This is a genomic window from Pseudomonas sp. S3(2024), assembly GCF_036861315.1.
Lineage (GTDB): Bacteria > Pseudomonadota > Gammaproteobacteria > Pseudomonadales > Pseudomonadaceae > Aquipseudomonas > Aquipseudomonas putida_A.
The window spans coordinates 420,716-533,152 of the sequence record NZ_JAZAQQ010000003.1 but is presented as its reverse complement, the minus strand read 5'-3'; the positions used below and the strand labels follow the sequence as shown (position 1 = coordinate 533,152).

The following is a 112,437-nucleotide window of genomic DNA, read 5'->3' as shown; positions in this document are numbered from 1 at the left end:
CTCTGATCGCCCATGCAGCCTGCCCCGACTGGCCATTCGGCAAAGCGCAAGTTGAAATCTCGGCTCTGCAACAGCAGATCGACCAATGGGACGACGCCTACCACCGCCAAGGCCGCTCGCTGATTGCCGACGAACTCTACGATCAATCGCGCCTGCGCCTCATCGAGTGGCGCCAGTGCTTCCAGCAGCCCGCAGCGCCCGAACCGTTGCGCAGCGCGTCTGGCTCCGTCGCGCATCCAATCGCCCACACCGGTCTGGACAAGCTTCACCAAGCCGCCGCCGTTCAAGCATGGTTAAAGGATCGGCAGGATGTCTGGGTACAACCCAAGGTCGATGGTGTAGCGGTCACGCTGATTTACCGTCGCGGCCTGTTGCAGCAGGCGATCAGTCGCGGCGACGGGATCAGCGGTCAGGACTGGACAGCGTCGGCGCAAAAGATCGCTGCCATTCCGCAACAACTGACCCAACCGCTGGACCTGCTGGTGCAGGGCGAGCTCTATTGGCGCCTGAATCAGCATGTGCAAGCCAGCGCCGGCAGCGTCAACGCCCGCGCCACCGTTGCCGGGCTGATGAGCCGTAAAATCTTGAGCGCAGAACAGGCGTCCGGGATCGGTTTGTTCGTCTGGGACTGGCCGCAGGGGCCGGCGAGTCTGCCCGAAAGAATGTCGACGTTGGAGACATTGGGTTTCGCCACGACGGCGCCATTCAGTCAGGCCATCGCCAACCTTGAAGAGGCGCAGCAGTGGCGTGAGCACTGGTATCGATCGCCCCTGCCCTTCGCCACCGACGGCATTGTCTTGCGCCAGAGCCAGCGCCCACCGGCTGAGCGCTGGCAGGCGAGCGCGCCCTACTGGGCCGTCGCCTGGAAATACCCGTTTTCCCGAGCGCTGGCCGAGGTGCGCAAAGTGAATTTCAAAGTCGGCCGCAGCGGACGCATCACCCCGGTATTGGAGTTGTCGCCGGTGATGCTCGATGACCGCGAGATCAGACGCGTCAGTGCCGGTTCACTCAAGCGCTGGCAGGCGCTGGATATCCGCCCCGGCGATCAAGTGGCAATCAGCCTGGCCGGGTTGACGATTCCACGACTCGACAGTGTGGTGTTGCGCACCACCGAACGGGCCGCCCTCGACATTCCCGACACGCGCGACTTCCACGCCTTGAGCTGCTGGCAACCGACACCCGGTTGCGAAAGCCAGTTTCTCGCGCGCCTGACCTGGCTCAGTGGCAAGCAGGGGCTGGCGCTGCAGAATGTCGGGCGCGGCACCTGGGAGAAACTTCTGGAAACAGGCCGCCTGAACAACCTGCTGGATTGGTTGACCCTCGACGAGCCAGAGCTTGCTAACATTGCCGGCTTCGGCGAACGCAGCAGCACACGTCTGATCAACAGTTTTCACAGCGCCCGCCAACGGCCGTTCACCCAGTGGCTCAAAGCATTGGGTTTACCGCCGACGGGGCAGGCACAACTGGCCGACTCGTGGCAGGCGCTGGCACAACGCGACACCGAACAATGGCAGGCAGAAGCCGGAATCGGCCCGGGCCGCGCGGCGCAATTGAGCGCATTCTTCCGCGACCCGCAGGTGCTGGCCCTGAGTGACACATTACGCGCCGCCGGAATCGACGGTTTCTGATCACGCAATCCCCCGGCAGCCGGGAACCCAAGGGCCGTCAGACGCTCAAACAGCGCAGTGCCCCCGACCCGACTGCCTTTGCACATGGAGCTTTTATGAAATTTCTTGCACCGCTTGCCTTGCTGACTCTCTGTGGCGTTCTGGCCGCGCCTGTGATGGCTGACGAAGATGCACCGGGCCTGACCGGTTGCGCCGCGAAGAAGCAGGGCATCATCAATCAGCTCGAGCAGGCGAAATCCCGGGGCAACACCGATCAGCAGGCCGGTCTGCAAACCGCTCTGGATGAAGTGACGAAGAACTGCACCGATGCTGGCCTGAAGAAAGAACGCGAAAACAAGGTGCTGGAAGCCAAGCACGAAGTGAGCAAGCGTCAGGCGGATCTCGACAAGGCGATGAAGAAAGGCGATCCGGAGAAGATCAACAAGCGCAAGGAAAAGCTCGCCGAGTCGCGCAAAGAACTGCAGGACGCGCTGGACCAGATCGACAAGTAACCGTTAATGCGGGGAATTTGATGCCCTCTTCGCGAGCAAGCCCGCTCCCACATTTGATTTGTGAACGACACAGATCCAGTGTGGGAGCGGGCTTGCTCGCGAAGGCGTCAGCTCAAACAACAGAAATCAATGATCGCGAAACTCTTTATGGCAAGCGCTGCAGGCATCCTCAACCTTCTGCACCGCAGGCCCGAGGTTACTGGCCTTGTACGGCTGAACCTTGCTGGCGATTACCAGTTCACCGGTGGCCGCTTCAAGGTTGCGGGCCAATTCCTGAAAGCGGGCCTGACGCAGCCAGACATCATCCTTGGCGCTGGTGTGATCTTCTTCACGAACCTGAGGAAAATGCTTCCACGGTTCATGCGACAACGCATCGAGCTTCACTGCGCCTTCGGCGAATTTCGGCCCGTCGAACGGAATGCGTCCGCGCAACATGCCACCCAGGTCTTCGCCGGTCTTGAGCATCTGTTTGAAGATCGCCTTGCGTTGCCCCAGCGGAGAATTCGGATCGACGCCGCCACAGGCGGACAAGGTCAGACAGGCCAGCAATACAACAGAAATTCTTTTAAGAGTCATGGTGGCTTCAGGTCACGGAATTCGGCGGCCAGTATCCTCGCGTCGCCGACAAACACCAATAGCCCTATTAAAAATACGGGTTGCCGGAGCGCATGGAGCACTTGGGCAACCGGCACAGGAATCACTCCATGAACAGCCGTTTCAAGGCCTGGCGTCACCCACTGATCGCAACCCTGCCGCTGCTGGCAATCCTTGCCGGCTGCACCGGTGGCGACACTGCCAAACCAAAAACCCACGCCTTGGCCACTTATTCCAGCGCCACTTGGGAAGCCTTGCCGGCGGTGTCCGACAGCGATCTGGTCGCCGGTTTCGGTTCATGGCGCAGCGCCTGCACCCGACTCAAGGCTGATCCGGTCTGGGGCGGCACCTGCGCGGCAGCCGCCAACGTGCCGCAAAGCGCCAACGAGATTCGCGCGTTCCTCAAGCAGAACCTCGACGTGTTCGGACTGCGCGCCGAGCATGACAACCCCAACGGTCTGATCACCGGTTACTACGAACCGGTCTACCCCGGCAGCCTGACGCCCACCGAGGTGGCGAACGTGCCGGTGTACGGCGTGCCGGAAGACATGATCATCGTCTCGCTGGACAGCATTTACCCGGAGCTCAAGGGCAAACGCCTGCGTGGCCGTCTCGAAGGCCGAGTGCTCAAGCCGTATGACGACGCGGCGACCATCGAGTCCAAAGGCGTCAAAGCGCCGGTAGTGGCATACCTGACCGATCCAATGAACCTGCAGTTTTTGCAGATCCAGGGTTCCGGGCGGATTCAGACGCCGGATGGCAAACAACTGCGCATCGCCTACGCCGACCAGAACGGCCACCCGTATCGACCGATTGGTCGCTGGCTGGTCGAGCAAGGCGAGCTGAAGAAAGAAGACGTGACCATGAGCGCGATCAGCAACTGGGCCAAGGCCAATCCGTCGCGCATCCCGGAACTACTGGGCAGCAACCCGAGCTACGTGTTCTTCACCCGCAACCCGGACAGCAACGAAGGCCCACGCGGCTCGCTCAATGTGCCGCTGACCGCCGGCTACAGCGCAGCGGTGGATCGCAAGGTGATTCCGTTGGGCAGCCTGCTGTGGCTGTCGACCACCCGTCCGGACGGCAGCGCTTTGGTTCGCCCGGTCGCGGCGCAGGACACCGGTGGCGCGATTGCCGGCGAGGTGCGTGCGGATCTGTTCTGGGGCACCGGCGATGCTGCCGGGCAACTGGCCGGGGACATGAAGCAGCAGGGGCAGATCTGGATGCTCTGGCCTAAAGGTGCGGCGTTGCCGCAAGTACCGCAGGTGGCCGATACGGTTAAGGACAAGCCTTAAGCGCCTCGGCGCCAGAGCTACCGCCTTGGCGGGCAAGCCCGCTCCCACAGGGTTCTTTGGTGTACACAGGATTTGTGCTCGCCATTGATACCTGTGGGAGCGGGCTTGCTCGCGAAGAGGCCGGCAGCAACACCCGAGATTCAGACCGACACAAAGAAGAACGCAGCAATCAGCCCCATCCCGACAAACCACACCAGCGACCGCAAGATCGCCCAATCCGCCAGGTAGCAGATGATGTACAGCAGGCGACTGGTGATAAACAACACCGCCAGCACATTCACTGTCACTAGCTGCGCCGTGCCCACCAGATGCGCAACAATCACTGCGGCAGCAAATGCCGGCATCACCTCGAAGCTGTTCAACTGCGCCGCATGCGCCCGTCGGGCGACGCCGCCCACGCTATCGAGAAAATCCCGAGGATCATGATTGTCACTGAGCCTGAAACCGCCCGAGACCTTGGCCACAATCGTGCACACATACGGCAGGAAAATCGCGATCAATACACACCACAGAGCCACCGTCATAACGCCGTCCTTTTTTCGAGTGTTGGAAATTGCGAGCGGTCAGAACTTCATCACCAGCATGCCGATCAATACCAGCCCACAGGCTAAGAGCCGCGGCCTGCCGAAAGGTTCTTTCAGGTAGCGCATGCCGAACAGCACCACCAGAATCACGCTGATCTCACGCAAGGCCGCCGCTTCGGCAATCGAGCCCAACTGCATCGCCCACAGCACCAGAGCGTAGCTGAACAACACGCAGAACCCGACCGCCAGGCCCAGCTTCCACTGCTCGCACCAGAACACCAGAAATGCCGGGCGTTTGGCGACCCATGCCAGCAACGGGAACGGCCAGGCGCTGAGCAACGTGACCCAGACCAGGTAATCCAGTGGATGCGACCAGCGCCGCAAGGCCTGACCATCGATATAGGTATAACAACCGATACACAAGCCGATCAGCGCCACCACCGGGAGCATCGACCACGGCAGATGCTTGCCGCCGCCGCCCTGCCAGAGCAGGCAGGCCATGCCCAACGGAATCAGCATGATCCCGAAGATCTGCTGCGCAGTGAGCACTTCGCCGGCGAAGATCAGGGTCAGCGCCAGCACCACCAACGGCGACAAGCCGCGCATCAGCGGGTAGACCAGTCCTAGGTCGCCGACCCGATAAGCTTGAATCAGCAGATAGCGATACAGCAGCTCGAACGCCGCCGAAGCCAGAATCCACGGCCAGATTTCCACCGGCGGCAGGCTGATGAATGGAAATGCCAGCGCCACGAACAACAGCGCCACCGTGTCCATGCACGCCACCACCAGCAGCCGTTCGGCACTGAACTTGATCAGGGTATTCCACGTCGCATGCAACAGCGCCGCCATTAACACCAGAACTGTCGCCGCCACGTCCCACTCCTTGATTTTTTTGTTGACCCTACACCAATGTCTGCGGCTGACCAACCGAGGGGGCATGATTGTGTCCCCACCCCGAAACAGCCCATCCAACCTTTGCACCGAAGAATCGGGGCGCTGTCTTTCCACCCCCATCCAATGGAGCCCGGATGCTAGAACTTGTCGCCGCTTTTATCTGCCTCACCACCCTTCTCACCTTCGTCAATTACCGCTTCATCGGCCTGCCGCCGACTATCGGCGTGATGGTCACCGCGCTGATGTTCTCCCTGTTGCTGCAAGGCCTGAGCGTGCTCGGCTATCCCGGCCTCGAAGAACGCGTGCAGCAACTGATCGGCCAGATCGACTTCGGCGATCTGCTGATGAACTGGATGCTGTCGTTCCTGCTGTTCGCCGGCGCCCTGCACGTCAACCTCAACGACCTGCGCAGCTACCGCTGGCCGATCGGCCTGTTGGCCACTTTCGGCGTGCTGATTGCCACCGTCGTGATCGGCAGCCTCGCTTTTTACATCTTTGCCCTGTTCGGCTGGCACGTGAGCTTCCTCTACTGCCTGCTGTTCGGCGCGCTGATTTCGCCGACCGACCCGATCGCGGTGCTCGGCGTACTGCGTACCGCCAATGCCTCGAAGCCGCTGAAAACCACCATCGTCGGCGAGTCGCTGTTCAATGACGGCACGGCGGTGGTGGTGTTCACCGTGCTGCTGGGCATCGCCCAACTGGGTGAGACGCCGACCCTCAGCGCCACGGCCATGCTGTTCGTGCACGAAGCCATTGGCGGTGTGCTGTTCGGCGGGCTGATCGGTTATGGGGTGTACCGGATGATCAAGAGCGTCCAGCAGCATCAGATCACGGTGATGCTGACCCTGGCGCTAGTGATCGGCGGTTCGGCGATGGCCACCGAGCTGCACGTCTCGGCGCCGATTGCGATGGTGGTGGCCGGCCTGATCATCGGTAACCTGGGGCGCAACCTGGCGATGAACGACATGACCCGCAAGTACCTCGACGGCTTCTGGGAGCTGCTCGATGACATGCTCAACGCCCTGCTGTTCGCGCTGATCGGCATGGAGCTGTTGTTGCTGCCGTTCAACTGGGCGCACGTGGCGGCGGCCAGTTTGCTGGCGCTGGCGATCCTGCTGTCGCGCCTGCTCACCGTGGCCCCGGCCATCGTTCTGCTGCGGCGTTGGCGCACGGTGCCGCGCGGCACCATCCGCATTCTGACCTGGGGCGGTTTGCGCGGCGGGGTGTCGGTAGCACTGGCGCTGGCCCTGCCGCTGGGCCCGGAGCGCGATCTGCTGCTGAGCATCACCTACATCGTGGTGCTGTCGTCGATCCTGCTGCAGGGTCTGACCATCGGTAAACTGGTCAAGCACGCCACCCGTGACGAGCCGACGACCGTGGCTGAACCCGCACACTGATGTATCACCGCAGCGCCGTCGTGCCCCCCCTCACGACGGACCGCACAGCAAATCAAGCAGATGCCGCATCGCCAATGGGCGGTGCGGCGTCGAGCCATGCATCACCACCAATTCGCGCGCATGACGCTGCCCGTCCTCGACCGGTAATACGTACATCCCTTCCAGCATCATCCCGGCCCACTGCGGCACCAGCGATACGCCCATCCCCTGCGCGACCAGCATGACGATCGTTTCCAGCGCATCCAGTTCGCACAGCACGTTGGGCTCGATGGCGTGTTCATCGAGGTAGCGCTGAGCAATCTGCCCACCCCACGAGCGTGCGTCATAACGAATGAACGGATGAACGCGCAACAGCGTTTCCAGCGACTGCCCGGCGTACGCGGCTGGAGCCACCAGAATCAGCGGCTCTACCTTGAGTACGACCAGTGCCAATGCCTTGGGCGGCTGGAATGGAGGCCTGACCAGAATCGCTGCGTCCAACTCCCCTGCAAGCACCTTCTCGTAAAGACTTTTCGAGTCACACGGGGTGATCTTCAGCTTCAAATCAGGTGCTGTAAGCGCCAATCGTTCGATCAAGGTGGGTAACACGCCGGTCAGCGCTGTAGAAATTGCACCGATTGTCAGTTCACCGGCCACCCCATCGGGATGCAGATCGCTCTGTAGATCCTGGGCCAATTCGATGATCGCCCTGATCTTCGGCAGAATCAGCAGGCACTGGTCCGAGGGCCGGGCAGCGTGCGCGGTACGCAGCAGTAACGTGCAACCCAGCAACCTCTCGAGCGCCTGGACGCGCTGACTGATAGCCGCCGCAGTGCGACTCTCGCGCCGTGCCGCTGCCGCAATCGAACCGGTCTCGACCACCGCCACCAGACTTTTCAGAAACCGTACATCCATAAGTTTTCCTTTCGCTCAGAACAAGGCGAAGTCGTTATGCCCCGCCGCACGGTCTGTTTACCCTGAGCGCTCCTTCACTTGGGGACATCGCATGAACAGACCTTTTCACGCTGCATACCATGTTTGCGACCTGGAACAGGCGCGGACTTTTTATCGAGATGTGTTGGGCTGCACCGAAGGCCGCAGTACCGAGACATGGGTCGACTTCGACTTTTTCGGCAATCAGCTCTCGCTTCATGTGGGCACGCCCTTCACCACGACCCGTACCGGCCAGGTTGGCGATCACAAAGTATTGATGCCGCACATTGGCGTCGTCCTGCCGCTGGAGGAGTGGCTGGAGCTGGCCGATCGTCTGAGCCGCCTCGGCACAACGTTTGAAATCCCTCCGGTGATCCGCTTCGCCGGCGAACCCGGCGAGCAGCGCACGATGTTCTTTCTCGATCCCAGCGGCAATCCGATCGAGGTCAAGGGTTTCAAGGACTTCGACGGTCTCTTCGCACACTGAGCTTCACCCCAACAAACACAACAACAAAAGGGGCACATCATGACTACCAGGAAACCCACCAGTCTGGTCACCCGCATCATGCTCGGGCTGGCAGCCGGAATAATCGTCGGCATCCTTCTCAACCAGTTTCCCGAACACAAGATCTGGTTCATCGACAATCTGCTGCAACCGGCCGGTGACCTGTTCATCAGGCTGATGAAAATGATCGTCGTACCGTTGGTCTTTGCGTGCATGGTCGTCGGCATCGCCGGGGCAGGCAGCACCAGGGCATTGGGCCGGGTCGGGATAAAGACGCTGGTTTATTTCTTTACCATCACCAGCATTGCCATCGTCTTCGGACTGATCGTCGGCAATGTTTTTCAGCCCGGCGCCGGCGCGGACTTCAGCAGCACCCTGCAATCACCGGCCATTGGTCTGGCGAATACGGGGGACACACAGAACCTGGGCCGAACCCTGGTGAACATCGTGCCGGACAACATCGTCCTGGCCATGTCTCAGGGCAAGCTGCTCTCCGTGCTGTTTTTCGCCATCCTGTTCGGCTGTGCCCTGTCGATGCTGCCCGAGCCGCAGAAGGCGCCATTGATCGCCGTGATTCAGGCGGTATCGGACACCATGTTCAAGGTCACGCATCTGGTCATGCACTATTCACCCATCGGCATCTTCGGCCTGATCGGGGTCACCGTGGCCAGCTTCGGCCTCAGCGCGTTGCTGCCGCTGGCGAAGCTGATCGGCATCACTTACGTCGCGGTGTTGCTTTTCGCGTTGGGCGTGCTGGGGCTGGTGGCGCGGATGGCCGGCATTCGCTTTTTCCACCTGATTCGGGAAATACGCAGTGAATTGATACTGGCTTACAGCAGTGCTGCGTCGGCCACGGTGATGCCACAACTGATCGAGAAAATGGAGAAGTATGGCGCTCCGCGCCCGATCACCAGCATGGTCATTCCACTGGGGTACTCGTTCAACCTTGATGGCGCCTCGCTGTTCGCGGGACTGGGCACGCTGTTTATCGCCCAGGCGTACGGGATTGATCTGGGTCTGGCGGATCAGGCCATGCTGGTGCTGATCATGGTGTTGACGTCAAAGGGCGCGGCGGGAGTGCCGGGTTTCATGTTCATCATACTCACAGCGACCCTGACCACCGCCGGTTTGCCAGTGGAAGGCGTGGCAATCATCGCCGGCGTCTACCGCTTGATGGACATGCCGGTCACCGCGCTCAACGTGTTGGGCAATGCACTGGCACCGCTGGTCATAGCGCGCTGGGAGGGGCAGCTCAAGGCACCTGAAAGCGAACCGACGACAGAACCGGTCAGCCCGCCGTTCAAGGCCTGAAACTATCGGGGCTTGCTGTCGGATTCATCTTCGCGGGGTTTGCCGGAGTTCGGTTTATCCGTCTTGGGCGCCCCGCTTTCGCTGCGGATCTGCGCATGGCTGATCAGGGCGAAGATGAAACTGCCGCCGATGATGTTCCCCGCCAGCGTGGGCCCGGCAAACACCATCCAGAAATCACTCCACGGCAGCTCGCCGGCAAACACCAGATACGACACTTCCGCCGAACCGACCACGATGTGGGTGAAGTCGCCCAGCGCCATCAGGTAGGTGATGAGGATGATGATCCACATCTTCGCGCTCTCCATGGACGGGATCATCCAGACCATGGTGGCGATCATCCAGCCTGAGACGATGCCCTTGGCGAACATCTGACTGGCGTGGTTTTCCATGACCTTGCGGCCGATTTCAAGGAAGGCGTGATCAGTCTTGGTGTCGAAGATCGGCAGCTCGAGCATCACGTACGCCACCAGAATCGTCCCGCACAAGTTGCCGAACAGGACAACGCCCCACAAGCGGATCAGCCGACCGAAATTGGCCAGGGTCGGTTTGGTCATCACCGGCAGAACCGCGGTGAGGGTGTTTTCGGTGAACAGCTGCTGGCGGGCGAGAATCACCGCGAGGAAACCGGCGCAGTAGCCGAAACTGGCGATGACCTTGAATTCGTCGCCCTCGGGCAGGCGCGAATTGAGCAGGCCCATGCCCATCAGCGACAGACCCATGGTCAATCCGGCAGCAAGCGCCGACCACCACAATGCAGCGATGCTGCGCTCCAGTTCCTGATCGCCTTGAGTGCGGATGATTTCATGCAGAACCGCCGCGCGGGGCGGCTGGTTTTTCTCGACTTCGTGTTGTTCGTCGGTCGAGAGGTTGGGGGTCTTGCCGTCTGTCGGGGTGGTCATGGCGTGGAAACCGTGGGGGGTGGTGTTTACCTACGACCCCGGCGGCTCATGGCTGTTCAGTGGCCAGATGATTCTTCGCTGACTAAACAACCGCCTTCGCGAGCAAGCCCGCTCCCACAGGTACAATGCAATCCATGTGGGAGCGGGCTTGCTCGCGAAGGGCGCGCCGCCGATGTTAGTTGCTGACCAGTTCATCTTCCTTGAACTGGTCTTTGACGTACTTGATCTCGGTGCGACCGTGCGGCGCCGGCAAACCGTCCTCGCCGAGGTTGACGAAGACCATCTTCTCGACCGTGAGGATGCTCTTGCGGGTGATCTTGTTGCGCACTTCACAGGTCAGGGTGATCGAGGTACGACCGAACTCGGTGGCGGTGATGCCCAGCTCGATGATGTCGCCCTGGCGCGAGGCGCTGACGAAATTGATCTCGGAAATGTACTTGGTCACCACGCGCTGATTGCCCAACTGGACGATCGCGTAAATCGCCGCTTCTTCGTCGATCCAGCGCAGCAGGCTGCCGCCGAACAGGGTGCCGTTGGGGTTCAGGTCTTCGGGTTTTACCCATTTGCGGGTGTGGAAATTCATGTTCACTCCTGAGCGTTTGCCGAAAGATGGCGCCATCTTGGCAGACCGGGCGGTCAGGCTCCATGAGCCTTCTACTATGGTCGCTATTAACGATCTTCATCTGGCCGACAGAAACCCTTTGGAAGATCAGTCTAGACGGCTATAATCGCCCCCGTTTCAAAACGGTAACCTTCACTTGCTACCGTTTTCCCGCCACCTGTCCGAGGGGCGCTGCAGCAGGTTCAACCTGTCAGGCTCGGATGGGGCGTTGACTGGCCACGGCCGGACACTAAACGCACAACGGCGCCCATTCGCATACATTACGAATGGAGGCTCTTCATGAGCGCTGTTATCACGCCTGCAGATTTTAACGATTACAAAGTTGCCGACATGTCCCTGGCTGCCTGGGGCCGTCGCGAAACCATCATCGCCGAGTCGGAAATGCCGGCCCTGATGGGTCTGCGCCGCAAGTACGCCTCCGAGCAGCCGCTCAAGGGCGCGAAAATCCTCGGCTGCATCCACATGACCATTCAGACTGCCGTGCTGATCGAAACCCTGGTTGCCCTGGGTGCCGAAGTACGCTGGTCGTCCTGCAACATCTTCTCGACTCAGGATCAGGCCGCTGCGTCCATCGCTGCCGCCGGCATCCCGGTTTTCGCCTGGAAAGGCGAGACTGAAGAAGAGTACGAGTGGTGCCTGGAGCAGACCATCCTGAAAGATGGCCAGCCATGGGACGCCAACATGATCCTCGACGACGGCGGCGACCTGACTCAGCTGCTGCACGACAAGTACCCACAGGTGCTGGACCGCGTTCACGGCGTGACCGAAGAAACCACCACCGGCGTTCACCGCCTGCTGGACATGCTGGCCAAGGGCGAGCTGAAAATCCCGGCGATCAACGTCAACGACTCGGTGACCAAGTCCAAGAACGACAACAAGTACGGCTGCCGTCACAGCCTGAACGATGCGATCAAGCGTGGTACCGACCACCTGCTGTCCGGCAAGCAAGCGCTGGTCATCGGTTACGGTGACGTGGGCAAGGGTTCGGCCCAGTCCCTGCGTCAGGAAGGCATGATCGTCAAGGTTTCCGAAGTTGACCCGATCTGCGCCATGCAGGCCTGCATGGACGGTTTCGAACTGGTTTCGCCGTTCATCGACGGGATCAACGACGGCACCGAAGCGAGCATCGACAAAGCGCTGCTGGGCAAGATCGACCTGATCGTGACCACCACCGGTAACGTCAATGTTTGCGACGCGAACATGCTCAAAGCCCTGAAGAAGCGCGCTGTTGTCTGCAACATCGGTCACTTCGACAACGAAATCGACACCGCTTTCATGCGCAAGAACTGGGCATGGGAAGAAGTGAAGCCACAGGTACACAAGATCCACCGTACCGGCCCGGGCGCTTTCGACGCACAGAACGACGACTACCTGATCCTGCTGGCCGAAGGCCGTCTGGTGAACCTGGGCAACGCCACTGGTCACCCGAGCCGCATCATGGACGGTTCGTTCGCCAACCAGGTACTGGCGCAGATCTTCCTGTTCGGCCAGAAGTACGCCGACCTGTCGCCAGCCGAGAAAGCCGAGCGCCTGACCGTTGAAGTACTGCCGAAGAAACTCGACGAAGAAGTGGCCCTGGAAATGGTGCGCGGCTTCGGCGGCGTGGTCACTCAACTGACCAAGCAACAGGCTGACTACATCGGCGTGACCGTCGAAGGCCCGTTCAAGCCGCACGCTTACCGCTACTGATTGACGCGGCGGCCTGCTCTCCCTGTGGGAGCGGGCTTGCTCGCGAAAGCGGTCTGTCATTCAGCATTGATGTTGCCTGACCCGCCGCTTTCGCGAGCAAGCCCGCTCCCACATGGGCGGTGCAAGCCTCACAGGCTTCGTGTTTCCAAGGGTATTTCCCATGTCCCAAGACCGTCGCTACAGCTTCGAGTTCTTCCCGACCAAGACCGATGCTGGGCATGAAAAACTGCTCAACGTTGCCCGTCAGCTGGCAACGTACAACCCCGACTTCTTTTCCTGCACCTACGGCGCTGGTGGTTCGACCCGTGATCGCACCCTCAACACCGTTCTGCAACTGGAAAGCGAAGTCAAAGTACCGGCCGCACCGCACCTGTCGTGCGTCGGCGACAGCAAGGACGACCTGCGCGGCCTGCTGAACGAGTACAAGGCTGCCGGCATCAAGCGCATCGTTGCGCTGCGCGGTGACCTGCCGTCCGGCATGGGCATGACCAGCGGCGAGCTGCGTCACGCCAACGAACTGGTTGAATTCATTCGTGAAGAAACCGGTGATCATTTCCACATCGAAGTTGCCGCTTACCCGGAGATGCATCCGCAAGCGCGCAATTACGAAGACGATCTCGCCAACTTCGTGCGCAAGGCCCGCGCTGGCGCCGACAGCGCGATCACCCAGTACTTCTTCAACGCCGACAGCTACTTCTACTTCGTCGACCGTTTGCAGGCGCTGGGCGTGGATATTCCAGTCGTGCCGGGGATCATGCCGATCACCAACTACAGCAAGCTGGCGCGTTTCTCCGATGCCTGCGGTGCGGAAATTCCGCGCTGGATCCGCAAGCAACTGGAAGCCTACGGCGATGACAGCCAGAGCATTCAGCGCTTCGGCGAGCAAGTTGTCAGCGAAATGTGCGAACGCCTGTTGCAGGGCGGCGCACCGGGGCTGCACTTCTATTCCATGAACCAGGCTGAACCTAGTCTGGCGATCTGGAATAACCTGAAGTTGCCGCGCTAAGCACTAAAAGAAAGATCAAAAGATCGCAGCCTTCGGCAGCTCCTACAGGGGTGTCGTTGCTGCGATCTTTTGCTTTTGAATCCCCGAATTAGAGCTTGTGCAGGCACTTTCTGGCTCTTTCGCGTTTCTCGTCGTAATCTCAAGCCATGCCTTTTTTCGCGCAGTTACTCACCGTGCTGGTTTTTGCTTGCCTGAGCTTTGCCGCTCGGGGCGAGAAGCTGCGTATTGTCACCGAGCCGTGGGCACCTTACGTCTACGAAGAGGATGGCAAGAACCTCGGACTGGACTACGAAACCACCGCCATCGTGTTCAAGCGTCTGGGAATCGAAGTCGAATGGCAGTTCCTGCCGTGGAAACGTTGTCTGTCGATGCTCGAAACCGGCCAGGCTGATGGCGCGCTGGATATTTTTCACAGCGATGAGCGCGATGCCACCCTGCTCTACCCCATCGAACCGCTGTCGGACGTCGAGTTCGTGATGTTCTACGCCAACGACCGTCCCCATCCGTTCCGCCAGCTCGAAGACCTCAAAGGCCTGACCATCGGCACTTCGCCGGGCTATCTGTACAGCCCGGATTTCAGTCAGTCGACACTGTTCACCCGCGAGCCGGCACCGACCCACGAGGCCAATTTCGGCAAACTGCTGCGCGGACGCATCGACTTGCTGATCACCGATCGCCGCGTGGGTCAGCATTTGCTCGATCAACTGAATATTCGCGATCAAATCACCGAAAACCCCACGGTCATCAGCCGTCAGAGCCAATATCTGGCGGTTCGACGCAATGCCGGGATGGACTTGCTGGTGGCGCGTTTCGGTGCCGAACTCAAGCGTTTCAAGCGCGAACCGGCCTACGCCGAGCTCAGCGCACGCTATGGCGCAGCACCGGTCGATGCCGTGCCGCTGGGCAATGCTTCGGCCAGCCGCAAAACCGTTGAGCAGCAGGAAAGCAGCGCGCAGTGATTGCTCTGTTATACTCCGGCGTTCCCGCCAGGCTCACGCCCGGACGCCCGGAACCGTAACAGGCCTCTCGACCCGCTACAGCGCAGCTTTCAGCCCGCGCGAGCGCTCCTGACGTGCCTTCGGAACCGCAGCAGGACCGGACGGGATCGCGTCCTCTTAAACGCGATTCGCGCCAGGCAAGACTCCCATTGGGCCAAGCCCTAACTAAAACAGGATTACTCATGTCCTTTGCTTCCCTCGGTCTCTCCGAGGCTTTAGTCCGTGCCATCGAAGATGCGGGCTATACCGAGCCTACTCCGGTGCAACAGCGGGCCATTCCCGCCGTGTTGCAAGGTCGCGACCTGATGGTTGCGGCACAGACAGGTACCGGTAAAACCGGCGGTTTCGCCCTTCCGATCCTGGAGCGGTTGTTCCCCAACGGTCACCCGGACAAATCCCAGCGTCATGGCCCGCGCCAACCGCGCGTACTGGTCCTGACCCCGACCCGCGAACTCGCGGCCCAGGTTCACGAGAGCTTCAAGATCTACGCCCGTGACCTGAAATTCGTCAGCGCCTGCATCTTCGGCGGCGTCGGCATGAACCCGCAAGTCCAGGCCATGTCCCGTGGCGTTGACGTCCTCGTCGCGTGCCCGGGTCGTCTGCTCGACCTCGCCGGCCAGGGCAGTGTCGATCTGTCCCACGTCGAAATCCTCGTGCTCGACGAAGCCGACCGCATGCTCGACATGGGCTTCGTTCACGACGTGAAAAAAGTCCTCGCGCGTCTGCCGGCCAAGCGTCAGAACCTGCTGTTCTCGGCAACGTTCTCCAAAGACATCACCGATCTTGCCGGCAAGCTGCTGCACAACCCGGAACGCATCGAAGTCACGCCGCCGAACACCACGGTCGAGCGCATCGAGCAACGCGTGTTCCGTCTGCCGGCCACCCACAAGCGTGCCCTGCTGGCGCACCTGATCACCGCCGGCGCCTGGGAACAAGTGCTGGTGTTCACCCGTACCAAGCACGGCGCCAACCGTCTGGCCGAGTACCTGGACAAACACGGCCTGCCGGCTGTGGCGATCCACGGTAACAAGAGCCAAAACGCCCGCACCAAAGCCCTGGCCGACTTCAAGGCCGGTGAAGTGCGCATCCTGGTCGCGACCGACATCGCCGCGCGCGGTCTGGACATCGACCAGTTGCCACACGTGGTCAACTTCGAGCTGCCAAACGTCGATGAAGACTACGTGCACCGTATCGGCCGTACTGGCCGCGCCGGGCGTTCGGGCGAAGCGATCTCGCTGGTGGCCCCGGACGAAGAAAAACTGCTGAAAAGCATCGAACGCATGACCAAGCAGAAAATCGCCGACGGCGACCTGATGGGCTTCGATTCGAGCACTATTGAAGCCGAGAAGCCGGAAGCCCGTGAGCGTCCGGACATGCGCAACCCGCGCAACTCCCGTGGCCCGCGTGGCGACGGTCCGAATGGCGGCGGTGGTGGCGGCGGTCGCAAGGACAAAGGCAAAGACAAGGGCAAGGAAAAACCCGCCGGCGAACGCGGCGAGCGCCCTGCCCGTCAGCAGAAACCACGTGAAGGCACCCCGGCCCGCGAACAGCGTCCGAGCCAGCCACCACGCGCTGCGGCTGATCGTGCACCGGACGAGTTCCTCGACGACGATATCGATAACTTCGGTAACCGCGTTGATTACGTGCCAAAAGCTGCTCCTGCCGGTGGCCGTGGTCGCCGTCCAGGCGCGCCAGCTCAGGGCGCAGGTGCAGGCGCTCCACGCGGCGGTCAGTCGCAAGGTCGCCAGAACGGCCCGCGTAACAGCAACGGTTCGAGCACCGGCACCCCACCGGGCAAACGCAACGGCCCGCGCAACGGTGCTCCCCGTGATGGCCAGGGCCGTCGTGACGAGTCCTCGCGCAACCGCCGCCCGGCTCGCGATGATCAGCAACGCGCCGAACCGGCCGTGCAGAACCCGCGCAGCACCGGGCCGAAGATCATGCACAAGGAGTCCAAGGCAGACCGCTTCCCGACGCCTGAGCAGCTCGATCAACTGCCAACCCGCCCGCGCGGCGAAAAACCAGCACTGCTGACCCGCAATCGCTGAGTTATCGCGGCAATGAAAAATGCCCCGGCTCGAAAGAGCCGGGGCATTTTTTTATGCCGTCACAAATATCCTGAATCGCACACTCCCCCCTGTGGGAGCGGGCTTGCTCGCGAATGCGTCGGATCAGTCGAAACTTATGTTGAATAACACACTGCATTCGCGAGCAAGCCCGCTCCCACAATGGATCTGTAGTGTGCCGCAATAAAAAACGCCCCCGGCCTTGCGACCGGGGGCGTTTTTGTATGGCGGCGATAATTACTTCGCTTTCACACCTTCGAACGAGATGTACAGGTCGACCTTGTCGGACTGTGGACCCAGATCCATCATCTTGCCGAAATCAGAGCGCTTGATGCTGGTGGTGCCTTCAAAGCCGGCACGGTAGCCGCCCCATGGATCCTTGCCTTCGCCAAGGAACACAGCCTTGACCACGATCGGCTTGGTCACGCCGTGCAGGGTCAGGTCGCCGGTCACGTCGGCAGTGTCTTTGCCATCGGCGTTCTTGCCGGTGGATTTGACGCTGGTGGAGACGAACTTGGCGTCAGCGTATTTGCCCACATCCAGGAAGTCTTTGCTGGAGATGTGCTTGTCGCGCTCGGCGTGGTTGGTGAACACGCTGGCGGTTTTCACGTTGAATTCGATTTTGCTGTCTTCAGGCTTGGCGGCGTCAAAGCTGAACTTGCCGTCGATGTCCTTGAAGGTACCGGTGATGTAGCTGTAGCCCAGGTGGCTGATCTTGAAGTCGACGAAAGCGTGCTGGCCTTCCTTGTCGACGGTGTAATCAGCAGCCATCACGTTCGCGGACAGTACGGCCGAACCGATTGCCAGAGCGGCCAGAGTCTTTTTCAACATGCTTTCTTTTCCTTTGAGTCGAGGTTGAATTTCAGGCTTTGCGACCGAGCATTCGAGTGAGGGTCGCATCACGATCGATAAAGTGGTGCTTCAATGCTGCCAACGCATGGAGACCGGAAAAAATTACCAGCGCCCATGCCAGCCAGAGATGAATCACCCCAGCGGTATCTGCCTGATCCGGTAGCCCGGAAACCAGTGCAGGAACTTCAAACAGGCCAAACACCGGGATCCCGACACCGTCTGCGGTGGAAATCAGGTAACCGGCAAGCATCACAGCGAACAGCCCGACGTACAGAAACCCGTGGCCGAATTTGGCGCCGATGCGGGTCATGCGGCTGTAGCTTTGCAGCGTCGGTGGCGGTGGGCTGATAAAGCGCCACAACACCCGCAACACCATCACACCCAACAACACCAGACCGATGCTCTTGTGCAGATCCGGCGCGTCTTTGCGCCAGCTGCTGTAGTAATCCAGCCCCACCATCCACAGACCCAGCGCGAACAGTCCGAAGACCGCCAGCGCCACGCCCCAGTGCATGAAGATGCTGACCCAACCATAGCGTGAAGCAGAGTTACGTAGCTGCATTGCCCAAATCCTGTGAGAACTGCGAACCAAGACTAGCGAGTTATCTATCGAATTAAAGCGGAAAATTTTGCTTTGAAATATCGAGAAATACGATCAAGAGTCTGTAAGTGGCTTGTTAAGGAAAGATTAAACGGGAAAAGTGTGGCGGGGTGTTGTTGCCGGACAATGGAATTGCGTTGTCTTAGCCGCCCCTATCGCGAGCAGGCTCACTCCTACAGTGACCGTATTCCAACTGGAGAAATGCGATCCCCTGTAGGAGTGAGCCTGCTCGCGATAGCGGTCTTACAGGCCAAAAAAAAGCGCGGCCTGCAAGCCGCGCTTTTTCATTCACCGCAAAGCCTTACTGCGCTTTGCTGTCGGTGCTTGCAGCTGGAGCCGGAGCAGCAGCAGGTTTCGCCGCAGGCTTCTTCGCCGGTTCAGCCTTTTTCGCCGCCGGTTTGGCCGCAGGCTTCTTCGCCTCGGTTTTCGCTGCTGGCTTCTTCGCCGCAGGCTTGGCTGGCGCTTTCTTCGCCGGCTCGGCTTTCACCGGAGCGGCGGGTTTCGGCGCTTCTACCGGAGCTGGCGCAGGGGCTGGAGCCGGTGCAGGCGCTGGAGTCACTGGCGCTGGAGCCGGTTCAGGCGCCTTCGCAGGTTCTGGCTTCTTCTCGTCATCCGAACCGCCAAACAGGTTGCTGAAGAAGTTGCCCTTCTTCGCCGCCACGGCACCCGCCGCGCCTGCCGCTGCTGCGGCTGGAACCACTTTGACCGGCTCAAACGACTTGCCGGCAGCCAGGTCTTCAACCTGACTGGCCGCACGCTGACCGGTGCGCAGCGCGCCCTCCAGAGTGCCCGGATACAGGGTGTCGGTGTGTTCGCCGGCAAACGCTACGCGTTGCAGTGGGCGCTCCCACATGCGCCAGAACTTGCTGATCTGGCCCGGGCCGTAAGCCAGGTAGGCGCCGCCCATCGACGGGTCAGTGCTGTAGCGACGGATTTCATAACCGGTGAACGAGCCACGGGCCTGTGGATAAAACGCGTGCAGACGGATCAGCACCTGATCGACCATCTGCTTGTCGCCGAACGCTTGCATCACGCGGGCATTGTCGCCGGACAGGTTGATCACCACGTTGGCGCCACCCTTCAGCGCCGGTTCGATCCAGAGCATGCCCAGACCTGCGTTGCTGTAGATCTCGCCGGACATGCGCGCCTTGCTTTCCCACACAGGCGTCTTGAACTTGAGCATGATCTGGTCGCGCCAGCCGTAGTTGGTACCCTTGATCGCGGCCAGGTGCTGAGCGTCCAGCGCCGGGGTCAGCGCAATCTTGTTCAGTGCACGCAGCGGCACGGCCAGCACCACGTAGTCAGCCTGATAGCCAACACTGCCGACCTTGACGGTCACGCCGTCCTTGTCCTGAGTGATCGCGGAAACCGGCGAGTTGGTCTTGATGGTCTTTATCTGTTTGACGAAGGCCTGGGCCAGTACCTGGCTGCCGCCAACCAGACGCGAGGCGCGCAGGTCGCGATCAGAAACGCCGCGATACACGCGGTTCTGCTGGGCGAAATACAGCAGCGACAGACGCGAAGGCTCGTCGTAGTGGGTGCGGATGTCCTGGTTGATCAACTGACGCGCGGTGGCCGGCAGGTTCTGCTTGTCGAGCCAGCTCGAGACGTTGATCTGGTCCAGCGCATGCAGGGTGTTGGTCGCGGCCGGGTTCTGCGGGTCGTCGATCGAGCGCGCCAGATCGTCGAGGGTTTTCTGGTAGCGCTTCAAGGCGTCGGCGGTGGCCGGCTGCTTGGTCGCCAGATCGGCCGCGGAGAAGTACTCACCGTCGATCAGATAACCCGGTGTACGCACAAATTCAGGGGCTGGCGTGGTGCCCAGCTTGAAGGTCGAGACGTACTTGTTCAGCACCGGCTGGGTCTTGTCGTTGCCGATCCACTCGCTGGTGGCCATGCCCGAGCGACCGCCGAGGCTCGGCTTGGCTTCGAGCAGCGTGACCTGCCAGCCCTTGTTTTGCAGCTCGTAAGCTGCGGTCAGGCCCGACAGGCCGCCGCCGATCACGATTGCGGTTTTATCCTTGGCCAGCGCCGTAACGCTGAACAGCCCCAACATCACCAGCGCACAGGCGCGCAGCCAACCGACAGACATTCAGCGAACTCCGGAAATACACGTAGGAAAAAAGCAGTTTTGCGGGTCAGACGACCCAAAGAACCGCGAAGAATACGTCAGCCATCAAAACGCCGCCAGCGACGTCTATCGGCCCATACAAAGTAGCTCAATCGACGCAATGGGTTGTCCCGGCGCGATGCATTGCATAGGCTTGCGCGATTGTTTGCCCGCGCCTGACGCGAGCCGCCTCGAGGAGACTGTAAATGGGCCTGAATAACCAGTGGATGCAACGCGACCTCGCGGTGCTGTGGCATCCCTGCACCCAGATGAAAGACCACGAACAGCTGCCGCTGATCCCGATCAAGCGCGGCGAAGGCGTCTGGCTCGAAGACTTCGAAGGCAAGCGCTACCTCGACGCCGTCAGCTCCTGGTGGGTCAACGTGTTCGGCCACGCCAACCCGCGCATCAACCAGCGCATCAAGGATCAGGTCGATCAGCTGGAGCACGTGATTCTGGCCGGTTTCAGCCATCAACCGGTGATCGAACTGTCCGAGCGTCTGGTGAAGATGACCCCGGAAGGCCTGAACTGGGTGTTCTACGCCGATAACGGTTCGTCCTGCATCGAAGTCGCGCTGAAAATGAGCTTTCACTACTGGCTCAATCGCGGCCAGCCGAACAAGAAACGCTTCGTCACCCTGACCAACAGCTACCACGGCGAAACCATGGCAGCGATGGCAGTCGGCGACGTGCCGCTGTTCACCGAAACCTACAAAGCCCTGCTGATGGACACCATCAAGGTGCCAAGCCCCGATTGCTATCTGCGCCCCGAAGGCATGAGCTGGGAAGAGCATTCACGCAACCTGTTCGCCGCCATGGAACAGACCTTGGCAGAACATCATGACAGCGTGGCGGCAGTCATCGTCGAGCCGTTGATTCAGGGCGCCGGCGGCATGCGCATGTATCACCCGGTGTACCTCAAGCTGCTGCGCGAGGCCTGCGACCGATATGGCGTGCACCTGATCCACGACGAAATCGCTGTCGGCTTTGGCCGTACCGGCACCATGTTTGCCTGTGAGCAGGCCGGCATCCGCCCGGACTTCCTCTGCCTGTCCAAGGCCCTGACCGGCGGCTACCTGCCACTGGCGGCGTGCCTGACCACCGACGAGGTCTACAGCGCGTTCTACGACGACTACCCGACCCTGCGAGCCTTCCTCCACTCGCACAGCTACACCGGCAACCCGCTGGCCTGTGCGGCGGCGCTGGCGACCCTGGATATCTTCGAGCAGGACAACGTCATCGAGAACAACCAGGCACTGGCCCGGCGCATGGCCTCGGCCACTGCGCATCTGGTCGATCACCCGAATGTCTCGGAAGTGCGGCAGACCGGCATGGTGCTGGCGATCGAAATGGTCAAGGATAAAGCCACCAAAGAGGCCTACCCTTGGCAGGAGCGACGAGGCCTGAAGGTGTTCCAGCATGCGCTGGAGCGTGGCGCGCTGCTGCGTCCGCTGGGCAGCGTGGTGTATTTCCTGCCGCCGTACGTGATTACCCCGGAGCAGATCGACTTCCTCGCCGAAGTCGCCAGCGAAGGCATCGACATCGCCACCCGGGACAGCGTCAGCGTCGCGGTGCCGAAGGATTTCCACCCGGGTTTCCGTGATCCGGGCTGATTGAGAATTTGTGGCGCCTGAACTGCCGCTTTCGCGAGCAGGCTCGCTCCCACCCTGGAATGCATTTCCCTGTGGGAGCGAGCCTGCTCGCGAATGAAGTCGACACCGATCCAACTGATCCACATCTTTCCAGAGACCCGAAATGAGACTGTCCCGCTTCTTTATCGACGCCCCCCTGAGCACCGGCGAACACGAACTGCCGGAAGACCAGGCGCATTACATCAGCCGCGTGCTGCGCATGGCCGAGGGCGATGCGGTGCAGTTGTTCGACGGTTCCGGCCATGAGTTTCGCGGCTCGCTGGTGGAGGTCGGCAAGAAACGCGTCGTCGTGCAGATCGACGAGCAGTTAGCCGGGCAGATTGAATCGCCGCTGCAGATCCACCTCGGCCAGGGCCTGTCCCGTGGCGAACGGATGGACTGGGCGATCCAGAAAGCCACCGAGCTGGGCGTGACGGAAATCACCCCGATCTTCAGCGACCGCTGCGAAGTGCGCCTGAAGGACGAACGCGCCGACAAACGCCTGCTGCACTGGCGTCAGGTGGCGATCAGCGCTTGCGAGCAGTGCGGGCGCTCGCGGGTGCCGGTGATTCATCCGCCGGTGTTGTTGGCCGACTGGCTGAAGCAAACCCAGGCCGAGTTGAAACTGGTGCTGCACCCGGTGGCCGAGCCGTTGGTGAGCCATGCCAAACCGGCGACCCTGGCGTTTCTGATCGGACCGGAGGGTGGTTTGTCGGATGCCGAGGTCGAGCAGGCCAAGGGCAACGGTTTCCATGCTGCACGGCTTGGGCCGCGAGTGTTGCGCACTGAAACTGCGCCGGTGGTTGCACTGGCGGTGGCTCAGCAGCTTTGGGGAGACTTCTAGGGCCTCTTCGCGAGCAAGCCCGCTCCCACATTGGATTTCCAGTGAGCACAAATTTTGTGTACACCCGAGAACTACTGTGGGAGCGGGCTTGCTCGTGAAAAGCTTCCCCCCGGTCTGACTGTCACTCCACCGGATCACTGACTGGCCTGGCAATGATCGCCTTCAACTCGCTGGTCATCGGAAACTCCAGGTTCAACCCCTTTGGCGGAATCGGCTGTTCGAACCAGCGCTTGTAAATCCCGTTGATCTCCCCCGAGCTGTACAGATCGGCCAGCGCGCCATTCACCAGCGCGAGGAATTGCGGATCATCCTTGCGCACCATGCAGCTGTAGATTTCCCGCGATTGTTCCTCCCCCACCACGACCCAGTTGTGCGGGTCCCGCGCCTTGGCCCGCTCGCCGTAGAGCAATGCGTCGTCCATGTAGAAGGCCGCTGCCCGTCCCGACTGCAGCATCTGGAACGCCTCGCCGTGATCCTTGGCGCTGATCACGAACATGTTCAGTTTGTGGTCGAGGTTGTAGCTCTTCAGATAGCGCTCGTTGGTGGTGCCGGCGGTGGTCACCACATTTTTGCCGCGCAGGTCATCGAAGCTGTGAATACCGCTGTCCTTTGCGGTCAGCAACTGCCCTTTTACGTAGATGAAACCGTAGGAGAACGCGACCTGTTTCTGCCGCTCGGCCGTCACCCCGGTGGAGCCGCACTCAAGATCAACCGTGCCGTTCTGCACCAGCGGAATCCGCGTCTGCGACGTCACCAGGTTGTACTTCACCTTCAGCTCCGGCAACGCCAGTTGCTGCTTGATCCGCTCGACAACCTTGCCCGCCAGCTCCACCGAATACCCCATCGGCTGCCCGGTGTGATCGCCCACATACGAGAACGGCACCGACGCATCGCGATAGCCCAGGGTGATGCTGTTGGCGCTGGCGATCTTGCCAAGCGCGCCGGTCAGCGGCACTTCATTGGCCTGCGCCTGGGCGCCGATGAACAGCGCCAGTGTGCAGCCGAGCAACGTGATTTTTTGCATTGTTATTCTCCGTTGTGGTTGGGGTGTTTTAGCAGAAACCGTCACGCCGCACGGGGATTGAAGCCGTGCAGATCAATGGATGTACGCCGCTGTCCGATCAGTTCGCTGAGCAACTGCCCGCTGCCGCAGGCCAGGGTGAAACCGAGCGCGCCGTGGCCGAGGTTGAGCCACAGATTGCGATACGCCGTGGCGCCCAGCAGCGGTACGCCGGTGGGGGTGGCCGGGCGCATGCCCGCCCACTCCACAGCCGCGTCGTAATTCCCGGCATCGGGAAAGGTGTCGCGGGCCTGGCGCTTGATCAGTGCCAGCCGCTCGGGATCTACCGCCGGGTCGAAACCGACGATGTCCACCATCGCCGCCACCCGTAACTGTTCGCCGATGCGCGCGTAGACGATCTTGCGGTCGTAGTCGGTGATGCTCACGTCCGGCGCCCGATGCCCGTTGCCGATCGGCACGGTCAGGCTGTAACCCTTCAGCGGATACAGCGGCACGTGTAGGCCGGGCAGCGCCAGCAAAGAGCTTCGGTGCCCGGCGGCGATCACCAGTTGGTCGACCGGCAGGGTTTCGTCGCCAAGCTCAATGGCGGTGACGGCGCCGTGGCTGTGACGAATGCCGGTGACTGCCTGACCGAGACGAAACTCGCAGCGGCCCGACGCCTTCAATCGCACCGCCAACTGCTGGCAAAAGGCGTGACAGTCGCCGACTTCTTCATCCGGCGTGTAGATCGCGCCCACAAACGGCGCCTTGGCCAAGGCCGGTTCCAGTTGCGCACATTCGGTGGCGGACAACACCTGTTGTTGCTGCGGATCGGCCAGGCCCTTGCGCGCATGGTCGAAGCTGACGGCATTGCGGAAGGTCACCAGTTTGCCGTTGCGCCGCCAGTTGAAACCGGTGAGTCCGTCATCCTCGCGCCAGCGTTTCAGCGTGCTCTGGCTGAACAGCGCCAGACGCAACAGATGCGCCGCGTTTTCCCGGTTGACCGAGGTGCGGCAGGCGGCGAGAAACGACGCCATCCAGCGCCATTGCGCCGGGTCCAGACGCGGGCGCAGCTTGAGGGGTGAGTCGCCGCGCAGCATCCAGCCGATCGCCTGCAACGGCACGCCGGCATCGGCCAGCGGCGCCACATAGCGGTAGGACAACTGGCCGCCGTTGGCGAAGCTGGTTTCGCTGCCCAAGGACTGCCGCGCCTCGACCACTGTCACTTCGAGGCCGTCGCGCACCAGCGCATAGGCCGTTGCCAACCCGATCACGCCGCCGCCGATGATGCACACACGCTGAGCCATGTCCGTCCCTATTTCTATTTGAAGACGAGGCTGAGGTTAGGGTGAGGTGACAGGCGCCGAACAATGAATAAAGATGCCAGACCTATAAACAAAGGTTATGGACTCGCCATGCGCCTTCGCCACATCGAGATTTTCCAGGCCATCCGCCAGACCGGCTCGGTCAGCGCCGCTGCGCAATTGCTGCACGTCTCGCAACCCGCGGTGACCAAAGTGCTGCAGCACGCCGAGCAGCAGTTGGGCTTTCCGTTGTTTCTGCGGGTGCGCGGTAAATTGCAGGCGACCCCGGAAGCGCTGGAGCTGGAGCGCGAAGTCGACAAGGTCACGGAAAGTCTGCAGGGCGTGCGGCGCCTGGCACAGAGCCTGCGCCGCGAACCCGGCCACAGCCTGCGGATCGGCGCGACTCCTGCGCTGGCCCTGTCGTTGCTGCCACCGGCGATCCGGCAATGGACGGCGCAGTTCCCGGACATCGCCTGCGAACTGTCCAGTGCCCACAGCCGCGAGTTGATGCAGAACCTGCTGATGCGCGAAGTGGACGTGGCCCTGACGTTGCAGTTGCCGGATCACCCGGGGCTGAAAGCGCAGCCGCTGGCGGCGGGGGTGCTGGTGGCGTTGGCGCCAAAGGACTTCTGGCCGCCGGCAGACGTCGGCAAACCGCTGCCACTGATGGCGCTTGCGGATGTGCCGCTGATTGGTTTATCCAGCGCCGATCCATTGGCGGCAAGGCTCGACAGCTATCTGGAAGCGGTGGAGCCACCGCCACGGGTACGGATTGCCGTGCAGACCTATTCGCTGGCACGGGCGATGGTCGAGTCCGGCGCCGGCGTCGCGGTGATCGATCCGTTCACCGCACTGGGCGCCTCTGTGGCAACCACCACCCTCCGCCCCCTCGCCCCGCCACTGCCGATCACTTTGTACGCCGTGACCCGCGCCAGCGAGCCACCACCGCATACGCTCAACGATCTGCTGCAGATTTTCAGTCAGCGAGCTGAACAACAACTCAATAACCTGCACTCGGCACAAGTCTGATGTGGGAACACAATCTAATGTGGGAGATTGGGGACAATTCCAGTTAGAGGACATAAAACAGAATCGCCACAAAGTGCAGCAGACTCCCGGCGATCACGAACAGATGCCAGATCCCGTGCGCATGCCGTAACCGGTGATCCAGGGCAAAAAAGATGATGCCCACGGTATACAACACCCCGCCCGACGCCAGCCAGGCAAACCCTGCCGTGCCCAACGCCGCAATCAACGGTTTGACCGCCACCAGCACGATCCAGCCCATCACCGCATAAATCACGATCGACAGGATCCGCGCCTCCGAGCGTGGTTTGATCTCCTGCAGGATGCCGATCAGCGCCAGCCCCCAGACAATCCCGAACAACGTCCAGCCCCACGGCCCGCGCAGCGTCACCAGACAGAACGGCGTGTAGCTGCCGGCGATCAGCAGGTAGATCGAAAAGTGATCGACCTTCTTCATGATCGCTTTCTTGCGCCCGCGCACGCTGTGGTACACGGTCGAGGCGCTGTAGAGCACCAGCAAGGTAAAGGCGTAGATCGCCACGCTGACAATTTTCCACGGACTGCCGTCGAGGCTGGCAATCACCAGCATCCACACGCCGCCGATAAATGCGGCCACTGCCCCGACCAGATGCGTCCAGGCGTTGAGTTTTTCCCCGTGATACATGTGTCGCTCACCTCGTTATTCGTTACCGCAGCGCGCAAGGCTCGGGCCTTGAGCGTAAAAGCGCAATGTTTCTGTTCAACGCGGACCTGCGCACGCCACGGTAATTGGGCACAATCGGTCGATACCAAAAAGAGTCCGCGCCATGCTGATCGACGAAGAATTGACCCTGAAAAAACTCGAGGTGTTCCTCGCCTTCATGCGCGCCGGCAACCTGGCGCGCGCCGCTGTCGAGTTGCAGACCAGCAATGTCAGCGTGCACCGGGCGATCCATTCGCTGGAAAGCGCCCTGCGCTGCCCGCTGTTCAAGCACGAAGGGCGCAACCTGACGCCACTGGAAAGCGCCTACGTGCTCGAAGAACGCGCGCAGAAGCTGATTCAGGACGTGGTCGAAAGCGTGCGCCTGACCCGCGAGGCCGCCGGATTCTCCGCTGAACGCTTCAAACTCGGCTCGCTGTATTCGCTGACGGTGAAAACCGTACCGCAACTGATCATGGGCCTGAAGATCCGCCGCAGCGAACTCAACATCGACCTGATCCTCGGCTCGAACATCGACTTGCTCTACAAGCTGAAGAACATGGAAGTCGACGCGATCCTGGTGTCGCTGGACGACACGGTCAGCGACCCGGACTGCGAGCAGATCCCGTTGTTCTCCGACGACATTTTCCTCGCCACGCCGGCAGATTCAAGATTCGCCCAGCGTCAGGAAGTCGATCTGGCAGAGGTGCGCGATGAAACCTTTATCACCCTGACCCAAGGCTTCGCTACGCATCAGGACGGCATCCGGGTGTTCAAACAGGCAGGGTTCGAGCCGAAGGTAGCGATGCAGGTCAACGACATCTTCACCCTGCTGAGCATGGTCAGCTCGGGGGTGGGTTATGCGTTGCTGCCGGGAAGGATTGCGGCGGTGTACGAGAACCGGGTGAAGCTGATTCCGTTGCAGGAGAAGTATCGGTTGCAGCAGCACATTGGCGTGGTGTTTCTCAAGGCCAAGGAGCGCGATCCGAATCTGCTGGCGTTGCTGGCGGAGTGTCGGATGTATGCCAATCGCCAGGCCTGACACCGCGTCGCCGCAATCGCGAGCAGGCTCACTCCTACAGGGGAACGCATTCCAATGTAGGAGTGAGCCTGCTCGCGATGACGTCAGCACGGGCATCGCAGAACCCGAGAATCAGCCCACAATCCCTCGAACAATGAAGAACAACAGCGAAGGCCCCAGCAAGCACCCAAGCCCGGTGTGGAACGTCGCCGTCAACGCCCCGTAAGGCACCAAGCGCCGATCCGTCGCCGCCAGCCCTGCGGTCACCCCGCTCACCGTCCCGGCCAGACCACCGAACACCATCGCCGAGCGCGGGTTGTCCAGGCCCATCCAGCGCGCCGCGACCGGCGTGCCGACCATCACCAGAATCGCCTTGATCAATCCGGTGGCAATCGACAGCGCCATCACATCCGAGGTCGCGCCAATCGCCGCACCGGTCACCGGGCCGACGATGTAAGTCACCGCACCGGCGCCGATGGTGGTCATGCTCACCGCATCGCGATAACCGAAGGCCCAGGCCATGCTCGCGCCAACAATGAACGGCAGCACCGTACCGAGCAGCAGCGCGATCACGCCGATCAATCCAGCCTTCTTCGCCTCGGTCGCCTGCACTTCGAACGCCGTGGCGACAATCGCGAAATCACGCAGCATCGCACCGCCCATCAGGCCGATGCCGGAGAACAGCGTCAGATCCGCCAGGCCTTTCTGGCCGCCCGTCAGGGTGCCGCCGACCCAGGCCAGCACCAGACCGATGACGATGGCAATCGCCGAGCCGTGAATGCGCCCGAAGGTCAGGCGTTTCGAGAGAATCACCGAGACCCACATGATCACGCCGACGAAAGCGAACGCGGTGATCAGGCCATTGTGTTCCAGACCGTTTTCAATGAGTGCCCACATGTCAGCGACCTCCTACCGGGGTGCCGACCGGAGTGACTTCCACCGGTTCGTCGGGCAACGGTTCGCCTTTATGGGTGCGGCTGATCAAGGCAATCGTGCAACCACACACCACCACCGAACCGATTGCCGCCAGCACCGCCACCGGGCCACCGTGCAGGGCGGTGACGACGTTCTGTTGCGCGGCCATCGCCACCACCACCGGAATGTACATTGCGCCCCAGAAGCCGACGCCCATCTCGCAATCCTTGGTCATGCCGCCGCGTTTCTGCATCCACAACCGCGCGCAGATCAACAGGATCATGGCGATGCCGACCCCGCCGACGTTGGATTTGACGCCCAGCAACACGCCGAGCATGTCGCCCATGATCACCCCTGCCAGCGTACAGATCGCCAGCAGCGCCACACCGTAAATAATCATTGTTGTAGTCCTCAAAGTGCATCGTCGAATGTTGTTTTTGTTGTTCGCAGCCTGAGTCGCGGCGGTTTAGGGTCGGCGGCCACCCTCCTCTCGCAACAGCGCCTGCAAGGTATCCAGACGCGCACTGTCGAAGGCAGTGACCGTGCCCGATTCAAACACCCGGCGCGCCAGACCGGTCAGCACCGCACCGGGCGGCAGTTCGATTTGTAAACGTACACCGCGCTCGTAAGCGCTTTGCACGGTGCCGCGCCAGTCCACCACGCGGCACATGTTGAAAGCGAGGTCATCACGCAACGCATCAGGCTTGATCAGCGGACGCGCGCGACTGCCACTCAGATAAGCGATTTTCGGGATTTGCAGTTCCACTTTGGCGAAGGCCTCGGCGAGGATTCGCGCAGGCTGATCCAGCAACGGGCAGTGCGACGGCACGCTCACCGCCAGGCGTTTCGCCAGACCGGCGCCACGACTGCGCGCCAGTTCCGCCACCGCTTGCATGGCCTTGTCGCTGCCGGCAATCACCACCTGGTTATCGGCATTGATGTTGGCCAGGTACACCGGCGACTCCGCGCTGTGCACCTGCGCCAGCAGCGTTTCGACGGTGGATAATTGCGGACCGATGATTGCGGTCATGCCAAAGCCTTGTGGATAAGCCTGCTGCATCAATTCACCGCGCAGGCTGACCAGATTTAACGCATCGCTGAAGCTCAGCGCCCCGGCGACCACCGCTGCCGGGTATGCGCCGATGGACAGGCCGGCGACGTAATCCGCCGTGAGTCCGTCCTGCAGCAATTGTCGTGAAGCAGCGACCCCGGCGATCAACAGGCACAGCTGAACCGCCCGGGTGCTGCGTAACGCATCGGCAGAATCGAGCAGCACGACATCTTCACCAAGCACATCGCTGGCCTCGGTCAAGGTTTCCCGAGACAAATGCTGGAGCATGCCCGGTTGCTGCGCGCCCTGACCGGGGAACACCAACAGACTGCTCACGCTGCCTGCTCCTGCGGGTTCCACGGATCAGCCACCAGACAGGCCTGATGCTGATTTTTCAGCAGCACCCGTGCAGACCCGCTGGCCCATTCGCGCAACGCGACTGCACCGAACGGCGTCTGCAATTGCATGTCGACCCGGCACACGGCTTGATCAAAAACCGCGACCAGTTTGCGTGCCTGATTACGCGTGATCAGTTGCGGGGTACGCAGAATCAGATCGAGATCGCTGGCCTCGTGCATCGCAACAAAACCACTGGCCAACTCAAACCCGACACTGCCGCTGATGCCCCAGACCCAACCGCAATCATCGAGCATCGGCCGCAGTTGTTTGAGTGCCTGCATCACCGGTAAATCGCGCTCGCAATCGACATGACACAGCGCCTCCGGACTGACCCGACGCACAACCGCCTCAAGCGCCATGAACGCCGCCAGCCGCTGCTCACGCAACACACCGCGCACGCCCACCGCGACCAAATCTTCAGCGCTCACCGCCCGCCGCACCACCACCGGTTGCCCGGCAGCCAGCGACTCGATCGCCCACTGCGGCGCATCCGCCGGCAGCTGCGCCGGGGTCATGCCCCACAGCAGGTCGTGGGCCAATGGCAGGTTCACCACTGCGCCCTCAGCAGTTCACGCACGCGGCTGGAGGCCTCACGATTTTTCGCGCCGAGACGCTTGCTCAAGTCAGCGCTGGAGATATCGCCGATAGCCTGTTTCAGGCACTCGGTCACCCGCGCCAGATCCTCCGCCGTCGGCTGCTCGATCTGCTGCACCGAGAGGGTTTCCCAGAGCAATCCGAGGCTGGCGTAGCTGTCGATGTCATAGGCCATCGGCGGCACGCTGGCGGCCAGTGCTTCCAGTTCTTCGACACTGCGCAGCGTCACTCGCGCCGCCGAGGCCTTGCCCATCGCATGCACCATCACCCCGGGATCGCGCAGGGCAATCAAGCGGTTGGCCTGATAACCGTGAGCGAGAAACGCACCGGACATGGCCTTGCCCACCAGCAGCGCAATCACCGGGTGCCCGGCCAGACGGGCGCGGGCATAACTGTCCGCCGCACCGGCCAGGGCCTGATGAATGCCGAGGGCTTCTTCGCGACGACCGTAAGCCTGGCTCGGGACATCGACGATGGCGATGATCGGGCGCTTCTGCGCTTTGTCGCGATCCGCCGTGATCGCGTCATCCACCGCCTTGGCCAAGCCCCAGCCTTCGAGCAATCCGACTTCGCCATTGCGAGCCCGTGGGAAACGGTTGTCGGGGTCAGCGACCACCGCAATAAACCGCCCAAGTTCGCTGTCGGCGACCTTCAACGATGGCGGCAAACCTTCTATGGCTTTCGCCCCGCCGGTCATTGCGTTGAACCAGTTCAAACCGCGCACGGAATAACCACTCATGAGCGCTCTCCTTGATACAGATCGCGAACCACCGACGGCTCGATTTGTTTATCGGTGTCCAGGCTCGCCAGACGTTGCAGGAACCAATCAGCGCGCTGACTGCGCGGCTGGGCGGGCAAACCCTGTTGCAGCAACTCACCGACCTGCTGGCGAATCTGCGCCACATCATCGGCGACATAACGATCCACCAACCCACTGGCGAAACGCTGCTCGCCACCGGTCAGGCTCCAGATGAAGGGCCGGTCGCGGGAGTCGTACTCTTCGATCCCGGCTTCCTGCTCGATCACCTGCGGGCCGTTCAAACCGAGGCGTGCTTCCTGAGTCACCAGTAAATAGCTGCACAGCGCGGCGGCAATCGACATGCCGCCGAAACAGCCGACGCTGCCCGCGACCACACCGACCACCGGTTGGTACTGCTGCAAATCGACAATCGCCGCGTGAATATCGGCAATCGCCGCCAGCCCGAGGTTGGCTTCCTGCAAACGCACGCCACCGGTTTCCAGCAGCAGCACGGCGCGGGTCGGGATGCCTTTGCGGTTGTCATCGGCGGTCAGCTCCAGCGCCCCGGCAATCTTCGCCCCGCCGACTTCGCCGAGGCTGCCGCCCTGAAACGCGCCTTCAATCGCCGCGATCACTACCGGCAAACCGTCGAGGCTGCCCTTGGCGATCACCACGCCGTCATCGGCTTGCGGCACCACGCCCTGGCGTTCGAGCCACGGCGACATGACCCGTTGAAACGGGTCGAGCAATTCGCGGAAGGTTCCGGCATCGAGCAAGGCTTTCGCCCGTTGCCGCGCCCCGAGTTCGACGAAGCTGTGCTTGTGCAACAGCGCTGCGCTGTCAGTCATGGCCGATCTCCTCGAAACCTTGTTCCAGGCGCAAACGCACCACCCCCGGCGTGGCGCCGAAATCGTGGATATCGATGGCCATCGCCGGTGGCGTGGTGCCGTCGAACATCCGCGCAAACAGATGCTGCCAGCGCTGCTGCGCGCCGTTGACCGAGGTCTGCACATTGATCGTCAGCTTGCCGGCCAGCCCCGGTTCGATCAGCACTTCCAGATCGCCCGAGCCGACACAACCGACCAGCGCGCGCCCGCGCGGCGGCTGCCCGGCGGGGAATTCAAAGGACAAGGTTTCCATCAAAACGCTCCCTGAAGGATGCCGTCGCGCTCGATTCGATCGAGCAGCAGCGTGGCGGCGAGCAAGTCGGCGGCGCCACCGGGCGAGGCATTCAATGCGATGAGTTGTTGATCCAGTTCGTGCAGGCGCCGACGCCCGCCGAGGCTGGCGCTGCCGCCGGCGTCGAGCACCGCTTGCGCGCCGTGTTGCATGGCGTGCAGGCCTTGTTCACCGGCGCGGTAGAGCACGCAGGTGTCGGCCAGATCGGTCATGATCGCCAGCAGCGCATCGAGCCGGGCGTTCTGTTCGCCGTGGCCGCTGGCGCGGCTGCGTTTGAGTTGCGGCAGGCCGCGTTGCTGCACGGACGGGAAGCCGAGTTGCGCTTCCTCGCGGGCACCGCGTGCGCCGTAACGCAGGGCGACTTGTGCGCCGTGGCTCAGCGGTTTTGGTGCGTAGCGGTCATCGAGTAATGCCAGACGTGCGGCGCGCAAGGTGACGGCGTTGGCACTGCAGGATTTCGGTTCCAGCGCAGCGGCGGTCACCAGTAATCCCAGTGCCCAAATTGCGCCGCGATGGGTATTCACACCGTTGGTGGTCGCGAGCATGGCTTGCTCGCCTTCGCGACCGATGCGGCCAATCGCTTCGCGCAACGTTGAATCGACTGCGCCGATTTCAGCCGCCGCTTCGGCCATTTCCTTGAACGCCGGCCACAACGACAACGCCGAGGCGTGCATCAGGCCCAAGTGCAGATCGGTGTGCGCGCCATTGCCGCGCCGGTCGACCAGCGCCGGTTTCGGCGACAGATCGGCTTCGTCGATCAGCGCATCCACCGCCAGATCGGCCAGGCGTTCGCTCAGGCTCAGGGGTTTCGCTTGCAGGTTGAGTGCGTGCATTACCAGCTCCTGAACTTGGCGGGAGGGTTGTAGAGGCCGCCGGACCACTCGACCAAATCGGCAACGCTTTTCGCCGCCAGCAGTTCGCGGGTGGCGTCGGTGCGGCGGATGCCGAGGTCTTCGGGCAAGGCGATCAGGCCTTCGCGACGCATGCGTTCGGTGTCTTTCGGGTTGTGGCGCAGACCGATGGCGGTGACGCCGGCCACCGCTGCGATCATCGCCTGACGCTCTTCCAGCGAGCGCGCCTTGTACAGGTAGGCGATGCCCTCTTCGGTGAGCAGGTGGGTGACGTCGTCGCCGTAGATCATGATCGGCGCCAGCGGCATACCGCTTTTCTTCGCCACTTCCACCGCGTCGAGGGTTTCGACGAAGGTCGGTTTGCCGCCCTCCTGGAACGTCTCGACCATTTGCACCACGAGTTTCTTGCCGCGTTCGAGCATCGGTTGCTGTGAATCGTCGTGGCGCATGTCGAGCCACGCCGGGGTGCCGTGACGCCGACCGCGCGGGTCGTGGCCCATGTTCGGCGCACCGCCGAAACCGGCGAGGCGACCACGGGTCACGGTCGAGGAATGCCCGTCGCCATCGACCTGCAACGTCGCGCCGATAAACAGATCCACCGCGTATTGCCCGGCGAGTTGGCAGAACATCCGGTTGGAGCGCAGCGAGCCGTCGCGCCCGGTGAAGAACACGTCCGGGCGGGCGGCGATGTAGTTCTCCATGCCCAGTTCAGTGCCGAAGCAATGCACGCTTTCGACCCAGCCGCTTTCGATCGCCGGGATCAGCGTCGGGTGCGGGTTGAGCGTCCAGTTGCGGCAGATCTTGCCCTTGAGGCCGAGGGATTCGCCGTAGGTCGGCAGGATCAATTCGATCGCGGCGGTGTTGAAACCGATGCCGTGGTTGAGCGACTGCACGTTGTGTTTTTCGTAGATCCCGCGAATCGCCATCATCGCCATCAACACGTGCACCGGTTTGATGTGCCGTGGGTCGCGGGTGAACAGCGGTTCGATATAGAACGGCTTGTCGGCCACCACCACGAAATCCACCCACGAGGCCGGGATGTCGACGCGCGGCAGTTCGCTGACGTCATCCACCAACTGGTTGACCTGAACGATGACGATGCCATCGCTGAACGCCGCCGGTTCGATCAGTGCCGGGGTGTCTTCGGTGCTGGGGCCGGTGTAGATGTTGCCGGCACGGTCGGCCATGAACCCGGCCGAGAGCACGACGTTGGGGATCAGATCCACCACCAGCCGCGCGTAGAGTTCGATGTAGGTGTGAATCGCGCCGATTTCCAGCAAGCCGTCTTCGAGCAACTGGCTGATGCGCAGGCTCTGGGTGCCGGCGAAGGAGAAATCGAGCTTGCGGGCGATGCCGCGTTCGAACAGATCCAGATGCTCGGAGCGACCGACGCTGGGCATGATCATGTGCAGATCATGCAGCTTGGCCGGATCGGCTTTGGCCAGCGAACGGGAAAGGAAATCCGCCTGCTTCTGGTTATTGCCCTCCAGCACCACCCGGTCGCCGGGATGGATCAACGCTTCGAGTGCGGCGACGATCTTGTCACTTGGCAGTACCACACCGTCGGCCAGCCCGCGCACCTTGTCGAGACGCCGCTGCTTCTCGTCACGCCGCCGCGTCCAGCGCGAGTCGGGGGAAATTATTGTTGTCATGCTCACTCCACGGGGTTCGCTGTCGTGGAGCTACGTTAGGCGTGTGGATTGGGGGCATCAATCAAGCGCGGTGGTGAATCATTACGCTGAGCGTAATGATTGGGATAGCTATCGCGAGCAGGCTCACTCCTACAAGGAGAACGCATTCCAAATGTAGGAGTGAGCATGCTCGCGATGGCGTTAGAGGCCTCGCCGCAACTCTTCAGTCCGTGGGCACCAATTTGTCCAACACCCGATTCACCGCCATCTCCGCCACCATCACCACCTGAGCAATGCCCTGCAGCGTCTTGCGGTGCATGCCTTGCACCAGCGCCGCATGGTTGTTGAGCATGACCGTAGCGGAGCCGAGGGATTCGCTGGCGTCGGCCAGCAAGGATTCGCTGTCGGCGTCGGGGTTGGCCATATACAGCGTGTTGGGGGTGTAGGGCGTGGCCATGAGGTCGGGCTTTGGCGGGCCGAGGTAATGGTCGAGGGCGCGTTCGGCGGCTTCGTGGAATTTCTTTGATTCGGGGGCTTCGTAGGGGGATGCCGGGTCGGTGGCCGGCGGGTTTGGCGTTACTTTGAACATGGGGATAAACCTCTGTGAGGCCGCACCATCCCGCTGCTAAACGGTAGGGTGGCGGCTATGCGCAAGTTAGCAGACCGGTCAATCCCCAACCCGGCGCACCCGAAGGTGCCATGCGCACAGCCACCATCAAGCGCAGGCGAATGCCTGACTGGATGAATCTCGTGCACCGGGGAAAGGACAAAGCCGGGCTGCTAAACCCGATCACTGGGAATCAGTGACGCAATCAAGTTACGCAGCCTGCCGAGGGCGCACAAGCCGGCGGATTCTGGTGCATGCGTAGGCAGCGGCGCAAGGATTTGTAGGCCGGTGAGGCGTAACACTGAGTGTTTTTTAAACAACCATGCTGAATAGTGTTTATTGCACTGAAGGGATTGAGATTTGTCTCTCAGATTTTGGGTGATGCCGCAGGCGCTATCGCGAGCAGGCTCACTCCTACAGGAGGAACGCATTCCAATTGTAGGAGTGAGCCTGCTCGCGAAGAGGCCAGTCAGGCCACCGAAGATTCCGGATCAGTGAGCCAACCCAGCCTCCACCAACAACTGCTCCAACCCCAACAAATCCGGGACTTTCGCCACCTGCTCCCCGACTTGCACCGCTGCCTGCTCCAGCGCACACAACGGCACATCGACATAACTCAACTGGCTGTCGAGCTTGTACGAACGCGGGATCCCCTGCACCAGCAGTGCGATGAATTTCAGCTGCGGCAGCCCACCAAGGGCATTGAGGATGACGATCCGCGCGCGTTCGCCGATGACGACTTTCTGCCCGCAGGCCGACTCGAAACTCAGCAGCGGAATCTGCCGCTCACGCCAGCTCACCCGCCCCAGGTACCACGGCGGTGTGTCGAGGTCGAAGGCGCTGGCCTGGTAGTCGATCAGTTCGGCGACGGCGACGTTGGGCAGGATCAGGTTGCGATCGGCCAACGGCAGCAGCAGGCCGGTGAGTTGGCTGGTGCGCGCGTTGTGGCGGCGCTCATGCATGTTTCTTGCTCCAGTGGGCAATGCTTTCGAGCAGCACCGATTCCTGATACGGCTTGCCGAGGTAGTCGTTGACGCCGATGGCCATCGCGCGGTCGCGGTGTTTCTGCCCGGTGCGCGAGGTGATCATGATGATCGGCAGGTGCTGCAGGCGCTCATCGTTACGCACTTGGGTGGCGACTTCGAAGCCGTCCATGCGCGGCATTTCGATGTCGAGCAGCATCAGGTCGGGCATGTGTTCTTCGAGCAGCAACATGGCGTCGACACCGTCCTTGGCGGTCAGCACGTTCATGCCGTGGCGTTCGAGCAAACGGCTGGTGACCTTGCGCACGGTCACCGAGTCGTCGACCACCATAACCAGCAGTGGCTTCTGCGGTTCGCTGTCGATTTCCGCCTGCGCCGGGCGCTGCGCAACCCGCGCCTGCATCGCGCGGATCGGTGCGAGCAAATCAAGAATCAGCACCACCCGGCCATCGCCGAGAATCGTCGCCCCGGACACCCCCTGCACCGCCGCAAACTGCGGGCCGAGGCTCTTGACCACGATCTCGCGGGTGCCGGCCATCGCATCGACCTGCACCGCGATGTGCCGGTCATTGCACTGCACCAGAAGCACCGGCAACGGCAGGCTCTGGCCGAGCAGTTTCGGCCGTGGCGCGGTTTTCAGCAGCTCGCCCAGATAGCACAGTTCGTAGCGCTGACCGGCGTAGTGGTAGCTCGGCGGATCGTTGCGGTAGTGCGCTTCCAGATCATTCGGCAACACGCGGACGATGCCTTCGATGGTGTTCAGCGGAATCGCGTATTGATCCTCGCCGCACTGCACCATCAGCGCGCGGTTGACCGACACGGTGAACGGCAGACGAATGCGAAAATGCACACCCTGCCCCGGCACCGAGTCGATGCTCATGGTGCCGCCGAGCTGACGGACTTCTTCGTGAACCACGTCCATGCCGACGCCGCGCCCGGAAATCTGGGTGATCTTTTCCGCCGTGGAGAACCCCGGCTGCAGGATGAATTGCAGCACGTCGCGGTCGCTGATCTCGGCGTCCGGTGCCAGCAGGCCGCGCTTGATCGCCTTGCGCCGCACCGCTTCCAGCGGCACCCCGGCGCCATCGTCGCGAATATCGAAAACGATGTCGCCGCCCTCGCGGGTCAGGTCGAGGGTGATCGTGCCCTGCGCCGGTTTGCCCGCCGCCAGCCGCACTTCGGCCGACTCCAGGCCATGGTCGACGGCGTTGCGCAGCATGTGCTCCAGCGGCGCGGCCATGCGCTCCAGCACGTTGCGATCCATCTCGCCTTCGGCGTTGCCGATGATGAACGCGACGTCTTTGTTCAGCTCTTCGGCGACCTGCCGCACGATACGTTTCAGGCGCGGCAGCATGCGTTCGAACGGCACCATGCGCGTACGCATCAGGCCTTCCTGCAACTCGGTGTTGATCCGCCCCTGTTGCTGCAACAGGTTCTCGGCGTCGTGGTTGCGGCGCTCGAGGGTTTCCTTGAGATCGAGCAAGTCGGAGGCAGATTCGAACAGCGCCCGCGACAGTTGCTGCAACTGCGAATGGCGGTCCATTTCCAGCGGGTCGAACTCTTCGTAACCGAGGCGTTCGGCATCGACTTGCTGACGGCTGAGGATCCGCCCCTGGGTTTCGGTGTCGAGCCGGCGCAACTGATCGCGCATGCGTTCGATGGTGGTTTCCATCTCGTTCAGCGCGGTTTGCGCATCGCTGACTTGCTGCTCGATACGTCCACGGAAAATCGAGGTTTCCCCGGCCAGGTTGACCAGCTCATCGAGCAGTTCGGCGGAGACCTTGACCATGTCCGCGCTGGCATCAGCGGCGGGTGCCGCAGGCTCGGTCTTGGCCGGAATCGGCAGCAGCGGCGGCGTGTCAGGGGTCGCCGGGTGGCTGAAATTCTGGATCGCATTGATCAGCCGATCCGCTGGTGGGCATGGCTGCCCGGCGCGCACGCCGTCGAGCATCTGCGCCAGCCGGTCATGCCCGCGCTGCACCAGCGCGAACAGTTCGGCGGACGGTTGCAGCACGCCGGTGGCGAGGCTTTCGTAAAGGTATTCCAACTCATGGGCGAGGTCGCCGATCGGGCCGATCTCGACCATCCGCGCACCGCCCTTTAGGGTGTGCAGATCGCGCAGCAGGGTTTCCACTTCCTGCCGATTGCCCGGCTCGGCCTGCCAGCGCAGCAGCGCCGCGCCGGAGCTTTCGATGATGTCGAAACCTTCTTCGAGGAAGATTTCCAACAGTTCCGGATCATGCGCGGCGCTGTCGGGTACAGCCGTCGGCTGCGCCGTTTCGCCACTGCCGGACTGGCCCTGGCGGAACTGGCGGATTGCTTCGATCAGGTCTTGTGCCGGGGTCAGCGGCTGATGGTTGTGCAACTGTTCAAGCAACTGGGCCAAGCGGTCGTGGCTCTTGTGCAGCAAGCGTCCGAGCAGCTCGCTGTAGCTGTGGCGACGATCCATCAGACCTTCGTAGAGACTTTCCAGCTCATGGGCCAGATCGCCGATGGCGTCGACCTCGGCCATCCGCGCGCCGCCCTTGAGGGTGTGCAGATCGCGCTGCAACGACGACAGCGGCGCAGCGTTGTCCGGGTCGCTCAACCAGCGTTGCAGGGCTTGCCCGGCACTGTCGAGAATATCCACCGCTTCTTCGAGGAAGATCTCGACGATCTCGTCATCCGGCGCGCTTTCGGCGTTGGCGCGGGACAGTTCGGCGGTGGCGGCGCCCAGCTCATGGATGCTCAAGGTGCGGCTGCCGTCGCTGCGGATCAGCCCCATGGCCGTCGGGTCGAGGCTTTCGTCGAGCAGTTCGTGCAAGGCACGAATGCGCTGCGGCTGCGGGGTGACTTCCTGGCCGGCAGCCAGTTCGTCGAGCATGTTGATCAGCGCTTCATGAGCGTTCTGCGCTTCGTGGAAAAACCTGTCGCTGACCGCCAGGCTGCTTTCTTCGACGGCGCCGTAGAGGTCGAGCAAGGCTTCGCAGAGCACGTCCACCGGCAGCAGATCGGCAAGGTGTGCGCCTTCGCCTAAAGTGGTCAGTTCGTCCAGCAGCGCGCTGAGTTCCTGACGCTCGCCGGGATGTTGCTGCCAGCGCTGCAACAGGCTTTCGGCGTCGAGCAGGATGTCCATGCCCTGGGCGAGGAAGTTGTTGATCAGTTGCGGATCGCGCTTGATCCGCAACCCGGTATTCGGTGCGCTGAGGATCGCTTCCAGGCGTTCGGCCAGCAGCGTTTCGGTGCGTTTGATCAGCGACTGCGCACCGACAATCGGCGCCAGCGGATCGTGCTTGAGCTGGCGCAAACCGACGCGGAACAGACCTTCGGCTTCGAGGAGCAATTCCACTTCATCCAGATCCAGCGGCAACTGGTGCGCCTTGAACTCGCGCGCCAGTTTATCCAGCGGCGCGGCCAGTTCGGCAATCGGCAACACGCCGGCCATCGAGGCACTGCCCTTGAGCGTGTGCAAGGCGCGCTGCAATTCGTCGCTGGCCGGCAGCGGCACATGCTCGGCAGCCTGATCGAGGAAGCGGTTGAGGCTGGCGAGGTGGGTTTCGGCTTCGTTGCGAAAGATCTCCAGCAACAGCGGATCGAGGGCCGCCACGTCGGCGACGTCTTCGGCCGCCAGCGGCTCGACGCCTTTGGCCAGCGCATGCGCACGGGCCGCCAGTTGATCGACATCGCTGCGCTGACGCTGACGGTGCGTGGCGAATTCGCTGATCAGCTCCGGCAGCAGCAACACGGTGTCGGTGAGCAACTGCTGCACCTGCGCTCCAGGCTCGACACTGTGCTCCAGCACGCGGTTGAGCAGGTTTTCCACGGCCCACGCCAGCTCGCCAAGGATCAATGCGCGAACCATGCGCCCGCTGCCCTTCAAGGTGTGAAAAGCGCGGCGCAGTTCGGTCAGGGCGGCGCGGTCATGAGTGTCAGCCGACCAGCGCGGCAGGTATTCGTGCAGAACCTCGAGCACCTCGTCGGTCTCTTCGAGGAACACTTCGCGCAGTTCATCGTCCACCGGTGCTTCATCGACCGGCGGCGGCATCAGGCTGCCGGGGGTGATCAAGGCCGGCGGGTTGACCGCCGACACCGGGCTGGCCAGCACCTCGGCCAGCGACTGCACGGTTTCGGGGTCATCCAGTGTCTGCAGATCCTGCATCACCAGCGCTTCGCTGGGGCTGAGCACGTCGTCGAGCAGCGGCACGTGCTGCTCATGTGGAAAGAACCCCAGGCTGGCGAGGCTTTTTTGTGCGACATCCAGCAGTTGTTCATTCGGCGCTTGCGGGTCGTCGCTCAGGCGCTCGAGGTAATACTCGAGGCTGGTGATGACGTCGGCCAGATTATCCAGTTGCTGCCAGCCTGGCTGGTGCGGATCGAGCAGCAGGTGTTCGCGGATGAAGCTGTTACAGGCCTCGACCAGACTCGCCGCCCGGCTCAGCGGAATCATCGCCAGCGCGCCGCGCACCTGGGTCAGCAGTTCCGGCAACGGTTGCAGTTGCTGGCGATCCCAGTCGGCGTCGATGTAATCGACGATCATGTCCTTGGCCTGTTGCAGGCAGATGCGTGCTTCCTTGATCACGATCTGATGGATCTGTGTCAGGTCGGTGGTCGGCAGGCGCGCGTCTTCGGGGCTTTCCGGCTCGACGGTGCCGACCATCCCGGCGAGGTTGGCTTCGACGTAAAGCAGCGCGCCGGCAACGTCCATCAGGGTCGCGTCATTCGGTTCGCGCTGGCCCTGAGCGAGGCTGAGGACCACCGCCAGTTGATCGATGATGACTTTGCGCGGCTGGCCGAAACCGAGCACCGCGAGGGTGTCGGCGATCTGCCGCAACGGCGCCAGCAGGCTCTCCAGGTCGGAGGTGTGCTGACGGTCGCTGCGGACGAACAGGTCGAGACGCTCCTTGACCCGCACCAGCTCTTCGCACAGCGCCGCCAGCACCGAGCGCATCGCATCGCGGTCGGGGCCGGCCAGACGCGCACGTTCTTCGTCGACCATCGCGCTGTCGGGCAACGCGTCGTCCAGGGAGTAGCGATCTTTCATGGTCAGCATCTGCCCGGTGGGATGTTCGGCTTTGGCAATATAGAACAGCAGGCTTTTCAGCAGCTCCGGCGGGGGCGGCTGATTGAGGCCGCGCATGCCCTGTTCGAGCAGGCGCTTGAGTTCCTTGTCGGCGTCCTTGAACAGGCTGCGCAACGCCGGGCTGTTGGCGATGGCGCCTTCGCGCATGCCTTCGACCAGCGCGGAAGCGACCTGCCACAGCGGGCTCAGGGGCGCATCGGCGCTGAGCGCTTCGAGGCGCTGGAAAACTTTCGCCAGGTATTCGAGGTGGGTCTGATCATCCTGCTCGCGCAGCAACCCGACCAGCGCCATTTGCAGCATCTGGCGCAACTTGCGCAGCATGTTGGGCCACTCGGCCGGCTCCAGCGCGGCCAGCGCTTCTGCGCTCAACGGCGGCAAGTCCGGCAGTGGCGGGCTGAACAGGCTGGTTTCCGAGAGCAGGCTGTCGCCGCGTGCACTGCGCAGATCGTTGATCAGCGGCAGCACCACCAGCGGCAAGTCGCGGCGGGCGCTCTGCACCCGATCGAGGTAGATCGGCAATTGCCCGAGGGCTTGCAGCAGCAAGTGCAGGGCTTCATCGCGATGGGCGACGCGCCCGTGCTGCAAGGCTTCGACCAGATGCTCCATCTCTTCGGCGAGCAACGCGGCGCCGTAGAACTCGACCATCTGCAAACTGCCATGCACCTGATGGATATACGCCAGACACTCATCCAGCCCCGGCGCGGCCTGCGGGTCATCGAGCACGGTTTCAATCGCCTGATGCGCCTGTTTCAGCGTTTCGGCAATTTCACCCTTGACCCATTCGAGGGCCACGTAGTCGTGCCGGTCACCCATAACCACTCCACTCACGCCTTATCCGTCGCGGACGCCGACGGCAAGGTGAAACCGGATACCGAACGGCGCAGCTGACTGGCCATTTTCGCCAGGTTGCCGATGCTCTCAGCGGTGGCGGTCGAGCCGGACGAGGTCTGCGTGGTGATCTGCTGGATCACGTTCATCGTCAGCGAGATCTGCCCGGCCGACGAGGTCTGCTGCTGCGCCGCGTTGGAGATGCTCTGAATCAGCGCGGCAAGGGTCTTCGATACACCTTCGATTTCTTCCAGGGCCACACCGGCATCCTGCGCCAGACGCGCGCCGCGCACCACCTCGGTGGTGGTCTGCTCCATGGAAATCACCGCTTCGTTGGTGTCGGTCTGAATCGCCCGCACCAGGGTTTCAATCTGCCGGGTGGCGGCGGACGAACGTTCGGCCAACCGCTGCACTTCGTCGGCGACCACGGCAAAGCCGCGCCCGGCATCCCCGGCCATCGAGGCCTGAATCGCCGCGTTGAGCGCGAGGATGTTGGTCTGGTCGGCAATGTCGTCGATCAGGCTGACGATGTCGCCAATTTCCTGCGACGACTCGCCCAGACGCTTGATGCGCTTGGCGGTGTCCTGAATCTGTTCACGAATGTTGTCCATGCCGTGGATGGTGTTGTGCACCACCTCGTTGCCCTTGTTGGCGATCTCCACCGAGCGCTCGGCCACCGCCGAGGATTCAGCGGCGTTGGCCGAGACCTGATCGATCGACTGAGCCATGTCGCTGATCGCGGTCGAGGCTTCGGAAATCTGCTGCGCCTGATGCTCCGAGGCCTGGGCCAGGTGCATGGCGGTGGCCTGGGTTTCCTGCACGGCGGCGGCGACCTGGCCGGCGGTGAGGTTGATGGTCGCGACCAGATCGCGCAGTTGGTCAACCGAGTAGTTGATCGAATCGGCGATGGTCCCGGTGAAGTCTTCGGTCACCGAGGCGGTCACCGTCAGGTCACCGTCGGCGAGGTCTTCGATCTCGTCGAGCAGGCGCATGATCGCGTTCTGGTTGCGCTCGTTCTTCTCGGCGGTCTCGCGCAACTGGCGGTTGGTTTCACGAACCATGACCATGCCGATCAGGATGATCGAGGCCAGCGCCAGCAAACCAAGGACGTAGCCGCCGATGGTGTCGGTGTTGCGCCCGCCGGCAAGGTTTTCGAAACCGCTGGCGAGGTGTGAGGCTTCGTCGAGCAGGGTCTGCGACAGGCTGAAGATATTGCTCGCCGACTCCCGGACCTTGAACAGCTCCGGCGAGGTTTCGAGGATTTCGTCCACCGAGCCGGAGACGAACTGGAACAGCTCGGAAATTTCACTCAGCCGCGCACGGGCATCACGGTCTTCGACCTGGCTGATTTTCAGGGTCGGGTTGCCCTGCAACATGCCGTTGAGCACCTGGCCGAAACGGGTGGCGTCGCGGCCAAACGCATCGGCAGCCTGCTGCGAGTTTTCGTCACCGGCCAGCACGGTGTTGACCGCGCCGAGAATGCGTTCGGCCAGCAGCGATTGGCGCTGGGCCATCGCCACCTGCGCTGCCGGGGCGCCGCGTTGCAGAAGGATCTCGACGACTTTTTCGTATTCGATCTGCAACTGCGGCACGGTTTCAGCCAGGGTCGCGGCGACCTGATGCAGCGAGAGCACGGTCTGCTCACTGGAGAGAATCGCATCGGTGTTTTTCAGCAGGCGTTCCCAATCCAGCTGCACCGCGCGCATTTCCGGGCGCACGGTGGCCGGCGCGGGTGGCAGGCCGGTGGCCGGGTCGCCCTTCTTCAGGTAACCCCAGCGCTGGGCAAAATCGTTGCGCGCATCGCTCAGCAGCTTGAACGCTGCCGACTTCCCGGCAGCCGCTTCGGTGGCGTTCTTGGCGATGCGTTGCGACAGCACGCGCAGCTCACCGGCGTGGCCGATGTACTGCTTGTCGTAGTTGGCCTGGGTGTTGAGGTAGGCGAAGTTGGCGAACAGCAGCATGATGAACACGATCAGTGCGATGAACAGCACGATGATCTGCGAGCGACTGCGCGACCCTTCCGCCGATTTGCCTGTTTTTGCCTTTGTCATCGGTCCTCGCCTATGAAACCTGCCACGGTCCACTGTGGGAGCGGGCTTGCTCGCGAATGCGGTGGGTCAGCCAGCATCTATGTTGAATGTCAGACGGTATTCGCGAGCAAGCCCGCTCCCACATGGGATTTGTAGTGTCAGAGTTATATCGCGACGCTCATGAACACCGGCGATTTGGCCAGCGCAAACAGGCTGAACACCCGCCAGTTCTGCTCGCGCCGGAAATAGCCTTTGACGAACTCGGCCTTGGAGCCCTGGCGCTTGCTGATCGAGATCGGTTCGAAGCTGTCCTGCTCGAAGTGCTGCAGACCGAACACCTCATCCACCAGCAACCCGGCGAACACATCGTTGTGCTCCACCACCAACACACGCCGCTGTTTGCGCAGCGGCGACAGCTCGTGACCGAAGAAGCCGCACAGGTCCATGATCGGCAGCAAGCGCCCACGCAGGTTAGCCACCCCTTTGACCCACGGCTTGACCCCGGGCAACTGAGTGCAGCGCGGCTCGTGCAGCACTTCGCTGACTTCGCCCATCGGCGTCACGTACCAATGCTCGCCGAGGCGAAAGCCGATGCCGCTCCAGCGATCCTGACGGCCGGGCTGCGACGGCAGGTCCGCCGCCAGCAGACGGCAGCGCTGGTCGATCTGCCACAGCAGCTCGAACGCGGTCAGCGACTGGTTCATGGCCGCGCGATCAACCGGCCAGCACGTTGTTCAGGGTCTTGATCAGCATGTCTTCTTCGACCGGTTTGGTCAGGTAATCCTTCGCGCCCTGGCGCGTGCCCCAAACCTTGTCGGTTTCCTGATCCTTGGTGGTGATGATGATCACCGGGATGTGGCTGGTCTCGGCATCCTTGGTCAACTGGCGGGTGGCCTGAAAACCGTTGAGGCCGGGCATGACGATGTCCATCAGCACCGCGTCGGGTTTTTCCTGACGGGCCAGGGCCACGCCGTCGGCACCGTTTTCGGCCTTGAGCACTTCATGGCCGTGCTTTTCCAGCATGCCGGTGAGTTTGTACATTTCAGTCGGCGAATCATCGACGATCAGGATACGTGCCATGGTCTTCCCCATTTTTCTTGTCGACATCCGGCCCGCTGGCCGAGCGTCACTGTACGTGTCTTACTGCGGCAAAACGGCGGCGAAGCCCGGAACGTGGGCCTGAATCGCGTCAAGCAGCTCTTCCTTGCTGAAAGGTTTGGTCAAAAATTGATCAGAACCGACAATCCGCCCCTTGGCCTTGTCGAACAGCCCGTCACGCGACGACAGCATGATCACCGGCGTGGCCTTGAACGCACTGTTGTTCTTGATTAAAGCGCAGGTCTGATAACCATCCAGACGCGGCATCATGATGTCGACAAAAATGATCCCGGGGTGGTGGTCGGCGATCTTCGCCAAAGCGTCGAAGCCATCGATCGCCGTGATGACTTCGCAGCCCACATTTTTCAACAGCGTTTCGGCGGTGCGACGAATCGTTTTCGAGTCATCGATCACCATGACCTTCAAGGCGCTGGACTGCTGTTCCATAAGAGGGCTCTACCGTCGCCTTTGCGAATCAAATTGTCCGTTTTGCGATGAGTAATGGCTGGAAACCCTTGATGCTCAAGGGCCAGCACGCTATGCCAGCCTTTTTAGCACAGTCTCCAGATGCAATCTATCGACGGGTTTTTCCTTGACCGAAAACCCTGCCAGCGCCACTCTGGCGGCACTTTTTCAATACCGATCCGGTAGCCAATTTTCGAGGAAAACCCAATGAGCGTTCGCGTCGGGATTGTCATGGACCCTATCGCCAGCATTTCCTATAAAAAGGATAGCTCGCTGGCCATGCTGCTGGCCGCGCAGAAACGTGGCTGGGAACTGTTCTACATGGAGCAGCGCGACCTGTATCAGGCCGAAGGTCAGGCCCGGGCGCGCATGAAGCCGCTGAAAGTCTTCGCCAACCCGGAAAAATGGTTCGAACTGGACGCCGAGCAGGACAACCTGCTGAGCGACCTCGACGTGATCCTGATGCGCAAGGATCCGCCGTTCGACATGGAGTTCGTCTACTCCACCTACCTGCTGGAACAGGCCGAAACCGCCGGCGTGCTGGTGGTCAACAAGCCGCAGAGCCTGCGCGACTGCAACGAAAAACTGTTCGCCACGCTGTTCCCGCAGTGCACCCCGCCGACCATCGTCAGCCGCCGCGCCGATGTGCTGCGTGAATTCGCCGCCAAGCATGGCGACGTAATCCTCAAGCCGCTGGACGGCATGGGCGGCACTTCGATTTTCCGTCACCGCGCCGGCGATCCGAACCTGTCGGTGATTCTGGAAACCCTGACTGCCCTCGGCAATCAGCAGATCATGGGCCAGGCCTACCTGCCGGCGATCAAGGACGGCGACAAACGCATCCTGATGATCGACGGCGAGCCGGTGGATTACTGCCTGGCACGGATTCCGGCCCAGGGCGAAACCCGTGGCAACCTCGCGGCCGGTGGTCGTGGTGAAGCCCGGCCGTTGACCGACAAGGATCGCTGGATCGCCGCCCAGGTCGGCCCGACTTTGCGTGAGAAAGGCCTGCTGTTCGTCGGTCTGGACGTGATAGGTGAAAACCTCACCGAAATCAACGTCACCAGCCCGACCTGCATCCGCGAAATCGACAACGCTTTCGGTACCGATATCGGCGGCATGCTGATGGATGCCATCGACAAGAAGCTGCAAGCCGCCGGCAAAAAGCCGCAAGCCGCCGGCAAAAAGCCGCAAGCTTGACGTGTGTCACATGCAGCTTGTCGCTTGAAGCGTGAAGCCCAAGGCGCGAAACCAACATTGCGTTATCATGCGCAGCCTCTGAAAAACGCGATGTTGGTTTTCTTGTCATGACCCTCCCGTCCGATCTGCCCGCAGAACTCGCCCATCGTGGCGTGCGCCCGGCCGATCGCCTCGGATTTACCCTGTTTCTCGCGGCGCTGATTCATTTGGCGCTGCTGCTCGGCGTCGGCTTTACCATGGTCGAACCCAAGCAGATCAGCAAAACCCTGGAAATCACCCTCGCCACCTTCAAGAGCGAAACCAAGCCGAAAAAGGCTGATTTCCTCGCTCAGGAAAACCAGGAAGGCAGCGGCACCCTCGACAAGAAGGCGATTCCCAAGACCACCGAGGTCGCGCCGTTCCAGGACAATCAGGTCAAGAAGGTCACCCCGCCCCCGGCCGCCAAACCGGAAGTACGCGAAGCCGCGCCCAAGGCTGCGGTGACCACCGTGGCGCCGAAACAGCAAAAGGCGCCGACCAAGAAAGAAGAAACCAAAACCGAGACCAAACCCGCGGTCAACGCGCCGACGTTCGACAGCTCGCAGCTGTCCAGCGACATCGCCAGCCTCGAAGCGGAACTGGCCAACGAACAACAGTTGTACGCCAAGCGCCCGCGGATTCACCGTTTGAGCGCGGCCTCGACCATGCGCGACAAGGGCGCCTGGTACAAGGATGACTGGCGCAAGAAGGTTGAGCGCATCGGCAACCTCAATTACCCCGAGGAAGCTCGGCGCAAGCAGATCTACGGCAACCTGCGGCTGATGGTCTCGATCAACCGCGACGGCTCGCTGTATGAAGTGCTGGTGCTGGAATCGTCCGGCCAGCCGTTGCTGGATCAGGCGGCGCAGCGCATCGTCCGACTGGCGGCACCGTTTGCGCCGTTTACCGGCGATCTGTCGGATATCGACCGACTGGAAATCATCCGCACCTGGAAATTCGCCCGGGGCGACAAGCTTTCCAGCAATTAAGAACACCGCAAAACCCCTGTGGGAGCGGGCTTGCTCGCGAATGCGGTGGGTCAGCTACATTGACTTTGCCTGACACGCCCTCTTCGCGAGCAAGCCCGCTCCCACCCTTTGATCTGCGTTGTTCTCTGATCGTCAGCTTGTCAGTTTGCCCCTACGACGCCACACTATCGCTCATGAAAAACGTCAGCCCCAGCTACCTCAAGCATCACTTCCTGATCGCCATGCCGCACATGGCCGACCCGAACTTTGCCCACACCTTGACCTACATCGTCGAGCACACGGCCAATGGCGCCATGGGACTGGTGGTCAATCGACCGCAAGAGCTGAATCTGGCTGACATTCTCGAGCAATTGCGCCCGGACATCGATCCGCCAGCGCTGTGCCAGCATGTGCCGATCTTCATTGGTGGCCCGGTGCAGACCGATCGCGGTTTCGTCCTGCACCCGGCGGGCAAGACCTTTCAGGCCACCGTCGAGCTGGACGGTGATCTGGCGCTGTCCACCTCCCAGGACGTGCTGTTCGCCATCGCCGACGGCGTGGGCCCGGCGAAAAGCGTAATCACCCTTGGTTATGCCGGTTGGGAAGCCGGGCAACTGGAGGCCGAACTGGCCGACAACGCCTGGCTGACCTGCCCGTACGACGCCGACATCCTGTTCAACACCAGCAGCGAACTGCGTCTTGAGGCGGCGGCCCGGCACCTGGGGATCAACCTCAGCCTGCTGACCAGCCAGGCAGGGCACGCCTGATGGCCCTGCGCCTGATTCTCGGCTTCGACTACGGCACCAAACAGATCGGCGTTGCGGTCGGCCAGGTGATTACCGGCCAGGCCCGTGAGCTGTGCACCCTGAAAGCGCAGAACGGCGTGCCCGACTGGAATCAGGTCGAAGCGCTGTTCAAGGAATGGAAACCCGACGCCGTGGTGGTCGGCCTGCCGCTGAACATGGACGGTACGCCCAGCGAGATGTGCCTGCGCGCGGAGAAATTCGCCCGCCGTCTCAATGGCCGCTTCAATGTGCCCTTCTATACCCACGACGAACGCCTGACCACCTTTGAAGCCAAGGGTGAGCGACTGGTGTGCGGCGGGCAGAAAGGCAGTTACCGCGACAACCCGGTGGACGCCATCGCCGCCGCCCTGCTGTTGCAGGGCTGGCTCGATGAAAACACTGCATTGTTTGAATCCTGACAAGCGCTTCGGCGCTTTTCTTTTGGTTATAAACCCAGCCACGTCCGGCAGGACGCGGCTCGGAATCACGAAGGAGCAACCATGAGCCTGCCCAATCCCGCCGATCTGATCAGCCAGATGGCGACCCGCCTCAAGGCGCACCTTGCACAGCGTGATATCAGCGAACCGCGTTACATCGGCATCCGCACTGGCGGCATCTGGGTCGCGCAGGCCTTGCTCAAGGAATTGGCCAGCGACGCGCCATTGGGCACGCTGGATGTTTCCTTCTACCGCGACGACTTCAGCCAGAACGGCCTGCACCCGCAAGTGCGCCCCTCGGCCCTGCCCTTCGAGATCGAAGGCCAGCATCTGGTGCTGATCGATGACGTATTGATGAGCGGCCGCACCATCCGCGCCGCCATGAACGAACTGTTCGACTACGGCCGCCCGGCCAGCGTGACCCTGGTCTGCCTGCTCGACCTGGACGCCGGCGAGCTGCCGATCCGCCCGAACGTGGTCGGCGCGACGCTGTCGCTGGCCGCCAATGAGCGGGTCAAGCTGTCCGGCCCGGAGCCGCTGACGCTCGAACTGCAAGACCTGAATTCCTAACCCGCCCTTATTGAGAGTCCCCCTCGCGATGACGCCTCTAGATACCAAGCGCCCGCTGCAGCTCAATGATCAGGGCCAGCTGCGCCACTTCCTCTCGCTCGATGGCCTGCGCCGCGAGTTGCTGACGGAAATCCTCGACACTGCCGACTCGTTCCTCGAAGTCGGTGCCCGGGCGGTGAAGAAGGTCCCGTTGCTGCGCGGCAAGACCGTGTGCAACGTGTTCTTCGAAAACTCCACCCGCACCCGCACCACCTTCGAACTGGCGGCCCAGCGGCTGTCGGCGGACGTGATCACCCTGAACGTGTCGACCTCGTCGGCCAGTAAAGGTGAAACCCTGCTCGACACCCTGCGCAACCTCGAAGCCATGGCCGCCGACATGTTCGTCGTGCGCCACGGTGATTCCGGCGCCGCACACTTCATCGCCGAGCATGTCTGCCCGCAGGTGGCGATCATCAACGGCGGCGACGGCCGGCACGCGCACCCGACCCAGGGCATGCTCGACATGCTCACCATCCGTCGGCACAAGGGCGGTTTCGAAAACCTCTCGGTGGCGATCGTCGGCGACATCCTGCACTCGCGGGTGGCGCGCTCGAACATGCTCGCGCTGAAGACCCTCGGCTGCCCGGACATCCGCGTGATCGCGCCGAAGACCCTGCTGCCGATCGGCATCGAGCAGTACGGCGTCAAGGTCTACACCGACATGAACGAAGGCCTGAAGGACGTCGACGTGGTGATCATGCTGCGCCTGCAGCGTGAGCGCATGACCGGCGGCCTGCTGCCGAGCGAAGGCGAGTTCTATCGCCTGTTCGGCCTGACCACCGCGCGTCTGGCCGGGGCCAAACCCGATTGCATCGTCATGCACCCGGGGCCTATCAACCGTGGCGTGGAAATCGAGTCCGCGGTGGCCGACGGCCCGCACTCGGTGATCCTCAATCAAGTCACCTACGGCATCGCCATCCGCATGGCCGTGCTGTCGATGGCCATGAGCGGGCAAACAGCGCAACGTCAATTCGAGCAGGAGAACGCCCAGTGAAGCTCAGCATTCTCGGCGCCCGCGTCATCGATCCAAGCAGCGGTCTGGATCAAATCACCGACATTCACGTTGAAGCCTGCAAGATCGTCGCCCTCGGCGCCGCACCGGCCGGTTTCACCGCTGTGGAAACCATCAACGCCAACGGTCTGGTTGCAGCACCGGGCCTGGTCGACCTGAATGTGGCCCTGCGCGAGCCGGGCTACAGCCGCAAAGGCAGCATCGCCAGCGAAACCCGCGCAGCGGCGGCCGGCGGCGTGACCAGTCTGTGCTGCCCGCCGAAGACCAAACCGGTGCTCGACACCTCGGCCGTGGCCGAACTGATCCTCGACCGCGCCCGCGAAGCCGGCAACACTAAGGTGTTTCCGATTGGCGCGCTGAGCAAAGGGCTGGACGGCGAACAGCTGGCAGAGCTGGTGGCGCTGCGCGACGCCGGGTGTGTGGCGTTCGGCAATGGTCTGGAGAGTTTCCGCAACACCCGCACCCTGTGCCGGGCATTGGAATACGCGGCGACCTTCGACCTGACGGTGATTTTCAATTCGCAGGATCACGATCTGGCCGATGGCGGTCTGGCCCATGAAGGCGCGGTCGCCAGTTTCCTCGGCCTGCCGGGGATTCCGGAAACCGCGGAAACCGTGGCTCTGGCTCGCGATCTGCTGCTGGTCGAGCAGACCGGCGTGCGCGCGCATTTCAGCCAACTGACCAGCGCGCGCGGCGTGGCCCTGATCGCTCAGGCGCAGGCCCGTGGTTTGAAGGTCACCGCCGATGTCGCCCTGTATCAGTTGATTCTCACCGATGAAGCGCTGATCGACTTCAGCAGCCTGTATCACGTGCAACCGCCGCTGCGCACCCGCGCCGACCGCGACGGCCTGCGTGAAGCGGTGAAATCCGGGGTGATTTCGGCGATCTCCAGCCATCACCAGCCGCACGAGCGCGACGCCAAACTGGCACCGTTCGGCGCGACCGAGCCGGGCATCAGCAGTGTGGAGTTGCTGCTGCCGCTGGCGATGACGCTGGTTGAGGATGGTTTGCTGGATCTGCCGACCCTGCTGGCGCGCCTGAGTGCCGGGCCTGCGGATGCACTGCGTCTGCCGGCGGGCAAACTGGCGGTGGGCGGTGCGGCGGATATCGTGCTGTTCGCCCCGAAGGCGTCCACCGTGGCCGGCGAAGGCTGGCTGTCGAAGGGCGAGAACTGCCCGTTCCTCGGTCACACCCTGCCGGGTGTGGTGCGTTACACCTTGGTGGATGGGCGGATCAGTCACCAGGCGTAACCGGCTGCTGAGGGACATTGTGGCGAGGGGATTTATCCCCGATGGGCTGCGCAGCAGCCCTCAATCTACAACCGCGGTGATTCAATTCCTCCGCGGTTGAATGTTTTAGGGCCGCTACGCGCCCCATCGGGGATAAATCCCCTCGCCACAGGTTACTGAAAAGCGCCGCGATTCTGCGCGTTGCGCACCGAAACCTGATCATTCAGGGTCCAGAAGTCATACAGCACACCAATAAAGAACAACCCGCCGGTCAGCAGATACAGCAACCCGCTGATCCACTTGCCCTGGTACATCCGGTGCACGCCGAACACGCCCAGGAACGTCAGCAGAATCCACGCCACGTTGTATTCGATCGGCCCTGCGGTGAAACGCAGATCCGCCTCGCGATCCATTGCCGGGATCAGGAACACGTCGATCAGCCAGCCAATGCCCAGCAGACCGAAGGTGAAGAACCAGATCGTCCCGGTCACGGGCTTGCCGTAATAGAAGCGGTGAGCGCCGGTGAAACCAAAAATCCACAGCAGATAACCGATGATTTTGCTGTGCGTATCCTGCGGTGCAGCGACCTGCTGATAGCGGTTCATGAAGACCTCGATTCACACGATAGATAAATTTTCTTTAATTCTTTGTGACTTTTTTACATGTAGCCGACGTACGGCAAATGTTACCGTGTCGTCCGTCAAAGCCTTATAGCACCGGACTTCTGTCCGACAATTGCGTCCGTTTGCCGCTTGTTTGGTTCCGTTGCCCTCCGATGGAATCGACCAACGGCCTCGGAAGGGACAAAAAAGCTGTTATAAAGTTGCGCGCTAACACATAAGAGCCACGCCTAATGCGACCATTTTTCAAGACATGGCTAACTATTTGCCTATTAATGCCACTGGCCGCCCACGCCACCAATCGTGAGCAACGTCTTCCCAACGTTAACGGTTTCACCCCTAAATCCCATGCTTCGGCTCCTTCGAGCAAGAGCAGTAAACAAACCAGACACACCACGCTCGCCAGCAAGAATCACGGCAAGCTGGTGCCACCGATGGCCAACAAGGAAAGCAGCAACGTCCTGAGCCGCGCGGTGAACGTCCTCGGTACTCCTTACCGTTGGGGCGGCAGCAGCCCAAGTAAAGGCTTCGACTGCAGCGGGCTGGTGAAATATGCGTTCAATGACGCTACGTTCGACCTGCCACGCACCTCCAACGCGATGGCCAGCGGGCATGGCGAGAAAGTCGAACGCAAGGATCTGAAGCCGGGCGACCTGATTTTCTTCAACATCAAGAGCCGTCGGGTCAACCACGTTGCCATCTACCTGGGCAACGACCGCTTCATCCACGCCCCACGTCGTGGCAAAGCGGTGAGCATCGATACGCTGAACAAGCCGTACTGGGAACAGCATTACGTAGTTGCCAAGCGTGTGCTGCCGAAAGAACCGGCTGGCAAACAGATGCGTGTGGTTCAGCGCTGAGTCGACTGATCCGGAATCTGCTCAAGCAGTACTGACCCCTTCGCGAGCAAGCCCGCTCCCACATGGAAATGCATTCCAATGTGGGAGCGGGCTTGCTCGCGAAGAGGCCAGTGAAAGCGACACAAGCCTCTCTTAGAAATTATCCGGGGTACGCGCCTTTTCCCGCGCATGCTCGCGGCTGATCAAGCCCTTGGTCACCAGCTCCTTCAGGCACATGTCGAGTGTCTGCATCCCCAACGACCCTCCGGTCTGAATCGCCGAATACATTTGCGCCACCTTGTCCTCGCGGATCAGGTTCCGGATCGCCGATGTTCCCAGCATGATTTCGTGCGCCGCGACCCGCCCGCCGCCGATTTTCTTGATCAGCGTTTGCGACACCACCGCCAGCAACGACTCCGAAAGCATCGAGCGGACCATGGACTTCTCGTCCCCTGGGAACACATCGACAACACGGTCGATGGTCTTGGCGGCGGACGTCGTGTGCAGCGTGCCGAATACCAGATGCCCGGTTTCAGCGGCAGTCAGTGCGAGGCGAATGGTTTCCAGATCGCGCATCTCGCCCACCAGAATCACGTCCGGGTCTTCGCGCAGCGCCGAACGCAACGCCGTGGCGAAGCTGCGGGTATCGCGATGGACTTCGCGTTGATTGATCAGGCATTTGCGCGATTCGTGGACGAACTCGATCGGGTCTTCGATGGTGAGAATGTGGTGGTGACGATGGGTGTTGAGGTAGTCGATCATCGCCGCCAACGTGGTCGACTTGCCGGACCCGGTCGGCCCGGTCACCAGCACCAGCCCGCGCGGCGCATCGGTGATCTTGCGAAAGACGTCGCCCATGCCGAGGTCTTCCATGCTCAGCACTTTCGAGGGAATGGTGCGAAACACCGCGCCAGCGCCACGGTTCTGGTTGAACGCATTGACCCGGAAGCGCGCCACGCCGGGGACTTCGAACGAGAAATCCGTTTCCAGGTGTTTCTCGAAGTCGACGCGCTGGGTGTCGTTCATGATGTCGTAGATCAATTCGTGCACTTGCTTGTGATCCAGCGCCGGCAGATTGATCCGCCGCACATCGCCGTCGACGCGGATCATCGGCGGCAGCCCCGCCGACAGGTGCAGGTCGGAAGCGCCCTGTTTGGCGCTGAACGCCAGCAGTTCAGTGATATCCATAGCGTCCCTCAATTCCAGTAGAATGCCGCGAACCTTCAGACCGCTGGCGCCTCTTGATGTCCACGATAGCAGACAACATTCTTCAGGTTAGTTCGCGTATCCAGGCAGCGGCCAAAGCTGCAAACCGCGATGAACACAGCATCCAGTTGCTGGCCGTGAGCAAGACCAAACCGGCGCAGGACCTGCGTGAAGCCTACGCCGCCGGCCTGCGTGACTTTGGCGAGAACTATCTGCAGGAAGCCCTGGGCAAACAGCTCGAACTGGCCGACCTGCCCTTGATCTGGCACTTCATCGGCCCCATTCAATCGAACAAGACTCGCGCCATCGCCGAGCATTTCGACTGGGTGCACTCCGTGGATCGCCTGAAAATCGCCCAACGCCTGTCCGAACAGCGCCCGGCCGAGCTGCCGCCGCTGAACATCTGCATTCAGGTCAACGTCAGTGGTGAGGCCAGCAAGTCCGGCTGCACCCCGGCCGACCTGCCGGCGCTGGCCGAGGCCATCAGCGCCCTGCCCCGATTGAAACTGCGCGGGCTGATGGCGATTCCCGAGCCGACCGAAGATCGCGCCGAACAAGATGCCGCTTTTGCTGCCGTGCAACGTTTGCAGGCCAGCCTGAATCTGCCGCTCGACACACTTTCCATGGGTATGAGCCACGACCTCGAGTCGGCCATCGCTCAAGGCGCCACGTGGGTGCGGATCGGTACCGCCCTGTTTGGCGCCAGAGATTACGGTCAGCAATGACCGACAGCCATCTGAAAAAGGACCTGACATGAGCAACACACGCATTGCCTTTATCGGTGCCGGCAACATGGCCGCCAGCCTGATCGGCGGCCTGCGGGCCAAGGGTCTGCAAGCCAGCCACATTCGCGCCAGCGATCCGGGCGAAGAGACCCGCCAACGCGTTAGCGCCGAACACGGCATCGAAACCTTCGCCGACAACGCCCAGGCCATCGACGGCGTCGACGTGATCGTACTGGCGGTCAAGCCACAGGCGATGAAAGCTGTGTGCGAAGCCATCCGCCCAAGCCTGCAACCGCAGCAACTGGTGGTGTCGATCGCCGCCGGCATCACTTGCGCGAGCATGACTGCGTGGCTCGGCGAGCAGCCGATCGTGCGCTGCATGCCCAACACCCCGGCGCTGCTGCGTCAGGGCGTCAGCGGTTTGTACGCCACCAGCGAAGTGACTGCCGAACAGCGTCAGCAGGCTGAAGAGCTGCTGTCCGCCGTGGGCATTGCGCTGTGGCTGGACGAAGAGCAGCAACTCGATGCCGTGACCGCCGTCTCCGGCTCCGGCCCGGCGTACTTCTTCCTGCTGATCGAAGCGATGACCGCCGCTGGCGTCAAACTCGGCCTGCCAAAGGAAATCGCCGAGCAACTGACCCTGCAAACGGCTCTGGGCGCCGCGCACATGGCGGTATCCAGCGATGTCGACGCTGCCGAACTGCGCCGCCGCGTGACCTCGCCAAACGGCACCACAGAGGCCGCGATCAAATCATTCCAGGCTAACGGCTTCGAAGCCCTGGTAGAAAAAGCACTCGGCGCCGCCGCGCACCGCTCGGCCGAAATGGCCGAACAACTGGGCAAATAAGGAGCCTTACATGATTGGATTGAACACCGCAGCGGTTTACGTGCTGCAAACCCTCGGCAGCCTGTACCTGCTGATCGTGCTGTTGCGCTTCGTCCTGCAACTGGTGCGCGCGAACTTCTACAACCCGCTGTGCCAGTTCGTGGTCAAGGCTACCCAGCCGCTGCTCAAGCCGCTGCGCCGGATCATCCCGAGCATCTTCGGCCTCGACATGTCGTCGCTGGTGCTGGCGATTCTGGTGCAACTGGCCCTGATGGCCCTGACCCTGCTGCTGACCTACGGCACCACCGGCAACCCGCTGCAACTGTTCATCTGGTCGATCATCGGCGTGACCGCGCTGTTCCTGAAGATTTTCTTCTTCGCCCTGATCATCAGCGTGATCCTGTCGTGGGTCGCCCCGGGCAGCCACAACCCGGGCGCTGAACTGGTGAACCAGATCTGCGAGCCGGCGCTGGCACCGTTCCGCAAGATTCTGCCGAACCTCGGCGGACTGGACCTGTCGCCGATTTTCGCCTTCCTGGCGCTGAAGCTGATCGACATGCTGGTGATCAACAACCTCGCGGCGATGACGATGATGCCGGAAATCCTGCGCCTGCTGATGTGAGCTGGTTTCGCTGGGACGGGGACGATTTGATCCTCGAATGTCATCTGCAACCGGCAGCCCGCAGCGATGATTTCGCCGGGCTGCACGGTGACCGCCTGAAGATCCGCCTCACCGCGCCGCCGGTCGAGGGCAAGGCCAATGCGTATCTGATGGGCTTTCTGGCCAAGGCGTTTGGCGTGTCCAAGAGCCAGGTCAGTTTGCTCAGCGGCGAGTTGAACCGGCAGAAACGGGTGAAGATCTGTGCGCCGAAGAAGCTGCCGGAGTTGCCTGATCTGCTGCGTCCAGCCTGATCCACTGTGGTGAGGGGATTTATCCCCGATGGGTCGCGAAGCGGCCCCCTTGTTGCTGCCAACCCCATTCTCTCGGCACGACCAAAGATTTCAGGGCCGCTACGCAGCCCATCGGGGATAAATCCCCTCACCACAAGGACTTCGCTCAATCAACGATCAGGCCTTATCGTTGCTTGCCGCTAACCCCCCCGGTCTTTAGACTTACGCCTCATTTCAACGAGAGCAGGGTCGATGCCAGCTGCCTTTCCCCCCGATTCTGTTGGTCTGGTGACGCCGCAAACGGCGCACTTCAGTGAACCTCTGGCCCTGGCCTGTGGCCGTTCGCTGCCCGCCTACGACCTGATCTACGAAACCTACGGCACGCTGAACGCGCAGGCGAGCAACGCCGTGCTGATCTGCCACGCGTTGTCCGGGCACCACCATGCCGCCGGCTATCACAGCCCCGACGACCGCAAGCCCGGTTGGTGGGACAGTTGCATCGGCCCCGGCAAACCGATCGACACCAACAAGTTCTTCGTGGTCAGCCTGAACAATCTGGGCGGCTGCAACGGCTCCACCGGCCCGAGCAGTATCAACCCGGAGACCGGCAAGCCGTTCGGCGCCGATTTCCCGGTGCTCACCGTCGAAGACTGGGTGCACAGTCAGGCGCGTCTGGCTGACCTGCTCGGCATTCGTCAGTTCGCCGCCGTCATCGGCGGCAGCCTCGGCGGCATGCAGGCGTTGCAATGGACCATCACTTACCCGGATCGCGTGCGCCACTGCCTGGCCATCGCCTCGGCCCCCAAGCTGTCGGCGCAGAACATCGCCTTCAACGAAGTGGCGCGCCAGGCGATCCTCACCGACCCGGAGTTCCACGGTGGTTCGTTCCAGGAACAAGGGGTGATCCCCAAGCGCGGGCTGATGCTGGCGCGGATGGTCGGGCACATCACCTACCTGTCCGACGACTCGATGGGCGAGAAATTCGGCCGCGGCCTGAAGAGCGAAAAGCTCAACTACGACTTCCACAGCGTCGAGTTCCAGGTCGAAAGCTACCTGCGCTATCAGGGTGAAGAGTTTTCCGGGCGTTTCGACGCCAATACCTATCTGTTGATGACCAAGGCGCTGGATTACTTCGATCCGGCGGCGAACTTCGACAATAACCTGGCGAAAACTTTCGAAAACGCCACCGCCAAGTTCTGCGTGATGTCGTTCACCACCGACTGGCGCTTCTCCCCGGCCCGCTCGCGGGAGCTGGTGGACGCGCTGATGGCGGCACGCAAAGACGTCAGCTATCTGGAAATCGATGCACCCCAGGGCCACGACGCCTTCCTGATTCCGATCCCGCGCTATTTGCAGGCGTTCGGCAATTACATGAACCGAATTACGGTGTGAACAAGCCATGAGAGCTGATCTGGAAATCATCCAGGAATGGATCCCCGCCGGCAGCCGCGTGCTCGACCTCGGTTGCGGCGACGGCGAACTGCTGACCTGGCTGCGCGACAACAAGAACGTCACCGGTTATGGCCTGGAAAACGACGCCGACAACATCGCCGAGTGCGTGGCCAAGGGCATCAACGTCATCGAGCAGGACCTGGACAAGGGGCTGGGCAACTTCGCCAGCAACAGTTTCGACATCGTCGTCATGACCCAGGCCCTGCAAGCCGTGCACTACCCGGACAAGATCCTCGACGAGATGCTGCGGGTCGGTCGTCAGTGCATCATCACCTTCCCCAACTTCGGTCACTGGCGCTGCCGCTGGTATCTGGCAAGCAAGGGCCGGATGCCGGTGTCGGAATTTCTGCCGTACACCTGGTACAACACGCCGAACATTCACTTCTGCACCTTCGAAGACTTTGAAGAACTTTGTCGCGAACGTGATGCGAAGGTCATTGATCGGCTTGCCGTGGATCAACAGCACCGTCACGGGTGGGCCAGTAAGCTATGGCCTAATCTGTTAGGTGAGATTGGTATCTACCGCGTCAGCAGCCCGGTGCTTGCAGATCATCGGGTCGCGGTCTGAACCACGACATTTCGAGGAGAACGATCATGGGTCGCTTGATTACTGTGCTATTGGCCGCCTGCCTGAGTCTGTCGGCGGTGGCCGCCGATGCCATCAAGGGCGAACGCAAGGAAGTGTTCGGCGACGTTACCGTGCACTACAACACTTTCAACTCGACCTTCCTGACACCCGACATCGCCAAAGCAGCCGAGCTGATCCGCAGCAAGAACCAAGGCGTGATCAACGTCTCGGTGATCAAGGACGGCAAACCGCTGATCGCCAACGTCACCGGCACGGTCAAAGACCTGACCAGCCAGAGCGTGCCGCTGAACTTCCGCCAGGTCACCGAACAGGGCGCGATCTACTACATCGCCCAGTACCCGGTGGAGCAGCAGGAAACCCGCACCTTTGAAATCAAGGTGCAGAACGGTGACAAGATCAACACCATCAACTTCAACCAAGAACTCTTTCCCGGCGAATGATGAACCTCACGCAACTCGTACTGGCCAGCCATAACGCCGGCAAACTCAAGGAACTCCAGGCCATGCTCGGCGACTCGGTGCAACTGCGCTCGATCGGCGAATGGAGCAAGGTCGAACCGGAGGAAACCGGTCTGTCGTTCGTCGAGAACGCGATCCTCAAGGCGCGCAATGCCGCGCGCATCTCCGGCCTGCCGGCGCTGGCCGACGATTCCGGTCTGGCGGTGGATTTCCTCGGCGGTGCACCGGGCATCTACTCGGCGCGCTATGCCGACGGCAAGGGCGATGCGGCGAACAACGCCAAACTGCTCGAGGCCCTCAAAGACGTGCCGCAAGCCGAGCGCGGCGCGCAGTTCGTCTGCGTGCTGGCACTGGTGCGGCATGCCGATGATCCGCTGCCGATCCTCTGCGAAGGCCTGTGGCACGGGCGCATCCTGACCGCCGCCAGCGGCGAGCACGGTTTCGGCTACGACCCGCTGTTCTGGGTGCCGGAGCGTGAAATGTCCAGCGCCGAACTGAGCCCGGCCGACAAGAACCAGATCAGCCACCGCGCCCGTGCAATGGATCTGCTGCGCCAGCGTCTGGGCCTGAAATGACCGACAGCCACCCCGCGTCGTCGCTGATCATCGGCGGCGCCGCCTCTTCGCCTCGGGCGCCGCTGCCTACACTGCCGCCCCTGGCGCTGTACATCCACATTCCGTGGTGTGTGCGCAAATGTCCGTATTGCGATTTCAACTCGCACACCGCCAGCCCGGTGCTGCCAGAAGAGGAATACGTCGACGCGTTGCTGGCTGACCTCGATCAGGACCTGCACGCGGTGTATGGCCGTGAAATCAGTTCGATCTTCTTCGGTGGCGGTACGCCGAGCCTGTTCAGCGCGCAAGCCCTCGGGCGCTTGCTCAAAGGCGTCGAGCAGCGCATCCCGTTCGCCCACGACATCGAGATCACCCTGGAAGCCAATCCCGGCACCTTCGAGCAAGAGAAGTTCGTTGCGTATCGCAAGCTCGGGATCAATCGCCTGTCGATCGGCATTCAGAGCTTCCAGCAGCAGAAACTTGAAGCCCTCGGGCGCATCCATAACGGCGACGAAGCGGTGCGCGCGGCGGGAATGGCGCGTCAGGCCGGGTTCGACAACTTCAACCTCGACTTGATGCACGGCTTGCCCGATCAGTCGCTGGACGATGCTTTGAGCGACCTGCGTCAGGCCATCGAACTGAAACCGACGCACATCTCCTGGTATCAGCTGACACTGGAGCCGAACACGGTGTTCTGGAACCAGCCGCCGGTGCTGCCGGAAGACGACACGCTGTGGGACATTCAAGAAGCCGGACAAGCGCTGCTGGCCGCGCACGGTTACGCGCAATACGAAGTCTCGGCCTATGCCCAGCCCGGGCGGCCGGCACGGCACAACCTCAATTACTGGAGTTTCGGCGACTTCATCGGCATCGGTGCTGGCGCCCACGGCAAGCTCAGTCATCTGGACGGGCGCATCGTCCGCACCTGGAAGACACGCCTGCCGAAGGACTATCTCAACCCAGCCAAGAGTTTCCAGGCCGGCGAGAAAGCCCTGAGCAATGACGAGATGCCGTTCGAGTTCCTGATGAACGCCCTGCGCCTGACTGCCGGGGTGGAATCACGCCTGTATCCCGAACGCACCGGCCTGCCGCTGGAAAGTCTCGCCGAACACCGTCGCGAGGCCGAACAAAGTGGCCTGATGCAGGTCGAACCGTCACGTCTGGCGGCCACCGAGCGCGGACAACTGTTTCTCAACGACTTGCTGCAGAAATTTCTGAGCTGAGCCCTAACGGCCGCCCCAAGGAAAACCGCATGGATTTGATACTCGATCTGCTCGCCACCGTGTCCCGCTGGAGCCGCAGCAACCTCTCGGAAATCGCCCTGGCGCTGGTGGGCTGCCTGCTGGTGCTGTTCGGCGCTGACTTCAAAGGCTGGGTCGAGCAGCGTCTGGGCAGCATCGCCGGCGCCCTGCGCGTACCGCTGATGGCCCTGCTGTGCGTGATCGGCAGCGGCGCCGCGCTGATCTATGCGACGCCGTGGGTGGTCAAGGGCCTGAGCCAGTTCAACAACTACAGCCTGGCGCCGGTGTTGTTGGTGGTACTGGTGCTTATCGGCGTAGTCGCTGACCGCCGCTGACTTTCAGCCATCACCAAAAACAACTGTGGGAGCGGGCTTGCTCGCGAAGGCGTCGTATCAGTCAACATCAACGTTGAATGATTCACCGCTTTCGCGAGCAAGCCCGCTCCCACAGTTGATCGCAATGACAGGGAAGTTCATGAGCAAAAAACTGTTGGACGAGACAAGCAAATTTCTCAGCTTCGTATTGCGCCACGAACCTCAGGCGATCGGTCTGACGCTGGACTCTGAAGGCTGGGCAAATATCGAAGAACTGATCAACGGTGCTGCGCGTGACGGTCGCAAACTGGACCGCGAACTGATTGAAGCGGTCGTGACAAGTAGCGACAAGAAGCGCTTCTCGATTTCCGAGGACGGCCAACTGATTCGTGCGGTTCAGGGCCACTCAACGAAAAGCGTGGATTTGCAGTTCGAGCAGAAACAGCCACCGCAAACGCTGTATCACGGCACAGCGACGCGCTTTCTTGAGTCAATCAAAGAACAAGGCCTGATCCCGGGATCACGCCATCACGTGCACCTTTCCCAAGACATCGACACCGCTTCGGCCGTCGGGCAGCGCTATGGCACCGTGGTGATTCTGAAAGTCGCCGCACGGCAGATGGAAGAACAGGGTTTCAAGCACTATCAGGCCGAAAACGGCGTCTGGCTGACAGAACAGGTGCCAGCTCGGTTTCTTTCAACCGTGTAATTGCTGAGCACACAAAACAACTGTGGGAGCGGGCTTGCTCGCGAAGGCGTCGTATCAGTCAACATCAACGTTGAATGAATCACCGCTTTCGCGAGCAAGCCCGCTCCCACATTGGGTTTTGCGTGATGTTTAAGCGATTTTCTCGAACTTCAGATCCCACACGCCATGCCCAAGACGTTCGCCGCGGCGTTCGAACTTGGTGATCGGCCGTTCGGCCGGGCGCGGTACGCATTTGCCGTCTTCGGCGAGGTTGCGGTAGCCCGGGGCGACGTTCATCACTTCCAGCATGTACTCGGCGTACGGTTCCCAGTCGGTGGCCATGTGCAGGATGCCGCCGACCTTCAGCTTGCTGCGCACCAGCTCGGCGAAGGACGCCTGAACGATACGACGCTTGTGGTGACGGCTCTTGTGCCATGGATCCGGGAAGAACAGCATCAGGCGATCGAGGCTGTTGTCGGCGATGCAGCGGTTGAGCACTTCAATCGCGTCGCAATCGTAGACCCGCAGGTTGGTCAGGCCCTGAGTCAGCACGCCGTTGAGCAGCGCGCCGACACCCGGACGGTGCACTTCCACACCGATGAAGTCCTGATCCGGTGCCGCCGCGGCCATTTCCAGCAGCGAGTGGCCCATGCCGAAACCGATCTCCAGCGAGCGCGGCGCCGAACGGCCGAACACCTGATCGTAATCCACCGGCGCGTCGGCCAGCGGCAGCACGTACAGCGGCGCGCCCTGGTCCAGACCCCGTTGCTGGCCTTCGGTCATGCGCCCGGCGCGCATCACGAAGCTCTTGATGCGGCGGTGTTGGCGCTCGTCGCCCTCTTCCGTCTGGATAGGCGTGTCGTTCGATTCAGTCATCAATGGCTCTTACTTGATCAGACCATCCAGCGGCGAAGAGGCGCTGGCATAGAGTTTTTTCGGCATGCGGCCGGCGAGGTAGGCCAAGCGGCCTGCGACGATCGCGTGTTGCATGGCTTGGGCCATCATCACCGGTTGCTGAGCATGGGCGATGGCCGAGTTCATCAGCACCGCGTCACAGCCCAGTTCCATGGCGATGGTGGCGTCGGAGGCGGTACCGACACCGGCATCCACCAGCACCGGAATCTTGGCTTCTTCGAGGATGATCTGCAGGTTGTACGGGTTGCAGATCCCCAGACCGGAACCGATCAGACCGGCCAGCGGCATGACCGCGATGCAGCCGATTTCCGCCAGTTGCCGGGCGATGATCGGGTCATCACTGGTGTAAACCATCACGTCGAAGCCTTCCTTGACCAGCGTTTCGGCGGCCTTGAGGGTTTCGATCACGTTGGGGAACAGGGTTTTCTGGTCGGCCAGCACTTCCAGCTTCACCAGGTTGTGACCATCGAGCAGCTCACGGGCCAGGCGGCAGGTGCGCACGGCCTCGATAGCGTCGTAGCAACCGGCGGTGTTCGGCAGGAAGGTGTAGCGATCGGGCGACAGCACTTCGAGCAGGTTCGGCTCGCCTTCGATCTGGCCGAGGTTGGTACGGCGCACGGCGAAGGTGACGATCTCGGCACCCGAGGCTTCGATGGCCTGACGGGTTTCTTCCATGTCACGGTACTTGCCGGTACCAACCAGCAAACGCGACTGGTAAGTACGACCGGCCAGAACAAAAGGCTTGTCGCTGCGAACGATGCTCATGGGGAATCCTCTTTAGGGGTGAGGGTCTTGCAGAATTCTGTGCCCTTGCGGGCCGGCGATCAGCCGCCGCCGATGGCGTGCACCACTTCGACGTTGTCGCCGTCGTTGAGCACGGTGTCGGCATGCTGGCTGCGCGGGACGATATCCAGGTTGAGTTCGACTGCCACCCGGCGACCGGTCAGGTCCATACGGGCAATCAGGGCCGCAACGGTTTCACCGTCGGGCAGTTCAAGGGATTCGCCGTTCAACTGAATGCGCATGCGCCTGGCCGCCATCATTTTTAGGGGGTGGCATTCTAGCCCGATCATGACCTAAAGGTCAGCACCAAGCGTCAAGCGGTTTACTGCAGGCGCCAGGCGGCAAGTCCAAGACACAGCCAGCCAACCAGAAACGCCAGACCGCCGAACGGAGTGATGATGCCGAGCTTGCTGATACCTGTGGTGGTCAGCACATACAGGCTCCCGGAGAACAGCAGAATGCCGACGGCGAACGAAATACCCGCCCAGGTCACCAATCGCCCCTGAATCTGCGTGGCCAGCAACGCCACGCCGAACAGCGCCAGGGTGTGCACCAGTTGATAGGTCACGCCGGTGTGGAAAATCGCCAGATACTCGGGGGTCAGGCGGCTCTTCAGGCCATGAGCGGCGAAGGCGCCAAGGCCCACACCGGTAAAACCAAAGAAAGCGGCCAGCATCAGAAAGCCACGCAGCATGTGGAACTCCAGTCAGACTCGTTCGGCAGGGTCTGTATAATGGCCCGCTCTATCGGTTCGGCCAAGCCATCTCTATGCTGCGTTCACTTTTGCGTCGTCTCACGAAGGCCCTGCTCTGGTTCGCGGGCGGCAGTGTATTGCTGGTGTTGCTGTTTCGCTTCGTGCCACCGCCGGGCACGGCGCTGATGGTCGAGCGCAAGATCGAATCCTGGGTCGACGGCGAGCCGATTGACCTGCAGCGCACCTGGAAACCGTGGGACGAAATCTCCGACGATCTCAAGGTCGCGGTCATGGCCGGCGAAGACCAGAAGTTTCCCGAGCACTGGGGTTTTGACTTCGGCGCGATTCAGGCTGCGCTGGCCCACAACGAACTCGGCGGTTCGATTCGCGGTGCCAGCACCTTGAGCCAACAAGTGTCGAAGAACCTGTTTCTGTGGTCGGGTCGCAGCTATCTGCGCAAAGGCCTGGAAGCCTGGTTTACCGGACTGATCGAAGTGTTCTGGCCCAAGCAGCGGATTCTTGAGGTTTACCTGAACAGCGTCGAGTGGGATGACGGGGTGTTTGGTGCCGAAGCCGCAGCACGTCATCACTTTGGTGTGAGCGCCAAGTCACTGTCGCGGCAGCAGGCGAGTTATCTGGCGGCGGTGCTGCCTAACCCGCGCGTGTGGAGCGCCAGCCATCCGACGGCTTATGTGTCGCGCCGGGCCGGGTGGATTCGCCAGCAGATGAGCCAGTTGGGCGGGACCAGCTATCTGCTGGGGCTTGATGATTCGCGTCGGGCGCCTTGGGCTGAATAACGCTGAAGCCCCCTGTAGGAGTGAGCCTGCTCGCGATAGCGTCATGTCAGTCACAATAAATGTGGCAGGAAGACCGCTATCGCGAGCAGGCTCACTCCTACAGGGATTTGTGTTGAAACAGAAATAAAAACGCCCCGATCATCGCTGATCGGGGCGTTTTTGTTTGCCGAGGCGCCGGTTAGGCGGCGATCGACAACTTGAGCTTGTTCATCGCGCTCTTCTCGAGCTGACGGATCCGCTCGGCCGATACGTTGTACTTCTGCGCCAGGTCGTGCAGCGTGGCTTTCTCTTCTGCCAGCCAGCGCTGGTAGAGGATGTCGCGGCTACGCTCGTCCAGCACTTCCAGCGCTTCGTGCAGGTTGTGGTTGGAGTTGTCGCTCCAGTCGGCATCTTCCAGTTGACGCGCCGGGTCGTACCGGTGGTCTTCCAGGTAGTTGGCCGGCGACTGGAAAGCGCTGTCGTCGTCAGCTTCTGCAGCCGGGTCGAAGGCCATGTCATGGCCAGTCAGGCGACTTTCCATCTCGCGCACTTCACGTGGTTCGACGCCAAGGCTTTCCGCCACACGGTGGACTTCCTCGTTGTTCAGCCACGCCAGACGTTTCTTCTGGCTGCGCAGGTTGAAGAACAGCTTGCGCTGGGCCTTGGTGGTCGCGACCTTCACAATGCGCCAGTTGCGCAGGATGAACTCGTGAATTTCCGCCTTGATCCAGTGCACGGCGAACGACACCAGACGCACACCCATTTCCGGGTTGAAGCGTTTTACCGCCTTCATCAGACCGACGTTGCCTTCCTGGATCAGGTCAGCCTGAGCCAGACCGTAGCCGGAATAGCTACGGGCAATGTGTACGACAAATCGCAGGTGGGCGAGCACCATCTGCCGAGCCGCCCCCAAATCCTGCTCATAGTAGAGACTCTCGGCCAGTTCACGCTCCTGCTCCGGCGTCAGCAATGGAATGCTGTTGACGGTGTGCACATAGGCTTCCAGGTTCGCACCCGGAACCAACGCGTACGCAGGTTGCAAAGAATTGGTCATGCGAAAAAACCTCCCACTTACATACTCGTGCCTCTCGGCACTGCGAAAAATTGACCGGGAATTCAAGTACAAGTTCCCAAAAAAACCGCAAGGTCAATCACGCGCAAAAAAGATTCTACTTCGGCGCCAGCTCCCTGAGATGACGTGCGACTGCAATCCATGCACCGATATAACCCAACAGCACCGCGCCAAGCAAGAGCGACAGACCGTCGGCAACTGGCACTCCGGCCAGCGCGAAATCACTGCCGTACAAGCCGGCCAGTCCAACCACCGCGTCGTTCAGCCAGTTCAGGCCGAACGCCAGCACACCCCAGGACAGAACCCCCGCACCGAAGCCATACAACGCGCCCATATAAAGGAAGGGGCGACGCACATAGCTGTCAGTGCCGCCGACGAGTTTAATCACTTCTATCTCTGTGCGGCGGTTTTCAATATGAAGACGAATGGTATTGCCTATCACCAAAAGTAATGCAGACACCAAAAGCACCGTCAGACCGAAGACAAAGCGGTCACCGAGCTTGAGGATGGCGGCCAGACGCTCGACCCAGACTAGATCAAGTTGCGCCTGTTGTACCTTGGGCAGTTCGGAAAGTTTTTGTCTTAATGCTTCCAGAGTCGGCTTGTCGACCTCGTTCGGGGTCACCAGCACCACGCCCGGCAGCGGGTTCTCCGGCAGCTCGCGCAGGGCTTCGCCCAGACCGGACTGCTGCTGAAACTCTTCCAGCGCCTGATCACGACCGACATATTCGGCATCAGCGACGCCGGGCATGCCTTTGATCTGCTCGCGCAACGATTCACCCTGCGCGGGCGTGGCATCCAGCTGCAGGTACAGCGAAATCTGCGCCGCACGCTGCCACGAACCGCCGAGACGCTCGACGTTGTTGATCAGCAGTGACAAGCCCATCGGCAGGCTCAGCGCCACAGCCATCACCATGCAGGTGAAGAAGCTGCCGATCGGCTGCTTGCCGAGGCGCCGCAGGCTGTCGAGCAGGCTGGCACGGTGACTTTCGATCCACGAACGCAACAGGGTGGAAAAGTCCGGGCCGTCGTCATCGTCGTGTTTTTTCTTCTTTGGCGGTTGCGGGTCGGCGGCTTTCGGGGCCACGCGCTCGGAAACCTTCGGACTGCGTGTTGCACTCATACGCCGGCCTCCCCGTCGCCGATCAGTCGGCCGCGTTGCAGGGTCAGCATACGGTGCCGCATACGCGCAATCAGCGCCAGGTCGTGACTGGCGATCAGCACGCTGGTGCCCAAGCGGTTGATGTCTTCGAACACGCCCATGATCTCGGCCGCCAGACGCGGGTCGAGGTTACCGGTCGGTTCGTCCGCCAGCAGCAGGGCCGGACGGTGGACGATGGCGCGGGCGATGCCGACGCGCTGTTGCTGACCGGTGGACAGGTCGCCCGGGTACAGATCGGTTTTATCCGACAGCGCCACGCGCTCCAGCGCCGAATCGACGCGCTTGGCGATTTCGGCCTTGGACAAGCCGAGAATCTGCAGCGGCAGCGCGACGTTGTTGAACACCGTGCGATCGAACAGCAACTGGTGATTCTGGAACACCACGCCGATCTGCCGACGCAGGAACGGAATCTGCGCGTTGCTGATGGTGCTCAGGTCCTGCCCGGCCAGCAGCAGTTTGCCGCTGGTCGGACGCTCCATCGCCAGCAACAGGCGCAACAGCGTGGACTTACCGGCACCGGAGTGACCGGTGACAAACAGAAACTCGCCACGACGGACTCGAAAGCTCAGCTCATGCAAGCCGACGTGACCGTTCGGGTAGCGTTTACCGACCTGTTCGAAACGAATCATGAACGCTCCCGCTCGGCAAACAGTGCCTGGACAAAGGGTTCGGCTTCAAAGGTACGCAGATCGTCGATGCCTTCACCGACACCGATGTAGCGGATCGGCAGACCAAACTGCTTGGCCAGGGCGAAAATCACCCCGCCCTTGGCGGTACCGTCGAGCTTGGTCAGCGCCAGGCCGGTCAGTTCGACGGTCTGGTTGAATTGCTTGGCCTGGTTGATCGCGTTCTGACCGGTGCCGGCATCAAGTACCAGCAGCACTTCGTGCGGTGCGTCGGCGTCGAGCTTGCCGATCACCCGGCGAACTTTCTTCAGCTCTTCCATCAGGTTGTCTTTGGTGTGCAGACGACCGGCGGTGTCGGCGATCAACACGTCGATGCCACGGGCCTTGGCGGCTTGCACGGCGTCGAAGATCACCGAAGCAGAGTCGGCGCCGGTGTGCTGGGCGATCACCGGGATCTTGTTGCGCTCGCCCCAGACCTGCAGCTGCTCAACGGCAGCGGCGCGGAAGGTGTCACCGGCGGCGAGCATGACTTTCTTGCCTTCCAGTTGCAGCTTCTTCGCCAGCTTGCCGATGGTGGTGGTCTTGCCGGCGCCGTTGACGCCGACCACCAGAATCACGAACGGTTTGTTCTGCGAAGCGATTTTCAGCGGCTGTTCGACCGGCTTGAGCATCGCTGCCAGCTCGGCCTGCAACGACTTGTACAGCGCGTCGGCGTCGGCCAGCTCTTTACGTGCGACCTTCTGGGTCAGGCGCTGGATGATCTGCGTAGTGGCTTCGACACCGACGTCGGCGGTCAGCAGACGGGTTTCCAGCTCATCGAGCAAATCGTCATCAATGGTTTTACGGCCGAGAAACAGGCTGGCCATGCCCTCGCCGATGCTGGCGCTGGTTTTCGACAGGCCTTGCTTGAGGCGGGCGAAGAAGCCGACTTTGGTTTCTTCGCTGCGCGGGGCTTCCACTGGCGTTTCAGCAACCACTTCTACCGGCACCACCGGAGCAGCGACGACCGGTACAGGTGCAGGTGCAGGTGCAGGTGCAGGTGCAGGTGCAGGTGCAGGTGCAGGCTCGGGCTGCTGCACGACCGGCGCAACAGGGGCAACGACCACCGGGGTCACTGGCTCGGGAACAACCGGCGCAGGCTCGACAACCGGCTCAACCAATGGCGCCGGAGCGACTTCAGGGACGAACGCGGCAGGTGCAGGAATCGGCGGCGTCACGTGCGGCGCAGCCTCTTCGACCAAGGCCACCGGCTCTTCCGCCACCGGCAAGGTCAGCCACGGCTCGGCCGCCGGAGTCAGTGGCAGCTCGGCCGCTACCGGGGTTTCAGGTTCTGGCTCGGGCTCGACCGGTTGCAGCACCGGCTCGGCAATCGGCAGCACGATCGGCGCCGGCTCTTCTTCTATAGCAGGCGCTGGCGTCGGAGCCGGTTCAGGAATTGCGGGCGGCTGTTCGACGACGGGTTCCTGCGGTTTCTTACGCAGCCATCCGAACAGGCTTTTCTTCTCGCCAGCCGCAGCTGGGGTCTTCTTGTCGTCGTTGGAACCAAACATGGAGGACGGCTATCTCACGGTAGCGACGCGCCATAAGGGCGCCCCGGCAAATAAATATTCGATGCAGAACAGACTGTGTTTCATCCAGCTTGTTCACGCGCAACATTTTGTCGAGGCGCCAGCGGCACCCCAAAGATTCGTATTAACGAAGGACTAAACCGGCAAAATCGGCGAAAAAGCGAAGTCTAGTCGATAAACCGCAGCTTTCTGCCGCCAACCTATACAACCGCATCAGGCCTGAAAACCTGATAGGCGTGGTCGCCGGTAAAACGGATCAGTATCCTAGCACCCTCTCGCCCGCCGACGCTAAGACCAAGCGGGCAGCCCAACAGGTTAAAAAACGAATGAATGCTCTAGCCCGCCGCGCTGCAGGCCTGCTGCTCAGCACAGTCTGCCTGCCCTTTTCGGCCTTGGCGGCCGATCCGCAACCGACCCACGAATTCACCCTCGACAACGGCCTGAAGGTCGTCGTGCGCGAAGACCATCGCGCGCCGGTGGTGGTGTCGCAGGTCTGGTACAAGGTCGGTTCCAGCTACGAAACTCCGGGCCAGACCGGCCTGTCCCACGCGCTTGAGCACATGATGTTCAAGGGCAGCGAGAAAGTCGGTCCCGGCGAAGCCTCGCTGATCCTGCGCGACCTGGGCGCCGAAGAAAACGCCTTCACCAGCGACGATTTCACCGCTTATTACCAAGTGATGGCCCGCGACCGTCTGGGCGTAGCGTTCGAACTGGAAGCCGACCGCATGGCCAATCTGCGCCTGCCGGCTGACGAGTTCGCCAAGGAAATCGAAGTCATCAAGGAAGAGCGTCGCCTGCGCACTGACGATAAGCCGATGTCCAAGGCTTACGAGCGTTACAAGGCGATGGCTTACCCGGCCAGCGGCTACCACACACCGACCATCGGCTGGATGGCCGACCTGGACCGGATGAAGGTCGAAGAGCTGCGCCACTGGTATCAGTCCTGGTATGTGCCAAACAACGCCACGCTGGTAGTGGTCGGCGACGTCACCCCCGATGAAGTGAAGACCCTCGCCCAACGCTACTTCGGGCCGATTGCCAAGCGCGACGTGCCACCGGCGAAGAAACCGCTGGAACTGGCCGAGCCGGGTGAGCGCCAGATCACCCTGCATGTGCAGACCCAACTTCCCAGCCTGATGCTCGGCTTCAACGTGCCAAGCATTGCCACTGCTGAAGACAAGCGCTCGGTCAACGCCCTGCGCCTGATCTCGGCGCTGCTCGACGGCGGTTACAGCGGGCGCATCCCGACGCAACTGGAGCGCGGTGAAGAGTTGGTCTCGGGCGGTTCGTCGAGCTACGACGCCTACACCCGTGGCGACAGCCTGTTCACCCTGTCGGCGACGCCGAACACCCAGAAGAACAAGACCATGGCGCAAGCTGAAGCCGGTCTGTGGAAACTGCTGGAACAGCTGAAAACCACCGCACCGTCCGCCGAAGAACTCGAGCGCGTGCGGGCACAAGTGATTGCCGGTCTGGTGTTCGAACGTGATTCGATCACCAGTCAGGCCACCGCCATCGGCCAACTGGAAACGGTCGGGCTGTCGTGGAAGTTGATGGACACCGAACTCGCCGACCTGGAAAGCGTGACCCCGCAAGACATCCAGAACGCCGCCAAGCTGTATTTCACCCGCGAACGTCTCAGCGTCGCCCACGTCCTGCCACTGGAGACGACTCATGAGTGAGCGCAAATCCCCACGCCTGTTGCTTGGTCTGATCGCTGTGGCGGTCATCGGCTCCGCCGCGTTCTATCTGATGCCCGGTGTCAAAACCGACGCCAGCGAAGCACTGGACAACGCCAAGACCAGCCAGAAGCTGCAATCGCTGGCCGAACTCGACGGCAAGGCCCCTGCCAGCCGCAAGCTCGACGTGCAGACCTGGAACACCGCCGAAGGCGCCAAGGTGCTGTTCGTCGAAGCCCATGAGCTGCCGATGTTCGACATGCGCCTGATCTTCGCCGCCGGCAGCAGTCAGGACGGCAACGCGCCGGGCCTGGCGATCCTGACCAACGCCATGCTCAACGAAGGCGTGGCCGGCAAGGACGTTGGCGCCATCGCCCAAGGCTTCGAAGGCCTCGGTGCGGATTTCGGCAACGGCGCCTACAAGGACATGGCGCTGGCTTCGCTGCGCAGTTTGAGCGCCGCCGACCAGCGCGAGCCGGCGTTGAAGCTGTTCTCCGAAGTGGTGGGCAAACCGACCTTTCCGGCCGACTCCTTTGCGCGCATCAAGAACCAGATGCTCGCCGGTTTCGAATACCAGAAACAGAACCCCGGCAAACTCGCCAGCCTCGAGCTGATGAAGCGTTTGTACGGCGATCACCCATACGCGCACTCCAGTGACGGCAATGCGCAGAGCGTGCCGAAGATCACTCTGGCGCAACTGCGTGAATTCCACGCCAAGGCCTACGCGGCCGGCAACGTGGTGATCGCGCTGGTCGGTGACTTGTCTCGCGCCGAGGCCGAGGCGATTGCCAATCAGGTCTCCGGCGCCCTGCCCAAAGGCCCGGCGCTGGCGAAAATCGCCCAGCCGCAGGAACCGAAGGCCAGCGTCAATCACATCGAGTTCCCGTCGAAGCAGACCAACCTGTTGCTCGCGCAGCTGGGCATCGACCGTGACGACCCGGATTACGCGGCGCTGTCGATGGGTAACCAGATCCTCGGTGGCGGCGGTTTCGGTACGCGCCTGATGAGCGAAGTGCGCGAGAAGCGTGGCCTGACCTACGGCGTGTACTCGGGTTTCAGCCCGATGCAGGCTCGCGGCCCGTTCATGATCAACCTGCAAACCCGCGCGGAAATGAGCGAAGGCACCCTGAAACTGGTGCAGGACGTGCTCGCCGATTATCTGAAGACCGGCCCGACCCAGAAAGAACTCGACGACGCCAAGCGCGAGCTGGCCGGCAGCTTCCCGCTGTCCACCGCAAGCAACGCCGATATCGTCGGCCAACTGGGCGCCATGGGCTTCTATAATCTGCCGTTGAGCTATCTGGATGACTTCATGCGTCAGTCCCAGAGCCTGACGGTCGAGCAGGTCAAAGACGCGATGAACAAACACCTGAGCACGGACAAACTGGTCATCGTCAGCGCTGGCCCGACCGTGCCGCAAAAGCCGTTACCGGCCCCATCTGATAAACCTGCCGAGCAACCGCTCGGGGTTCCGGAGCATTAATGGCTACTCGTCCTAAAAAACCTGCGCAGAACGTTCACAACGGTGTGAACCAGCTGCGCATCATCGGCGGCGAATGGCGCAGCCGCAAACTGAGCTTCCCCGATGCGCCGGGCCTGCGCCCGACGCCGGATCGCGTGCGCGAAACCCTGTTCAACTGGCTCGCGCCGTATGTGGCCGGGGCCAAGGTGCTGGACCCGTTCGCCGGCAGCGGCGCGCTGTTTCTCGAGGCTCTGTCCCGTGGCGCGGCCATGGGCCAGGCGCTGGATGCCAGCCACGTAGCGGTATCGAGCCTGAAGGAACACCTCGGCACCCTGCGCTGCACCAACGGCCAGGTGCAGACCGCCGACGCGCTGCGTTATTTGGAAACCCAGGTCGCCACGCCGTTTGATCTGGTGTTCCTCGATCCGCCGTTCAACCAGAACCTGCTTCCGGCCGTCTGCACCCTGCTGGAAGAGCGCCAATGGCTGGCGCCGGATTCGTGGATCTACACTGAAAGCGAGACCGCGCCTTCGACGCTGGGCCTGCCGGGCAACTGGCGCCTGCACCGCGAGCAGAAATCCGGGCGGGTGTACTACGCGTTGTGGCAACGTATGGCAGCTAACTGAACATATTGAACAACCTGTGGCGAGGGAGCTTGCTCCCGCTGGACTGCGCAGCAGTCCCAAAAAAGGGCCGCTTCGCGCCCCAGCGGGAGCAAGCTCCCTCGCCACAAAAGGTGTGTGCCCTCTGGAAACTGAACGCTTCACCCCCGCCTTCGGCCTCGGCAATCCGCACCTGCAAACCTTGTGGGGGCCGCTCTGGCGCAAAACCGTCCACCTTGATCGCGAGCGTGAACGCTTGTGGCTGGACGACGGGGATTTCCTCGATCTCGACTGGCATGGCCCGCACAGCGCCGAGGCGCCGCTGGTGCTGGTGCTGCACGGGCTGACCGGCTCTTCAAATTCACCCTACGTCGCCGGGATTCAGGCGGCAATCGCCACGCAAGGCTGGGCCAGCGTCGCGCTGAACTGGCGCGGTTGCTCCGGCGAACCCAACCTGCTGCCGCGCAGTTACCACTCCGGCGCCAGCGAAGACCTCGCCGAAGCCATCAGACACCTGCGCGCCAAGCGCCCGCTGGCGCCGCTGTATGCGGTCGGTTATTCCCTCGGCGGCAATGTGTTGCTCAAGCATCTGGGCGAGACCGGCAGCGACAGCGGCGTGCACGGTGCAGTGGCGGTGTCGGTGCCGTTTCGGCTCGATCAATGCGCCGATCGGATCGGTCAGGGGTTCTCCAAGGTCTATCAGGCGCACTTCATGCGCGAGATGGTCGCCTACATCAGAAACAAGCAACGTCAGTTCCAGCATGACGGACGCGAGGATGGCCTGGCGGCTCTGGCGGCGCTCGGTTCGCTGGAGAACATGCGCACCTTCTGGGACTTCGATGGCCGGATCACTGCGCCGTTGCATGGTTTTACCGATGCCGAGGATTACTATCGACAGGCATCGAGTCGCTACTTTCTCGGTGAAATCCGCACCCCGACTCTGATCATTCAGGCGGCTGACGATCCGTTCGTGTTTCCCCACAGCCTGCCGACGGCCGAAGAGCTGTCCGCCAGCACCCGGTTCGAGCTGCAGGCCAAGGGTGGGCATGTCGGCTTTGTCGATGGCACGTTGCGCCAGCCCGGTTACTACCTGGAACGGCGCATCCCGCAATGGCTGGCCCGTGTGACGTCATGAGCGATCAGGGCGAGTCGATCCGATTCTGGCAAACCGCACCGCTGGCCGGGGTCGAGTTGCTGTCGGCGCGCTACATCGAGCATCGCTTCGCCCCGCACGTCCACGACGGTTATGTGATCGGCATGATCATGGCCGGTGCCCAGCGTTATCGCTATCGCGGTGCCGAACACCTTGCGGGCAGCGGCACCCTGGTGCTGATCAACCCGGACGAATTGCACACCGGCCACAAGGGCACCGAGGACGGTTGGCTGTACCGGGCGTTTTATCCCGATACCGGACAGATCGTTTCCCTTCTCGAAGAACTGGAACTGCCCACCGCGCCGATGCCGGCCTTCGGCGCGACGCTGTACCGCGACCCGGATCTGGTCAACGGTTTCTGTCAGTTGCATCGCTTGCTGGAAAGCCCGGCCACCGCGCTGCAACAGCAGACGATGTGGCGCGAAATGATGATGCTGCTGTTGCAACGGCATGCGGCGGTGCAGATCAACGGCAAACCGGGCAAGGAGCATCGCGCGGTGGTGATGGCCAAGGAGCTGCTGCATGCGCAACTGGCTGCGCCGCCGTCGCTGGAAGAATTGGCGGCCGCGGTGAACCTGTCGCCCTTCCACTTCGCCCGGGTGTTCCGCCGCGCCACCGGCATGCCGCCACACACCTGGCTGATGCAGCAGCGCATCGCCACGGCCCGGGGTTTATTGCAGCACGGTTGCCTACCGGTGGAAGTCGCCATGCAACTGGGCTTTGCCGATCAGAGTCATCTGAGCCGGCAGTTCAAGCAGGTGTATGGCGTGGGGCCGGCGGCGTATCGCAGTGCCCGACAATCTATCGGCGACGATTAACCCCTGTGGGAGCGGGCTTGCTCGCGAAAGCGATGTTTCAGCAGACATCATGGTTGACTGACAAACCGCTTTCGCGAGCAACCCGCTCCCACATTGGGGGTATGGTGACTTTATTCGCCCGTGGCGATGCCTCGGGAAGGCTCGTTGATCCACTCACTCCACGACCCGGCATACAGCGAACCCAGCGGATACCCCGCCAGGCACAACGCGAACAGGTTGTGGCACGCCGTCACCCCGGAGCCGCAGTAAGCGACCAGCTCCGAAGGCGAACGCTCGCCGAGTTTCGCAGCAAAGCGTTGCTTGAGCTGCTCTGCTGGCAGGAAGCGTCCGTCGCTGCCGAGGTTTTCGGTAAACGCTGCGCATTGCGCGCCGGGAATGTGCCCGGCAATCGGATCGATCGGCTCCACCTCACCCTTGAAGCGCGGCAAGGCCCGGGCGTCGAGCAACGTCAGCGTCGGCTGACCGAGGCGCTTCTGCAATTGTTCGGCGCTCAGCAGCAGTTTCATGTCCGGCTGACCACTGAAATTGCCCCGGCTGACCGACGGCGCGTCCAGACTCAGCGGCAGACCCGCCGCGTGCCAGGCCTTCAGCCCGCCGTCGAGAATGAACACGCCGTCGCGCTTGCCCAGCCACGCCAGCAACCACCAGGCCCGAGCCGCATAGGCACCGGGGCCGTCGTCGTAGAGAACCACATCGCTGTCGGCATTGATGCCCCAGGCTTGCAGACGTTCGATCAATGCTGCCGGCTCGGGCAACGGGTGACGCCCGGTCACGCCTTTGATCACCTTGCCACTGAGATCGCGCTCAAGGTCGGCGAAGCTGGCACCGGCGATGTGCCCTTCGGCATAGCTGCGCTGCCCGTAGTCCGGGTCTTCGAGGGCAAAACGACAATCGAGAATCACCAGCCCCGCCTGCTCCTTGCGGGCATCCAGTGCATTCGGGCTGAGCAGTTGCGCAATCGGCATAACGGACTCCTGTGAGCGACTTCGAAATGGTTTACCGCCCTTCCTCGAGGGCCTGGGCCAGCGGCACGTAGAACTCGTCGAACAAGGCATTCACTTCTTCGCGGGCCTGATCGGTGACGAATCCGGCCTCCAGCACCAGCACCTGATACACGCCACGCTTGATGGCCTGTTCGCTGAGGTGGTTGGAGTTTTCCCGGGTGGTGCACAGAAAACGCACCCACGAGGTGAGGATGATCCAGGCATTGATCGTCAGGGATTCGATCTGCACCCGATCCATCTTGAGGATGCCAGCGGCGACGAAGCCTTCGTAGATCGCCATGCCCTGGATCACGCAGCGCTGGGAAAAACGCCGGTAGCGCGCGGCCAGGTCCGGGTCGCTGTCGAGCAGGTGCTCAAGATCGCGATGCAGAAAGCGGTAGCCCCACATCGCCGACAGCAGCTCCTTGAGGTAATAGCGCTTGTCTTCGACGGTGGCGGCACGCCCCTGCGGCGGGCGCAGAAAGCTGTCCACAAGCGTCTCGTACTCACTGAACAGCACGGCGATGATCGCCTGCTTGTTGGGGAAGTGGTAGTACAGGTTGCCCGGAGAAATCTCCATGTGCGCGGCAATGTGATTGGTGCTGATGCTGCGCTCGCCCTGCTGATTGAACAGTTCGAGGCTGTTCTGCACGATGCGCTCGCTGGTTTTTATTCGTGGGGCCATGGCTTGAGCTTTAATTCAGAGTGCGGTGAGGGGCATCTTACGACCTAACCGGAACTTGATAAAACAAAGCTGTGTCGGGAAGTCATTTGACTTTCTAGAGCATAGACTCTAGAACGTCATCACTACAATAAATCCGGAGCCGACGATGACTGCCGACATTGCTTATCTGCAAACGCTGCAACAGCCCCTGGAAGAGCTGGATCGGCTGTTCGCGGCACAGCGCGCCGCCTATGCCGCCAACCCGATGCCACCGGCAGATCAGCGCCAGCAATGGCTCAAGGCGTTGCGCGACTTGCTCAGTAATGAGCGGCAGGCGCTGGTCGAGGCCATCAGCGCGGATTTCAGTCATCGCAGCGCCGATGAAACCCTGCTCGCCGAACTGATGCCCAGTCTGCACGGGATCCATTACGCCAGCCGTCACCTCAAGGGCTGGATGAAGTCGTCGCGACGCAAAGTCGGCATGGCCTTTCAGCCAGCGTCGGCGAAAGTCGTGTACCAGCCGCTTGGCGTGGTCGGCATCATCGTCCCGTGGAACTACCCGTTGTATCTGGCCATCGGCCCACTGGTCGGCGCGCTGGCAGCGGGCAACCGAGTGATGCTCAAGCTCAGCGAATCGACCCCGGCCACCGGCCAGTTGCTCAAGACCCTGCTGGGACGGATTTTCCCCGAAGATCTGGTCTGCGTGGTGCTGGGCGAGGCCGACATCGGCGTGGCGTTTTCCCGTCTGCGCTTTGATCACCTGCTGTTCACCGGCGCCACCAGCATCGGCAAACACGTGATGCGCGCCGCAGCGGAAAACCTGACCCCGGTGACCCTCGAACTGGGCGGCAAATCCCCGGCCATCGTCTCTCGCGACGTGCCGCTCAAGGACGCCGCCGAACGCATCGCCTTCGGTAAAACCCTGAATGCCGGGCAGACCTGCGTCGCCCCCGATTACGTGCTGGTGCCGCAAGACCGCGTCGGCGCGTTCGTCGAAGCCTATCGCCAGGTGGTGAACAATTTCTATCCAACCCTCGCCGACAACCCGGACTACACCGCGATCATCAACGAGCGCCAACTGGCCCGGCTCAACGGTTATGTCAGCGACGCCACGAGCAAGGGCGCGCTGCTGATCCCGCTGTTCGAACAGGGCCAGGGCCGGCGCATGCCGCACAGCCTGCTGCTCAACGTCACTGACGAGATGACCGTGATGCAGGACGAAATCTTCGGCCCGCTGCTGCCGATCGTGCCGTATCAGGATCTCGATCAGGCGTTTGCCTACATCAATCAGCGCCCGCGTCCTCTGGCGCTTTACTACTTCGGCTACGACAAGCGCGAACAGAACCGCGTGCTGCACGAGACCCACTCCGGCGGCGTGTGCCTGAACGACACCCTGCTGCACGTGGCGCAGGACGACATGCCGTTCGGCGGCATCGGCCCGTCGGGCATGGGCCACTATCACGGCCACGAAGGTTTCCTGACTTTCAGCAAAGCCAAGGGCGTGCTGATCAAACAGCGCTTCAACGCCGCGAAGTTGATCTATCCGCCCTACGGCAAATCAATTCAGAAACTGATCCAGAAGCTGTTCATCCGCTAATCGTCGTCACCGCCGGGTAATAACAACAATGCACCCAAGCCTGACCGAAACACCTGCCCTGTCGCGCCGTGGCCTGCTGAAGTTCAGCCTTGGCGCCACAGCGTTTCTCGCCACCGCCGGCCTCGGCGCCAGCCTCAGTGGTTGTTCATCAAGTGTCGCGGCCAATGGCTTCGTCACTTTGCGCGACGGCGACCTGCTGTTTCTGCGCGCACTGATTCCGGTGATGCTCGAAGGCGCCGTGGCCGCCGAAAAAATGCCCGGCGCCGTCGATGGCACCCTCAAATCGCTGGACTACAGCCTCGATCACCTGTCGCCGGAGATGCTCAAACTCACCCGGCAGCTGTTCGACGTGCTCGGCATGGCCGTCACCCGCGGCCCGCTCACCGGGATCTGGGGCAGTTGGGAAAACGCCAGCCCCGAGGCAATGCGCCACTTCCTCGAGCGCTGGCAGAACAGCTCATTGAGCCTGCTGCGCATGGGCCACAGCTCATTGCAGCAGATGGTGATGATGGCCTGGTACACCCGCGCCGAGTCCTGGGGCCATTGCGGCTACCCCGGCCCGCCTACTGTTTGAAACCGAGTCGCGCCCTTCGCGAGCAGGCTCGCTCCCACAGGGGGCTGCGGTGCAAATGTGGGAGCGAGCCTGCTCGCGAAGGGACCCGCAAGAACAACAAGAACAAGAGAACCTGATCAATGCCCGTACCCGACCCGTTCCGCGAAGGCCTCGCCCGTGGCTGGAAAACCTACAACGGCGCACAGCTGACCGCCGACCTGACGCTGCAAGCCGATGTGGCGATCATCGGCAGCGGTGCCGGTGGCGGCACCACGGCAGAAATCCTCAGCGCCGCCGGTTACAAAGTGCTGCTGATCGAAGAAGGCCCGCTCAAGACCAGTTCCGACTTCAAAATGCTCGAAGACCAGGCCTACAGCAGCCTCTATCAGGAAGGCATCGGCCGCATGAGCAAGGACGGCGCGATCACCATCCTCCAGGGCCGTGCGGTGGGCGGCACCACGCTGATCAACTGGACCTCGAGTTTCCGCACGCCCGAGCCGACCCTCGAGCACTGGGCCAAGGAGCACAACGTCAAAGGCCACAGCCCGGCCGAGATGGCGCCGTGGTTCGAAAAAATGGAACAGCGCCTCGGCGTCGCGCCGTGGATGGTCCCGCCCAATGCCAACAACGACGTGATCCGCAAGGGCTGCGAGCAACTCGGCTACAGCTGGCACGTGATCCCGCGTAACGTGCGCGGCTGCTGGAACCTCGGCTATTGCGGCATGGGCTGCCCGACCAATGCCAAGCAGTCGATGATGGTCACGACCATCCCGGCGACGCTGGAAAAGGGCGGCGAGCTGCTGTACCTGGCCCGTGCGGAAAAGCTGTTGATCAGCGGCGACAAGATCACCGGCCTGCAATGCGTAGCGATGGACGAGCGCTGCGTCGCGCCGACCGGCCACACCATCACGGTCAAGGCCCGGCATTACGTGCTGGCCGGCGGTGGCATCAACAGCCCGGCACTGCTGCTGCGCTCGGATGCACCGGATCCGCATCAGCGCCTCGGCAAACGCACGTTCCTGCATCTGGTGAACATGTCCGCCGGGCGTTTCGACGAGGTGATCAACCCGTTCTACGGCGCGCCGCAGTCGATCTACTCGGATCATTTCCAGTGGAAGGACGGCACCAGTGGGCCGATGGGCTACAAACTCGAAGTGCCACCGCTGCAACCGGCACTGGCCGCGACCTTGCTCGGCGGTTTCGGCCAGCAGAATGCCGAACACATGGCCGACCTGCCGCACACCCACGCGATGCTCGCGTTGCTGCGCGACGGTTTCCACCCGGACAGCCCCGGCGGCAGTGTCGAACTGCGCGGTGATGGCTCGCCGGTGCTCGACTATCAAGTCTCGCCTTATGCCTGGGAGGGCCTGCGCCGCGCCTTTCACAGCATGGCCGAGATCCAGTTTGCCGGCGGCGCCAAAGCCGTGATGCCGATGCACGCCGATGCGCGCTACGTGAAAACCCTGGCCGAAGCCCGCACGCTGATCAACGGTCTGAGCCTTGAGCTGTATCGCACGCGCCTGGGCAGTGCCCACGTGATGGGCGGTTGTGCGATGGGCGAAGAGCCGAAAAACGCAGTCACCGACAGCCTTGGCCGGCATCATCAACTGAGCAATCTGTCGATTCACGACGGCTCGCTGTTCCCCACCAGCATTGGCGCCAACCCGCAATTGTCGGTGTATGGCCTGACCGCGCAGCTGGCGACAGCCCTCGCCAATCGGCTGAGAAATCCGTGAAAAAACCGGTTTATCGCGTCGTCTATAGTGCTTTCTTACCCAACAGGCGACTTGGCCGACCGGGACGGCTGCGATACCATCCGACTCCCCAACGGACTCCCGCCAGGACGACGCGATGAACCGAGTGTTGTACCCAGGTACCTTCGACCCTATTACCAAGGGCCATGGCGATCTGGTCGAACGCGCCTCGCGCCTGTTCGATCACGTGATCATTGCGGTCGCCGCCAGCCCGAAGAAAAACCCGCTGTTCCCGCTGGAACAACGGGTTGAACTGGCTCGCGAGGTGACCAAACACCTGCCGAACGTGGAAGTGGTCGGCTTCTCGACGCTGCTGGCGCATTTCGCCAAGGAGCAGAACGCCAATGTGTTCCTGCGTGGCTTGCGTGCGGTGTCGGACTTCGAATACGAATTCCAGCTGGCCAACATGAACCGCCAGTTGGCCCCGGACGTCGAGAGCCTATTTCTCACCCCGTCCGAGCGTTATTCGTTCATTTCCTCGACGCTGGTGCGGGAAATTGCCGCGCTGGGCGGCGATATCAGCAAGTTCGTGCACCCCGCCGTGGCTGACGCGCTGACCCTGCGCTTCAAGAAGTAACGACCGTTCAAACGGCGCCCGCGTGCACTGCGGGCGCCAATGCGGCACAATTGCGCGCATTGATTTATAGCGCCCGGGCCTGCCGCCCCGGCTGGAGTTAGCATGTCCCTGATCATCACCGACGATTGCATCAACTGCGACGTCTGCGAACCCGAGTGCCCGAACGCCGCCATTTCTCAAGGCGAAGAGATCTATGTGATCGACCCGAACCTGTGCACCCAGTGCGTCGGCCACTACGACGAGCCGCAGTGCCAACAGGTCTGCCCGGTGGATTGCATTCCACTGGACGAGGCGCATCCTGAGACTGAAGAACAGTTGATGGAAAAGTACCGCAAGATTACCGGCAAGGCCTGATCTGAACGTTTTGTAACGCTCTTCCGGGCCTCTTCGCGAGCAAGCCCGCTCCCACAGTTGGAATGCATTTCACTGTGGGAGCGGGCTTGCTCGCCAAAGGACCATCAGCAACACCGCAGAATCCGGATCAGCTCACTCGCGCTGCTCAAACCCCTCCCCTGTACACCCCAAACAGCGCACAAACGCCGCTTTCGCCGGATCCACCACCAGCGCCTGCCCCGCATCACCTACCCCGCCACCCAGCGCGGTAAACGGCAATGACACCACAAACACCCCCGCACCCAGCACCGTCGCCACCACCAGCAAAGGTCGAGCAATCAGCAAATCACCAATCATGGCGTAGGCGGGAGGGTTCTGGATGGTGTAGCGCGGATCACCGCTGCCATGCTCCGCGGCCTGAACGGCCAGGCTGGAACACAGCAACAGTGCTGCAAACAGGACTTGCAAGGACTTCATGGCACGATCCTTCGGGCTGAACAGTGAGACCACTCACTATAGACCGTAGGACTTTTTCAGATTTTTGCCTCAGGTCTGGCAGCGCGGACAGAACACACTGGCCCGTTGCCCCAGCTTCACTTCCCGCAGGCCAGTACCGCAGACCTTGCAGTGCTCACCACCGCGACCATAGACAAACAGTTCCTGCTGGAAGTAGCCGGGCTGCCCGTCACCGCCGATGAAATCCCGCAACGTGGTGCCGCCGCGCTCGATGGCTGCGGCGAGGATGCGTTTGATCTCGATCGCCAGCTTCAGATATCGCGCGCGGGAGATGCTCTTGGCTTCGCGGCGCGGATCGATCCCGGCGGCGAACAGCGCTTCGGTCGCGTAAATATTGCCGACGCCTACCACCACCGCGTTGTCCATGATGAACGGCTTGACCGCCATCGAACGCCCACGCGACAGCTGGAACAGGCGCTCGCCGTCGAACAGATCGGTCAACGGCTCCGGCCCGAGGCGAATCAGCAGTTCGTGATTGAGCGGATCGGTACTCCACAGCATCGCACCGAAGCGGCGCGGATCTGTGTAGCGCAACGCCAGACCGGATTCCAGTTCGATATCGACGTGCTCATGCTTGAGCGCCGGCAACCCGACTTCCACCAGCCGCAAGTTGCCCGACATGCCCAAGTGACTGATCAACGTGCCGACTTCGGCATTGATCAACAGATACTTGGCCCGCCGCTCGACCAGCACGATGCGCTGCCCGGAAAGACGCACATCGAGGTCTTCGGGGATCGGCCAGCGCAGCCGACGATCCCGCACGATCACCCGGCTGACGCGCTGGCCTTCCAGGTGCGGAGCAATGCCCCGGCGGGTGGTTTCGACTTCCGGCAATTCAGGCATGGCGTTCTCGAATCAATGCGCGCCGAGGTCGCGGATCGTCTGTTTGAGGGTTTCGAAATCGTAGTCCGACAGGCCCACGTAATCGAGAATCAGCGGGCCAATGCTGTTCCACTCGTGGTCTTCGGTCTGGTTGCCCAGCACCCGATAAGACGCACAGATGTGCTCGGCCATCTTCAGGATCGCCAGCAGATTCTTCATCTGGCTGTTGCGCGAGGATTCGTCGCTGAAGATCGCCAGCGCATTGTGGTGATTGGCGATCGCCGTGCTGACGTGTTCAGGCAGGCGCCACGACTTGGCGGTGTAGTAGCCGACCACGGCATGGTTGGTGTTGAACTCGCTGTTTTCGGTGTCCACCACCCGGCACTCGGCACTGGCGTTGGCGTAAGCCGTTTCCAGCACCGACATGTAGTTGGGGAAGCGTTGCAGCATCAAAGGCACGCCGCAGTCGTGGAACAGGCCCAGGGCATAGGCCTCATCGCCGGCCTGAGTGCCGATGCGCTTGGCCAGGGTCAGGCACGTCATCGCCACGTCCTGGGCGGTGTCCCAGAAACGGTTGAGGGTGACGATGGTGTCGTCGTTCATCTCGCCCTTGATCGACTGCGCGTTGATCAGGTTGATGATCGAGCGGCTGCCCAACAGGTTCACCGCACGCTGGATCGAAGTGATCTTGTTGCTCAGGCCGTAATACGGCGAGTTGACGATTTTCAGCAGAGAACCGGACAGGCCGGGATCCTGGGCGATCAGCTTGGCGATCACCTCCAGGTCCGGGTCGGGCATGTACTGCTCCATCTGCAGATCCACCATGATCTGCGGCTGCGCGGGCACGCTGATGCCTTGCAGGGATTGTTGAATCTGTTCGGTGGTCAGCTCTTGGGACATAAGTACACACTCTGGGACAGGCGGCGATTCTAACCTCTAAAAACCGCAGGACGACACACCAGTGGGCAATTGTCAGGAACTTTCATTCACGCTCAGGCTTCGGACTTTGTAAGGCCGACCGGACAATCAAGCACCGGCTCGGCGGTAATTTCCCGCAGACTCAGGAGCTTATCGATGGCTACTTCCCTCACTGGCAAACGCGTCGCCATTTTAGTAACAGACGGTTTCGAACAGGTCGAACTGACCGGGCCCAAGCAAGCACTGGAGCAGGCCGGCGCCCAGGTCGACATCCTTTCGGCCGAGGCCGGCAAGGTCAAAGGCTGGAACCACGACAAACCGGCGGATGACTTCAAGGTCGATCAGACCTTTCAAGGCGCCAGCAGCGAGCAGTACGACGCGATCGTCCTGCCGGGTGGCGTGCAGAACTCCGACACCATTCGCATCGATCAGGATGCCCAGCATCTGGTCAAGACCGGCGCCTCCGCCGGCAAACCGATTGCAGTGATCTGCCATGGCGGCTGGCTGCTGATTTCCGCCGGGCTGGTCAATGGCAAGACCATGACCAGTTTCAAGACACTCAAGGATGACCTGGTGAATGCCGGGGCCAACTGGGTCGACAAGGAAGTGGTCAAGGACGGTCATCTGATCAGCAGCCGTCAGCCGGACGATATTCCGGCGTTCAACAAAGAACTGATCGACGCGCTGTCGGCCTGACGCGCCTCTGTGGCGAGGGAGCTCGCTCCCGCTCGGCTGCGCAGCAGTCGCAAGCCCTGCCAACCGGTTCTTCCTGATGAATCGAGTGGCATGAATTGGGGCCGCTGCGCAGCCCGGCGGGAGCAAGCTCCCTCGCCACATGTCCAGCGCTGAACCTGCACACGCATCAACACGGTATACTCCCGCTCTTTTTTCCGGAGCGACGTCATGTCCCTGCCTAGCCTGCGCCTCAAAGCCAACGCCGACCGTCGCCTGCGCAACGGCCACTTGTGGGTCTACAGCAACGAAATCGATGTGTCCGCCACGCCACTGCACGGCTTCAAGGCCGGCGATCAGGCGATCCTCGAAGCCGCGGGCGGCAAGCCGCTGGGCATCGTCGCGATGAGCCCGAACAACCTGATCTGCGCGCGCCTGCTGTCGCGTGACATCAAACTGGCGCTGGACAAGTCGCTGCTGGTGCACCGCCTGAACGTGGCCCTGTCGCTGCGCGAGCGTCTGTTCGACAAGCCATTCTACCGCCTGGTCTATGGCGACTCCGACCTGCTGCCGGGTCTGGTGGTCGACCGTTTCGGCGACATCCTCGTGGTGCAGATCGCCTCGGCGACCATGGAAGCGCATAAAGATGACGTGATCGCTGCACTGACCCAAGTGCTCAAGCCAAGCGGCATTCTGTTCAAGAACGATTCTGCCGCCCGTGATGCCGAAGGCCTCAACCGTTACGTCGAAACCGTGTTCGGCCTGGTGCCGGAATGGGTCGCACTGGAAGAGAACGGCGTGAAGTTCGAAGCGCCGGTCATTGGTGGCCAGAAAACCGGCTGGTTCTACGACCACCGCATGAATCGCGCCCGCCTCGCCCCCTACGCCAAAGGCAAACGCGTCCTCGACCTCTATAGCTACATCGGTGGCTGGGGCGTGCAGGCTGCAGCGTTCGGTGCCAGCGAAGTGTTCTGCGTCGACGCGTCGGGCTTCGCCCTCGACGGCGTCGAGCGTAACGCCGCGCTGAACGGCTTCGCCGACAAGATGACTTGCATCGAAGGCGACGTCTTCGAAGCGTTGAAGGAACTCAAGGCGAGTGAAGAACGTTTCGACGTGATCGTTGCCGACCCGCCAGCGTTCATCAAGCGCAAGAAAGACATGAAGAACGGTGAAGGCGCCTACCGTCGTCTGAACGAGCAAGCCATGCGCCTGCTGACCAAGGACGGCATTCTGGTCAGCGCTTCGTGCTCCATGCACCTGCCAGAGGACGATTTGCAAAACATCCTGCTGACCAGCGCCCGTCACCTGGACCGCAACATCCAGATGCTCGAGCGCGGCGGTCAGGGCCCGGACCACCCGGTACACCCGGCCATCGCCGAGACTCGCTACATCAAGAGCATCACCTGCCGCCTGCTGCCTAACAGCTGATCGGCCCATGAAACGGGGAGCCTGCGGGCTTCCCGTTGGCTTTACGGCGATGCAATGTCGTCGAATTTCTTCCTCTTTCCTACAACTAACTTCCTACATGCATGCAGGACATTTCCCTGCGCATTACATTTCAACATCTAATACTTACAAGTTTGCCCTTGCAGCACGCCCACTCCGACAAAATTAATAGAAATTTCCTACCCAAGTATCGCTTGCCAATAATTCATTACAACCTATTATTAAGTTGTCACCACGACGGTGACATTCACTCTCAATGAACAAGGAGTTCATACTTATGAAAGCAATTACTCTGGAAACCAACCAAATCGCAAACCTGGCCTTCCTGGTTGCACCTAAAGCCCGCTAAGTGAGCCAGAACGCTGGGGAGTGCCGGCACCCCAGCGTTCTTCCGACCCGTTCCAGAGCGATGAACACAACATGCATATCAATCCCTATTTATTCATATTGCCGCGCACGCCCGGACAAATAGTCTGGAACTATAAAGACCACACCCAACATGAACTTGACCTGACTTACTCTTGTCGACTTGCACAACTTATCAATAACCCGGAACAGTTCGACAGACGCAACATAATAGACTCACAACTTCTGAACGCGGGCATATTAACCGTTGCAAAAATAGACAGTCCGCCATGGGGCTGGGATGAATTGTCGAAGATTTATCATATTGGCACCCAGAACATTCCCTGCGAACAGACACCCCAGAATATTCACGAGTGGTCCAGGCAATACCTGAACCATTGCAGCGCCGTGCTGACCACACCGGCACCCGCGCAAGATCGCCCGATCCATCAAGACAAACCTCTGATCACCCTGCCCGCCTCTGCGGCCCTGACCGTTGCCAGCTTGGGCAATGTCCTGCGCCTGAGAAAAACCTGCCGCTCTTTCACTGGCGCAGCGATCACCCTCAATGACGTCGGTACACTGCTGTACCTCTCGCTGGGCTTTCTTCGCCATCGCGACAATGACCGCGACGAGAGCATCGCCGAAGGCCTCGGTGCCCGGCGCAGCAGCCCGTCGGGTGGAGGATTGAATGCCTGTGAAGGGTTTCTTCTGGCACGCAATATCGAGGGCCTGGAACCAGGTGTCTACGCCTATCACCCGGCAGAACACGCACTCAGCCGGGTCAATCCTTTGCCCGCCCCCGCGCTGGGTCATTTGCTGGCGGGTCAGCACTTCATCAATAACCTGCCGCTGGGTCTGTTTATCACCGCTCGTTTCGACAAGCTCTGGTGGAAGTATGAACACTCACGCGCCTATCGCATGGCGTTTGTCGAGGCGGGTCATCTGTCGCAAACCTTTCAACTGGTGGCCACAGCGCTGGGCCTGGGAACGTGGCTGACCGGGGCATTTGCCGACCGCCAGGTCGAAGCCCTGCTCAAACTCGAAGGCAGCGCTGAACAACCGTTGTTCTTTGTCGGCTGCGGCGCCAGCGACGGTCAGGCGATGTGTCAGGAAATGCGCGACCTGTTGCAGGATACGCGCAAATGAGCACATCAACCGTGGATCAGCCCGAAGCGCCAGAGTCCTGGGCACTTCGATTCACCCTCGGCGACTGGAACAACCACGCTTCGGTACGCACCAGCCGGCACGACTACCAGTTGCCGGCAGACCTGCAGTTGCAACTGCAAACCCGCTTCTGGTTTCCGCCGGCATTCCTGCCGTATCTGTCCCACCCGGCGATCGAAGCCGCAGGCGGCAAGGTCATGCATCGGCTGGCTGCCAACCACCTGGTGCACTTTCTCGACTACACCACGCTGCTGGAACACCGCATCGTCAACCGCGCCGTGGAAACCATTGTCCACGGTGAGTTGCCCGCGCACATTCCGTCAAGGATGAAAACCGCCGCGCTGCAGCTCTATACCGACGAGGGTTATCACGCATTGTTCTCCCATCATCTGGCCGAACAGATCGCCGAACTGCATGGTTTCACCGGTCGTCCACAGATGCCGCTGCGCATCACCCGCCTGACCGGTCAGATCGCCCGAACGCCGGAGAGCAAACGCCCGCTGGCATGGTTTCTGCTCGGCTTCGTCTCCGAAACCATCATTGCCCGGGAGTTGCTGGATGTGTGTCGGGAAACGCTGGTCAGCAGCGTGAACGACATGCTGCGCGACCACCTCGCGGATGAAGCGCGCCACAGCCGTTTTTTTTCCGAGGTCTTTCACTACCTCTGGTTGACCCTGAACAGCCGCCAGCGCGCCTTTGCGGCCAGAACCTTGCTGGAGACCCTGGCGACCTTCTTCGAAGTCGACGAGCAATGGCTGCACCAAAGCCTGCGCCGCGCCGGCATTGGCGAAGGTGCAATCAAGGAAATCCTCGACAGCCTGACCAACGAACAGGCCAGCCGCCAGCGTGCCCGATCCGGAGCGACGGCTACGCTTGCTGCACTCGAAAAAGCCGGATTCTTCGCGCTACCCAACAACCGCAAACTTTTCGCCAAGGCAGGACTGATCGATGCTTGAAGGAAGAACGGTGGTAACGACCCGACAACGACGCGGGGCGATCAGCCTGCTTTTGGCCATGGTGCTGCTGGGGGTGTTTCCGCTGGACGTCCTGCTGCCGTCGTTCCCGGCGCTGGCCGAACACTTCGCCAGCACTCCGACCGACATCGCCCTGTCGATCAGCCTGTTCGCGGTGGGCATCGCCTTTGCCCAACTGCTGATCGGGCCGTTGTCCGACGTCATCGGGCGCAAGGGCTTGCTGCTCGCCGGCATGGCTGTCTCAATCCTCGGCGCTATCGGCTGCGTAATGACCAGCGACTACACATTGTTCATGACTTTTCGCATCGTGCAGGCCATCGGTTGTGGCTGTTTCGTCCTGTCACAGGCGCTGGTGCAGGATCTGTTCGAGGGCGCAGAGCGCGATCGCCTGCGGATCCTGATGGTGACCGCCACCGGGATCTTCATCTCCATATCACCGCTGGCCGGAACCTTTCTGCAGGCGACCCTGGGCTGGCGTGGCAGCTTCTGGCTGTTCATCGCACTGGCAGCAGTGGTGCTGCTCAAGGCCTGGCTGTTTCTGGACGGCGGTCGGCCAGTCGCCAAAGGCACACCGCTCAACTTCCTCAGCGCCTATCGACGGGTGCTGGGGGATTTCGAGTTCGTCGGCTACTGGCTGATTTCGGCTTTCGCGTTCGCCTGCCACTTCTCGTTCATCGTCATTTCGCCGTTGATCTTCATGGATCAGTTGCAGCTGTCAGCCTACGACTTCTCGCTGATCCTGCTGATCTACGGTGCGGCCTATGTGACCGGCGGGATTGCCGCCACGCTGTTGAGCCGGCGCATCAGCTCTGCGCAACAGATCGTGGCCGGGTTGAGCCTGATTCTGCTGGCAGGGCTGGTGATGCTATTACTGTCGCAGTACTTCGCACTCTCGCCCGTCACGGTATTGATCCCGATGCTGATCTGCACCGCCGGCACCACCATTGCACGCCCGGCCGCCACCTCACGCGCCATGGGCCTGTTCCCGGAGAACGCCGGTACTTCGGCCTCGGCCGGTAGCACGATCATCTTCATTTGCGGCGGGTTGATCAGTGCGCTGATCAGCCTGAGTCCAGGCAACCTGCAGGCCACCCTCGGCTACTGTTTTGTCCTGCTCAGTTGCATCGCGCTGGCGCTGAACAAGCGGATCAGCCATCGCGCCAGCATTATCGAGAACGGCGCGGTCACGCCCTTCGGCAGCGATTGAGCCTGCCGGTCGTCATGCCATACGCACCGTCGGCACTGGAACAACACTTTGCGCCATTCCCTCCAGACGCCAGCGGTGTAGAATCGGCTGATTCATCGCCATTCATCCCCCGGCGGGTTTATGAGCTCAGGCTGAGGCAAGCGGCGATCCCGCAAAGTCATCGGCAACATCCAGGACACACGGCCATTTCTGAGTGTTCCAGACGTCAATAGAAGCTCACTCCCTTTTGATACCTGATTAGCCGCCCGGAGTGCTCCATGCCAGATTACCGCTCGAAAACATCCACCCACGGCCGCAACATGGCCGGCGCCCGCGCACTGTGGCGCGCCACCGGGATGAAAGATGACGACTTCAAGAAGCCGATCATCGCCATTGCCAACTCCTTCACCCAGTTCGTGCCGGGCCACGTGCACCTCAAAGACCTCGGTCAACTGGTTGCCCGGGAAATCGAACGCGCCGGTGGCGTAGCGAAAGAATTCAACACCATCGCCGTGGATGACGGCATCGCCATGGGTCACGACGGCATGCTCTATTCGCTGCCGAGCCGCGAGATCATCGCCGACTCTGTCGAATACATGGTCAACGCCCACTGCGCCGACGCCATCGTCTGCATCTCCAACTGCGACAAGATCACCCCGGGCATGTTGATGGCTGCTTTGCGCCTGAACATTCCGGTGATCTTCGTTTCCGGCGGCCCGATGGAAGCTGGCAAGACCAAACTCGCTTCCCACGGCCTCGACCTCGTCGACGCCATGGTGATCGCCGCCGACTCCAGCGCTTCTGACGAGAAGGTTGCCGAGTACGAGCGCAGCGCCTGCCCGACCTGCGGTTCATGCTCCGGCATGTTCACCGCCAACTCGATGAACTGCCTGACTGAAGCCCTCGGTCTCGCACTGCCGGGCAACGGTTCGACCCTCGCCACCCACAGCGACCGCGAACAACTGTTCCTGCAGGCCGGCCGCACCATCGTCGAACTGTGCAAGCGTTACTACGGCGAGAACGACGAGTCGGTGCTGCCGCGCAACATCGCCAACTTCAAGGCGTTCGAGAACGCGATGATGCTCGACATCGCCATGGGCGGTTCGACCAACACTATCCTGCACCTGCTGGCTGCCGCCCAGGAAGCCGAGATCGATTTCGACCTGCGCGACATCGACCGCCTCTCGCGCAGCGTGCCGCAACTGTGCAAAGTGGCGCCGAACATCCAGAAGTACCACATGGAAGACGTGCACCGCGCTGGCGGCATCTTCAGCATCCTCGGTTCCCTGGCCCGTGGCGGCCTGCTGCACACCGACCTGCCGACCGTGCACAGCCGCAGCATGGAAGAAGCCATCGCCAAGTGGGACATCACCCAGACCGACGATGAAGCCGTGCACCACTTCTTCAAGGCCGGCCCGGCGGGCATCCCGACCCAGACCGCGTTCAGCCAGTCGACCCGTTGGGAAACCCTCGACGACGACCGTGAAAACGGCTGCATCCGCAGCTTCGAGCACGCCTATTCGAAAGAAGGCGGCCTGGCCGTGCTGTACGGCAACATCGCCCTCGACGGCTGCGTGGTGAAAACCGCCGGCGTCGACGAGTCGATCCACGTCTTCGAAGGCAACGCGAAGATCTTCGAAAGCCAGGACAGCGCGGTGCGCGGCATCCTCGCCGACGAAGTGAAGGAAGGCGACATCGTCATCATTCGCTACGAAGGCCCGAAAGGTGGCCCGGGCATGCAGGAAATGCTCTACCCGACGTCCTACCTGAAGTCCAAAGGTCTGGGCAAAGCCTGTGCGTTGCTCACCGACGGTCGTTTCTCCGGCGGTACTTCCGGTCTGTCGATTGGCCACGCTTCGCCAGAGGCTGCGGCCGGTGGCGCGATCGGTCTGGTGCAGGACGGCGACAAAGTGCTGATCGACATCCCGAACCGCTCGATCAACCTGTTGGTCAGCGATGAAGAACTGGCTGCACGCCGGGTCGAGCAGGACAAGAAAGGCTGGAAACCAGTCGAGCAGCGTCCACGCAAAGTGACCACTGCGCTCAAGGCCTACGCCCTGCTGGCGACCAGCGCCGACAAGGGTGCGGTGCGTAACAAGGCGATGCTCGACGGGCTGTAAGTTTTAGCCGCCGAATAAAAATGCCCCGCCAAGTGCGGGGCATTTTTTTGCCTGATCCAAAAACAATGAAGATCAAAACTGTGGGAGCGGGCTTGCTCGCGAAAGCGGTCTACCGGTCAAAAAATCTCTCGCCTGACACTCCCTCTTCGCGAGCAAGCCCGCTCCCACAGGGGGCTGTCAGTGCATCCAGAATCTGCGCTCCCACAAGGATTGGGGGCTTACTGGATTTCTTCAGGCTTGACGATCACCCAGTTTTTGTCCGCCGTCACCGGCAATCCTTCCTTGGCCTGCGCCGCTGCGTGTTTGGCCATCATGCCGTTGAGCTGGGTCATGTATTTGTCCTTGCGGTTGACCCACAAGTGAATGCCGCCCTTGGCCACATCCACATCGTGGAACAGCATGTAACCGTCGCTGCTCGGGGTATCGCCGCCCACCAGTACCGGTTTTTTCCACTCATCAATGTAGGTCAGGATCGCCGCGTGTTTGCCGGCCATCCAGGTTGCCGGGGTCCACAGGTACGGGGTCAGTTCGAGGCCGAGGTTGGCCTTCTCGTCATACTTGCCGGCGGTGATCTGCTTGCGTGCAGTCGTCAGCTCGCCGGTTTCGCGGTTCTTCAGCAACGTGGTCACGCCGATCACATTCTGCGGTTTGACGTTGTAACCGTACTTCGGATCGGCCGCGACCATGCGCACCAGTTCTTCGGAGGCGGCGGTCATCACGTAAACCTCGATGCCGTTCTCCATCAGCTTGTTGTACAGCTCGGCCTGGCCGGTGAAGACTTTCGGCGGCTGCACATCGATGTTCTTCACTACATCGCCTTCGTAGTAAGTGGCCGGCACCGGTTTGCCCGACGCCATCAGCTCATCGACGTAGCCCTTGAGTTCCTTGAGAGTGAAGCCGGAGAACACCTGCGCTACCCACGGGTAGCAGACCATGTCGTCGACTTCGCACAGGCGATAGTAGTAACTGAACAGGCTTTCCTTATGGTCGGCGGTGTCCTTGAACGGCATCAGCTTCAGGGAGGGATCGAGTTTGTCGCGGGTGATCAGGCCCTTGTTTTCCATGAACGGCAGCAACGACTCTTCGAGGTCATAGCGGTAGCTGGTGTTGTCCATGTCGAACACCGCGTAGTTACCCTTGTTGGCGTTGGCGGCGATCATCGCGTCGAGTGCCTTGGCCTGATCCGCCGGCCAGTGCTTCAGGTCGGTGGCGAATGCGTGAGCGGCCAAGCCCAATCCAAGAACCACAGCGAGCATTTTCGGTGCGAACTTCATCGGCGTTTTCTCCCTGACTGAAAGACATCGACGCTAACAAATAAGTGTGACAGTCCTCGTCTGTCAGCGACCGCTTACGTCTCCTCAACGCCAGTTGCATTGCCGAGAGCGACAAGCGCTTATTCCAAAAACGACGGACAACCTGCGATTTCGGTATTAATTCATTGGAAATCAAACTGTTAGGCTTGCCGGTTCGCAGTTGCCCAAGAATGCGACTGGCACAAGTCTTATCGGAGTCTTCATGAATCTGCCGCTGATCCTCAATCTGCTGGTGTTCCTCGCCCTGCTCTTCGGTCTGGCGCAAACCCGCCACACCACTTGGAGCCTGGCAAAAAAAGTCCTGCTCGCGCTGGTGCTCGGCGTAGCCTTCGGTGTTGCCCTGCACACTGTTTACGGTGCCGGCAACCCGGTACTGAAAGCCTCGATCGGCTGGTTCGATCTGGTCGGCAACGGCTACGTGCAGCTGCTGCAAATGATCGTGATCCCGCTGGTGTTCGCCTCGATCCTCAGCGCGGTGGCACGTCTGCACAACGCGTCGTCGCTGGGCAAGATCAGCTTCCTGACCATCGGCACGCTGCTGTTCACCACCGCGATTGCGGCGCTGATCGGTATCGGTCTGACCAACCTGTTCGGCCTCACCGCCGAAGGCCTGGTCGCCGGTACTCAGGAAATGGCCCGTCTGCAAACCATTCAGACCGACTACGCCGGCAAGGTCGCCGACCTGAATGTGCCGCAGCTGCTGCTGTCGTTCATTCCGCAGAACCCGTTCGCCGACCTGGCGCGAGCCAAGCCGACTTCGATCATCAGCGTGGTGATCTTCGCCGCGTTCCTGGGGGTTGCTGCGCTGCAACTGCTCAAGGATGATGCCGAGAAAGGTCAGAAAGTGATCAATGCCATCGACACCCTGCAAGCCTGGGTGATGCGTCTGGTGCGTCTGGTGATGAAGCTGACCCCGTACGGCGTGCTGGCGCTGATGACCAAAGTGGTCGCCGGTTCCAACCTGCAGGACATCATCAAGCTCGGCAGTTTCGTCGTGGTCTCGTACCTCGGCCTGGGCCTGATGTTCGTGGTGCACGGCCTGCTGGTGTCGGCGGCCGGGATCAATCCGCTGCGTTTCTTCCGCAAGATCTGGCCGGTGCTGACGTTCGCGTTCACCAGCCGCTCCAGCGCGGCGAGCATTCCGCTGAGCATCGAAGCGCAGACCCGTCGTCTGGGCATTCCGCAATCGATCGCCAGTTTCGCCGCCTCGTTCGGTGCGACCATCGGCCAGAACGGTTGCGCCGGTCTGTACCCGGCGATGTTGGCGGTGATGGTTGCGCCAACGGTCGGCATCAACCCGCTGGATCCGCTGTGGATCGCGACACTGGTGGCGATTGTGACTTTGAGTTCGGCCGGTGTGGCCGGTGTGGGCGGCGGCGCGACGTTCGCGGCACTGATCGTGCTGCCGGCGATGGGCTTGCCGGTGTCACTGGTGGCGCTGCTGATTTCGGTTGAGCCGCTGATCGACATGGGGCGTACGGCGTTGAACGTAAGTGGTTCGATCACCGCCGGTGCGATTACCAGCCAGGTGATGCAGCAGACCGATAAAGCGCTGCTGGATGCGGATGAGCATGCGGAGCTTGCTCAGGCTTAAATTCTTCTTTGCCTGACCTGCCCTCTTCGCGAGCAAGCCCGCTCCCACATTGGATCTGTGATCGACACAAATCCAATGTGGGAGCGGGCTTGCTCGCGAAGCTCTTAAGCTTTTTCCCAGACCTCGAAGTTGTAAGCGGGCTTGTCGCCCTCAGCCGGATTCGGCACGTTCGACACCAGTCTCCACTGGTTCGGGTCGAACTCCGGAAACCACGCATCGCCTTCCGGGCTCAGCGCCACTCGGGTCAGATACAAACGATCCGCCTGCGCCAGCCCCTGTGCATACAACTGCGCCCCGCCAATCAGCATCAACTCATCGACGCCCTGCGCTTTCGCCCATTCCTCGGCGCGAACCACCGCGGCTTCCAGCGACGGATACACTTCCGCGCCTTCCAGCAGCAGATCTGGCTGACGGCTGACCACGATGTTCAAGCGGCCCGGCAGCGGACGACCGAGGGAATCCCAGGTCTTGCGGCCCATGATGATCGGCTTGCCGAGGGTCGTGGCCTTGAAGTATTTGAAGTCCCCCGGCAGGTGCCAGGGCATGCTGTTGTCGACGCCGATCACACGGTTTTCACCGAGGGCTGCGATCAGGCTGAGGGGGAGTGATTTAGTCATGCCGGCGAGGATACCAGAGCCTCGCTTGACCCGATAAGCGCCACAGCGGTTATGCTCACTGCTCAATCGAGCAACGGAATGGCGCGTGACTGAACTGACTCCACTGCAAAACCTCTGGTTGACGGAAACCATCCGCCTGCGCGAAGAACACGCAGGCCCCCTGGAGGATCTGGAAGCCAATCGACTGGCCCGCGCGGCCGGCGGCGATCTGCCGGGCCGTATTCAGCGCCGCGCCGTGTGGCTGGCCGAGCGCGACGGGCTGAGCGCAGCACTCAGGCACTGGCTGCAAGGCGCGCGTCTGGCGCTGGTGCTGCTGGTGATTTTCGCGCTGCTGAGCGGCGCCGGTCTGGCCTTCGCCGCACTGAGCCAGTCACCGGTGAATGTGTTCTGGGCCTTGGGCAGCCTGCTCGGATTGAACCTGATTCTGCTACTGAGCTGGGCACTGGGGCTGATCTTTGCCGGAGAACACGGCGCCACCCTCGGGCGCTTGTGGCTGTGGCTCAGCGAAAAACTCGCTCGCGATGCCAAAGCCGCGCAACTCGCGCCGGCCCTGCTGCTGATGCTGCAACGCAAAAAACTCAATCGCTGGGCGCTCGGCACATTGGTCAACGGTCTGTGGTTGCTGGCGATGCTCAGCGCCCTGCTGTTGCTGCTGACACTGATGGCGACCCGGCGCTACGGCTTCGTCTGGGAAACCACCATTCTCGGCGCCGACACCTTCATCAACCTGACTCAAGCCCTCGGCGCGCTGCCGGCGCTGCTTGGCTTCAACGTGCCGACCGTGGAGATGATCCGCGCCAGCGGCGGCGCAGCGCTGGATATCGAAAGCGCGCGACAGGCTTGGGCAACCTGGCTGGTCGGCGTGCTGGTGGTCTACGGCGTACTGCCGCGTCTGCTGCTGGCGCTGTTGTGTTTCTGGCGCTGGAGTCACGGCAAAGCCGCGCTGACCCTGGACTTGAACCTGCCCGGTTACGCCCAGTTGCGTGAACGGCTGATGCCGACCAGCGAACGCCTCGGCATCAACGACGCCGCGCCTGCGCAGTTGCATCGGGTCGAAAGCAGCGTCAGCGAACACGCCAGCGACGGCGCTTTGCTGGTCGCCATCGAACTCGACGATCATCGCCCGTGGCCACCAGCCCTGCCGAAAACCGTGAGCAACGCCGGGATTCTCGACAGCCGCGAATCACGGCACAAACTGCTCGAACAGCTCAGCCGTTTCCCTCCGGCGCGCCTGCTGATCGCCTGCGATCCTCGGCGCTCGCCGGATCGCGGCAGCCTCGCGCTGATCGCCGAACTGGCGCGCAACGCCAGCGCCACCCGGGTCTGGCTGCTGCAAGCACCGTCCGGCGAAGCGCTGGACAGTGCCCGTCTCGGCGACTGGCACGTTGCGCTGCAACAACTGGAGTTGCCGTTCGCCGATTGCGCACCGATGAACTGGCTGGAGAGCGGTCATGACTGATGCCCGGAAAGCGCCGCTGAAACTCGCGGTGGTCGGCCACACCAACGTCGGCAAGACTTCGCTGCTGCGCACCCTGACCCGCGACGTCGGCTTCGGCGAAGTCTCGCACCGGCCGAGCACCACTCGACATGTCGAGGGTGCGCGGTTGTCGGTGGACGGCGAGCCGTTGCTCGATCTCTACGACACACCGGGGCTGGAAGACGCCATCGCCCTGCTGGATTTCCTTGAGCGTCTGGAGCGCCCCGGCGAACGTCTCGACGGCCCGGCGCGACTGGCGCGGTTTCTCGACGGCAGCGAAGCACGTCAGCGTTTCGAACAGGAGGCGAAAGTCCTGCGACAGCTACTCGCGTCCGACGCCGGTCTGTATGTGATCGACGCCCGCGAACCGGTGCTGGCCAAGTATCGTGACGAACTCGAAGTGCTGGCCAGTTGCGGCAAGCCGCTGTTGCCGGTGCTGAATTTCGTCAGCAGCGCCAACCATCGCGAGCCGGACTGGCGCGAAGCGTTGGCGCGGCTCGGCCTGCATGCGTTGGTGCGGTTCGACAGCGTGGCGCCGCCGGAAGATGGCGAGCGGCGCCTGTACGAAAGCCTTGCGCTGTTGCTGGAAAACGCCCGTCCGCAACTGGAGCGCTTGATCGCCGATCAACAGGCCCAGCGCCTCGCCCGCCAACAAAGTGCGGCGCGTTTGATCGCCGAATTGCTGATCGACTGCGCCGCGTGCCGACGCAGTGTGGTCAGCGAGGCCGAGCAGGAACAGCAAGCGATCAGCGAACTGCGCAAAGCCGTGCGCCAGCGTGAACAGAAATGCGTCGAAGCGTTGCTCAAGCTCTATGCGTTTCGCCCGCAGGATGCGGCGGCCAGTGATCTGCCGTTGCTCGATGGGCGTTGGGGCGATGATCTGTTCAACCCGGAAACCCTGAAGCAACTCGGCGTGCGTGTCGGCGGAGGGATTGCGGCAGGCGCTGCGGCAGGGGCTGGCGTGGATTTGCTGGTGGGCGGGATTACCCTCGGTGCGGCGGCTTTGGCCGGTGCGATTGCCGGTGGTGCGCTGCAAACCGCGCGCAGTTATGGCAGCCGCCTGCTCGGCAAGATCAGGGGCCAGCGGGAGTTGACCGTGGATGACGGGGTGTTGCGGCTGTTGGCGTTGCGGCAGCGCCAATTGTTGCTGGCGCTCGATCAGCGCGGGCATGCGGCGATGGACGCGGTCCAGGTCGCCACCCCGCAGGACAAGACCTGGCGCGAAGGCAAGTTGCCGGATGCGCTGAGCAAGGCGCGGGCGCATCCGCAGTGGTCTTCACTCAATCCGCATGCGAAGTTGAATCAGGCGGAGCGGCAGGAGCAGATAGAGTCTCTGGCTGCAGATTTGTAGCGCCTGATCTGGCCTCTTCGCGAGCAGGCTCGCTCCCACATTGGGTCGTGGTCAGAACACAAAACCCTGTGGGAGCGAGCCTGCTCGCGAATGGCGCGACTCGGTGACATGGATTACACAGCCAGCAGCCGCGCCGCTTTCTCCTTCAACACCTGAAGGTCAATCACCGGCACCGCCCTCTCCTTGGCCAGCTCGTCCCAATGGCGCATGCGCAAGCTGACGGCACACAACGGATCCCGCTCAAACACATCCGCCTCAGCCTCGCTCATCACCCCGCCCTGATATTCCAGCGTGCGGCGACTCGCTTCACTCAAGCGCTCGAAATACCCCGGCTCACGCAGCGTCAGATAACGTTTGGCCTGCACGTGATATTCCACCAGCCGGGCCATACGCTCACTAAAACCCGCCTCACGCAAGTAGTCCGCACCCAATCGCTCATGGCTGACCACGCCATAACCGCCCATGTTCTCGGCACCTTCGGCGCACAGGTGGCCGATGTCGTGGAAGAACGCAGCGAGCACCACTTCATCATCAAGGCCTTCAGCCATCGCCAACTGCGCTGCCTGAGACATGTGCTCGATCTGCGACACCGGCTCGCCGATGTAATCGCGGGTGCCAAAGCGTTCATACAGCGCAAACACCCGATCAACGACATGCGCATGCCCCGCCATCACATTTCCTCCAGCAATTGCGCCACGTTGCGCTCGGCCAGTGCCGGGCCGACGCTCATCCCGACGCCGGTGTGCATCAGCGCCACACTCAGCCCCGGTGCCGGGCGCAGCAACGAAAACGGCCCCGGCCCACGGGCACCGTAGACGCCCTGCCAGCGCTCGACCACTTGCACCTTGCAGCCCAGCGTGTGCTCGGCCAGTTCGAGCATCCAGTTGTCGACCTGCTCGGCGTTGAACGGCGACGGATCGCTGCCGTAATGGTGCGAGTCGCCGATGATCAGCTCGCCATACGGCGTCGGGCTGATCAGCAGGTGAATGCCGTTGTCGTGCAGGTGCGGTTGTTCGCGCAGGATCTGCGCCTGCACCGCCGCCGCTTCTGGCAAATCGGCGAAGGCGCCGTAGTGCACGCAGCTCAAACCGGTGAGCAAGGCGTGTTGCAGATTCAGCTCGATCTGCGGTTTGGCGCGGAGCATTTGCAGGCGGCAGATCTGCGGGTCGAGCGCGGCAATCGGCTCGGCCAGCAGGGTCTGATAATCGTGGCCGGAGCAGACGATGATTTGCTTTGCCGTGAAGCTGCCGGCGGTACTGTGCAGGTGCCCCGGTTCGACGTCGCGCACCAGCGTACTGAAGTGAAACTCGACGCCGAGGCCGCGGCGCAGATAGTCGATCAACGCCGGAATCGCTTCACGCGAGTACAGCTGTTGATCGTCCAGGCCGTGCAACGCCGCGCGGTGATGACTGAACTGACCGTGGTACAGATCACGCAGGGCAGCGCCACGCAGCAAGGCGACGTTGTACCCGTGCTCCACGGCGCGGCCGTTGCAGAAAGCTTCGAGCAAGTGTTCTTCGGCTTCGCTGCGGGCGAACAGGTACGAGCCGTTTCGCTTGATCTGCAGACCGGCGAGTTGCGCCCAGTCACCCCAGATCTCGCGGCTGGCCATGGCCAGTTCAAGCATCGGCCCCGGTGGCTGACCGGTGACCAGCGCCTGACCAAAGTTGCGCACCGAAGCGCCGAGGGGCGTGGCGGTGCGTTCGAAAACGCTGACCTTGAGGCCGCGTTTGGCGGCGGCATAGGCGTGGGACAGGCCGAGGATGCCGGCGCCGACGATCAGCAGGTCTTTGTGTTGAGTCATGGAGATTTTCCCTGAATGGGAGACCGCCTTCGCGAGCAAGCCCGCTCCCACAGTTTGATCGCATTCCTTCCGGTGGAACTCGGTCGAATGTGGGAGCGGGCTTGCTCGCGAAGAGGCCCTGTCAGTCGATAAAGATCTTACTTGGCGACAACTTTCTCGGACTTGCCGTCATACCGCTTGCGCCATTCGGTCAGGATCTCGTCGCGATTCTTCGAGGCCCAGGCAAAGTCGTTCTTGATCAGGCGCTGCTCGTAGTCGGCCGGCAGTTCGGTCTGTGGCTTGGCGATACCCGGCTGCGCAAGAACTGCAAAGTTCTCCTTGTACAGATCCATCGCCTCGGCGCTGGCGGAGAAGTCCGCGAGTTTTTTCGCCGCGTCTTCATGCGGGGTGCCTTTGATCACGGCGGTCGCTTCGATTTCCCAGCCCAAGCCTTCCTTCGGCAGGATGATGTCCAGCGGCGCGCCTTGGCGTTTCAGCTGTACCGCCGGGTATTCGAAGGAAATGCCGATCGGAAATTCGCCCGCAGCGGCCAGTTTGCAAGGCTTGGAACCGGAGTGAACGTACTGGCCGATGTTCTGGTGCAGACCGTCCATGTAGGCCCAGCCCTGTTTCTCACCGAAGGTTTGCAGCCATGCGCTGACGTCGAGGAAACCGGTACCGGACGACGCCGGGTTAGGCATGACGATCTTGCCCTTGTACTCAGGCTTGGTCAGATCCTGCCAGCTCACCGGTTTGCTCAAGCCCTGCTTCTCGGCTTCCACGGTGTTGAAGCAAATAGTCGCGGCCCACACGTCCATGCCGACCCAGGCTGGCGGGTTGGCAGCATCGCGGTAGTTCGCGCCGATCTTGCCCAGATCCTTCGGTGCGTAGCTTTGCAGCATGCCCTGCTGATCGAGGATCGCCAGGCTCGAAGCGGCCAGGCCCCACACCGCGTCAGCCTGCGGACGGGCCTTTTCGGCCAGCAGTTTGGCAGTGATGATCCCGGTGGAATCACGCACCCACTTGATCTCGACGTCCGGGTTGGCCTTTTCGAACGCGGCTTTGTAAGCGGTCAGTTGCTCGGCTTCGAGGGCGGTGTACACCGTCAACTCGGTTTTTGCCGCGAAGGCATTCAGGCTGAAAGTAGCGAGCACAGCAGCGGCCAGGGCCATAGGCTTGAACATGATCGTTTTCCTGTCGGTGAGTTGAGGCTGTAGGGATAAGTCGTCAATCAGTGACCGGGCGCGGTTTGCCGCCAGGCCTGGGAACGGCGCAGCAAGCCGCGCGAAGCCCACGCCAGCAGCAAGGACACGCCCGCCGAGGTGAACAGAATCAGGGTCGACATCGCCGCCGCGCCGCCGACGTTGCCGGCGTCATCCATGTTCAGCACCGCGACCGCCGCGAGGATGGTGTCGGGGCTGTAGAGGAAGATCGCCGCCGACACCGTGGTCATCGCCGAGACGAACAGGTAGCGCACGATGTCCAGCAACGCCGGCAGGCAGATCGGCACGGTGACGCGCAGGTAATGGCGGTACAGCCGCGCCTTGAGCGACAGCGCGGCGGCTTCGAACTCGGCGTCGAGCTGGCGCAGCGCGGTGGTCGCGGTCATTTGCGCGGTGGTCAAATAGTGCGCAATGGTGCAGACGATCAGCAGGGCCATCGTGCCGTACAGCACGTGCAGCGGGTTGCCGCTGAGGTTGAAGAAGAAGACGTAACCCAGACCGAGCACCAGCCCCGGCACTGCCATCGGCACGAAACTGAGCATGCGCAACGTCAGGTTGAGGCCGCGTTGGCTGCGGGTTTTCTCCATCAGGTAAGCGCCAGTGAAGATCAGCACGCTGCCGATCAGCGCCGTGCCCAGCGCCATCTTCAAGCTGTTGCCGTAGGCCAGCCAGCCACCGCCGGCAGTCTCGTTGAACTGGTAGTGATTGAGCGACAGCGACAGGTTGTACGGCCAGAACTTCACCAGCGACGAAAACACTGCCATGCCGAACACCAACAGCAGCGCCGCGCTGATCAACAAAACAATCGCCAGATAGCAGCCATCACGTAATTTCGACGGCGCCGGTTTGAACACTTGCGCACGGCCACTCATGGAATCACCGTGACGCCGCCGCAACCAGGCATCGACGCCGAAGCTGAACAGCGCCGGCAGCAACAGCACCATGCCGATCAACGCCCCGCGTCCGAATTGTTGCTGGCCGACCACGGCTTTGTAGGCTTCCAGCGCCAGCACTTGATAGTCGCCACCGACCACCACCGGCACACCGAAATCGGTGATGGTCAGGGTGAACACCAAGCAGAACGCGGCGAACACTGCCTGCCGGGTCGCCGGCCAGGTGATGCTGCGAAAGGCTTTCGCCGGACTGGCGCCCATGCTCGACGCCGCATCGAACAGCCGCGCATCTGCCAGCGACAGCGCCGACAGCAGAATCATCAGCGCATGCGGAAAGGTGTAGATCACCTCACCCAGCACGATCCCCCAGAACCCGTAGATGTTGTCCGAGAGCAGTCCACGCAGCATGCCCTGATTGCCGAACAGATAGACCAATGCGATACCCGGCAGCATCGACGGCGCCATCAATGGCAGCAGGGAAATCCCGCGCCAGATGCCCTTGGCCGGAATCAGTGTGCGTTGCAGGGCGTAGGCAAACAGGTAGGCCAGCGGTACGACGATGGCCGCGACGCTGAGGGAAACCTTCAGGCTGTTGCCGAGCAGCCAGTGGAAATTCGTGCTGCTCACCAGCTCCTTGGCGGCGAGCCAGCCACCGCCCTGCCCGGCCTCGCTGCTGAAGCCGCGCCAGAAGATCGCCAGCAACGGCAGCAGCACAGCGACACCGAGTAGCAATAGCAGCAGGAGTTTGCCGCCGAGGACGAAGATCCGGTCACCGACCTCGGCCCCGGACACTCGCCGCGCCTGCTTGTGCGGTAGCGGCAGTGCGATGTTCGCGCTCATCAGGCAAACACCTGCAGGCTGCGCGGCGGCAAGGCGACCATGATCTGCTGGGCGCCAAGGCGTGGCATGGCTTCCGGCGCCAGTTCGGCGAGCAGCGCGTGGCCCGGCAATTGGTCGAGTTCGAAGCTCATGCGGCAGCGGTTGCCGAGGAAAGTGATCTCGCGCACCTTGGCCGGGAACAGGTTTTCTTCGTGCACCAACGGATTGACGCTGATTGCTTCCGGACGGCAGAACAGTCGGCCCGAGGCGCCGCTGACGCTACCATCGGCCAGACGCACATCCATCCCGCCAACCCGGGCGTGACTGGCGCTGCTGCGCTGGAACGGCAGCCAGTTGCCCTGCCCGACAAACTCGGCGACAAACGGCGTGGCCGGGCGGTTGTAGATTTCCTGCGGGGTGGCGTACTGCTCGACCCGGCCGTTGTTCATCACGGCGATGCGGTCGGCCATCAGCATGGCTTCGTCCTGATTGTGGGTGACCATCAGGGTGGTGATGCCGAGGTTGCGCTGCAGTTGGCGCAGCTCCGTGCACAGATGCTCGCGCACTCGTGCGTCCAGCGCCGACATCGGTTCATCGAGCAACAGCAGCGACGGCGCCGGGGCCAGGGCACGAGCCAGGGCAACCCGCTGTTGCTGGCCGCCGGACAACTGGCCCGGGTACTTTTTCTCACTGCCGGTGAGGCCGACCAGTTCCAGCATCTGCCCGACGCGACGGCGTACTTCGTCGCGACCACTGCCGGCGAGGCCGTAGGCAATGTTCGCTTCGACGGTCAGATTGGGGAACAGCGCGTAGGACTGGAACAGAATGCCGTAATCCCGGGCCTGCGGCGCAAGGTGCGAGACATCGCGATCGCCGAGGTACAACTCGCCGCTGTCCTGCTTCTCCAGCCCGGCGATGCAGCGCAGCAGCGTGGTCTTGCCGCAACCCGACGGGCCGAGCAGGCACACCAGCTCACCGGCCGCGACATCGAGGGAGACGTTATCCAGTGCGGTGAACGCGCCGAAGCGCTTCTGCACGCCGCGCACTTTCATCGGCGCACCGGGGTTGGTCAGGGCAGTTGCGATTGCAGGATTCATGGACAGACCTCATCAAGCTGATGGGGCCAATCCTAGAGTTGTAATGCGTCCGTCATGTGGCAGTAGGGCAAAAACGGCCGATAGTGGTATTCGGGGATTTTGGTTCAGGTTTCAAGTCATGGGTTGCCTGGACTGACGCCTTCGCGAGCAAGCCCGCTCCCACAGGGGGACCGTGTTCACAACACACATCCAATGTGGGAGCGGGCTTGCTCGCGAAGAGGCCCATATGTGCACTGAAGAAATCAGGCCGGAGACATCTCTTGGGCCAAGCCGAGGAAGGCCGCCGGCAACCGCGCGCCCTTCCTTTCTTTCAAGCAGTAAAGGTACTCGGGAATCTGCGGCGCATTCTCGATGGTCAGCACCCGCAATTGCGGATCGTGCGGCACTTCCTGACGAGCAATGATGCTGATGCCGATATTGCGCAGCACCGCCTCACGGATCGATTCGCGGCTGCCAATTTCCAGCAGCGGCCCGAAACTGACCCCGGCGCTTTCCAGCAACTCCTCGGTCAAACGGCGGGTGGTCGAGCCGGATTCGCGCATCAGCAAGGTATGCCCGGCCAGCGCACTCAACACCACATGTTCCTGCGCCGCCAGCGGATGATTGCGATGCACCGCCAGCACCAGTGGATCGCTGCCCAATACCCGGCGAATCAACCGCGCATCCTCTAGCAACTGCGACGACGCCGCGACATCCACCCGGTAATCCTCCAGCGCTTCGAGCACCTGCTGCGAGTTGCCGATCTCCACCGATACTTCCACCTGCGGCAGACGCTCGCGGAAGGTCTTCACCAGATCGAGGATGTAATACGGCGCAGTGGCAGCGATGCGCAACGTGCCCTGCACCTGACCGCTGTTGCGCAGGAAGAACTCGATGTCGGCCTCCTGCTGCAACAGCGCCTTGACCATCGGCAGCAGCCGCGCGCCTTCGTCGCTGACACTCAAGCGTCGGCCGCCACGGTAGAACAGCTCCACCGAGTACTGACTTTCCAGATTACGAATCTGCGTGGTCACGGTGGGTTGGCTGAGGCCGAGCTTTTTCGCCGCCAGCGTAATGCTGCCCAGGCGGGCGACCATATAAAACGCTTTCAGCTCGGCACTCAGCACAACCATCCCTCATCGTTTATTTACGCAGCAGGCGCAAACCGTTGAACACCACCAGCAGGCTCACGCCCATGTCGGCGAACACCGCCATCCACATGGTGGCGAGTCCGGCGAAGGTTACCCCAAGAAAGATAGCCTTGATCACCAGGGCCAAGGCGATGTTCTGTTTCAAGATGCTCGCGGTATCGCGCGACAGGCTGATGAACGCGGGAATCTTGCGCAGATCGTCGTCCATCAGGGCGACATCGGCGGTTTCAATCGCGGTGTCGGTGCCAGCGGCCGCCATGGCGAAACCGATCTCGGCGCGGGCCAGTGCAGGAGCGTCGTTGATACCGTCGCCGACCATGCCGACCCTATGCCCCTGCGCATAAAGCTCTTCGATAGCTTGCAGCTTGTCAGTCGGCAGCAAGTCGCCTTTGGCTTGATCGATGCCGACCTGCGCCGCGATGGCCTGCGCGGTGTGCACGTTGTCACCGGTGAGCATCAGGGTTTTCACGCCCAACGCGTGCAATTGACGGATCGCTTCGCGGCTGGATTCCTTGACCGTGTCGGCCACGGCGAACAGCGCCAGCGGGCCGGAACTGTCGAGCAGCAACACCACGGATTTGCCCTGTTTCTCCAGCGCAAACAGCTTCTCTTCGAGTTGCGGCGAGCATAGGCCTAGCTCCTCGACCAGACGATGATTGCCCAGGTGATAGGTCTGGCCGTTGACCTGTCCCTTCACGCCACGACCGGCCAGCGCTTCGAAGTTATCCACAGTCAGCACGGCGAGTTTTTTATCCACAGCCGCATTGGCGATGGCCAGCGACACCGGGTGATCTGAGCGCCCGGCCAGTGCGGCGGCGATTGCCGGAGCGCTGGCGTCGGCGGTCGGGTCGAGCGACAGGTAATCGGTCTGCACCGGTTTGCCGTGGGTGATGGTGCCGGTCTTGTCCAGCGCCAGATAATCGAGCTTGAAACCGCCCTCCAGATACACGCCGCCCTTGACCAGAATGCCTTTGCGCGCCGCTGCCGCGAGGCCGCTGACGATGGTCACCGGGGTAGAGATCACCAGTGCGCACGGGCAGGCCACCACCAGCAGCACCAGCGCGCGGTAGATCCAGTCGAACCACGCCGCGCCCATGAACAGCGGCGGAATGATCGCCACCGCCAGCGCCAGCACGAACACCACCGGGGTATAGATTTTCGAGAACTGATCGACGAAGCGCTGCGTCGGCGCCCGCGCACCCTGAGCCTGCTCGACGGCGTGGATGATCCGCGCCAGGGTCGAGTTGTTCGCCGCCGCAGTCACCGAGTATTCCAGCGAACCGGCCTGGTTGATGGTGCCGGCGAAGACTTTGTCGCCGATGGTTTTCTCCACCGGCAGGCTTTCACCGGTGATCGGCGCCTGATCGATGGTCGAACTGCCGCTGACGACCTCGCCGTCCAGCGCAATGCGCTCGCCGGGTTTTACCCGCACGCGGGCGCCGAGTTCGACGCTTTTAACCTCTTGTTCGATCCAGTTGCCGTCGGCTTGCTGCACCGTGGCCTGTTCCGGGGTCATCTGCATCAGGCCGCTGATGGCATTGCGCGCACGATCCAGCGAGCGCGCCTCGATCAGCTCGGCCACGGTGAACAGGAACATCACCATCGCCGCTTCCGGCCACTGACCGATGAGGATTGCGCCGGTCACCGCGATGCTCATCAGCGCGTTGATGTTGAGGTTGCGGTTCTTCAGGGCGATCCAGCCCTTTTTATAGGTGGTCAGGCCGCCGCTGAGGATCGACACCAGCGCAATGATCGCCACCACCCAGGTCGGTGCAGCGTTGGTGAAGTGGATCACCTCGGCGGCGAGCGCACCGACGCCGGACAGCGCCAGGGGCCACCAGTGTTTTTTTACCAGCGCCGGGGCCGGGGCTTCGACGCCCGCCTCCAGCGGCTCGGCGTGCATGCCCAGCGAGGTGATCGCCTCGGTGATCGGCGCGGTGTCGCGCAGATTGTGGGTCACGCCGAGCACGCGGTTGATCAGGTTGAATTCCAGTTGCTGCACACCGGCCAGCTTGCAGAGTTTGTTCTGGATCAGCGTCTGCTCGGTCGGGCAGTCCATCGCTTCGATGCGGAAACTGCTCAGGCGGGCGTCAGCGCTGGTCTTTTCACTCAGTTGCACCAACGCAGGCGCGGCGACTGTCGACGAGCAGCAAGAATCTTCGTGCGAATGAACCGGTGCCGGTGCTGCGGCTTTCGACCCGCAGCAGGAATCGCCGCCATGTTCGTGCTTATGCACAGGCTGCAATTTATGGCTGTGGCTATGATCGTGCCCGTCGCCGGGCTTGTGGGTGTGCTGGGAATCGCTCATTGGTCGCGTCCATGAAGGTGCCTGTTGCCAAGTAAAGACCCTGTAGCCACTATAGGGTCAAGCACCCTTTTGGAGATTGCCGTCATGAAGATCGGAGAACTGGCGAAACTCACCGACTGCGCCGTGGAAACCATCCGCTATTACGAGCGCGAAAACCTGCTGCCGGAACCGGCGCGCAGCGATGGCAACTACCGCGTTTACACCCAGGCCCACGCCGAACGCCTGACCTTCATCCGCAACTGCCGCACCCTCGACATGACCCTCGAAGAAATCCGCAGCCTGCTGGCCATGCGCGACAGCCCGCAGGATCAGTGTGAAAGCGTCAATACGCTGATCGACGAGCACATCCAGCATGTGAAAGCGCGGATTGACGGGTTGCTGGCGTTGCAGACACAACTGCTCGACCTGCGCCAACGCTGTGGCGAAGGGCCGGGGGCGGATCAGTGCGGGATCTTGCAGCGGCTGGAGGTGAGTGGCGGGGTTGTGGCGACGGAAGTCGAACACTCCCACGTAGGCCGTAGCCACGGCCACTGAGCCTTACACAGAACCCAATGTGGGAGCGGGCTTGCTCGCGAAGGCGGAGTGGCAGTCGACATCATCGTTAACTGATACACCGCTTTCGCGAGCAAGCCCGCTCCCACAGGGTATTACGTGAAGCTTTTAGACCGCCATCGGCGCGGTCATCGGCGCGTGGTGCTCATAGCCTTCCAGCGAGAAATCGCTCGGTTCTACCAGCTCCAGCCACTCCGGCTCGTACACACCGGTCTTGGCAAACTCCGGCACGCGGTCGGAGATTTTCAGTTTCGGCATGGCGAATGGCTCGCGTTTGAGCTGTTCGTTGAGCATGTCCAGGTGGTTCTCGTAGACGTGCGCATCACCGATGAAATAGGTGAACCAGCGCGGCGTGTAGCCGGTCAGGCGCCCGATCAGGCTTAGCAGGGCGGCGCCCTCGGTGAGGTTGAACGGCGTGCCCAGGCCCAGGTCGTTGGAGCGGATGTACAGGGTCAGGGAGATCTCTTTGGTCTCGACGTTCGGGTGGAACTGGTACAGCAGATGGCATGGCGGCAGGGCCATTTCATCGAGCTGGGCGCAATTCCAGCCATGGAACAGGATACGGCGGCTGCCCGGGTCCTTGATGATCGTGTCGACGCACTGGCGCACCTGGTCGATGGCTTTGTACAGCACCACATAGGCCTGGCCGTCTTCTTCGCCTTGAGCGATCTGCTTGTAGCCGTTGCTCAGGGTCTGTTCGATGGCGGCGGTGTTGCTCAGCGGGATCTGCTTGTACGCCGGCCATTTGCGCCATTGCACGCCGTAGATTTCGCCGAGGTCGTCCTCGCCCTGACGGAACGGGTTGGCCAGCCATTGCGCATTTTCGTTAGCGTTCTGGTCCCAGACCTTGCAACCCAGCGCGCGGAATTCAGCAGCGCTGTTCACGCCACGCAGAAAACCGCACATCTCGCCGATGGCCGACTTGAAGGCCATCTTGCGGGTGGTGATCGCCGGAAAGCCTTCCTGCAGATCGAAACGCAGCATCGCACCCGGGAAGCTGATGGTGTTGATGCCGGTGCGGTTGGCCTGTTTGGTGCCGTTCTGAATGACGTGCGAGACCAGTTCGAGATATTGCTTCATGAGTTACCTGTGTCCTTTGAGCCCCGGCGTCGCGCGCCGGGGTTCGTAGTTTAAGCGGTCGGCGCGAGCGGCGCTGCCGGCGCACGACGATAGGCCAGCCAGATCAGGAACAGCCCGCCGACGATCATCGGTACGCACAGAACTTGACCCATGGTCAGCCAGTTCCAGGCCAGGTAGCCCAGTTGCGCGTCCGGTACGCGGACGAACTCGACAATAAAACGGAAAATTCCGTAAAAAAGCGCGAACATGCCGGATACGGCCATGGTCGGACGCGGTTTACGCGAGAACAACCACAGGATCAGGAACAGCGCCACGCCTTCGAGCGCGAACTGATACAGCTGCGACGGGTGACGCGGCAACTGCGCCGGATCGCTGAACGGCGGGAAGATCATCGCCCATGGCACGTCGGTCGGCTTGCCCCACAGCTCGGCGTTGATGAAGTTGCCGATACGCCCGGCACCCAGACCGATCGGCACCATCGGCGCAACAAAGTCCATCAGTTGGAAGAAGGTCTTGCCGTTACGCTTGCCGAACCACAGCGCGGCGAGCATCACCCCGATGAATCCGCCATGGAACGACATGCCGCCTTTCCACACTTCGAAAATCAGCGTCGGGTTGGCGATGTAGGCGCTCAGATCATAGAACAGCACGTAACCCAGACGTCCACCGACAATCACCCCCATCGACAGCCAGAACACCAGATCGGAGAGCTTCTCTTTGGTCCAGGTCGGGTCGAAACGGTTGAGCCGGCTCGACGCCAGCAGCCATGCGCCGCCGATGCCGACGAGGTACATCAGGCCGTACCAGTGGATTTTCAGCGGACCGATGGCCAGGGCCACCGGGTCGATCTGCGGGTAAGGCAGCATTGCGACTCCTCGTTAGAGTTGAAACCAAAATTCCCGGGCGACGCTGCCACCTCAGGATTAAGCCAGGATTGCGGCCCGTTCTGACCCAGCGGATCAGAGCAGGAAATTCAGGCCCACGCAGAACAGCAAAGCGGCGAACAGCCGTTTCAGCAAGCGCGGCGACAATCTGTGTGCCAGGCGCGCGCCGAGACGGGCGAACACCATGCTGGTCAGGGCAATGCCCAGCAGCGCCGGCAAATAGACAAAACCGAGACTATGCGGCGGCAACAGCGGATCATGCCAGCCCAGAATCATGAAACTTAACGCACTCGCCACAGCAATCGGCAAGCCACAGGCCGACGACGTTGCCACCGCCTGCTGCATCGGCACGCTGCGCCAGGTCAGGAACGGCACGGTCAGCGAGCCGCCGCCGATTCCGAAAATCGCCGAGGCCCAGCCGATTACACTGCCGGCCACGGTCAGACCGAGTTTGCCCGGCACCGTTCGACTGGCCTTGGGTTTGACCTCCAGCGCCAGTTGCACAGCAATGACCAAGGCGAACACGCCGATGATCTTCTGCAGGTTCGGCCCGGAAATCGCCTCCGCCGTCAGCGCACCAAAACCGGCGCCTAGCAGAATGCCGACGGTCATCCACATGAAGATCGGCCAGCGCACCGCACCACGTCGATGATGTTCACGCACGGCATTGACCGAGGTGAAGATGATCGTAGCCAGGGAAGTGCCAACAGCCAGGTGCGTGAGGATCGACTGATCGAATCCCTGCAAGGTAAAACTGAATACCAGCACCGGGACAATAATGATCCCGCCGCCCACCCCGAACAGCCCGGCCAGCACGCCCGCACAGGCGCCCAACGCCAGATAGAGCAGAAATTCCATGACCGTCTCCCAGACGCATCCCCAAAACCGGAGCGGCATGGTAACGGATGCATGCCCTTTGGCTCCACTTGCGATGGATGCACGGACGCCGACTGCGTAGAGTGAGCAGAAAACACACAAGGACCACCTTATGTGCCTGATCGTTTTCGCTTGGCGCCCGGGCCATGCCCAGCCGCTGATCGTCGCGGCCAACCGTGACGAGTTCTACGCCCGCCCGAGCCTGCCGCTGGCGCCATGGGCCGACGCGCCGCAAGTGCATGCCGGGCGCGATCTTGAGGCTGGCGGCACCTGGTTGGGGATCGGCGCCAACGGGCGCTTCGCCGCGCTGACCAATATCCGCGATCCGCACCAGCCGCCGGCGCGCAAGTCGCGGGGAGAGCTGGTGGCGCGGTTTCTCACGGGTGATGCTTCGATTGATGATTATTTGCGAGATGTGGCCGGTCGCGCGCCGGAGTACGCCGGGTTCAACCTGCTGCTGGGCAATGCCCACGAGCTGTGGCACTTCAATGCGCGGACGTCTGAACCGGTGATGCTC

Annotated in this window: 110 protein-coding genes and 1 riboswitch (2 of these 111 only partly in view); of the genes, 55 read left to right on the top strand and 55 right to left on the bottom strand. The window is 61.8% G+C overall.

Going from position 1 to position 112,437, the window contains the following annotated elements; genetic code table 11:
* Together ligB and VLA07_RS11655 are read left to right on the top strand one after the other, a co-directional pair.
* Positions 1-1,628, top strand: the 3' portion of a protein-coding gene (gene ligB, locus VLA07_RS11660) for an NAD-dependent DNA ligase LigB (protein ID WP_333989280.1). Its footprint begins 49 nt before the window's first position; the window shows 1,628 of its 1,677 coding nt (coding positions 50-1,677); the start codon falls outside the window, past its left edge; its stop codon occupies positions 1,626-1,628.
* Between the two features lie 95 nt (positions 1,629-1,723).
* Entirely contained in the window at positions 1,724-2,119 is a 396-nt protein-coding gene (locus VLA07_RS11655) for a DUF1090 domain-containing protein (RefSeq protein ID WP_333989279.1), read from the top strand.
* A 126-nt stretch (positions 2,120-2,245) separates the two neighbouring features.
* On the opposite strand, the gene VLA07_RS11650 is transcribed toward VLA07_RS11655, so the two are convergent.
* Entirely contained in the window at positions 2,246-2,695 is a 450-nt protein-coding gene (locus VLA07_RS11650) for a c-type cytochrome (RefSeq protein ID WP_027610619.1), read from the bottom strand.
* Between the two features lie 128 nt (positions 2,696-2,823).
* On the opposite strand from VLA07_RS11650, the gene mltA reads away from it, so the two are divergent.
* Positions 2,824-4,008: a murein transglycosylase A gene (gene mltA / locus VLA07_RS11645; RefSeq protein ID WP_027610618.1), complete on the top strand. Its 1,185-nt coding sequence runs from the start codon at positions 2,824-2,826 to the stop codon at positions 4,006-4,008.
* A gap of 140 nt (positions 4,009-4,148) precedes the next feature.
* On the opposite strand, the gene VLA07_RS11640 is transcribed toward mltA, so the two are convergent.
* Positions 4,149-4,532, bottom strand: a complete 384-nt coding sequence (locus VLA07_RS11640) for an MAPEG family protein (RefSeq protein WP_027610617.1) — start codon at positions 4,530-4,532, stop codon at positions 4,149-4,151.
* Between the two features lie 39 nt (positions 4,533-4,571).
* The gene (locus tag VLA07_RS11635) at positions 4,572-5,405 is read right to left on the bottom strand and encodes an EamA family transporter (protein ID WP_333989278.1); all 834 of its coding nucleotides are present in this window, start codon (positions 5,403-5,405) and stop codon (positions 4,572-4,574) included.
* Positions 5,406-5,560: 155 nt separating this feature from the next.
* Between VLA07_RS11635 and VLA07_RS11630 the strand changes: the two genes are divergently transcribed.
* Complete coding sequence (locus tag VLA07_RS11630) at positions 5,561-6,823, top strand: cation:proton antiporter (RefSeq protein ID WP_027610615.1); 1,263 nt, start codon at positions 5,561-5,563, stop codon at positions 6,821-6,823.
* A gap of 30 nt (positions 6,824-6,853) precedes the next feature.
* On the opposite strand, the gene VLA07_RS11625 is transcribed toward VLA07_RS11630, so the two are convergent.
* A complete protein-coding gene (locus tag VLA07_RS11625) occupies positions 6,854-7,717 on the bottom strand; it encodes a LysR family transcriptional regulator (protein ID WP_333989277.1) in 864 nt (287 codons plus the stop codon).
* 91 nt (positions 7,718-7,808) lie between these two features.
* Here VLA07_RS11625 and VLA07_RS11620 point away from each other — a divergent pair, with 91 nt between their 5' ends.
* Both VLA07_RS11620 and VLA07_RS11615 read left to right on the top strand, forming a co-directional pair.
* On the top strand, positions 7,809-8,222 hold the full coding sequence (locus tag VLA07_RS11620; RefSeq protein WP_027610613.1) for a VOC family protein: 414 nt from the start codon (positions 7,809-7,811) through the stop codon (positions 8,220-8,222).
* A gap of 39 nt (positions 8,223-8,261) precedes the next feature.
* Entirely contained in the window at positions 8,262-9,551 is a 1,290-nt protein-coding gene (locus tag VLA07_RS11615; protein WP_333989276.1) for a cation:dicarboxylate symporter family transporter, read from the top strand.
* 2 nt (positions 9,552-9,553) lie between these two features.
* On the opposite strand, the gene VLA07_RS11610 is transcribed toward VLA07_RS11615, so the two are convergent.
* Entirely contained in the window at positions 9,554-10,450 is an 897-nt protein-coding gene (locus VLA07_RS11610; RefSeq protein WP_115988718.1) for a formate/nitrite transporter family protein, read from the bottom strand.
* A gap of 175 nt (positions 10,451-10,625) precedes the next feature.
* A complete protein-coding gene (locus tag VLA07_RS11605) occupies positions 10,626-11,033 on the bottom strand; it encodes an acyl-CoA thioesterase (protein WP_095137509.1) in 408 nt (135 codons plus the stop codon).
* 196 nt (positions 11,034-11,229) lie between these two features.
* A riboswitch (S-adenosyl-L-homocysteine riboswitch) is annotated at positions 11,230-11,328 on the top strand.
* A gap of 23 nt (positions 11,329-11,351) precedes the next feature.
* Here VLA07_RS11605 and ahcY point away from each other — a divergent pair.
* The 4 genes from ahcY (at position 11,352) to VLA07_RS11585 (ending at position 16,813) form a co-directional block, all read left to right on the top strand.
* The gene (gene ahcY / locus VLA07_RS11600; protein ID WP_096795737.1) at positions 11,352-12,761 is read left to right on the top strand and encodes an adenosylhomocysteinase; all 1,410 of its coding nucleotides are present in this window, start codon (positions 11,352-11,354) and stop codon (positions 12,759-12,761) included.
* Between the two features lie 160 nt (positions 12,762-12,921).
* Positions 12,922-13,767, top strand: coding sequence for a methylenetetrahydrofolate reductase [NAD(P)H] (gene metF / locus VLA07_RS11595; protein WP_003229047.1), 846 nt, complete (start codon positions 12,922-12,924; stop codon positions 13,765-13,767).
* Between the two features lie 146 nt (positions 13,768-13,913).
* A complete protein-coding gene (locus VLA07_RS11590) occupies positions 13,914-14,726 on the top strand; it encodes a substrate-binding periplasmic protein (RefSeq protein WP_123588961.1) in 813 nt (270 codons plus the stop codon).
* Between the two features lie 221 nt (positions 14,727-14,947).
* Complete coding sequence (locus VLA07_RS11585; protein WP_333989275.1) at positions 14,948-16,813, top strand: DEAD/DEAH box helicase; 1,866 nt, start codon at positions 14,948-14,950, stop codon at positions 16,811-16,813.
* A gap of 255 nt (positions 16,814-17,068) precedes the next feature.
* Here VLA07_RS11585 and VLA07_RS11580 read toward each other — a convergent pair whose 3' ends face one another.
* The 3 genes from VLA07_RS11580 to VLA07_RS11570 form a co-directional block, all read right to left on the bottom strand.
* A complete protein-coding gene (locus VLA07_RS11580; protein WP_096795740.1) occupies positions 17,069-17,662 on the bottom strand; it encodes a YceI family protein in 594 nt (197 codons plus the stop codon).
* Between the two features lie 31 nt (positions 17,663-17,693).
* A complete protein-coding gene (locus VLA07_RS11575; protein WP_047596555.1) occupies positions 17,694-18,245 on the bottom strand; it encodes a cytochrome b in 552 nt (183 codons plus the stop codon).
* Between the two features lie 340 nt (positions 18,246-18,585).
* The gene (locus VLA07_RS11570) at positions 18,586-20,373 is read right to left on the bottom strand and encodes a flavin monoamine oxidase family protein (RefSeq protein WP_333989274.1); all 1,788 of its coding nucleotides are present in this window, start codon (positions 20,371-20,373) and stop codon (positions 18,586-18,588) included.
* Positions 20,374-20,597: 224 nt separating this feature from the next.
* On the opposite strand from VLA07_RS11570, the gene VLA07_RS11565 reads away from it, so the two are divergent.
* Positions 20,598-22,004, top strand: coding sequence for an adenosylmethionine--8-amino-7-oxononanoate transaminase (locus VLA07_RS11565; protein WP_333989273.1), 1,407 nt, complete (start codon positions 20,598-20,600; stop codon positions 22,002-22,004).
* A gap of 142 nt (positions 22,005-22,146) precedes the next feature.
* Positions 22,147-22,866, top strand: a complete 720-nt coding sequence (locus VLA07_RS11560) for a 16S rRNA (uracil(1498)-N(3))-methyltransferase (protein WP_333989272.1) — start codon at positions 22,147-22,149, stop codon at positions 22,864-22,866.
* A gap of 121 nt (positions 22,867-22,987) precedes the next feature.
* On the opposite strand, the gene VLA07_RS11555 is transcribed toward VLA07_RS11560, so the two are convergent.
* Together VLA07_RS11555 and VLA07_RS11550 are read right to left on the bottom strand one after the other, a co-directional pair.
* Positions 22,988-23,890: a transporter substrate-binding domain-containing protein gene (locus tag VLA07_RS11555; RefSeq protein ID WP_333989271.1), complete on the bottom strand. Its 903-nt coding sequence runs from the start codon at positions 23,888-23,890 to the stop codon at positions 22,988-22,990.
* 41 nt (positions 23,891-23,931) lie between these two features.
* On the bottom strand, positions 23,932-25,173 hold the full coding sequence (locus tag VLA07_RS11550; protein ID WP_333989270.1) for a D-amino acid dehydrogenase: 1,242 nt from the start codon (positions 25,171-25,173) through the stop codon (positions 23,932-23,934).
* Positions 25,174-25,281: 108 nt separating this feature from the next.
* Here VLA07_RS11550 and VLA07_RS11545 point away from each other — a divergent pair, with 108 nt between their 5' ends.
* Positions 25,282-26,199, top strand: a complete 918-nt coding sequence (locus VLA07_RS11545; protein ID WP_027610598.1) for a LysR family transcriptional regulator — start codon at positions 25,282-25,284, stop codon at positions 26,197-26,199.
* A 43-nt stretch (positions 26,200-26,242) separates the two neighbouring features.
* Here the strand turns inward: VLA07_RS11545 and trhA are convergent, their stop codons facing one another.
* The gene (trhA, locus tag VLA07_RS11540) at positions 26,243-26,860 is read right to left on the bottom strand and encodes a PAQR family membrane homeostasis protein TrhA (RefSeq protein WP_007964065.1); all 618 of its coding nucleotides are present in this window, start codon (positions 26,858-26,860) and stop codon (positions 26,243-26,245) included.
* Positions 26,861-27,002: 142 nt separating this feature from the next.
* On the opposite strand from trhA, the gene VLA07_RS11535 reads away from it, so the two are divergent.
* Positions 27,003-27,917, top strand: a complete 915-nt coding sequence (locus VLA07_RS11535; protein ID WP_333989269.1) for a LysR family transcriptional regulator — start codon at positions 27,003-27,005, stop codon at positions 27,915-27,917.
* A gap of 111 nt (positions 27,918-28,028) precedes the next feature.
* On the opposite strand, the gene madM is transcribed toward VLA07_RS11535, so the two are convergent.
* The 16 genes from madM to pilG form a co-directional block, all read right to left on the bottom strand.
* Positions 28,029-28,793, bottom strand: coding sequence for a malonate transporter subunit MadM (gene madM / locus VLA07_RS11530; protein WP_333989268.1), 765 nt, complete (start codon positions 28,791-28,793; stop codon positions 28,029-28,031).
* A gap of 1 nt (position 28,794) precedes the next feature.
* Positions 28,795-29,211, bottom strand: a complete 417-nt coding sequence (gene madL / locus VLA07_RS11525; RefSeq protein WP_003229065.1) for a malonate transporter subunit MadL — start codon at positions 29,209-29,211, stop codon at positions 28,795-28,797.
* A gap of 66 nt (positions 29,212-29,277) precedes the next feature.
* Positions 29,278-30,198 (bottom strand): malonate decarboxylase subunit epsilon, encoded by a 921-nt coding sequence (gene mdcH / locus VLA07_RS11520; protein WP_333989267.1) that lies wholly within the window; start codon positions 30,196-30,198, stop codon positions 29,278-29,280.
* Entirely contained in the window at positions 30,195-30,815 is a 621-nt protein-coding gene (locus VLA07_RS11515) for a malonate decarboxylase holo-ACP synthase (protein ID WP_333989266.1), read from the bottom strand. The genes mdcH and VLA07_RS11515 overlap by 4 nt, the downstream gene beginning before the upstream one ends.
* On the bottom strand, positions 30,809-31,594 hold the full coding sequence (gene mdcE, locus VLA07_RS11510) for a biotin-independent malonate decarboxylase subunit gamma (protein WP_333989265.1): 786 nt from the start codon (positions 31,592-31,594) through the stop codon (positions 30,809-30,811). Before mdcE ends, VLA07_RS11515 begins: the two co-directional genes overlap by 7 nt.
* Positions 31,591-32,442 (bottom strand): biotin-independent malonate decarboxylase subunit beta, encoded by an 852-nt coding sequence (locus VLA07_RS11505; protein ID WP_333989264.1) that lies wholly within the window; start codon positions 32,440-32,442, stop codon positions 31,591-31,593. Before VLA07_RS11505 ends, mdcE begins: the two co-directional genes overlap by 4 nt.
* Complete coding sequence (locus VLA07_RS11500; RefSeq protein WP_003229075.1) at positions 32,435-32,734, bottom strand: malonate decarboxylase subunit delta; 300 nt, start codon at positions 32,732-32,734, stop codon at positions 32,435-32,437. The genes VLA07_RS11505 and VLA07_RS11500 overlap by 8 nt, the downstream gene beginning before the upstream one ends.
* Positions 32,734-33,606, bottom strand: coding sequence for a triphosphoribosyl-dephospho-CoA synthase (locus VLA07_RS11495; RefSeq protein ID WP_333989263.1), 873 nt, complete (start codon positions 33,604-33,606; stop codon positions 32,734-32,736). The genes VLA07_RS11500 and VLA07_RS11495 overlap by 1 nt, the downstream gene beginning before the upstream one ends.
* On the bottom strand, positions 33,606-35,276 hold the full coding sequence (gene mdcA, locus VLA07_RS11490) for a malonate decarboxylase subunit alpha (protein WP_333989262.1): 1,671 nt from the start codon (positions 35,274-35,276) through the stop codon (positions 33,606-33,608). The genes VLA07_RS11495 and mdcA overlap by 1 nt, the downstream gene beginning before the upstream one ends.
* A 202-nt stretch (positions 35,277-35,478) precedes the next feature.
* Positions 35,479-35,844, bottom strand: a complete 366-nt coding sequence (locus VLA07_RS11485) for a DUF6124 family protein (RefSeq protein WP_333989261.1) — start codon at positions 35,842-35,844, stop codon at positions 35,479-35,481.
* A 509-nt stretch (positions 35,845-36,353) separates the two neighbouring features.
* Positions 36,354-36,824: a chemotaxis protein CheW gene (locus VLA07_RS11480; protein ID WP_183784829.1), complete on the bottom strand. Its 471-nt coding sequence runs from the start codon at positions 36,822-36,824 to the stop codon at positions 36,354-36,356.
* Positions 36,817-42,717 (bottom strand): Hpt domain-containing protein, encoded by a 5,901-nt coding sequence (locus VLA07_RS11475; protein WP_333989294.1) that lies wholly within the window; start codon positions 42,715-42,717, stop codon positions 36,817-36,819. Before VLA07_RS11475 ends, VLA07_RS11480 begins: the two co-directional genes overlap by 8 nt.
* A gap of 11 nt (positions 42,718-42,728) precedes the next feature.
* Positions 42,729-44,783, bottom strand: a complete 2,055-nt coding sequence (locus VLA07_RS11470; RefSeq protein ID WP_027610585.1) for a methyl-accepting chemotaxis protein — start codon at positions 44,781-44,783, stop codon at positions 42,729-42,731.
* Positions 44,784-44,926: 143 nt separating this feature from the next.
* Entirely contained in the window at positions 44,927-45,466 is a 540-nt protein-coding gene (locus VLA07_RS11465; protein WP_007964098.1) for a chemotaxis protein CheW, read from the bottom strand.
* A 10-nt stretch (positions 45,467-45,476) separates the two neighbouring features.
* Entirely contained in the window at positions 45,477-45,842 is a 366-nt protein-coding gene (gene pilH / locus VLA07_RS11460; protein ID WP_025109154.1) for a twitching motility response regulator PilH, read from the bottom strand.
* A 60-nt stretch (positions 45,843-45,902) separates the two neighbouring features.
* A complete protein-coding gene (gene pilG / locus VLA07_RS11455) occupies positions 45,903-46,307 on the bottom strand; it encodes a twitching motility response regulator PilG (protein WP_003229093.1) in 405 nt (134 codons plus the stop codon).
* Positions 46,308-46,532: 225 nt separating this feature from the next.
* Here pilG and gshB point away from each other — a divergent pair, with 225 nt between their 5' ends.
* From gshB to VLA07_RS11420, 7 genes are all read left to right on the top strand, one after another.
* Positions 46,533-47,525 (top strand): glutathione synthase, encoded by a 993-nt coding sequence (gene gshB, locus VLA07_RS11450; protein WP_333989260.1) that lies wholly within the window; start codon positions 46,533-46,535, stop codon positions 47,523-47,525.
* A 107-nt stretch (positions 47,526-47,632) separates the two neighbouring features.
* Positions 47,633-48,532 carry an energy transducer TonB gene (locus VLA07_RS11445; RefSeq protein WP_007964106.1) on the top strand — a complete coding sequence of 300 codons (900 nt, stop codon included), beginning with the start codon at positions 47,633-47,635 and terminating at the stop codon, positions 48,530-48,532.
* 173 nt (positions 48,533-48,705) lie between these two features.
* Entirely contained in the window at positions 48,706-49,278 is a 573-nt protein-coding gene (locus VLA07_RS11440) for a YqgE/AlgH family protein (RefSeq protein WP_097088974.1), read from the top strand.
* Positions 49,278-49,715: a Holliday junction resolvase RuvX gene (gene ruvX, locus VLA07_RS11435; RefSeq protein ID WP_333989259.1), complete on the top strand. Its 438-nt coding sequence runs from the start codon at positions 49,278-49,280 to the stop codon at positions 49,713-49,715. The genes VLA07_RS11440 and ruvX overlap by 1 nt, the downstream gene beginning before the upstream one ends.
* A gap of 81 nt (positions 49,716-49,796) precedes the next feature.
* Complete coding sequence (gene pyrR / locus VLA07_RS11430; RefSeq protein WP_027610583.1) at positions 49,797-50,303, top strand: bifunctional pyr operon transcriptional regulator/uracil phosphoribosyltransferase PyrR; 507 nt, start codon at positions 49,797-49,799, stop codon at positions 50,301-50,303.
* A 28-nt stretch (positions 50,304-50,331) separates the two neighbouring features.
* A complete protein-coding gene (locus VLA07_RS11425; protein ID WP_003229107.1) occupies positions 50,332-51,336 on the top strand; it encodes an aspartate carbamoyltransferase catalytic subunit in 1,005 nt (334 codons plus the stop codon).
* The gene (locus VLA07_RS11420) at positions 51,333-52,604 is read left to right on the top strand and encodes a dihydroorotase (protein WP_333989258.1); all 1,272 of its coding nucleotides are present in this window, start codon (positions 51,333-51,335) and stop codon (positions 52,602-52,604) included. The genes VLA07_RS11425 and VLA07_RS11420 overlap by 4 nt, the downstream gene beginning before the upstream one ends.
* Positions 52,605-52,756: 152 nt before the next feature.
* Here the strand turns inward: VLA07_RS11420 and VLA07_RS11415 are convergent, their stop codons facing one another.
* Complete coding sequence (locus VLA07_RS11415; RefSeq protein ID WP_007964113.1) at positions 52,757-53,188, bottom strand: NINE protein; 432 nt, start codon at positions 53,186-53,188, stop codon at positions 52,757-52,759.
* Between the two features lie 248 nt (positions 53,189-53,436).
* Here VLA07_RS11415 and VLA07_RS11410 point away from each other — a divergent pair, with 248 nt between their 5' ends.
* The gene (locus tag VLA07_RS11410) at positions 53,437-54,063 is read left to right on the top strand and encodes a C40 family peptidase (RefSeq protein ID WP_202369070.1); all 627 of its coding nucleotides are present in this window, start codon (positions 53,437-53,439) and stop codon (positions 54,061-54,063) included.
* A gap of 132 nt (positions 54,064-54,195) precedes the next feature.
* Here the strand turns inward: VLA07_RS11410 and VLA07_RS11405 are convergent, their stop codons facing one another.
* Positions 54,196-55,230 (bottom strand): type IV pilus twitching motility protein PilT, encoded by a 1,035-nt coding sequence (locus VLA07_RS11405; RefSeq protein WP_003229114.1) that lies wholly within the window; start codon positions 55,228-55,230, stop codon positions 54,196-54,198.
* A 56-nt stretch (positions 55,231-55,286) separates the two neighbouring features.
* Here VLA07_RS11405 and VLA07_RS11400 point away from each other — a divergent pair, with 56 nt between their 5' ends.
* From VLA07_RS11400 to VLA07_RS11350, 11 genes are all read left to right on the top strand, one after another.
* Positions 55,287-55,973 (top strand): YggS family pyridoxal phosphate-dependent enzyme, encoded by a 687-nt coding sequence (locus VLA07_RS11400; protein ID WP_003229116.1) that lies wholly within the window; start codon positions 55,287-55,289, stop codon positions 55,971-55,973.
* A gap of 28 nt (positions 55,974-56,001) precedes the next feature.
* Entirely contained in the window at positions 56,002-56,820 is an 819-nt protein-coding gene (proC, locus tag VLA07_RS11395) for a pyrroline-5-carboxylate reductase (protein WP_333989257.1), read from the top strand.
* 10 nt (positions 56,821-56,830) lie between these two features.
* Positions 56,831-57,421 carry a YggT family protein gene (locus tag VLA07_RS11390; protein WP_027610578.1) on the top strand — a complete coding sequence of 197 codons (591 nt, stop codon included), beginning with the start codon at positions 56,831-56,833 and terminating at the stop codon, positions 57,419-57,421.
* Complete coding sequence (locus tag VLA07_RS11385; protein ID WP_333989256.1) at positions 57,418-57,711, top strand: DUF167 domain-containing protein; 294 nt, start codon at positions 57,418-57,420, stop codon at positions 57,709-57,711. The genes VLA07_RS11390 and VLA07_RS11385 overlap by 4 nt, the downstream gene beginning before the upstream one ends.
* A 231-nt stretch (positions 57,712-57,942) precedes the next feature.
* The gene (metX, locus tag VLA07_RS11380) at positions 57,943-59,082 is read left to right on the top strand and encodes a homoserine O-succinyltransferase MetX (RefSeq protein ID WP_333989255.1); all 1,140 of its coding nucleotides are present in this window, start codon (positions 57,943-57,945) and stop codon (positions 59,080-59,082) included.
* Positions 59,083-59,089: 7 nt separating this feature from the next.
* Positions 59,090-59,710, top strand: a complete 621-nt coding sequence (gene metW / locus VLA07_RS11375; protein WP_003229126.1) for a methionine biosynthesis protein MetW — start codon at positions 59,090-59,092, stop codon at positions 59,708-59,710.
* Positions 59,711-59,736: 26 nt separating this feature from the next.
* Complete coding sequence (locus VLA07_RS11370; protein ID WP_027610575.1) at positions 59,737-60,171, top strand: DUF4426 domain-containing protein; 435 nt, start codon at positions 59,737-59,739, stop codon at positions 60,169-60,171.
* Positions 60,168-60,764, top strand: coding sequence for an RdgB/HAM1 family non-canonical purine NTP pyrophosphatase (gene rdgB, locus VLA07_RS11365; RefSeq protein ID WP_097088966.1), 597 nt, complete (start codon positions 60,168-60,170; stop codon positions 60,762-60,764). Before VLA07_RS11370 ends, rdgB begins: the two co-directional genes overlap by 4 nt.
* Entirely contained in the window at positions 60,761-61,966 is a 1,206-nt protein-coding gene (hemW, locus tag VLA07_RS11360; protein ID WP_333989254.1) for a radical SAM family heme chaperone HemW, read from the top strand. Before rdgB ends, hemW begins: the two co-directional genes overlap by 4 nt.
* A gap of 29 nt (positions 61,967-61,995) precedes the next feature.
* Positions 61,996-62,319, top strand: a complete 324-nt coding sequence (locus VLA07_RS11355) for a DUF3392 domain-containing protein (protein ID WP_003229134.1) — start codon at positions 61,996-61,998, stop codon at positions 62,317-62,319.
* 139 nt (positions 62,320-62,458) lie between these two features.
* Positions 62,459-63,007, top strand: a complete 549-nt coding sequence (locus tag VLA07_RS11350) for an RNA 2'-phosphotransferase (protein WP_333989293.1) — start codon at positions 62,459-62,461, stop codon at positions 63,005-63,007.
* Positions 63,008-63,136: 129 nt separating this feature from the next.
* Here VLA07_RS11350 and trmB read toward each other — a convergent pair whose 3' ends face one another.
* From trmB to VLA07_RS11330, 4 genes are all read right to left on the bottom strand, one after another.
* Positions 63,137-63,862 (bottom strand): tRNA (guanosine(46)-N7)-methyltransferase TrmB, encoded by a 726-nt coding sequence (gene trmB, locus VLA07_RS11345; RefSeq protein ID WP_027610572.1) that lies wholly within the window; start codon positions 63,860-63,862, stop codon positions 63,137-63,139.
* Between the two features lie 9 nt (positions 63,863-63,871).
* Complete coding sequence (locus VLA07_RS11340) at positions 63,872-64,666, bottom strand: thiazole synthase (RefSeq protein ID WP_007964131.1); 795 nt, start codon at positions 64,664-64,666, stop codon at positions 63,872-63,874.
* Between the two features lie 59 nt (positions 64,667-64,725).
* Positions 64,726-64,926: a sulfur carrier protein ThiS gene (thiS, locus tag VLA07_RS11335; protein ID WP_027610571.1), complete on the bottom strand. Its 201-nt coding sequence runs from the start codon at positions 64,924-64,926 to the stop codon at positions 64,726-64,728.
* A gap of 80 nt (positions 64,927-65,006) precedes the next feature.
* Complete coding sequence (locus VLA07_RS11330) at positions 65,007-65,378, bottom strand: DUF423 domain-containing protein (RefSeq protein ID WP_003229144.1); 372 nt, start codon at positions 65,376-65,378, stop codon at positions 65,007-65,009.
* A gap of 74 nt (positions 65,379-65,452) precedes the next feature.
* On the opposite strand from VLA07_RS11330, the gene mtgA reads away from it, so the two are divergent.
* Positions 65,453-66,175, top strand: coding sequence for a monofunctional biosynthetic peptidoglycan transglycosylase (mtgA, locus tag VLA07_RS11325; RefSeq protein WP_333989253.1), 723 nt, complete (start codon positions 65,453-65,455; stop codon positions 66,173-66,175).
* Between the two features lie 178 nt (positions 66,176-66,353).
* Here mtgA and rpoH read toward each other — a convergent pair whose 3' ends face one another.
* The 4 genes from rpoH to ftsY all read right to left on the bottom strand — a co-directional run bounded on the left by rpoH (position 66,354) and on the right by ftsY (position 70,564).
* Complete coding sequence (gene rpoH / locus VLA07_RS11320) at positions 66,354-67,208, bottom strand: RNA polymerase sigma factor RpoH (RefSeq protein ID WP_003229146.1); 855 nt, start codon at positions 67,206-67,208, stop codon at positions 66,354-66,356.
* A gap of 115 nt (positions 67,209-67,323) precedes the next feature.
* Positions 67,324-68,349, bottom strand: a complete 1,026-nt coding sequence (ftsX, locus tag VLA07_RS11315) for a permease-like cell division protein FtsX (RefSeq protein WP_007964135.1) — start codon at positions 68,347-68,349, stop codon at positions 67,324-67,326.
* Positions 68,346-69,017, bottom strand: coding sequence for a cell division ATP-binding protein FtsE (ftsE, locus tag VLA07_RS11310; protein ID WP_003229148.1), 672 nt, complete (start codon positions 69,015-69,017; stop codon positions 68,346-68,348). The genes ftsX and ftsE overlap by 4 nt, the downstream gene beginning before the upstream one ends.
* On the bottom strand, positions 69,014-70,564 hold the full coding sequence (gene ftsY, locus VLA07_RS11305) for a signal recognition particle-docking protein FtsY (protein WP_333989252.1): 1,551 nt from the start codon (positions 70,562-70,564) through the stop codon (positions 69,014-69,016). Before ftsY ends, ftsE begins: the two co-directional genes overlap by 4 nt.
* 344 nt (positions 70,565-70,908) lie before the next feature.
* On the opposite strand from ftsY, the gene VLA07_RS11300 reads away from it, so the two are divergent.
* The 5 genes from VLA07_RS11300 to VLA07_RS11280 all read left to right on the top strand — a co-directional run bounded on the left by VLA07_RS11300 (position 70,909) and on the right by VLA07_RS11280 (position 76,296).
* Positions 70,909-72,264 (top strand): M16 family metallopeptidase, encoded by a 1,356-nt coding sequence (locus VLA07_RS11300; protein ID WP_333989251.1) that lies wholly within the window; start codon positions 70,909-70,911, stop codon positions 72,262-72,264.
* Entirely contained in the window at positions 72,257-73,744 is a 1,488-nt protein-coding gene (locus VLA07_RS11295) for a M16 family metallopeptidase (protein WP_097088958.1), read from the top strand. The genes VLA07_RS11300 and VLA07_RS11295 overlap by 8 nt, the downstream gene beginning before the upstream one ends.
* Complete coding sequence (rsmD, locus tag VLA07_RS11290) at positions 73,744-74,349, top strand: 16S rRNA (guanine(966)-N(2))-methyltransferase RsmD (RefSeq protein ID WP_097088957.1); 606 nt, start codon at positions 73,744-73,746, stop codon at positions 74,347-74,349. The genes VLA07_RS11295 and rsmD overlap by 1 nt, the downstream gene beginning before the upstream one ends.
* Positions 74,350-74,461: 112 nt before the next feature.
* Positions 74,462-75,460: a hydrolase gene (locus VLA07_RS11285; RefSeq protein WP_333989250.1), complete on the top strand. Its 999-nt coding sequence runs from the start codon at positions 74,462-74,464 to the stop codon at positions 75,458-75,460.
* A complete protein-coding gene (locus tag VLA07_RS11280) occupies positions 75,457-76,296 on the top strand; it encodes an AraC family transcriptional regulator (protein ID WP_098966090.1) in 840 nt (279 codons plus the stop codon). The genes VLA07_RS11285 and VLA07_RS11280 overlap by 4 nt, the downstream gene beginning before the upstream one ends.
* A gap of 110 nt (positions 76,297-76,406) precedes the next feature.
* Here the strand turns inward: VLA07_RS11280 and VLA07_RS11275 are convergent, their stop codons facing one another.
* Together VLA07_RS11275 and VLA07_RS11270 are read right to left on the bottom strand one after the other, a co-directional pair.
* Positions 76,407-77,261, bottom strand: a complete 855-nt coding sequence (locus VLA07_RS11275; RefSeq protein WP_247267285.1) for a sulfurtransferase — start codon at positions 77,259-77,261, stop codon at positions 76,407-76,409.
* 31 nt (positions 77,262-77,292) lie between these two features.
* Positions 77,293-77,964, bottom strand: a complete 672-nt coding sequence (locus tag VLA07_RS11270; RefSeq protein WP_027610562.1) for a TetR/AcrR family transcriptional regulator — start codon at positions 77,962-77,964, stop codon at positions 77,293-77,295.
* Positions 77,965-78,109: 145 nt separating this feature from the next.
* Here VLA07_RS11270 and VLA07_RS11265 point away from each other — a divergent pair, with 145 nt between their 5' ends.
* The 5 genes from VLA07_RS11265 to VLA07_RS11245 all read left to right on the top strand — a co-directional run bounded on the left by VLA07_RS11265 (position 78,110) and on the right by VLA07_RS11245 (position 82,778).
* Complete coding sequence (locus VLA07_RS11265; RefSeq protein WP_247267284.1) at positions 78,110-79,540, top strand: coniferyl aldehyde dehydrogenase; 1,431 nt, start codon at positions 78,110-78,112, stop codon at positions 79,538-79,540.
* 28 nt (positions 79,541-79,568) lie between these two features.
* Positions 79,569-80,114, top strand: coding sequence for a twin-arginine translocation pathway signal protein (locus tag VLA07_RS11260; protein WP_333989249.1), 546 nt, complete (start codon positions 79,569-79,571; stop codon positions 80,112-80,114).
* 119 nt (positions 80,115-80,233) lie between these two features.
* Positions 80,234-81,829, top strand: coding sequence for a GMC family oxidoreductase (locus tag VLA07_RS11255; protein WP_333989248.1), 1,596 nt, complete (start codon positions 80,234-80,236; stop codon positions 81,827-81,829).
* 115 nt (positions 81,830-81,944) lie between these two features.
* Positions 81,945-82,424: a pantetheine-phosphate adenylyltransferase gene (coaD, locus tag VLA07_RS11250; protein WP_003229157.1), complete on the top strand. Its 480-nt coding sequence runs from the start codon at positions 81,945-81,947 to the stop codon at positions 82,422-82,424.
* 102 nt (positions 82,425-82,526) lie between these two features.
* Entirely contained in the window at positions 82,527-82,778 is a 252-nt protein-coding gene (locus tag VLA07_RS11245) for a YfhL family 4Fe-4S dicluster ferredoxin (protein WP_003195146.1), read from the top strand.
* Positions 82,779-82,910: 132 nt separating this feature from the next.
* Here the strand turns inward: VLA07_RS11245 and VLA07_RS11240 are convergent, their stop codons facing one another.
* The 3 genes from VLA07_RS11240 to VLA07_RS11230 form a co-directional block, all read right to left on the bottom strand.
* A complete protein-coding gene (locus VLA07_RS11240) occupies positions 82,911-83,234 on the bottom strand; it encodes a multidrug transporter (protein ID WP_115985931.1) in 324 nt (107 codons plus the stop codon).
* 69 nt (positions 83,235-83,303) lie between these two features.
* Complete coding sequence (mutM, locus tag VLA07_RS11235; RefSeq protein ID WP_003229159.1) at positions 83,304-84,116, bottom strand: bifunctional DNA-formamidopyrimidine glycosylase/DNA-(apurinic or apyrimidinic site) lyase; 813 nt, start codon at positions 84,114-84,116, stop codon at positions 83,304-83,306.
* 12 nt (positions 84,117-84,128) lie between these two features.
* Positions 84,129-84,941, bottom strand: a complete 813-nt coding sequence (locus VLA07_RS11230; protein ID WP_247267362.1) for an HDOD domain-containing protein — start codon at positions 84,939-84,941, stop codon at positions 84,129-84,131.
* Between the two features lie 228 nt (positions 84,942-85,169).
* On the opposite strand from VLA07_RS11230, the gene VLA07_RS11225 reads away from it, so the two are divergent.
* The 6 genes from VLA07_RS11225 to ilvD all read left to right on the top strand — a co-directional run bounded on the left by VLA07_RS11225 (position 85,170) and on the right by ilvD (position 92,923).
* Complete coding sequence (locus VLA07_RS11225) at positions 85,170-85,709, top strand: type 1 glutamine amidotransferase domain-containing protein (protein ID WP_027610555.1); 540 nt, start codon at positions 85,170-85,172, stop codon at positions 85,707-85,709.
* 207 nt (positions 85,710-85,916) lie between these two features.
* Positions 85,917-87,113, top strand: a complete 1,197-nt coding sequence (locus tag VLA07_RS11220) for a class I SAM-dependent rRNA methyltransferase (protein ID WP_333989247.1) — start codon at positions 85,917-85,919, stop codon at positions 87,111-87,113.
* Between the two features lie 438 nt (positions 87,114-87,551).
* Positions 87,552-88,625 (top strand): SagB family peptide dehydrogenase, encoded by a 1,074-nt coding sequence (locus tag VLA07_RS11215; RefSeq protein ID WP_333989246.1) that lies wholly within the window; start codon positions 87,552-87,554, stop codon positions 88,623-88,625.
* The gene (locus VLA07_RS11210) at positions 88,622-89,599 is read left to right on the top strand and encodes a diiron oxygenase (protein ID WP_103368026.1); all 978 of its coding nucleotides are present in this window, start codon (positions 88,622-88,624) and stop codon (positions 89,597-89,599) included. Before VLA07_RS11215 ends, VLA07_RS11210 begins: the two co-directional genes overlap by 4 nt.
* Positions 89,592-90,824 (top strand): MFS transporter, encoded by a 1,233-nt coding sequence (locus VLA07_RS11205; protein ID WP_333989245.1) that lies wholly within the window; start codon positions 89,592-89,594, stop codon positions 90,822-90,824. Before VLA07_RS11210 ends, VLA07_RS11205 begins: the two co-directional genes overlap by 8 nt.
* Positions 90,825-91,081: 257 nt before the next feature.
* Positions 91,082-92,923 (top strand): dihydroxy-acid dehydratase, encoded by a 1,842-nt coding sequence (ilvD, locus tag VLA07_RS11200; protein ID WP_086792292.1) that lies wholly within the window; start codon positions 91,082-91,084, stop codon positions 92,921-92,923.
* A 218-nt stretch (positions 92,924-93,141) separates the two neighbouring features.
* On the opposite strand, the gene VLA07_RS11195 is transcribed toward ilvD, so the two are convergent.
* Positions 93,142-94,197 (bottom strand): phosphorylcholine phosphatase, encoded by a 1,056-nt coding sequence (locus tag VLA07_RS11195; RefSeq protein WP_097088939.1) that lies wholly within the window; start codon positions 94,195-94,197, stop codon positions 93,142-93,144.
* 241 nt (positions 94,198-94,438) lie between these two features.
* Between VLA07_RS11195 and VLA07_RS11190 the strand changes: the two genes are divergently transcribed.
* The gene (locus tag VLA07_RS11190) at positions 94,439-95,830 is read left to right on the top strand and encodes an L-cystine transporter (RefSeq protein ID WP_097088937.1); all 1,392 of its coding nucleotides are present in this window, start codon (positions 94,439-94,441) and stop codon (positions 95,828-95,830) included.
* Positions 95,831-95,934: 104 nt separating this feature from the next.
* On the opposite strand, the gene VLA07_RS11185 is transcribed toward VLA07_RS11190, so the two are convergent.
* Positions 95,935-96,447, bottom strand: a complete 513-nt coding sequence (locus VLA07_RS11185; RefSeq protein WP_333989244.1) for a dihydrofolate reductase — start codon at positions 96,445-96,447, stop codon at positions 95,935-95,937.
* Positions 96,448-96,532: 85 nt separating this feature from the next.
* Here VLA07_RS11185 and VLA07_RS11180 point away from each other — a divergent pair, with 85 nt between their 5' ends.
* Together VLA07_RS11180 and VLA07_RS11175 are read left to right on the top strand one after the other, a co-directional pair.
* A complete protein-coding gene (locus VLA07_RS11180) occupies positions 96,533-97,906 on the top strand; it encodes a DUF2868 domain-containing protein (RefSeq protein ID WP_333989243.1) in 1,374 nt (457 codons plus the stop codon).
* Positions 97,899-99,275: a GTPase/DUF3482 domain-containing protein gene (locus VLA07_RS11175; protein WP_333989242.1), complete on the top strand. Its 1,377-nt coding sequence runs from the start codon at positions 97,899-97,901 to the stop codon at positions 99,273-99,275. The genes VLA07_RS11180 and VLA07_RS11175 overlap by 8 nt, the downstream gene beginning before the upstream one ends.
* A 113-nt stretch (positions 99,276-99,388) precedes the next feature.
* On the opposite strand, the gene VLA07_RS11170 is transcribed toward VLA07_RS11175, so the two are convergent.
* The 7 genes from VLA07_RS11170 to VLA07_RS11140 all read right to left on the bottom strand — a co-directional run bounded on the left by VLA07_RS11170 (position 99,389) and on the right by VLA07_RS11140 (position 108,528).
* Positions 99,389-99,946 (bottom strand): phosphonate degradation HD-domain oxygenase, encoded by a 558-nt coding sequence (locus VLA07_RS11170; protein ID WP_333989241.1) that lies wholly within the window; start codon positions 99,944-99,946, stop codon positions 99,389-99,391.
* Positions 99,946-101,079: a TIGR03364 family FAD-dependent oxidoreductase gene (locus VLA07_RS11165; RefSeq protein ID WP_333989240.1), complete on the bottom strand. Its 1,134-nt coding sequence runs from the start codon at positions 101,077-101,079 to the stop codon at positions 99,946-99,948. The genes VLA07_RS11170 and VLA07_RS11165 overlap by 1 nt, the downstream gene beginning before the upstream one ends.
* Positions 101,080-101,216: 137 nt before the next feature.
* Positions 101,217-102,242, bottom strand: a complete 1,026-nt coding sequence (locus VLA07_RS11160) for a putative 2-aminoethylphosphonate ABC transporter substrate-binding protein (RefSeq protein WP_003229178.1) — start codon at positions 102,240-102,242, stop codon at positions 101,217-101,219.
* Positions 102,243-102,289: 47 nt separating this feature from the next.
* A complete protein-coding gene (locus VLA07_RS11155) occupies positions 102,290-104,014 on the bottom strand; it encodes a putative 2-aminoethylphosphonate ABC transporter permease subunit (RefSeq protein WP_333989239.1) in 1,725 nt (574 codons plus the stop codon).
* Positions 104,014-105,090, bottom strand: a complete 1,077-nt coding sequence (locus VLA07_RS11150; protein WP_003229183.1) for a putative 2-aminoethylphosphonate ABC transporter ATP-binding protein — start codon at positions 105,088-105,090, stop codon at positions 104,014-104,016. Before VLA07_RS11150 ends, VLA07_RS11155 begins: the two co-directional genes overlap by 1 nt.
* 242 nt (positions 105,091-105,332) lie before the next feature.
* Positions 105,333-106,196 carry a LysR family transcriptional regulator gene (locus VLA07_RS11145; protein ID WP_115986079.1) on the bottom strand — a complete coding sequence of 288 codons (864 nt, stop codon included), beginning with the start codon at positions 106,194-106,196 and terminating at the stop codon, positions 105,333-105,335.
* A 16-nt stretch (positions 106,197-106,212) separates the two neighbouring features.
* Complete coding sequence (locus VLA07_RS11140) at positions 106,213-108,528, bottom strand: heavy metal translocating P-type ATPase (protein ID WP_333989238.1); 2,316 nt, start codon at positions 108,526-108,528, stop codon at positions 106,213-106,215.
* 84 nt (positions 108,529-108,612) lie between these two features.
* Here VLA07_RS11140 and cadR point away from each other — a divergent pair, with 84 nt between their 5' ends.
* On the top strand, positions 108,613-109,062 hold the full coding sequence (cadR, locus tag VLA07_RS11135; protein WP_008088440.1) for a Cd(II)/Pb(II)-responsive transcriptional regulator: 450 nt from the start codon (positions 108,613-108,615) through the stop codon (positions 109,060-109,062).
* Positions 109,063-109,188: 126 nt separating this feature from the next.
* On the opposite strand, the gene VLA07_RS11125 is transcribed toward cadR, so the two are convergent.
* The 3 genes from VLA07_RS11125 to VLA07_RS11115 all read right to left on the bottom strand — a co-directional run bounded on the left by VLA07_RS11125 (position 109,189) and on the right by VLA07_RS11115 (position 111,902).
* Entirely contained in the window at positions 109,189-110,160 is a 972-nt protein-coding gene (locus VLA07_RS11125; RefSeq protein WP_333989237.1) for a thymidylate synthase, read from the bottom strand.
* 50 nt (positions 110,161-110,210) lie between these two features.
* Positions 110,211-111,026, bottom strand: a complete 816-nt coding sequence (gene lgt / locus VLA07_RS11120) for a prolipoprotein diacylglyceryl transferase (RefSeq protein ID WP_007965581.1) — start codon at positions 111,024-111,026, stop codon at positions 110,211-110,213.
* A gap of 93 nt (positions 111,027-111,119) precedes the next feature.
* The gene (locus tag VLA07_RS11115) at positions 111,120-111,902 is read right to left on the bottom strand and encodes a sulfite exporter TauE/SafE family protein (protein WP_027610537.1); all 783 of its coding nucleotides are present in this window, start codon (positions 111,900-111,902) and stop codon (positions 111,120-111,122) included.
* Positions 111,903-112,032: 130 nt separating this feature from the next.
* On the opposite strand from VLA07_RS11115, the gene VLA07_RS11110 reads away from it, so the two are divergent.
* On the top strand, positions 112,033-112,437 hold the 5' portion of the coding sequence (locus VLA07_RS11110; protein ID WP_333989236.1) for an NRDE family protein. It continues 342 nt past the right edge of the window; only the first 405 of its 747 coding nucleotides appear in the window; it begins with the start codon at positions 112,033-112,035; the stop codon falls past the right edge of the window.

What these genes read in the sequence shown, in the direction of transcription:
- VLA07_RS11655 (WP_333989279.1), top strand. Translation starts at nt 1,724, where the DNA reads ATGAAATTTCTTGCACCGCTTGCCTTGCTGACTCTCTGTGGCGTTCTG.
- VLA07_RS11650 (WP_027610619.1), bottom strand. Translation starts at nt 2,695, where the DNA reads ATGACTCTTAAAAGAATTTCTGTTGTATTGCTGGCCTGTCTGACCTTG.
- mltA (WP_027610618.1), top strand. Translation starts at nt 2,824, where the DNA reads ATGAACAGCCGTTTCAAGGCCTGGCGTCACCCACTGATCGCAACCCTG.
- VLA07_RS11640 (WP_027610617.1), bottom strand. Translation starts at nt 4,532, where the DNA reads ATGACGGTGGCTCTGTGGTGTGTATTGATCGCGATTTTCCTGCCGTAT.
- VLA07_RS11630 (WP_027610615.1), top strand. Translation starts at nt 5,561, where the DNA reads ATGCTAGAACTTGTCGCCGCTTTTATCTGCCTCACCACCCTTCTCACC.
- VLA07_RS11625 (WP_333989277.1), bottom strand. Translation starts at nt 7,717, where the DNA reads ATGGATGTACGGTTTCTGAAAAGTCTGGTGGCGGTGGTCGAGACCGGT.
- VLA07_RS11620 (WP_027610613.1), top strand. Translation starts at nt 7,809, where the DNA reads ATGAACAGACCTTTTCACGCTGCATACCATGTTTGCGACCTGGAACAG.
- VLA07_RS11615 (WP_333989276.1), top strand. Translation starts at nt 8,262, where the DNA reads ATGACTACCAGGAAACCCACCAGTCTGGTCACCCGCATCATGCTCGGG.
- VLA07_RS11610 (WP_115988718.1), bottom strand. Translation starts at nt 10,450, where the DNA reads ATGACCACCCCGACAGACGGCAAGACCCCCAACCTCTCGACCGACGAA.
- VLA07_RS11605 (WP_095137509.1), bottom strand. Translation starts at nt 11,033, where the DNA reads ATGAATTTCCACACCCGCAAATGGGTAAAACCCGAAGACCTGAACCCC.
- ahcY (WP_096795737.1), top strand. Translation starts at nt 11,352, where the DNA reads ATGAGCGCTGTTATCACGCCTGCAGATTTTAACGATTACAAAGTTGCC.
- metF (WP_003229047.1), top strand. Translation starts at nt 12,922, where the DNA reads ATGTCCCAAGACCGTCGCTACAGCTTCGAGTTCTTCCCGACCAAGACC.
- VLA07_RS11590 (WP_123588961.1), top strand. Translation starts at nt 13,914, where the DNA reads ATGCCTTTTTTCGCGCAGTTACTCACCGTGCTGGTTTTTGCTTGCCTG.
- VLA07_RS11585 (WP_333989275.1), top strand. Translation starts at nt 14,948, where the DNA reads ATGTCCTTTGCTTCCCTCGGTCTCTCCGAGGCTTTAGTCCGTGCCATC.
- VLA07_RS11580 (WP_096795740.1), bottom strand. Translation starts at nt 17,662, where the DNA reads ATGTTGAAAAAGACTCTGGCCGCTCTGGCAATCGGTTCGGCCGTACTG.
- VLA07_RS11575 (WP_047596555.1), bottom strand. Translation starts at nt 18,245, where the DNA reads ATGCAGCTACGTAACTCTGCTTCACGCTATGGTTGGGTCAGCATCTTC.
- VLA07_RS11570 (WP_333989274.1), bottom strand. Translation starts at nt 20,373, where the DNA reads ATGTCTGTCGGTTGGCTGCGCGCCTGTGCGCTGGTGATGTTGGGGCTG.
- VLA07_RS11565 (WP_333989273.1), top strand. Translation starts at nt 20,598, where the DNA reads ATGGGCCTGAATAACCAGTGGATGCAACGCGACCTCGCGGTGCTGTGG.
- VLA07_RS11560 (WP_333989272.1), top strand. Translation starts at nt 22,147, where the DNA reads ATGAGACTGTCCCGCTTCTTTATCGACGCCCCCCTGAGCACCGGCGAA.
- VLA07_RS11555 (WP_333989271.1), bottom strand. Translation starts at nt 23,890, where the DNA reads ATGCAAAAAATCACGTTGCTCGGCTGCACACTGGCGCTGTTCATCGGC.
- VLA07_RS11550 (WP_333989270.1), bottom strand. Translation starts at nt 25,173, where the DNA reads ATGGCTCAGCGTGTGTGCATCATCGGCGGCGGCGTGATCGGGTTGGCA.
- VLA07_RS11545 (WP_027610598.1), top strand. Translation starts at nt 25,282, where the DNA reads ATGCGCCTTCGCCACATCGAGATTTTCCAGGCCATCCGCCAGACCGGC.
- trhA (WP_007964065.1), bottom strand. Translation starts at nt 26,860, where the DNA reads ATGTATCACGGGGAAAAACTCAACGCCTGGACGCATCTGGTCGGGGCA.
- VLA07_RS11535 (WP_333989269.1), top strand. Translation starts at nt 27,003, where the DNA reads ATGCTGATCGACGAAGAATTGACCCTGAAAAAACTCGAGGTGTTCCTC.
- madM (WP_333989268.1), bottom strand. Translation starts at nt 28,793, where the DNA reads ATGTGGGCACTCATTGAAAACGGTCTGGAACACAATGGCCTGATCACC.
- madL (WP_003229065.1), bottom strand. Translation starts at nt 29,211, where the DNA reads ATGATTATTTACGGTGTGGCGCTGCTGGCGATCTGTACGCTGGCAGGG.
- mdcE (WP_333989265.1), bottom strand. Translation starts at nt 31,594, where the DNA reads ATGAGTGGTTATTCCGTGCGCGGTTTGAACTGGTTCAACGCAATGACC.
- VLA07_RS11505 (WP_333989264.1), bottom strand. Translation starts at nt 32,442, where the DNA reads ATGACTGACAGCGCAGCGCTGTTGCACAAGCACAGCTTCGTCGAACTC.
- VLA07_RS11500 (WP_003229075.1), bottom strand. Translation starts at nt 32,734, where the DNA reads ATGGAAACCTTGTCCTTTGAATTCCCCGCCGGGCAGCCGCCGCGCGGG.
- VLA07_RS11495 (WP_333989263.1), bottom strand. Translation starts at nt 33,606, where the DNA reads ATGCACGCACTCAACCTGCAAGCGAAACCCCTGAGCCTGAGCGAACGC.
- mdcA (WP_333989262.1), bottom strand. Translation starts at nt 35,276, where the DNA reads ATGACAACAATAATTTCCCCCGACTCGCGCTGGACGCGGCGGCGTGAC.
- VLA07_RS11485 (WP_333989261.1), bottom strand. Translation starts at nt 35,844, where the DNA reads ATGTTCAAAGTAACGCCAAACCCGCCGGCCACCGACCCGGCATCCCCC.
- VLA07_RS11480 (WP_183784829.1), bottom strand. Translation starts at nt 36,824, where the DNA reads ATGCATGAGCGCCGCCACAACGCGCGCACCAGCCAACTCACCGGCCTG.
- VLA07_RS11475 (WP_333989294.1), bottom strand. Translation starts at nt 42,717, where the DNA reads ATGGGTGACCGGCACGACTACGTGGCCCTCGAATGGGTCAAGGGTGAA.
- VLA07_RS11470 (WP_027610585.1), bottom strand. Translation starts at nt 44,783, where the DNA reads ATGACAAAGGCAAAAACAGGCAAATCGGCGGAAGGGTCGCGCAGTCGC.
- VLA07_RS11465 (WP_007964098.1), bottom strand. Translation starts at nt 45,466, where the DNA reads ATGAACCAGTCGCTGACCGCGTTCGAGCTGCTGTGGCAGATCGACCAG.
- pilH (WP_025109154.1), bottom strand. Translation starts at nt 45,842, where the DNA reads ATGGCACGTATCCTGATCGTCGATGATTCGCCGACTGAAATGTACAAA.
- pilG (WP_003229093.1), bottom strand. Translation starts at nt 46,307, where the DNA reads ATGGAACAGCAGTCCAGCGCCTTGAAGGTCATGGTGATCGATGACTCG.
- gshB (WP_333989260.1), top strand. Translation starts at nt 46,533, where the DNA reads ATGAGCGTTCGCGTCGGGATTGTCATGGACCCTATCGCCAGCATTTCC.
- VLA07_RS11445 (WP_007964106.1), top strand. Translation starts at nt 47,633, where the DNA reads ATGACCCTCCCGTCCGATCTGCCCGCAGAACTCGCCCATCGTGGCGTG.
- VLA07_RS11440 (WP_097088974.1), top strand. Translation starts at nt 48,706, where the DNA reads ATGAAAAACGTCAGCCCCAGCTACCTCAAGCATCACTTCCTGATCGCC.
- ruvX (WP_333989259.1), top strand. Translation starts at nt 49,278, where the DNA reads ATGGCCCTGCGCCTGATTCTCGGCTTCGACTACGGCACCAAACAGATC.
- pyrR (WP_027610583.1), top strand. Translation starts at nt 49,797, where the DNA reads ATGAGCCTGCCCAATCCCGCCGATCTGATCAGCCAGATGGCGACCCGC.
- VLA07_RS11425 (WP_003229107.1), top strand. Translation starts at nt 50,332, where the DNA reads ATGACGCCTCTAGATACCAAGCGCCCGCTGCAGCTCAATGATCAGGGC.
- VLA07_RS11415 (WP_007964113.1), bottom strand. Translation starts at nt 53,188, where the DNA reads ATGAACCGCTATCAGCAGGTCGCTGCACCGCAGGATACGCACAGCAAA.
- VLA07_RS11410 (WP_202369070.1), top strand. Translation starts at nt 53,437, where the DNA reads ATGCGACCATTTTTCAAGACATGGCTAACTATTTGCCTATTAATGCCA.
- VLA07_RS11405 (WP_003229114.1), bottom strand. Translation starts at nt 55,230, where the DNA reads ATGGATATCACTGAACTGCTGGCGTTCAGCGCCAAACAGGGCGCTTCC.
- VLA07_RS11400 (WP_003229116.1), top strand. Translation starts at nt 55,287, where the DNA reads ATGTCCACGATAGCAGACAACATTCTTCAGGTTAGTTCGCGTATCCAG.
- proC (WP_333989257.1), top strand. Translation starts at nt 56,002, where the DNA reads ATGAGCAACACACGCATTGCCTTTATCGGTGCCGGCAACATGGCCGCC.
- VLA07_RS11390 (WP_027610578.1), top strand. Translation starts at nt 56,831, where the DNA reads ATGATTGGATTGAACACCGCAGCGGTTTACGTGCTGCAAACCCTCGGC.
- metX (WP_333989255.1), top strand. Translation starts at nt 57,943, where the DNA reads ATGCCAGCTGCCTTTCCCCCCGATTCTGTTGGTCTGGTGACGCCGCAA.
- metW (WP_003229126.1), top strand. Translation starts at nt 59,090, where the DNA reads ATGAGAGCTGATCTGGAAATCATCCAGGAATGGATCCCCGCCGGCAGC.
- VLA07_RS11370 (WP_027610575.1), top strand. Translation starts at nt 59,737, where the DNA reads ATGGGTCGCTTGATTACTGTGCTATTGGCCGCCTGCCTGAGTCTGTCG.
- rdgB (WP_097088966.1), top strand. Translation starts at nt 60,168, where the DNA reads ATGATGAACCTCACGCAACTCGTACTGGCCAGCCATAACGCCGGCAAA.
- hemW (WP_333989254.1), top strand. Translation starts at nt 60,761, where the DNA reads ATGACCGACAGCCACCCCGCGTCGTCGCTGATCATCGGCGGCGCCGCC.
- VLA07_RS11355 (WP_003229134.1), top strand. Translation starts at nt 61,996, where the DNA reads ATGGATTTGATACTCGATCTGCTCGCCACCGTGTCCCGCTGGAGCCGC.
- VLA07_RS11350 (WP_333989293.1), top strand. Translation starts at nt 62,459, where the DNA reads ATGAGCAAAAAACTGTTGGACGAGACAAGCAAATTTCTCAGCTTCGTA.
- trmB (WP_027610572.1), bottom strand. Translation starts at nt 63,862, where the DNA reads ATGACTGAATCGAACGACACGCCTATCCAGACGGAAGAGGGCGACGAG.
- VLA07_RS11340 (WP_007964131.1), bottom strand. Translation starts at nt 64,666, where the DNA reads ATGAGCATCGTTCGCAGCGACAAGCCTTTTGTTCTGGCCGGTCGTACT.
- thiS (WP_027610571.1), bottom strand. Translation starts at nt 64,926, where the DNA reads ATGCGCATTCAGTTGAACGGCGAATCCCTTGAACTGCCCGACGGTGAA.
- VLA07_RS11330 (WP_003229144.1), bottom strand. Translation starts at nt 65,378, where the DNA reads ATGCTGCGTGGCTTTCTGATGCTGGCCGCTTTCTTTGGTTTTACCGGT.
- mtgA (WP_333989253.1), top strand. Translation starts at nt 65,453, where the DNA reads ATGCTGCGTTCACTTTTGCGTCGTCTCACGAAGGCCCTGCTCTGGTTC.
- rpoH (WP_003229146.1), bottom strand. Translation starts at nt 67,208, where the DNA reads ATGACCAATTCTTTGCAACCTGCGTACGCGTTGGTTCCGGGTGCGAAC.
- ftsX (WP_007964135.1), bottom strand. Translation starts at nt 68,349, where the DNA reads ATGAGTGCAACACGCAGTCCGAAGGTTTCCGAGCGCGTGGCCCCGAAA.
- ftsE (WP_003229148.1), bottom strand. Translation starts at nt 69,017, where the DNA reads ATGATTCGTTTCGAACAGGTCGGTAAACGCTACCCGAACGGTCACGTC.
- ftsY (WP_333989252.1), bottom strand. Translation starts at nt 70,564, where the DNA reads ATGTTTGGTTCCAACGACGACAAGAAGACCCCAGCTGCGGCTGGCGAG.
- VLA07_RS11300 (WP_333989251.1), top strand. Translation starts at nt 70,909, where the DNA reads ATGAATGCTCTAGCCCGCCGCGCTGCAGGCCTGCTGCTCAGCACAGTC.
- VLA07_RS11295 (WP_097088958.1), top strand. Translation starts at nt 72,257, where the DNA reads ATGAGTGAGCGCAAATCCCCACGCCTGTTGCTTGGTCTGATCGCTGTG.
- rsmD (WP_097088957.1), top strand. Translation starts at nt 73,744, where the DNA reads ATGGCTACTCGTCCTAAAAAACCTGCGCAGAACGTTCACAACGGTGTG.
- VLA07_RS11280 (WP_098966090.1), top strand. Translation starts at nt 75,457, where the DNA reads ATGAGCGATCAGGGCGAGTCGATCCGATTCTGGCAAACCGCACCGCTG.
- VLA07_RS11275 (WP_247267285.1), bottom strand. Translation starts at nt 77,261, where the DNA reads ATGCCGATTGCGCAACTGCTCAGCCCGAATGCACTGGATGCCCGCAAG.
- VLA07_RS11270 (WP_027610562.1), bottom strand. Translation starts at nt 77,964, where the DNA reads ATGGCCCCACGAATAAAAACCAGCGAGCGCATCGTGCAGAACAGCCTC.
- VLA07_RS11265 (WP_247267284.1), top strand. Translation starts at nt 78,110, where the DNA reads ATGACTGCCGACATTGCTTATCTGCAAACGCTGCAACAGCCCCTGGAA.
- VLA07_RS11260 (WP_333989249.1), top strand. Translation starts at nt 79,569, where the DNA reads ATGCACCCAAGCCTGACCGAAACACCTGCCCTGTCGCGCCGTGGCCTG.
- VLA07_RS11255 (WP_333989248.1), top strand. Translation starts at nt 80,234, where the DNA reads ATGCCCGTACCCGACCCGTTCCGCGAAGGCCTCGCCCGTGGCTGGAAA.
- coaD (WP_003229157.1), top strand. Translation starts at nt 81,945, where the DNA reads ATGAACCGAGTGTTGTACCCAGGTACCTTCGACCCTATTACCAAGGGC.
- VLA07_RS11245 (WP_003195146.1), top strand. Translation starts at nt 82,527, where the DNA reads ATGTCCCTGATCATCACCGACGATTGCATCAACTGCGACGTCTGCGAA.
- VLA07_RS11240 (WP_115985931.1), bottom strand. Translation starts at nt 83,234, where the DNA reads ATGAAGTCCTTGCAAGTCCTGTTTGCAGCACTGTTGCTGTGTTCCAGC.
- mutM (WP_003229159.1), bottom strand. Translation starts at nt 84,116, where the DNA reads ATGCCTGAATTGCCGGAAGTCGAAACCACCCGCCGGGGCATTGCTCCG.
- VLA07_RS11225 (WP_027610555.1), top strand. Translation starts at nt 85,170, where the DNA reads ATGGCTACTTCCCTCACTGGCAAACGCGTCGCCATTTTAGTAACAGAC.
- VLA07_RS11220 (WP_333989247.1), top strand. Translation starts at nt 85,917, where the DNA reads ATGTCCCTGCCTAGCCTGCGCCTCAAAGCCAACGCCGACCGTCGCCTG.
- VLA07_RS11215 (WP_333989246.1), top strand. Translation starts at nt 87,552, where the DNA reads ATGCATATCAATCCCTATTTATTCATATTGCCGCGCACGCCCGGACAA.
- VLA07_RS11210 (WP_103368026.1), top strand. Translation starts at nt 88,622, where the DNA reads ATGAGCACATCAACCGTGGATCAGCCCGAAGCGCCAGAGTCCTGGGCA.
- VLA07_RS11205 (WP_333989245.1), top strand. Translation starts at nt 89,592, where the DNA reads ATGCTTGAAGGAAGAACGGTGGTAACGACCCGACAACGACGCGGGGCG.
- ilvD (WP_086792292.1), top strand. Translation starts at nt 91,082, where the DNA reads ATGCCAGATTACCGCTCGAAAACATCCACCCACGGCCGCAACATGGCC.
- VLA07_RS11195 (WP_097088939.1), bottom strand. Translation starts at nt 94,197, where the DNA reads ATGAAGTTCGCACCGAAAATGCTCGCTGTGGTTCTTGGATTGGGCTTG.
- VLA07_RS11190 (WP_097088937.1), top strand. Translation starts at nt 94,439, where the DNA reads ATGAATCTGCCGCTGATCCTCAATCTGCTGGTGTTCCTCGCCCTGCTC.
- VLA07_RS11185 (WP_333989244.1), bottom strand. Translation starts at nt 96,447, where the DNA reads ATGACTAAATCACTCCCCCTCAGCCTGATCGCAGCCCTCGGTGAAAAC.
- VLA07_RS11175 (WP_333989242.1), top strand. Translation starts at nt 97,899, where the DNA reads ATGACTGATGCCCGGAAAGCGCCGCTGAAACTCGCGGTGGTCGGCCAC.
- VLA07_RS11170 (WP_333989241.1), bottom strand. Translation starts at nt 99,946, where the DNA reads ATGGCGGGGCATGCGCATGTCGTTGATCGGGTGTTTGCGCTGTATGAA.
- VLA07_RS11165 (WP_333989240.1), bottom strand. Translation starts at nt 101,079, where the DNA reads ATGACTCAACACAAAGACCTGCTGATCGTCGGCGCCGGCATCCTCGGC.
- VLA07_RS11160 (WP_003229178.1), bottom strand. Translation starts at nt 102,242, where the DNA reads ATGTTCAAGCCTATGGCCCTGGCCGCTGCTGTGCTCGCTACTTTCAGC.
- VLA07_RS11155 (WP_333989239.1), bottom strand. Translation starts at nt 104,014, where the DNA reads ATGAGCGCGAACATCGCACTGCCGCTACCGCACAAGCAGGCGCGGCGA.
- VLA07_RS11150 (WP_003229183.1), bottom strand. Translation starts at nt 105,090, where the DNA reads ATGAATCCTGCAATCGCAACTGCCCTGACCAACCCCGGTGCGCCGATG.
- VLA07_RS11140 (WP_333989238.1), bottom strand. Translation starts at nt 108,528, where the DNA reads ATGAGCGATTCCCAGCACACCCACAAGCCCGGCGACGGGCACGATCAT.
- cadR (WP_008088440.1), top strand. Translation starts at nt 108,613, where the DNA reads ATGAAGATCGGAGAACTGGCGAAACTCACCGACTGCGCCGTGGAAACC.
- VLA07_RS11125 (WP_333989237.1), bottom strand. Translation starts at nt 110,160, where the DNA reads ATGAAGCAATATCTCGAACTGGTCTCGCACGTCATTCAGAACGGCACC.
- lgt (WP_007965581.1), bottom strand. Translation starts at nt 111,026, where the DNA reads ATGCTGCCTTACCCGCAGATCGACCCGGTGGCCCTGGCCATCGGTCCG.
- VLA07_RS11115 (WP_027610537.1), bottom strand. Translation starts at nt 111,902, where the DNA reads ATGGAATTTCTGCTCTATCTGGCGTTGGGCGCCTGTGCGGGCGTGCTG.